This window comes from Bremerella volcania (genome assembly GCF_007748115.1).
In the GTDB taxonomy this organism is placed as follows: Bacteria; Planctomycetota; Planctomycetia; order Pirellulales; family Pirellulaceae; genus Bremerella; species Bremerella volcania.
This window is the reverse complement of sequence record NZ_CP036289.1, coordinates 1211101-1326443: the sequence shown is the minus strand read 5'-3', so window position 1 is coordinate 1326443 and position 115343 is coordinate 1211101. Positions and strand designations below refer to the sequence as shown.

Genomic DNA, 115343 nt, shown 5'->3' with positions numbered 1-115343 from the left:
TGCAAGCTTTACGGAATGTTGCAAAGTTACCACATGGGACTCCGATGAGTTGGGTATTCCCAACACATCCTCCCCAACCATCCAAGTCAACGGAGCTTACCATCGTGGCCAAAGCAAAAACGACGACCCGCAAGACGACCGCCTCCAAGACCTCGACGAAGACTTCGACCAAGGCCAAGTCCACCAAGGCGACAAAGAAACGCGTCGGAGAGCAGGAGGTCGTGATGGATCGTCGCCGAACCGATCGCCGCAGCAAGGCCGCTGCCGAAAAGACCAAGAAGCCGGAAGCTGCCGTCGAAGAGAACAAGGGCCCGGCCGAAGCCGAACCGAAGATGGAACGCCGAGCTAAAGTGAATCGTCGTCGTCAAATCGACCCGACCACCTGCGAACGCGACTACTCTGACGACGAAATCGAGTTCATGCAAGCTCTGGACGCCTACAAGCGTTCTAGCGGTCGGATGTTCCCAACTTGTAGCGAAATCCTGGAAGTGATTCGCGATCTGGGTTACAGCCGCAACGGCAACGTTCTTCCCGAATCAATTGAAGAAGCACAGGCCGAAGAACAAATGCCAGCGTTCTCGGACGAAGTTCCCGCGATCGAAGACTAAGCCGACAAACCAACGTTGCTAGCGACCTCGGGAGGCTTTTCGGCCTCCCGAGGTCTTTTCTTGAGCGAATTCGTCTTGATCAAGGAAGAAGTCGCCACTATTCTCCCCCGACGCATGAAAATAAGTCGCCTGACAACAGGATTATGGGGTTGATGACGTGCATCGACAAACGACTCTTCACCGAAAACTGATTCTCTTCGCACTCGTTGCATCGCTGGCCAGCGCAAGTATCGGCTGCCAGATGGCCGCTTCAGGCTACAACGTCGCTGGCGTGCGCGCCGTGGAAGAAGGTCAGCCCCAGGTCGCGGTGAATCAGTTTCAGAAAGCTTTGGGGCACGATCCCACCAACCCAGACGCCTATTACAACCTGGCCGCAACCTATCACCAGATGGGCAAGCAATCGGGCGACCAGAATACGTTGCACCAGGCCGAAGCCCTCTACAACCAATGTCTGGATCTCAATCCCAATCATACTGAGTGCCACCGCGGTTTGGCCGTCCTTCTGGTTGATACGCAGCGTAGTGATAAAGCCTTCACGTTGATGGAACGCTGGGAACAGAGGGCACCGCAATTGGCCGATCCGAAAATTGAGTTGGCTCGTCTCTATCAAGAGTTTGGCGACAAAGAAAACGCCATGAACCAGCTGAATCAGGCCTTGGCGGTCGATGCCAACAACTCTCGTGCTTGGGCAGCGATTGGCAGCCTACGTGAGCAGAATGGGGAACTCGGCCAGGCGTTGGCGAATTACCAGCGATCGTACCAACTGAACAATCTCGATGCCGGGGTTGGCTCTCGAATTGCTGCCTTACAACGTCAGGGAATCCAAAGCGAAGTCCCCATGGCTCCTACCACCGGCACGCAATTGGCCAATCAGCCAAACACTCGCAAACGTTACTAATGTGTTCTAACGCGCAGAGTGCCCGGCCGGATTGAGCATTTTCGATCCATTCCTATCGGAGCGTCAGGACGATTCTGAACCCTTTTGGGGCGTCTGTATCCTTCTGTTATGAACCGATTTGCGCCCAGTGGATTCAATTCTTTCCACGCGGCGCGGGGGCCGCTTCTATCGAAGAGGAATTCCCCTTAAAATCTGGGTTTACTTGCTATCTGCCGGTTCCGTCTGGGATGTCTTGCGAAAGACACAGACGGCCCCAATCGGTTGACCATCTTCCTTTGAGCCGACTGTCATGCCAGAACGCGTATTCAATTTCTCTGCCGGTCCTGCCGTTATGCCCCTTCCTGTGCTTGAAGAAGCCCAGCGCGACTTGGTCGCTTTGCCAGGCGTCGGTAGTTCCGTCATGGAACTGAGCCATCGTGGCAAGACCTACATGGATATCCACGCGGACGCGAAGGCACGGCTCGTATCGCTGCTGAACGTTCCCGACACGCACGAGGTCCTTTTCCTGCAAGGCGGGTCGCGGCTGCAGTTCTCGATGATCCCGATGAACCTGCTCAAAGGAACCGACAAGACGGCCGACTACGTCCTGACGGGTAGTTGGGGTAAGAAGGCGTTGGAAGAAGCCGTCAAAGAAGGCAAGACCAACGTCGCCTGGGACGGCAAACCGAGTAATTACAACAACCTTCCCAGCCAAAGCGATCTGAAGCTCACCTCGGACGCCGCTTACGTGCACATCACCTCGAATGAAACCATTCAAGGCGTTCAATTCCAGAGCGAACCTGAAGTGGGCAACGTGCCGCTGGTTTCGGACCTTTCGTCCGACTTCCTGAGCCGTCCGGTCGACGTCTCGAAGTATGGCATCATCTATGCTTGTGCCCAGAAGAATGCCGGACCGGCGGGCGTGACCGTCGTGATCATTCGCAAAGACCTGATGGCACACGCCAGCAGCGACCTGCCAGGCTACATGGTTTATCGTAACCACGCCGAGAACGATTCGATGTGGAACACGCCGCCAACGTTCGGCATCTACCTGCTGGGCCTGGTCTGCAAGTGGCTGCAGGAAGAATTCGGCAGCCTGGAAAAGATCCAGGCTCAAAACGAAGCCAAGGCCCAACTGTTGTACGATGCCATCGATCAGTCGGGCGGCTTCTACACCGGTCACGCCGTGCCGGAAGTTCGCTCGAAAATGAACGTGACCTTCAAACTGGGTGACGACCAGTCGGATAAGAAGTTCCTCGCCGCGGCCAACGAAATTGGGCTGACCCAACTGGGCGGTCATCGCAGTGTTGGTGGCGTGCGTGCTTCGATCTACAACGCGATGCCTGTCGAAGGCGTCGAAAAGCTTCGCGACTTCATGCTTGAGTTCAAGAAGTAAACACCCCTCACTTCCCTAACTTCGCTGGCAAACCCTCAGCCAAAGAAACGCATCATGCCTAAAGTCATTGTTTTGGATACGCTCGCTCAGGAAGGTCTCGACCTGTTGGATCAGGCCCCTGGGATTGAATACGAAGTTCGCACCGGCCTCAAAGGTGAAGAACTACGAAGTGCCCTCAACGAGTTCGATGGGGCTATCTGCCGCAGCGGCGTCAAGATCACCGCCGAGTCTCTCGAAGGCAACACCAACTTGAAGGTGATCGCTCGAGCCGGTGTCGGTACCGATAACATCGACTCCAAGGCGGCAGCTCGGCATGGCATCGTGGTGATGAATACCCCCACCGGGAACACCATCAGTACCGCCGAACATGCTTTCTGCTTGATGATGGCGCTCTCGCGAAACGTGCCGGCCGCCCACCAAAGCCTGGTCGAAGGCCGCTGGGATCGCAAGAAGTACATGGGTACGCAGTTGGCCGACAAAACCCTTGGCGTCGTCGGCCTGGGCCGCATCGGCATGGAAGTCGCCAAGCGTGCATTGGCCTTCGAGATGCGAGTGATCGCTTACGATCCGTTCGTCAGCCCGGAACGAGCCGCCGAATTGGGAATCGAGCTTTCCGAAACCGTTCCCGGCATGCTCCCTCACGTCGATTACCTGACGGTGCACACCCCGCTGACCCCAGAAACCAAGGACATGATCAACGCCGAGTCGATCAAAACCTTGAAGTCAGGTGCTCGCCTGATCAACTGTGCTCGCGGTGGTATCTACAACGAAGAAGCACTGGTCGAAGGTCTGAAATCGGGTCACCTGGGCGGTGTCGCTTTGGACGTTTACGCCGAAGAGCCTTGCACCGACAGCCCACTGTTTGGCATGGAAAACGTCGTCGCCACGCCGCACCTGGGTGCAAGTACCGAAGAAGCTCAAACACAAGTCGCCGTTGAAGCGGTTCAGTTGGTGGTCAATTACCTGACGACCGGCGAGATTCGCCATGCGGTGAACGTGGCTCCGCTGGACCCCAAAACGCTGGAAAGCATTCGAGGTTATCTGGACGTGGCTTATCGCCTGGGTCTGGTTGCCGCTCAAGTACATTCGGGTGGCGTGAAATCGGTGAAGCTGACCTATCGCGGTGAAGTCAGCAGCAAGAACACGAAGCTGTTGACCGCTTCGTTCTGTGCCGGCTTCCTGGCCAAGGCCCTGGAAGACGAACCGAACATCATCAATTCCGAAATGTTGCTGCTCGACCGTGGCGTCGACCTTTCGACCGAAACCAGCACCGAACTGGGCAGCTTCGCGAGCAGCATCACCGCAACGATCGAAGAAGGTGGCAAGTCGCACCAGGTTGGCGGCACGCTGTTTGGCAGCAACATGCCTCGCTTGATCTTGCTGGATGGTCAGCGTCTGGAAGCCTACCTCGACGGTACCCTATTCGTCTTCGCCCACAACGATGTCCCTGGCATCATCGGCAAGGTCGGAACGATCTTCGGTAACCACCAGGTCAACATCGCTCAAATGGCCGTCGGTCGATCGAGCACCACGCCAGGTAGTGCCGTGGGTGTATTGAACCTGGACGGTCTGCCTGGCGAAGAGGCCGTTAAGGAGGTCATGACCAGCGACAACATCACTTCCTGCAAGGTGATCGAGCTTCCCGCCGCCGGCGAGATGCCAAGCTGGATGCGATAAGATCGCTACAACCGAAACAACCAGCAAAACCGGCACAGCTTACTCGCTGGCCGGTTTTTCTTTGCGCTGGTGGGAATTGTATCCCCGGCCAGGCGAATTACCTTGAGACCTTGCAGTATGTCTCTCCTCCATTTGAAGAACTAAGTTGTTGGCTGATTTTTTCACTTCATCTCCGATTGCAAACGCCCCGTGGAACTGGGGATCGTTTCTGTGGTTCTCGCTGCTGATCCCAGTTGCGGCGGTCGTTGCGTACCCGCTGTTAGCCGAGGCGCTGTTTTCGCTTAGCAAGCTTTCGCGTCTGCAGAAGCGTAAACTCCAGCGCGCGCTTCCATGTATCGACGATCAATTGGCTGAAAAGCTGCGTGTCTGGGCAACGGGCGGTCGCGTTTGCAACGCAGCCGTCATGGGGTGTGTTCCCGGCTTTTCATTCGTGTTGGTAAGTGATGCGTTGCTCAGCCGTTTATCGCCTCGGTATGCGGCGGCCATCGTCGCGCACGAGATCGGGCATCTTCGTCTGTGGCATGTTCCCATCCGACTGAGCATTGTGTTTGCCGGCGGGATCCTGGGGATGACGCTCGTACATTTGGGCGAGCAGCTAAGCCAGTGGCAGATGCTGACGCAAAGCATCGTCATAGTGGGAACGATCGCCTACATGACGTTGATGCTTCATTTTGTCGCCCCTCTCTTGGAATTCCAGGCAGACGCGTTCGCGGTAAATCTACTCAGTAAAAGCGATCACAGCCGACGGCGCAGTGCCCGGGTGCTGATCCGGGCCTTGTCACAACTCACGCTTCTATCGGGAATGGAACCTAATCAAAGTACTTGGCTGTATCCCAGCTTCGAGCAGCGACGCCGTGTGATCCTCAGCCTGCATTCCACCACTCGCTTGCACGCTTACCTACGGTGGTTCCTCGCCGCCGTATTTCTTAGCCAGATTACTCTGATTATCTGCTGTCTATTGCTTCTTATCGGTTAAGCCGCCGGGGGTTCGATAATTTAAAGCCCAGATGTCGGTTTCGGTTTTGACGCTGCGCCCTGGTTTTTCGATAATCGAAGACACGTCGCCTCTTCGCTTGCTGTCTCGGAACTGAAGCCAATCCACCGTGAATCTACTTCGTAAATACTTCCTGCTCGGCGCAATCCCGGCGCTGATCGCGGTGGGGCTTTCGACCATCCTCGATTATCAGATCACGCAGCGGTTGCTGCGCGAACAGATCGATCAAACCCTGGAAGCCAAGCTGGACGCCAAGCGAAACGAAGTCCGCTTCTTTCTGGATAAACACTTTTCGCTGTTGGAAACCCTGGCAGCGACTCCGCTGGTGAAAGATGGAACGGTTTCCGAAATCATTGCTTTTCTAAGGATTCAGGAACTTGCCGCGCGCCAGCGTATTGAAGGGCTTTACTACGACGAGTTGGACGGAACGGTTCACGGCACCGATGGTGTCACGTTTAATGTCTTTGATCGCGAGTACTTTGGAGAAGTCCTCAAAGGGAACAAGGTCACCACGCGCATCCTGCAAAGCCGCGGTTCCGGGCAAGACATTCTTCTACTCGTCGCTCCGGTCCATACCGAAGACGGAACGCTTAAAGGAGCGATCGGGCTAACCATTCTCGATAGTCAATTGATCGCGTTTGTACGCAGCATGGAAGTCAATCGCGGCGGCTTCCTTGCACTCATAGACGACTCGGATCGCATGATCGCGGCATCCAGCAAGGCGGAATTCGTACGCAAAGAAAACATCTACGCCACCAATACAACCCTCACCGACGACACAGGCACCCGCTTTCTGGTTTCCGCAACGCGGGTACCTGATACTTCCTGGGACCTTATCGTTGCGATCCCCGAAATTGAAGTGCAAGGGGTCTACAATCGGATGGCGTGGTCGAAAGTCACCGCGGTGGCATGTGGAATTACGGCCGCCGTGATCTTGGCCCTTTTCTTCAGCGAACGAACCATTCGGCCGCTACAACAAATCATTCAAACGTTTCGCCAATACGCGCGGGGTGATCAATCGGCTCGATTTTCCTCGAAGGCTCGCGGCGAATTCGCCATTCTGGCGGAGTCGTTTAACAACATGGCCGACGAACTCGATGCGGCACGCGTCCAGCAGGAGGAACATGTTCGGCGAATCGAGTCGAGCGAAGATCGCTTCCGGCGTCTTTTTGATGGTGCCGCCGACGCGATCTTCCTACGTGATCTCAATGGCATCATCATCGATGCCAACCAGGAGGCGTGCCGCAGCCTGGGCTACGAGCGAGACGAATTGAAAGGGCTGTCCGTTTCTCGAATCGATACCGACTGGAACCTGGAAGATGGCCACCGATTGTGGAATCAACTGGCTCGTGACGGTGGTCGATATCATCCTCTGATCGAGCGAATACATCGCCGGAAAGACGGTAGCACGTTTCCGGTGGAAATACGATTGACCTTGATTGAACGTGAAGGCGAAACCGTGGTCATGTCCGCCGCACGCGATGCGACGCTAAGAAAAGCGGCGGAGAAGCAGACGAAGCAGGCCAAGGAATTTGCCGAAAAGGTGATCAATGCGTCTCCCGGCGTGATCTACATTTTTGATCTCGCGACTCAATCAATCGTCTTCATCAATCAAAACATTGAGAAAGAACTCGGACACACCAAGGAATACCTGGAAGACCTGGGGGCGCGTTTCTATACCGAAATCGTCCACCCCGACGACGTCTCTCGCGTCCGTCTTGCATCGACCCGATGGTACGAATCAGGCGAGCCTGAAATCCACGTTGACACCTTCCGCTTGAGGCATGCCAATGGTCAATGGGCGTGGTTCGAGTTTCATCGGGTAATATTTCAAAGAGATGCCAACGGGCACCCCACACAGATCCTGGGCGTTGCCACCAATACGACCGATCGAGTTTTGGCTCAACAGCAACTCGTTTGGGAAAAGGCCCTTCTGGACCAGGTGATGGAAACCAGTATTGCGGCAATCATGGTGGTCGACACCGTCGGCAACATTCAGTTTCTCAATCCCGCGTTGGAAAAGACGCTGCGCGTTGGTCGCGAATACGTTCAGGGCCAGAATATCTCCGCGTTCCCTTGGGAAATCTACGACATGGCAGGCAAGCCGCTCGCCGCCGAGAATCGTCCATTCGCGCTGGTCAAGAGCACGCTGAAACCTGTCAACGACATACGCTATCGAATTCAGTTTGGTCCAGACGACTACGTCATGGTATCGGCCAACGGCGCCCCACTGTTTGACGAAAATGGCGAGTTTGCCGGAGCCGTCTTCGCGCTGGCGGATATCACCGAACGCATCGAGTCGGAAAAAGTTCGTGAATCGTTGATCCGCAGTCTCGAAGCCACCAATACCGAGTTGAAGCAATTCACCTACACGGTTTCCCACGACCTGAAATCACCGTTGATTACCATCAAAGGTTTCCTCGGCATTCTGACGGAAGATATCGAAAGCCAGGACAAGTCAGCCATCGAAGAAGACCTTTCCATCATCGGCTCGGCAGCCGACGGCATGAAGCAACTTCTGGACGACCTCTTGGAACTGTCGCGCATCGGACGCAATGTCAAATCTCGCACGATGATCTCGCTTAACGAAGTGATCTCGGAAGCCATCACTTTGCTCGCGGGACAGATCGAAAGCCAGAATGCTGAAGTAAGAAGCGACATCGATGACGTGCACCTCTATGGCGATGCGGTTCAGATTCGGCAACTGATGCAGAACCTGATCGATAATGGAATTAAACACAATCGCAAACCCCACCCCAAGGTCACCATAACAGCCCACGAAGAAGACGACTTCGTTCTCATCGAAGTCATTGACAATGGGCCTGGAGTTGCCATTGAGTACCAGGAGCGTATCTTTCAGCTGTTTGACAAACTTGATCCTGATTCGGAAGGAACCGGGATCGGCCTGGCTATTGTCAAAAGAATCGTCGACTTCCACGGCGGCACAATCGAACTTCAGTCCGATGGAGAAGGCAACGGGTGCACGTTCCGATTAAAGCTGCCGGCGGTCATGCCGACTCACGAAGGCCCCTACGACCTGCCTGACCGAAGCGAGTCGACTTTGTCTTAGTCCTCAATGACTCACGGCGTGCCACCGAAAAGAGCTTTGCGAATCTCGGCCGGTTTGTCGGTCGTGATCGAATCGAAGCCGAGCTCGGCGTAGCGTTTTGCCTGGGAAGGTTCGTTAATCGTCCACACATGGCACTCGATGCCCGCCTTGCGAATCTCGCGAACGAACTCGGCAGTCACAACTTCGTCTCGTCCTTGAGTGCCCAGGCCAGTCGCTCCCGTCTTACCAAGAGACTCCAAGACTTTGCCAAGATCCGGCGACCACTTCCCGGTTGATTCATTCTGCTTGTAACTCGTTAACCAATTCGCTTTGAACTGCGGCATTTTTTCGCGAGCCTGCTTCACGACCCCTTCGTCAAAACAAATGATTACGATTTGTTCTGGACGCAACGTCGACTTCTCCAGCACCACTCGCAGCGGCTCGATAATCTCAGGACCGCATTTGATCTCGACCAGAATCTTTCCCGTTTGCGGGACGGTTGCCAATACTTCTTCCAAAAGAGGAATGCGTTCGCCGGCGTACTTTTCATGCTTCCACGAACCCACGTCGAGATCTCGTAACTGCTCCAGAGTCGACTCCGCTGGATTCAGCTTGGCCGTTCCGGCTGTGGTTCGCTCGGTGGTCTTGTCGTGCATGCACACAATATGGCCGTCCTTGGTGAGGTAGAAGTCCCCTTCGATCGCATCAGCTTTCTGCTTCCAGGCCTCCTGAAATGCGGCCAGCGTGTTCTCCGGTGCGTCGAACGAAGCCCCTCGATGCGCCACAATCATCTGCGCTTCCCCTGTTTCCACAGCACTTGCCCAACATGCCGCCACAAACGACAAATAAACGAACGTTCGCATCGTCAAAGTTCCCTTGGTCATCGAAGTGAGCCGCCTCAAAAGTTCCTGCCTGAATTATAGTCCACGAATCATCGTCCATTCATGCCCCCACGCTGGACGAGAGTGAGCGGTCGTATTTAAGTGTTTCCTCTGGAATGCCGAAGTAAAGCGTCTCCTTGGCAAGCCCCAATAATTTCAACAAAGCGACTAAAAAACTTGCTCCCTAAAAACGCCGGCGGTAGGTTAGCATCAATTTCCCAAGTGAGTCCGTCACGAGATCCGGCGTACGGATTGAAACTGCTAGAGACCACAACGTGCCGAAACGGGGCAACAAGGCGTGCGTGCTCGCAAGTTGTTTGACATTGGCTGGTACGATCTGGTCTACGGCTTGACGTTATGTGCCTGGCCGCAGGGCGATCTTGTGGCATGCGATCGCTGGCGCGAGCAGAATACGATTCCATCTCTTTCCGTTCGCAGCGGGTTTGACCTCCTTCTGCAGGCGCTGAATTTGCCCGAGGGAAGTGAGATCGTAACCACCGCCGTAACGATTCCCGATATGCTGACGATCATTCGCCAGCACCAACTCGTTCCCGTCGGAATCGATCTGAATCTGGCGACGCTGCAGCCATGTCTCGACCAACTCGCGTCGAGCATCACTCCGCGGACGAGGATGATCCTGGTCGCTCCCTTGTTTGGTGCCCAGATCGATCTTCGTCCTCTTCACGAAATTGCCCGGAAGCACCAACTGCTTGTGGTGGAAGACTGCGCCCAGGCCTTCGCGGGCTCCGGCTATCTGGGCAGCGAACTGGCCGATGTAAACCTTCTCAGCTTCGGTCCCATCAAGACAGCCACGGCCCTCGGCGGAGGCTTGATTCGCGTACGTGATGCGGGTCTTCTGGAAACAGTTCACCAGATTCAAAATGGATATCGGCTCCAATCGAGATGCTCCTATGCACTGCGACTTATGAAGTACAGTGTCATGAAACTTCTAACCCAGCGTCACTTGTTCGATCTCTTCCTGGGCCTGAACCGCCTGATGGGTCGTGACGCCGATCAGGCCATCCAATCCCTCACGCGAAACTTCCAAGGGAAAGATCTATTCAACAAGATTCGTTTGCAGCCATCGCGCTCATTGGTGGCAATGATTGCACGGCGTTGGAATGGTTATGGCGAACAGCGTCTCAAACGTCGAACCTCGCTAGGCGGATTACTCGCAAGCGAGGTCGACCCCCTGGCGAAAGTTGCTGGCATCGCCGCCGAGAACTCCACGTGGTGGGTCTTTCCGATGATCACGGAAGATCCCGCAACGATCGTTCGCTTACTACGTCAATCAGGCTTCGATGCGACGACCTGCCATAATCTTTGTGTGTTGAAATCCCCGACGGGCATCTCAGCCGAAATGCAGCGATTGATGCACGGCTGCGTCTTCTTGCCCATGTATCCAGAGCTATCCGATTCCGAAGTCAGGCGAATGGGCTTCGTGATTAAGGATGTACTGGAATCGTGAGAAGGTAAGACCTGGGTTTCATCCAGCGTATCGGTGAACTTTCCCGATCTGATGGTGACTGACGACCACCAAAAATGAAAAATGGGGGACTTGCCGTAACTTCTCTAAGGAGGGAGCCATTAGCCTATCGCAACGGAGTGCCACCTCGTCTTGCTCGATGGAGCTATGCCGTTTCATTTCAACTCTTCACATCCTCGACTGTACAGAGAAGTTGAGCTATGACTGTACGCGTTCCAATGACCGCAATCCTGGTTTCTGGCATGGCCGATTCGACGAGTTGGCGATCTTCAACAAAGCCCTAGGCGCAGAACAATTGATTCAAATCGTGGAGACTGTGCCTCGATAAGGCTTTGTAGGATTGAGAAGACGACGCTTTGTGGAGTTGTTAGAATTAGTCGAAACTCACCGGATAAAACGGCAAGGGAAACGACACCATGACCACAACTTCCACGAGCGGCCCTCTAACCCGAAGAGACCTGCTGAAACACGCGGCGGTCGGTAGCTTTGCCCTCGCAGCGAGCCACGTACAAAGCGTGCTCGCCGCCGATGAAAAGAGCCAGCCACTGCGAGTGATCGCCTACAACGTCTATAACTGCACCGGTTGGCCCAAGGACCGAGCCCTAGCGAACAAGGCGACGGCCCTGGGCCAAATGCCTGACCGCTTTGCTAACGAACTTGCCCTCTACGCGCCTGACATCATTAACTTCTCCGAGTCGCCCAGCGAAGAAGTGGCGAAGGAGATCGCTCAGGGGCTCGGCATGAACTACGTCCGCTTCCCGAGTGGGGGCAACTGGCCTGGCACGCTTCTAAGCCGATTCGAAATCGTCGATCCGCGGAACGTGCCTCTTGTTGAAGGCGAGCGTCCCCAAGACCTTTTCACTCGACACTGGGGGCAGGCCACCGTGAAGTTGCCAGGCGGTGAGTCGCTCGTCGTCCACTCCGCTCATCTGCATCCCAGCCCAGAGCCAGACACCCGGCTACGAGAGATTCCCCTCATGCTGCGGTCCATGCAGAAAGACCTCGACGCAGGCCGCTCCATGCTTCTGATCGGTGACCTCAATCACACTCCCGATACGAAGGAGTACAAGCTCTGGATCGAGGCGGGTTGGACCGACACGTTCACCAAGGCCGGCCAAGGCAATGGACTAACAATCAAAGCCGACACACCAGAACGGCGTATCGACTACGTGATGGCCGCTGGCCCGATTGCCAAGAACATCGTGGAGTCGAGACCATTGTTCGAGGGAGCATTTCGCACAAACCCCACCGACCCAGAGTCATTCGCCTTGAGCGACCACCTACCACAACTGGCCGTATTTAAGTAAGGGACATACCCAAACCTGGCAATTACCGAACTCTTCTGCAGACAAACGAATTGCAACCATCAGCGCAGAAAAAAAGCCGCAACAAGTGCGGCTTTAGGCACCCCCTAGGGGAGTCGAACAGTACGCCGTTTCTGCGGAAATAACGGCATCTACTCTCAGTCGAGGTGCAAAAGGCGATGCGGTCGCCCAAATAGCACCAGCATCTGATCCCGAGTTGGCCGGCGTTATCGAAGCCTGGCCCAAGCTGCATCCCACCATTCAGGCGGGGATTATTGCGATGGTTGAGGCGGGCAAGGAGACTCGTGCCTAAATCGAGTTCTCAGTCGCTTTCTCAATTATCCCATACGAATTGTCGTAGCGCGAAACGCGGTCAAGACCACGCTTACCCTCTGATCGATTGAGCCGAACAACCGTGAAAAAGAAGCAACCATACTCTGGCATCCTGAAGCCACCATTATCACCTCAAGGATTGGCGAGCAATTACTTTCACCACCTCCCCGATTTGCTTGACGAACTTCCGAGGAACGCCTCCGATTTCACGCTAGCTTTTTATTCGAGAGTGTCGGGGCGAACGCAGCATAAGAGAAGAACTTACGAAGGCCAAGAGATGCAGTTCCACACGGCAATGGAGAAGCAAACAATCTCGGAGTCTAGAGTTTTCCGAGAAGTCGGCTCAGGGTGGGATTTGACTGTCGAGGCACGAAGCCAACTTATCAAAGCGGCGATGTTCGTAGCTGAACACGAGGGAATCGTAGTAGCCGCAAATTCACAAAGGTTTCTCCGGAACGAGTTCTACACCCCCTCTGAGATCACGAGACTGCCAACAGTGGAGGAATACGAAAAGCTGCTCCAGATTATTGAAACATTCGCTCCAGGCGTTCGCTTGGCAACTTTGGAAGCCCCTGATCTTTGTCCGTACAAAGTGCGAAGTATTGAAATCAAATGGGGGCAAAAAAGAACTGGTAGAAAGGGGGGCCGGCCAAGAAAGAAACGTTCCAACCCCACGAAGCCACGTTACGAGGTGGTAGCTCCGATGATTAAGAAATATTTTCGATTGGGATATTCCTGTAGGAAAATTGCGGAACTGCTTGAACCTATCTGTGAGGAATACGACTTCAGGCCTCCGCACCCATCAACCATAAATCGTTGGAAAAGAAGGGATCCAACTTGATGAATTGACGTGTCGCGTTTTTCGCACGAACGTCCATACTGGGTTTACTGATCGGTCGTAAAACCTCGACTCATCAGAGCCGATCTAGATACTTTCGATCAAACGAAAACCATTAGTATGGCCACACATGGGATTTGTTCGGTAGGCATCCGTGGGAGATTAGCGAAAGCTCGGATGGACCGTGGCCTTGTCGGCGACCTTGTAAACGTTGTCGGTAAGGAAACCGTTCCAGTCGATTCGCTCGATTGTTGACCCCAAGTACATCACGTCAACAACAACCTTTTTCGTCGAGCTGCCATAAGCATCTGTCATGGGAAACTCCCCTTCGACGGTCAGTTCATTGATCGCCAAGCCAGAATCCGCTGCCGCTTTCAAAATAGTTTTAATGTCGGCCCGGGCTCCTAACTGGATCATACCCGTCGTTAGATTGTCACCGATATCGAAGGAGACGTGGACGTTCTTTTTCTCTTTGGCTTTGGTGTCGTCGGTGACCATTATCAAACGCACATTGTCGCCAAGCTTGTACTCAACCAGGTCACGGAATTTCTGCTCGGCAGGATCAATATCGGACGCTGTCGAAGAACTGCTGCGAGTGGGAGACGAGAACTCTCCCATTGAGAAGAGGACGATAAGCACGATGGCCAGCGTCGAGCCGCCAATGCCCAAAATCCAACCGAGCGAACTCTCATCAGGTTTCTCTGGTGTTGGGGTTGGTTCGTTCGTCATCTGGGACTCCTTCAAGCAAGTGGTTGTGATTTCCAAACAACGCTTGCTGGAAGGGCCAGGCGGGGAGGCCACCCACACCAGTCCCCAGATAGGTTCGGCAAAACCCGTGAAGCGACATAGCACAAGCAGCACTCCCCACAGTCCCTGCGGGGGTGGCGTGTGCTTGCAACGCTTCGAGAGAAATTTTGCCGATTTATCTGGAATCGCAAGCGATCAAATTGTGGTCGAGCCGGCCAACGAGAGTCGGTAGCTCGATGGGGTCTATTGTAGTTGATTCACCCTCCCCAGACGAGGGTCCTGGGGATTTAATCGTAAGGGCCACGCGGTCGCCCTAACGCTGTTCCTAGTCGATGACGAATTCTTTGGCGACTTCGATTTAGGAACGCGGCACAGCTAGCCACACGAGCGACAATCGGCAGATTTTGGGAAGAACAGTTCCTTTGAGTCGGCAGAATATTGGGTTACTTGAGGATTTCGGATCATCGCCTGACTGTAAGCATCCGCGAATCATGCCAAGTCGCCTGGAGGAGAGTTGAAACTTTATAGAGACTCGCGTATGGAATCAGGGAGCACGACTAGCACAACTCATTCCCGTAAAGTGCCTTCAACTCGACCACGACCCAACCTCAAGCGTTTGATTGCCATAGCCCTTTCTTGTGTGTATCTTGCGTCTACTCCTGCGTGGTCCCTCCCTACGTAACGCAAGGCGGCAAGAGGCTGCATGAATCTCGAAGTTCCCCAGCGACCGTTTTCTATCCGTATCTTTGTTCCAAATGGTGATCCCGATGGGCTGCGTCTCGTCGAGAAATCCAATTGGAGCGGAATTGGCGTCGTCTTCAACCGTACCAACTACAAGCAGGCCGTGACTCGTCCGGAGTTTGAGCGAACCGGGGTCTACGTCCTTGTGGGCAATTCCAGCAACGGAGCCCTGCCAACCATTTACATTGGCGAAGGTGATCCCGTCGGTGCCCGCTTGAACTCGCACTACAGCCGGAAGGACTTCTGGGACTGGGCCGTTTTCTTCGTCACCAAGGACAACAGCCTCAACAAGGCTCACGTTCAGCGGATGGAAGTTCGCCTCCTGGAACTCGCTAAGGCCGCGAAGCAATCGAAGCTCGACAACCTCAACATGCCTTCCCCGCCGACCCTTTCGGAGGCGGATGTGGCCGATGTCGATAGTTTTCTGCTCGACATGCTCAGTATCTTTCCTTTGGTTGGGCTTAGCGTATTCGAGAAAACCGAGACACGGTCGAATTCCCTGGAAACCCTATCTATCGAGGCCAAAGGTGTCACGGCAATGGGTTACGAAGATACTAAGGGCTTTGTCGTTCGGGAAGGCTCTGAGGCGGTGAAGGCCGAAACCGCCACGATACACCAGTACATGTCAAACCTTAGGGGCGATTTGCTCGAACAGGGGGTCTTGAACGATACTGGAGATCGGTACCGTTTCGCCCAGGACCACGTTTTCAGTTCGCCATCCACGGCGGCCGGCGTAATCCTGGGGCGATCGGCCAACGGAAGAACGGAGTGGAAGAGCAAGGACGGGAGAACGCTGAAGGAGTTGCAAACCCAAGAAAGTGCGTCAATCGACGACGAGGATTAACGCAGTGACTCCAGAAGCATTAGCCCGCACCAGGATCGACCAGAAGCTGCAAGCCAGTGGCTGGATCGTTCAAGATTACTCCGAGGTCAACATCTCGGCAGGTCTGGGCGTTGCTATTCGCGAGTTCCCACTTTCCACCGGCTTCGCCGATTACATGCTCTACGTCGATGGCAAAGCGATCGGCGTTGTCGAGGCCAAACCTGATGGGCATACGCTCGCAGGCGTGGAAACCCAGTCCGGCAAGTATCTGCAAGGGCTGCCGAACAATCTTCCCAATTACCGGCTTCCGCTTCCTTTCGCCTACGAATCCACTGGCGTAGAAACGCAGTTCAGCAATTACCTGGAGCCAGACGCTCGCAGCCGCGAAGTCTTCAGCTTTCATCAGCCAGGAGAGCTTTTGCATCTGGTGAAATTGGAGCAGCAGACACGCGGGCTCCTTCGCGAGATGCCAGAGCTTAACTCCGATCGCCTCTGGAAGGTCCAGGTTGAATCGATTCTCAACCTAGAAAGATCCCTTGCCGAGAATCGGCCTCGTTCGCTTATTCAAATGGCGACCGGAAGCGGTAAAACCTTTACGGCGGTCAACTTCTGCTACCGGCTGATCAAATTCGCCAAGGCGAAGCGAATTCTGTTCCTGGTCGATCGCAACAACTTGGGAAAGCAGACCCTCAACGAATTTCAGCAATTCGACAGCCCTTACAACGCTTACAAGTTCACCGAGGAGTTTACGATCCAGCACCTGAAGCGGAATACGATCGATCCCGCCTCCAAAGTCTGCATCACCACGATTCAGCGGCTCTATTCCATGCTCAAGGGGGAAGAGGAGTTCCAGGAAGAGAACGAAGAAGCCTCCCTTTTTGAAACCCCGTCCTCCGTCATTAGCGAGCCGCTTCCTGTCGTCTATAATGCCCAGATTCCGATCGGCACGTTCGACTTCATCGTAGTCGATGAATGCCACCGATCGATCTACAACATCTGGCGACAGGTGCTCGATTACTTCGACGCGTTCCTTATCGGCCTGACTGCGACCCCCACAGCTCAAACAATCGGGTTCTTCAAAAAGAACCTGGTCCAAGAGTACACCCATGAAAAGGCGGTCACGGATGGGGTCAACGTGGGGTACGACGTCTATCGGATTGAAACGCAAGTCACCAAGGACGGGGCAGAATTGATCAAGCAGCCAGGCATCTTCGTGCCGCATCGAGACCGACGCACGAAGAAAAAGCAGTACAAGGAACTCGACGACGATCTGACCTACACCGCGAATCAACTCGATCGTGACGTGGTTTGCGACGATCAGATTCGTCTGGTGATCAAGACGTTTCGCGACAAACTGCCCGAGATCTTTCCTGGCCGTAGCGAAGTTCCCAAGACGCTCATCTTCGCGAAGACCGATCAGCACGCGGAAGACATTGTGCGGATCGTTCGCGAAGAGTTCGGCAAAGGCAACGATTTTTGCCAGAAGATTACCTCCAAGAGCACCGGAAAGAAGCCCGATGATCTGCTGGCCGAGTTCCGCACCATGTATAACCCGCGAATCGCGGTAACGGTCGATATGATTGCCACCGGGACCGATGTGAAGCCGCTGGAATGCCTCCTGTTCATGCGGAACATTCGCTCCCTTTCCTACTTCGAGCAGATGAAGGGCCGCGGCTGTCGCGTGATTGATTCCGACACGCTTCTCAGCGTTACGCCCGATGCTAAACACAAGACACACTTCGTGATCGTGGATGCCGTGGGCGTTTGCGAAAGCGAGAAGACCGCTACCAAGCCGCTCGATCGCAAGCCTTCCGTCTCCACCGAAAAGCTGATGGGGCTGGTCGCTACTGGAGCTGCCGACCCTGATCTGGTTACTGCGTTGGCGGCTCGGCTTGCTCGCTTGGCCCAGCAATTGGAGCCAGAGCCGACAGAAGCCATTGAAGAAGCCTCAGGCGGAAAGTCGCTGGACGAACTGAGTAGTGATCTGCTTGGCAGCGTCGATCCCGACGAAGTAACGACGGAAGCGGTGACGAAATTCAACATTCCTGGCGACCAGGAGCCTACGGAAGAGCAGTACAAGGAAGTGGAACAAGAGCGGATGCGAACCGCGTTGAAGCCTTTTCACAACCCCAAGCTACGGGGCTCAGTCCTCAACTCTAAGCGATCGCTGGAACAGGTTATCGACGAACGAACGACCGATTCCCTCATCCGGGCCGGGTTTGATCAAGCAGCTCGCGAAAAGGCTCAGTCGTTGATCTCAAGCTTCTGCCAGTTCATTGAAGACAACAAAAGCGAGATCGAAGCCCTTCAGATTCTTTACTCAAAACCGCACCGGGCTAGACTCCGTTATAGCCAAGTCAAACAACTCGCCCAGGCGATTCAGCGGCCTCCCTATTCGCTCAATTCAGAACGCCTCTGGCACGCCTTCGAGACCGTGGCACCGGAGAAGGTAAAAGGGCACGGGGGAAAGCAACTTGTCGATGTCATCGCCCTGGTACGTCACGCCCTCGATCCCGATTCGCTCCTTTCCACCATCGGCGAAACCGTGCAGCAACGGTACCAAGACTGGCTCGCCAATCAGGAAGCCAAGGGAGCGAAGTTCACGCTCGATCAACGCAAATGGCTCGATGCAATCAAAGACCATATCGCTACTAGTCTGGCGATTGAGCAAGACGATTTGGACGACGTGCCATTCAATCAAATTGGCGGTCTCGGTAAGGCGTATGAACTGTTTGGTGATCAGCTTGCGGCCATCCTCGAAGAGTTGAATGCGAGGTTGGCCGCATGAGTGAAAAATATAATCTTCCTGAATCTTGGGAGACAGTACTTCTGATCGATGTGCTGGAATTAAATCCTGCCAAGCTGGTAATTTCTACAGATGATGAATCCCATTTCGTTTTCGTACCTATGTCTGCCGTCTCCGCTGAATTTGGAGGTATTGATGTCTCAGGCAAGCGTCCATATCGAGAAGTGAAAAAAGGTTATACTCAGTTCCAAGCCGCCGACGTGCTCTTTGCGAAAATAACGCCTTGCATGGAGAACGGGAAGATTGCGGTAGTCCCTGAATTGGATTCCCAGGTTGGCTATGGATCTACTGAGTTTCACGTATTGCGATCGTTAATGCATGTCGATCCAAAGTGGATTGCATATTACCTTTCGCAATCTTCGGTGCGACGTGATGCAAAGCGAAATATGACGGGAAGTGCAGGCCAGCTTCGCGTACCCAAAAGGTGGCTTGAGAAGCTAAGAATTCCTATCGCACCATTGAAGGAACAGAAACGTATCGTCGAAAAGATCGAAGAACTCTTCTCAGAACTTGATGCCGGGGTGGCGGCACTTGAGCGGGCCAAGACCAAACTGAAGCGATACCGAGCCAGCGTTCTCAAGGCCGCTGTGCATGGCTCTCTCACCGCGGACTGGCGATCCAAGCATCCCGAAGTGGAACCCGCCTCCCAACTCCTCGAACGCATCCTCGCCGAGCGTCGCCGCAAGTGGGAAGAAGAGCAACTCGCCAAGTTTGAAACAGCGGGAAAGAAGCCGCCGAAGGATTGGCGGGAAAGGTACAAGGAACCATTCACGCCCGATCCTTCTGAATTACCAGAACTTCCCAAATCCTGGTGTTGGGCTTCCGTAGACCAGATGGGAGAGGTTCAACTTGGGCGGCAAAGGTCGCCTCAGAAGCGTTCGAAAGATTACCCAACGAAATACATTCGAGCAGCCAACATTACCGAAGAAGGAATTGATACTTCTAATATTCTGGAGATGGAATTTACGCCTTCTGAGGTAGATCGATTTCGGATGAAAAAAGGGGATCTCGTTGTATCCGAGGCGTCGGGAAGTTCAAATCAAGTTGGTAAGCCAGCTATCTGGAATAATGAACTGCCCGTTTGTTGTTTTCAAAATACGGTCATACGCCTTAGACCAGAGGGAGTGCGAAGCGACTACCTGCTAGTCATCTTAAAACACTGCTATTCCAACAAAGTATTCGCAAAGATCGCTGGCGGTGTTGGCATCAATCATCTCGGGGCAACCAAGTTCTCCAGAATCCCGATTCCGCTCGCCCCGGCATCAGAACAAGTCGAAATTGCAAACGAAGTAGAGCGGCAACTATCTATTCTTAAGAAGTCCGAGGAAATGATTGAGGCAAACCTCGTTCGTGCATCCCGAAACCGCCAGAGCATTCTTCAACGGGCATTTGAAGGAAAGCTCGCCCCACAAGATCCAAATGATGAACCTGCTAACATTCTGCTGGAGCGTATTCGTTCTGAGCAAGCAAGAACACACGCTACGATTTCAAAGCCAAGAAGAAAAGGAACTCGGAAGATGAAAGAGCGACTGCCCATTAGTGGGGTTATTGAGAAGCATCCCAAAGGAGCAACTCCAGAAGTGGTTTTCGCTGAGGCTGGCTTAAATGGTGAAGAACTAAATGACGTAGATCAGTTCTATTCAGAATTGGATCAACTCGTATCTAAGAGGAGTGTCGAGGTGATACGCCCAGATTCAAAGTCAGTCATCATCAAGCCGAGGACAAAATGAGAATTCGCTCGGTTTACATCGGAAAATTCAAGAACCTCTGTGACTTTCATATAAGATTCTCCGATGAGAAGAGATCTTGGGTTACGGTGATACTTGGTTGGAATGGCGCAGGTAAATCAAATCTGATCGAAGCGATTGTCATTATTTTTAGAGAGCTTGATCTTAATCAGGCCCCCTCCTTTGCATATCGCATCGAATACGAGTGCAGCGATAGTATCGTTGAGATCGATGCTGTGGACAAAGTCGATGCAACTATGCCCGCAGCGACGAAAGACATTCATCCAGTTATTAGCGGAAACAAAGTATCATTCAAGAGATTTTGCTCCGATGAATATGTGGCACAAAGGCCAGGCCATGTCTTCGGATATTATTCAGGGCCAAGCAATAGGCTAGAGGAGCACTTCGAGGAGCATCAAAAGCGTTTTTACCGATCTCTGCTTGATGGAGATGAAAAACCGCTGCGACGTCTGTTTTACGCACGTCCAGTTCATGCAAATTTCGTGCTACTCTCTTTCTTTAGCAAACCATCGGGAGAAAGTAGCAAGTTCCTTGAAGACCTTTTGGGAATCGAAGCATTCGAGTCCGCATTGTTTGTCATGCGCCAACCACCATGGTACAGCAAATCACCAAAGCGAGAGGCCAAAGCTAAGGGGGACAGCCGGTTCTGGTTTGCACGTGGAGTCGTAAAAAACTTCCTGGCTACACTTTTCGAGACAGCATTGGCACCGATGTATTTGCCACGAAAGGTTGATGTTGAGTTCCAAAATCAAAAGAAGAACGTGGATCATCTCTATCTATTCATCCGCAATAAGAGTGATCTTCGCAAGCTGAGGAAGGGGTACGGGACGCAGGCGGAGTTTTTCAAGGTTTTAGAAAGTACTTACCTGTCAAAGTTGCTCGTCGAAGTCCGGGTACGAGTGCGGATACGTGGGCTCGATGGCTCCCTAGTTTTTCGTGAATTGAGCGAAGGCGAGCAACAGTTGCTCACTGTTCTTGGCCTTTTGGAATTCACGAAAGAGCAGCAATCACTCTTTCTGCTCGATGAGCCTGACACACATCTCAACCCCGCATGGAGCATTCGATACCTGGGACTGCTTGAAGAAATACTAACGGAAAAGGATCGTAGCCACGTAATGGTTGCCACTCACGATCCTCTCTTTATTTCCGGCTTGGATAAAGAACAAGTTCGTGTCCTTCGCAGAGAGGAAAGCCAACGACGAATCACTTCGTTTGAGCCAGATGAGTCACCTCGTGGCATGGGAGTCGTTGGATTGCTAACCAGTGAGATGTTCGGACTAAGATCTGATCTCGACGCCGCTACACTTAAGATGATTGATGACAAGGTAAAGCTTACGACCAAGAGAGAAAACTTGACACCGAAACAACAAAGGGATTTGGAGAAGATTGATTCGGAGTTAGATCGCCTGGGTCTGCTTAATACATTTTCCGACCCTTACTATATGGCGTTTCTTAAAGGATTGTCTCGGCGACGTAGTGGGATGAAGCTTTTCAGGCAGTCAAAGTACTCCAAGGATGAGATCAAAGAGCAAGAGGAACTCGTTGATGAAATACTTGCCGAGGCCGAGGATAGTAGCGGCCAATGAGATACATCGATCCAACTCAAATTGAACTGAATTTGCCGAGCGATTGGTTCGATGTCGTTAGCAAAGCAGTTGAGTATGTTGACGAGAAGGTAAGCGAAGCCAAGCAAGATTGCCTCGCGAAAAAGCTAACGCCTGTGGAGTCTGAGAAAGTCATTAGGACTGCACGGTCGAAGGCAATCAATGCGAAGTCGCAAGTTTGGTCTGATGTCGGTAAGCATCTGCGGAAAATAAGCAATGACAAATGCTGGTATTGCGAGGCAGATCAGAGTCGGTCAGATATGCCAGTGGATCATTTTCGGCCAAAAAACTCTGTTGTCGAGTGCGGTGGCAAACATCCAGGGTATTGGTGGCTTGCATTCGAATGGTCCAATTACCGGCTCGCGTGCACGTTCTGCAATAGCCGTCGCGTGTTCTCGGACTCTGAGGGGGGGAAACATGATCATTTTCCGCTCTTGGATGAGGGCAAGAGGGCCTATAAGAAGGGTGGCGAAATTGACGAATCTCCGACACTTCTCGACCCGTGTGATGTAGACGATGTGGACTGTCTTACTTACATTGACACAGGGCAAGCTTGGGAGAAAGAACTTGACGAATCGACCGACGAGTTCAAACGAGCAAATACATCCATAAAACTGTATCACCTGAATCACCCCAAGACGATTCGAGAACGTAAGCTAATCGCGATAGAAACGAGGGACCGAGTGCAGCGGATTGCAGAGATCCTTGAGACGAAGAAGGGTGATAGAACTCAACAACAAACTAAGGATTTAAAACGACTGACGGCTGAACTGATTTCCTTCATTCGTCACACGCAGGCATTTTGCTCTGCCGCAAGAGTATACTTGTCGAATTATCGAAAATTGCCCTTCGTCGATAGCATTTTGCAGAAGGCATAGACTTGTCTCTCGCATCGCAAAATGTCGTCAACAAAGCTTGGAACTTCGCCCACGTCCTCCGCGATGATGGCCTATCCTACATGGCCTATACAGAGCAGATCACGTTTCTGCTCTTTCTGAAAATGGCTCACGAGCAGACGAAGCGTCCGTACAACCGGAAGCCGATGGTTCCCGCCAAGTACAACTGGGAGCAGTTGCTCAAGAAAGAGGGGGACGAGCTTGAGGAGCAGTATCGGCACACCTTGGAGCATTTGGGCTCCGAAAAGGGAATGCTGGGGGATATCTTCAAGAAGGCCAGGGCGGATATCCATAACCCTGCTACGCTGAAACGGCTGATAGTGGATCTCATTGAGCCTGTCGCGTGGTCCAGCATGGAAGCCGATGTGAAAGGGGATGTCTATGAAGGAATGCTTGCCAGGAGTGCTGAGGAGTCTCCCAAGGGGGCTGGGCAGTACTTTACCCCTCGGCAACTGATCAAAGCGATCGTCGATTGCATGGAGCTAGTTCCCGAGGATACCGTTTGCGACCCTGCATCCGGCACAGGCGGTTTTCTGCTGGCCGCCCATGATTATGTGGCGAAGAAGTACGGGAAAGACCTCGACAAGGATCAGAAGAAGCATCTCCGCAAGGCATTCGTGAGCGGTTGGGAATTGGTTCCCAACACAGCTCGGCTGTGCATCATGAATCTCTACCTGCACGGCGTGGATGCCGATCCGCCTCCGATCCGATCTGGCGTCGATGCCCTGGCAAGTGCTCCGAGCGATCGATACAGCGTCGTCATCACCAATCCGCCATTCGGCAAGAAGAGCAGTATCTCAATCGTCAATGAAGCGGGCGATTTGGAGAAAGAAGACAACGTTTACGAGCGTCAGGATTTCTGGACCGCAACGAAGAATAAGCAATTGAACTTCGTCCAGCATGTCAAATCATCGCTGAAGATCCATGGCCGTTGTGCGATCGTTGTACCGGATAACGTGCTATTCGAGGGTGGAGCCGGTGAAACGATTCGACGCAACCTTTTGCGTCAGTGTGATGTTCATACGCTCCTGAGGCTTCCAACCGGGATCTTCTACGCCCAAGGCGTGAAAGCGAACGTTCTCTTTTTCGACGCGAAACCGGCTCAGGAAAAAGCCTGGACCCGGAAACTCTGGGTCTACGATCTTCGCACGAACATGCACTTCACGCTCAAAACGAATCCGCTCAAGCGTTCGGATCTGGACGAGTTTGTGAAATGCTACCGACCAGGCAAACGTCATCTACGCAAGCCAACCTGGGACGCTGAAAAGAATCCAGAAGGACGCTGGAGATCTTACGACTACGACGAACTGATCAAACGCGATAAGGTCAACCTCGATATCTTCTGGCTTCGCGACAAAACAATCGAAGATTCGGACGACCTTCCTGAACCGGATATCCTGGCTCAGGAAATCGCCGATGACCTCCAGATGGCTTTGGAGCAGTTTCAGGCGATAGCGGATCGAGTTCGGGAGTAGGTGTTTTGTCTGCTCGCGTCGGAATTAGAGTAGCTGAAAAAGGGGAATCGCGTGGCTGGAGCATCTGAGGACGCCATTCGCATTATCTACTTCGTCAATACAGACGGACGGCCTCATCAAGAGATCTACGGCAATAAGGCATTCTTCGATCTCAAAACAGAAGGCCCGTATGCGTCGAAGGCAGTCGGATTGCCAGTAGGGCAGGAATGCGTTGTCGCTAGTTATGCGAACAAAGCAAGAACATTGGTCAACCTCGACTGGTATTCGTTCAGCGTTGAGCGAATACGCGACGACGATCAAGGTCGTCCGCACCGAGTATTCTTTGGGAATTTGATTTTCACTGAGACCCTAGACAAGGCGGATGCGGCGAAATCGAATGCCTATGACCAGATGTTCAACGTAAATGGCGATTTTAAGCGACCCTCAGCTTTGGAAAACAAAGTCGCGATTTCGCAACTTCCAACAGAAATTGGAGGCCGCATCGATTTGTTTCCCGACGAAGTAGTGGCCGGGGATGGAAGCTATATCGAAGGAGCCCTTCGGCGTGTAGAAGTAAACGCATACGAGCGAAATCCGCAAGCGAGACGCGATTGCATCGCCCACTACAAACCAAAATGCGTCATCTGCAAGTTTGATTTTGGAAAAACATACGGTCCCGTGGCAGAAGGGTTTATGCACGTACACCACTTGAAGCCGCTTCATGAGCTGAAAGAGTCGTACAGGGTCGATCCAGTGAAAGACCTGCGTCCGGTGTGCCCAAATTGTCATGCCGTGATTCATCTGGGCGGATCTAATCGCTCAATCAGCGAGGTCAAAAAGATGCTTCAGAAAGCATAGGAACGGGCATCATGTGGAATGAATCAGCGAATCTGAGGCCGAAAAAGTGGACGCGATTAGAGAATCGTATGCCTACAGCTAACGCCAACGAGGCGGCGACCCGCGGATCCTTATATTCAAGTCCGATCAGAATTTGATCGCTTGCGACTCCAAGAAAAATAGGCAAAATTTTCGCGAACCATTGCAAGATGCCACACAAGGACTGTGGCCTAAATCGCCTGCCACTGCTTTATGCATACACTTTTATGCAGCTGGCTGAAGCGACCAAAGAGAAGTATTTCGCATTTCAAGCGTTTCGTGGGAGCGTTCCAAAATGGACACAGCGACTTGATGCTGGCCGCGACCCGGTCCCGACATATCGCATGATTAACGGGAGCAGGTAGCGTCACCTGATGATAGGCCGATTCGATGAACCAGCAAGCAGGGAGAGCGCTACCGCAAAATGCAAGATATCATGATTCATCGGATAGTACCAAGCCAAGTCGAAAATATTGTTACAATGAGATTATGGTCCCCTAAGCGAGAACTTCCCTAACAGCGACAATCCCAATCCTGAGAGAAACTTAACTATGAAAGAAAAGCCTGAAGATCAAGATCTACGATTTCTCAAAACGTTCCTAGCATCGCAGCAAGAAGCGTATGACATAGTGCCGGAACTTTGTGACCCTGATTTTTTTAACGAAGATACACGTCCGCAGACATCCGATGACGAGGAACGGTGCGCAAGAATCGCTGAATCTCTAGGCTTCGACGGAAGCTTATTCCGTAACCTATTCAAGTTAGATGAACTCTCATGGTTACGACAGACCAGCAAAAGGATAAAAACTATCCCTCAATTGATTTCTAAGATCGAAAGTCGGCGAATGCAACGGATGGCCCAGGATGAACAGTCACCGGCCCTGCCAAAGCCTTCCGCACTAGAAACTCCACCCAATGCTCTCGAAAACAAAGAACCTGCAAGACATGACAGTAAGCCTGTAGACGCAGATCACCTTGCTATCCTTCGCTTCCTTTCTAAAAGCAAAGACCCAATGTTGCAAAAGGAAATCCGCAGAGCGATTTGGAGAGGCGAACGAACAGCAAGAAGTAAAATCCAAGACTTGGTTAGGTACGAATTCGTCAAACTTCCGTTCGGCAAGAATTCTCGACGCGGCTATATCATTACTCCGGATGGCCGCCAACTTCTTGATCTACCAGCAAGCGCCGCCTAGCGCCTAAGCGTTGCCGGTTAGCGCCGGCTACTTGCCGCCAATCATCGATCTGCATCGCTTAAATTCGAGACAGAGTTGGATTTTCAGTCACCTGTCTGTTGAAGAAAAAGCGATGTCACATAAATATTGGGAACGTAACGTTCCTGGCCAACAGCATTCAAAATCAAAGAACGATGCCGCTACCATCTCGTTGGCCTTGCGACCTATCGAAGCGGCTAGATCTCTCGGGATTTCGCCCCGATATCTTTCTCAATTGAAGCAAGAGGGCAAAATCCCATTCGCGGTAATCGGAGATGGGAAACGGCCAATTATCGTCTATCCCGTTGAGGCACTACGGGAATGGTTATCGCAGCAGACCAAATCGGTACATAGCGATCCACAATAACTACCGCAATTTCATTCTTGCCGCAAAGCCAGATCCTACGCTTGAGATGATTCACCTAGGTGTGATTGCGGATTGTCCGATTTAGACAAATCTCAGTTCGTGCCAAATCAAGTGGGCATGGTTCTTCGACGCAAGAATCCCTCTTTCGAATCGAGCGATCCCAGTACGGTTGCGACCAAATCAGGGAGAGCCAGACGCAAGTCAATCATCGATAATAAGGTCTACCCAAACCATGCAGAACTTCGACAGTGTGGAACACCGACGCTTCCGCACATCCGTAGCCCGAAAGTCTTAATAGTCATTGCCAAACAAAAAACAAGAGTGCTTACCAATCCACGCAAAAGAGGAGAAAAAGGGAAACATGGCCTCGCTACAAAAGAGAAAGAGCTCGAACGGAAAATGGTTGTATCGAATTCAAATTAACTACCAAGACGACATTAGACCAACCAAGTCGCTTGGAAGAATTAGTGAACGAGACGCCAATGAAATTAAGGGGCACGTTGACCATTTGACGGATGCTGCGAAGTACAATACGACTCCGCCGGCCAAAACACTTGACTGGCTAGAGACCGAGGCCACGAACGACCTCGTAAATTTTCTCGCAAGATGGGGATTCTGTAGTCCTCGTGAGCGATCCACACTTGATGAGTTCATTAGCAACTACATCAAAAGCCGACAGGATGCGAGTGCAAACACAATCCGCAACTTCGAGAATAGCCGAAAGAAACTTGTCGACTACTTTCAAGCCGACCGTCAACTAGATCAGATCAATAACGGAGATGCTAATGAATGGAGACAGTCGCTAGTAAACCAAGGCCTCAGCGATGCGACGATCAGCAAAGCTGTCAAGCATGCCAAACAGTTCTTCCGCTTGGCCAAAGACAAGGGGCTCGTGCGTTGTAATCCGTTTCATCACTTGCGTGCTGGCGGGGAAGAAAACGCCTCGCGAAAGCGATTCGTAAAGCGAACTACTGTCGACTTGGCAATCGAGAACGCCCCTGACATCCAATGGAAATTGATTATTGCCCTGGCCCGATACGGTGGGCTGCGGTGCCCCAGCGAGATCCTGGAACTCAAATGGTCGGACATCGACTGGGAAAATCGCCGCATCATGGTCTCATCACCCAAAACCAAACGTCAGGGTAAGCCGTTCCGAGAAATACCACTATTTCCCGAACTACGTCCGCTGCTCGAGCATGCTACTCACCTCGCCCCTGAAAGCGCCACATTCGTAATTACCAAGTATCGTCAACGGAATTCAAATTTGCGAAGCCAGTTCAAGCGAATACTCAAACGAGCTGGAATCGGCCCTTGGGAACGACTCTTCCAAAACCTGCGAGCGTCACGTCAGACGGAATTGGCAAAATACCTGCCATCACATGTCGTGTGCGCCTGGATGGGCAACTCAGAAACAGTGGGTAGCAAGCACTATCTACAAGTAACCGACGATGACTACGAGCGTGCGTTAGGTGCTATTTCAGGTGCACATGTCAAAGAATCGGTGCAAAAAGCTACGTTGCAGCGTACTGCAGGAAAGTGCGACGAATCGCTTGAAAGCCAAACACCGGAAAGAGATACGACCGAAGTCGCTGGCCCGCTTGGGTTTAGCAAGACGGGCCTAGTACCCCCTAGGGGAGTCGAACCCCTGTTTTCGGGCTGAGAACCCGACGTCCTGGGCCACTAGACGAAGGGGGCATGGTGGGTGCTGTCTTGGGGAAGTATCGGTTTGGGATGATCGTATTCATCAGCCAAGGGTGATCTTCAAAGACTTAATCAAGTTATAACGGTTTTTCCTTCGTGTCTAGGCCCCGCCGCTCGGCAAAAATCGCGTGTCCGGAAAAGCCGGTTGAGAGTGGGACACGGCAACGCAGGCGAGGTTCAACGAGTGGATTAATCTCCTTCGATCAGCGGCTCTTCAGGATGGGCTTTCTCAAATGCGGCCGCCATGTAGCGGTCGGCGACTGCGGTGTCTAAGAAAAGCTGCCCGACGTGGAAGGCCACCATTGGCAGGATCGCCAGTGGGTTCGCCGTGTAGAACTCGGAGGCAATCGCCAGGCCGATCATGAGGGTCTTCTGGCTGCCGGCAAACGCGATGGCAATTTCTTCGCTGCGTGGAAAATGAAGCTGCTTCGCAGCGCCAATACCCAGTAGTAAGGCCGACAGATGGATCCCCAGCACCAGCACGATCATCACGGCAAACGAGATTAACGTCGGCATCTGGTCGGTCGGCAGGCTACGTAGTTTGAGGCCGCAACTGATGCAGCCCAGCAAAACCATGCAAAGCACGCCCATTTGGGCCACGATTCCTAGTTGAAACTTGTTGCGTGTCGCCCAGTTGCCGGCCTTCGGAATCAGACGAGCCAGTTGGCCGAAAGCCATGGGTAGCACGACCAAAAGAAAAAGCTTCGTCATCATCTCGGCCAGGGATAGCCCTTTGCCGTCAGGACTCGCCCAAATGGTGATGGTGATGTGACTTCCGGTCGTCCACAGCAGCCAGAACGGCGTAATCAGGAAGCACAGCGAGTTGGTCACGATCGTGACGATCAAGGCAATCGAGTCGTTCCCCCCTGCCCTGCGGGTCCATACGGCAGCCGAAGCCAACGTACAAGGAATGGCCGCCATCAGGTTGATTCCAATGGCGAAGTCCCCTGAAGAGAGCAACGATGCCGCCCAGGCAAACAGAGGCAAGATGCCAGCGTTGATCAGCGTCGCCAAGATCGCGGCGGCTGGACGCCGAATCGCGCCGTGCAGATCACCAAATGCCAGCGGAAAGGCCATCAGGAACAGAACGGTCACCACGATCCCATTTCGCAGCACTTGCATGTCGGGAAGCTGCCGCAGCGGCTCGGAGAAGGCAAACCCTACGATCACCACTGCTAGCAGGCCGGCGAGGAACCAATGTCGTCTCAAAAGTGATCGCACGAAAGCCTCGCTTTCCGGTTCCAAAGAGGGGGGGGTTAGCGGCCAGACTCTTTTACCTAACCGATCTATCTGCCGATCGGGGTTGCGGTTAGAATCGAAGATCGGTTTGCACTTAACCTCGGTACCTGGGGAAGTGAACCCGAACTGCGGCGCTGGAATCGAAGCGACCGCCGGGCACTGGCTCAGGACCAAAGTCTTTATTTTGCATAATGTTGCGTTATTGGACAGCGGGCGAATCCCACGGAAAAACCCTTCTTGCCATGATCGACGGCTTTCCGGCCGGGCTGGCAATTGACGAGGAACCCATCAACCGCGAGCTTGCTCGGCGTCAGGGAGGATATGGCCGTGGCGGACGACAGCGGATCGAGACCGATAAGGTCGAAGTGATGACCGGCATCTGGAAAGGTCTGACGTTGGGTAGTCCCATCGCCCTGCAAGTGATCAATCGCGACTACAAGCTGGAACGCCTGGAAGACCTGCCGCGTCCCCGACCTGGTCACGGCGACCTTACCGGCGCGATCAAGTTCCTCGGTCCGATCCGGGCCATCCTCGAGCGTGCCAGTGCTCGCGAGACCGCCGTTCGCGTTGCCGCAGGTGCGTTGGCGAAACAACTTCTGGCCGAATTCAGCATTCAGGTTTACGGTTTCGTCGACGAACTTGGTGGCGTTGCCATCGATCGCCCTGAAAACGTAGACGACGTCGATGCGATGATCGCCAAACGGGACGAGAGCATCATCTACTCGCTAAATCCAGAACAAGATCCTCAGTTCAAAGAACTGATCGACAAGACCGGCAAAGCAGGCGACACGTTGGGGGGGATTGTCGAAGTTCGCGTCGTTGGGGCTCCGTTTGGGCTAGGCACTCACGCACAGTGGGAACGCAAGCTCGACGGCAAGTTGGCCCAAGCGGTCATGGCCGTGCAAGCGATCAAAGGGGTTGAGATCGGCATGGGATTCGAGGCCGCACGTTTGCCGGGGTCTCAGGTTCACGATCCGATTCATTACGACCCGATGGAGCAGGAATCGACCAACCTCGGCTATACCCGGCCAACCAACAACGCCGGCGGGCTGGAAGCAGGCATGACCAACGGTCAGACGATCGTCGTACGAGCCGCGAAGAAGCCGATCAGCACGCTTCGCAAACCGCTGGAATCGGTCAACCTGGAAACCAAAGAAGCGGATGCGGCTTCCTACGAACGAAGCGACGTATGTGCCGTCTCGGCGGCAAGTGTGATCGTTGAAAGTGTCGTGGCGTTTGAGATCGCCACGGCCCTGGTCGACAAATTCGGTGGCGACAGCCTCGAAGAAATGAAGGCCCGTTACCAACTGTTCATGGACATGGCTCGGAAGCGTTAATCCGCGGCCATCACTTACCAGGCACGCCAAGCAAGGATGTTCGGCATGCATGAATCTACGAGACGCCTGCTCTGTCGGGTCGCGTTCCTGTTGGGATGCGTCGTACCGACGATCTGCACCCTCTCGTGGATTACGTACCGGCAGTCTTCCTGGTCAATCGCGGCGGTTGAAGACCAACTCTCGGAAACGATCGGCCTGAAGTGTCGCATCTCGAAGTACTACAACCCGAAGCCGACCAAGTGGGTCTTCGAGGACGTTCGTCTCGAACGGGCCGGCAGCGACGCGGTCGTCTTCCCGGCCCTCAAAGCGGAACTGGTCGATAGCACCTGGCAGCTCTCGGCCGATGAAGTGGAAGTCGACTGGGCCTCGCGACATCGCCTGTGGGAAACGCTGCAGGAAGGCGTGCTTTTGCAGCGTACTGACGGCAAGCGTCTGCAACTGAACGTGGCGCAGGTGCGTTTTCGCGACGGGGTGCTTCCATCACTGCAGAAGTTGGAAGTGAAACACGATCCCCAGCAGCAGCCCGCTCTTACCAGTTCCGTATTGGTCGGCGACTCACTGAGCCCACCTCCGTTGATGGCCAGCGTCGACACTTCCGATCCGGAGCATTGGCAGGTTCAACTGGCGACCACCGAGCAGCCGATCCCCACGCACCCCTTGCGTGCCGCGCTGCCTCGACTGGCAGGGCTGGGTGTCGATGCCACCTTCATGGGGCAGATTACGTTCGACCTGAATTACGCTTCATCCAACGTGGAAATGGCAGGCGTATTTCGGCAGATCGATTTGCAGTCTGCCTTGGCGACCAATTACCAGCATGGGGCCGGCGGAGCGGAACTGCACGTCAAACGGCTGGTCGTTCGCGACGATACCTTGCAGGAAGCATTCGGCGGAATCTTCTCTCGCAACGGGCAGCTATCGCGACGCCTTCTCGATCGGGCAGCCCAGCATTTGAACGTTCAAGTAATTCCGCCTAGCCGCAATCAAGACCTGATTGCCTATCACGAGATGGCCATCGGTTTTCGCCTGGATCATGGACGGATGACCCTGACCGGCTTGTGCGATAACATGCCGGCCGGAACGATGCTGGCCGGCCTGGAACACCCGCTAGTTTACGAGAGCCCGGTGAGCATTCTACCGGCCACCAATCTGGCCAGCGTCTTTTACGACAACTACTCGCCAACGGTGCCGGCCTCGCAGCCTTCGGTGGACCTGGCACGGTGGCTTACGGCCCCGATGATTGCGGAGCGGCCGAATGGTTCGATGCGGTAACCATGGCAAATATTGACACTATTTGCCATCACCCTATAGTGTAGGTATAGGAGAATTGAACCATGGCTAGTTCACTAAATCTTTCTTTGACCGATGAATTGCGCGCGTTCATCGATGAAAACTCGGGAGATGGAACTTTGTATTCCACTCCCAGCGAGTTCGTTCGCGACGTCCTCAGGCAGCGAAAACTGGAGATGGAAGCAGAGAGAATTCGCGGAGCCATCATCTCCGGCTACGAAGATGCCATTGCCGGTCGGACCTACGAGTACGAAGGGAACCTGAAGGCTCTTCTGAAGAAAGCCAAGAAGTGAGCCGACGGGCAAAAGCAAAGATCACTTTTACGCAGCAGGCGGCAGACGACCTGAACGAAATTTACGAATACTCCATTGAGAGATGGAGCAAACGAACGGCCGACAAATACATCTCCGATATTGACGCGGCCGTTCAACGCATCCAAGACAACCCGGACCTGCTTGTCGAACTACCTGATCTTCACGTAGCACTACGGTTCTACCACCTCAACAAGCACATCTTAATCTGTGACGTGGACGGTACATCAATCGTTGTGCTAACGGTCGCTTCGACTTATCGTGACATCCCTAGATTGTTGGCATATCTACAGCCGAGACTTGGTCAGGAAGTAGACATCTTGCATAAGCGTGCTCGGCATCCGAAACGTACGAAGTAAAGGGCCGTTGCTCCCCTACTTCGTATCGACCAAATCCTCTTCTTCCGAGGCTTCACTCTCGTTGGTCAGGTCATCCTTGATGACCACTTCCTCGACCTCGTTTTCATCGACGACGGAAAGCTTCGAGAGTTGGAACCTGAGGGCGACGAATCCCAGGGCGACCCAGTTGGCGGCGACGAAGCCCATCACCATGATTTCGCTTCCCTTGCCACCGCTGCCGTACGAGTGCAGACCAACAGCATCGCCCCCTTTGAACAGCGGCAACAGGAAGTTCACCCCGTACCAGCTGCCGACAATCGCCGAGAAGCCGATGATCGTTCCCACGACCAGGCCGAAATTGTTGAACCAACCGGCGAAGCGAGCGTGCAGGATGGCCACGTAAATCAGCAGCGTCACCAAGGCCCAGACTTCTTTCGGATCCCAGCCCCAGAACCGGCCCCAGGAAACGTCCGCCCAGATACCACCCAGGATCGTCCCGGTGGCCAGCAGCAGCACGGCGACTTGGATGGCACGATAACAATGCTGACCAAGCGTGAAGCACTCTTCCGGCGGACGGTAGCTCATCTGAGGGCTATGCGAATGAGCCGGGGCGAGTCCTGCGTTGAGCGGACTGGCGACCACCGGAGCACGATACCGTCCGAACATGTAATACCCCAGCGCCAGCCAACCCAGTCCCCATGCCAAGATGCCAGCCCCGTAGCTGGCCACGATCGTGAGCACGTGGATCGTCAGCCAAACGTTCGACCGCAGCACCGGCTGCAGCGGCGAAAACTCGGTATTCAGCACGCGGGATGACCCAGTGTCCACGATCGGAGCGATCGAAGCCACACAAAGCAAAAACGTTCCACAGGCCGATGCCGCCAGGCCGTAGTAATTACGGTGGTAGGTCTTCTCGAACTTATCATTCAGCTGCGTATCGATCGACCAATCGTATCCACAGAAGAATGGCAGTGCGACGGTGGCAATCAATAGCCGCGGGATATACCAGACGCTCAACCCAAGCACCAGCAATTTGACGAACAAAAAGATCGATGCGTAGATAACGCCGTGCGCTGCCATCTGCTCGCCGAAGTCGGTCAGATTGATGATCGGACGGTTCCCATCGTAAACCGGACGCATCGTCATGAACTGAATCATGGCGAGCATCAGCGGAACACGAATCAAGAGTGAAACCCAGTTCATCACGCTCCACACGCCGGTCGAGAACATTTGTTTCTGGCCTGGTTCCAGTTGCGACTGTTCCCAAGTAAATGGGGCGGCTGTCGCACGCCAGGCCGCTAAGCGACCGCGATCGATCAGGGGCAGCACCAGGAACATCAGTCCCAGGCTACACACAACCCACGGCACGAAAATCACCGTTTCGTACATGTTGGTCACGGGAGCCCAGCCGGTCACGACCACTCGCATATAGAAGCCGTAGGTCGACCAGATCAAACCAAAGATCAGGAACACCATTCCCATCCAGAACATCGGTTTCCGCATGACGGCAAAGGCCAATGCGAAGCCGATCGTCGCAATGAACGTGAAAACCCAGGCATACATGAACGGGTCCATCGTGTTGTAACGGACCTCGGTAGCAATCCGGTAACTATTGGCCGCCGGGTAAGCGGTGTAGGCCAGAATGCCGGAATCTTTCTCGTTGCTACCGATCGTCTCTTCGATCACGGCCACGCGCTGCTGCGTATCCTGATCCCCCAGACGCTGCAGGCTCTCGGCCAGCTTTTGCATCGCTGGGCGAACGTCCCCGCCACTCAGGTAGGCATCTTTGGCGGCATTCCAGTTGGAACGCACGGCATTGATCAACCCCATGTCGTAACCGGCCAGCACGGCGTCCGAACCGTAGAGAACGGTCGTCAAACCAAGCCACGGCTGCGAGAGATCGCTCGGATCACGCGACTTGCTGAGGGCGTACGGATTGAGCGAAGGAACGATCTGCAAGTGATTGCCGCCGCGATCCATCGACGTCGATGCCGTCAAAGCAGCCGCGTTGGCATTCTCGTACAGTGCCAGATGGATCTCGAGCGCGTTGTGCTCTAACTGACGAACGCGAACCAGCATCGACTGAAACATCGGCTTGATGTTGTTGTACTCTTCGTCGGTGAGCGTGATGCTGTCGTTGACGTTGTCCCGCTGTTCTTCCAGGATGTCCCCCAAGGACTTGGCCGCGGCCTGGAACTCTTGCACGACAGGTTCAGTCTCTTCCGGGGTCGGAGCGAATTCTGGTTTGAGTGGTTCATCAGCCGGCGAGTTCAGGACCGACATCGGTTCCATGTAGGCAGCCGACGACAACTCGTGCAGGTCGCGATACGAATCGATCAATCGCTTCGAGGCGACGCTTAGAGGATGCTCACCGCCAAACTGCTGCAGGGTTTGCAATTGGCTGTTGAGCGTGCGTTCCTCGCCTGAGTTCGGATCGCCAAACAGGATTTTACCAGCGGCATAGACCTGCCCGATGAAACGATCTCGCTCGCCTGGTGAGGGTAGTGGATTGGTCGAAACGACGTCCTGGCGTGGGTCGAGCGACACCTCGCGGAAGACGGCATACCGGAACAGCAGCTCGCGCCAGATATGGGCATCCATGGCGGTCTCTTCCAAGTCCCCCTTGGCGGCCTGTTCCTGACGGCGTTTTTCCATATCCTTCAGGTACTCGCGCAACTTTTGGGACGTCGCGATGTCATGCGGCGAGACGAAGTTCAGCTTCATGCTGTTGTGGCCGTTGATCGGAAAACCGAGTTCTTCCCGCACGTCTTCACGACCAAGATAGATAAAGGGAACGCGTTCCCACTTTTCAGGACGCACGGTCCACTCGTACACCAGTTCGCTTGGCGTGAACTTACGCAACTCGCCATCGGGGAAGATCTCGAGCGCGTCCTTGAACTCGGGCTTCTGAAGTTCTTCGGCGGTGTAATAGTCGGTCAGGTTGAACTTGGGCTTCGACTTGTTGTACTCGGTGATCTTTTGCACCACCTGCCGCGCGTAGCCATCCATCGGCTTGACGCGTCCGTGGTGATAAACGGGGATCTCGCGCCAGATATCGTCGGGGAAGGCCTCGTCCGCACGGCCGCTGCCTGCAGCGATGTGCATGCCACACAGTACCAGTGCGAAGGTCCAAGTCGTGCGAAAAATTCCGCTGTTCATGTTGTACCTAGTCATTATCACGAAACCACTTCTGTCTGAATCTTCGCCGGATGAGCCTTGGCTCGGGCCTGCGGGTCAGACGATCGTTTAGTTTTGAAGAAATAGGCCCGCATGTAGAACATGCAAGCGATGCCCCCGATTACGAACAAACAGCCCCAATAACGCAGTGCCGTTCCAGGATCGTAGTTCACGGAGAAGACCGATTTATAGACTTCCGAATCGTTGCTGCGCTGCGGGACGAACTCGCGATACTGGGGCGTTCCGGCCAGGTAAGGGCCTTCGAACGATTCCTGGAAAATACGCAGGTCGCGGCCACCAGCCGGTTCGGTGAAGTCGTCCGGCGCGTTCATCGTAATCCAAACGTCCCGCTTCAAGAGAGCCGTCTGCGTAAAGAGCAAGTCGCCGGAAGCGGGATCGATCGCCAGCCCGTCCGGCTTGGCCATCAGTTCATCGTGCAGCGTCTGGGGTTCTTTGCTCTTGCCTTCGAGATCGATCACACGGATGACCGTGTTGATCTCCTGCGGTTTGCTACGGTCGAGCGAAGGATCGCCCAGGTGCTTGCGAGCATTGGGATCGATACCATTGGGCGTATCGTCACTCCAATACAAAAGCCCCTTGTCGCTCACCACCAGGCTATTGGGGTGACCATCCTTCGAGTAGGTGTAAACATACGCCACACGCGGCTCTTCCAGTGACGACTGACCGATCGCATCGTTCAGTGCGTCGGTAAAGTACAGCTTCTTCTTCGCCGGATAGAGAGCCACGTCGGTAACCAGCCCTGCACCGGTGAGCCAGTTGGCTTCCATTTCGCTTCCATCGGTCTTCACGCGACCGACCGACTTGCCGGCCGGGTTGCCGAAATAGGCCCAGCCGCCCGCCGAATCGACCGCCAGACCGCGTGGTGCCCGGTCGAACATGGCAATCGGCTTGGGGCTTCCGCCGACCAAATCGGCCTGCATCAGAACATCAACGTCCGAACGCGCCAAACGACTCGACTGCTTGGCCAGCCACCAAAGCTTGTTGCCGGTGGTATCGACCACCAGGTTTCGCGGACTCTTACCGGCCCGGGTCACGATCTCCGAAGCTGGCTCTTCCGGCTTGCTCAGATCCTTAACCAGGATCTTCTGACCACTGTCGGTATCATCGATCCAATAGAGCATCGTGCCGCCCATCCCGAGTGAAGTCGGATTACGGGCCTCGGCGATTTCCAGATGCTCGACCTCGTCGCTGCCAACCAACGAGGCCATGATGTACCGGTCGTGCTGCCGATCGATGTATTGCACGTCGCTCGAGTAGTGCGACGGTTGCGAGGTGCCAGGGTCGAGACGACGCTCGAATTGATCGAGATGAATGCGGAAACCAATGGGATACGACTTGATCGGCATCGAAAGCTTCACTTCGCGATCGCCTACCTTCAGCGTATGCAGCGTTGAACCGTCGTCGAGCCCGACGTCGGGTTCGTTCATGTGGGCTCGCAGCCAGAAGACTTCCGATTTGTCGTCGAGCGTCAGACGCACTTTCACCGCGGGCGTATTGCCCATCGGCCCGGAAACACCAAACGCAACTGGAATGGGCTGAGCCTTGGGCTCGTTGGCCGCGACCAGGCTCTTCACATACATGCGAAGCGTGGCAAACGGCATCTTGAACGCATCGACCGCGTCGACTTCCGTCGCGTTGTCCTTCAGTTCTCCCGAAGCCACAACCGTCTTACGATTCCAATAGCGATAGAAGACGCGTTTCGATTCTGGTGCAGCCTCATCTTTGGCTCCTTCGGCCACCCCTTGAATGAGATCGATCCGCGAGCCCCCTTCGCCGCCGCGCATCAGTTCGGCCGTCGATTTCTCGCCGAAGTCATACCAGAAGTGACCATAAACATCGGACGCAAAGCCCTGCATGTTCATCTGCGGCATGTTGGCCAGCAGCGTGAGTTGGTCGACCTTCTGGTCGCCGTCCAGAATATCGATCACCACGGTTGGGTTGCGCGGTTCGGCTCCTTCTGCTTCGGGCACTTCCACCCAGGAGAACTCTTGACCGTTCGCCTGGTCGAGCTGAGCGGTTGGGTAGTAGGCTTTGACTTGATACTTCAGCTTCGATTCTTCGATGGGCTGCGGATCTTTCTCCAACTGCTCCTTCACGTCGATCACGGTCGTCTTGCCGTCGAGGTACAAAATGGCCTGGCCGTTCTCGCCGATTGTACCCTCTTCCGGCACGCACTTGAGGAACGCCTCGGTGGCGGCGCGACTGCCGGCCATATGAAACGTCATGTTGCCACCGCCGCTGCGCTGGCTATCACCGATGCCGAACTTATATTTCGGCTGCTGTGTGGCTTTAAAGACCGACAACCGAATGGGCACCCACTGCTCGCCGACGGCCTTCATCGTCCCGTCTTCGGCGCGCTCGGTCGTCTTGGGCATGCTCATCATTAACTGCACGGTGGGCGTATTGTCCCACCAATTGCAGTCGGCATAGTAATCGAGGACTTCCAGCTTCACGCCATTGTGGTTGTACATCACGTTGCCGGCGCGATTCCGCATCGTGATGTAGAACACCGGCTTGAACCACTTGGCCAGGTCAGGCTCGGCGACCTTCCACTTCGAGAAGCCGTCTTCATAGGCCGACCAATTGAACATGCCAGGCTGAAAGTCGATCATATGCCGTTGAACTTCGCCAGGTTCGGCAAGTGCCATGGGGACCACCTTGGCATCGTTGTCGACTCGCAGATCGAAGTAGTACGAGTTATCGAACGCAAGCTCGGATGAGTCGTGTTCCCAGACATGAACCTGGGCATCGATCCCCTTCGAACGGCTGATCGCTCCGCTCAAGAGCAACATCAACAAGCCGATGTGGGTGATGACGAAGCCGGTTTGGTAACGTTTCCAGGGGTAGCGAATCGCGGCGGCGCAGAAAATGTTGACCGCCAGCAGGGCATAGATCAACCCAAACCACCACGAGCGATACACGTAGAACTGAACCACATCTGTATTGAAGGTGGCTTCCACGAACGTCGCGAAAATCAGCGAAATCGCCATCAGGCTGATCAACACGACGGCCAGGCTCAGCGATGCGGCGAATTCGTAGATATGCAGCAGTAGCCGAACCGGTAGAGGCTGGTCAGGGGAGACAAGTTTCGGTCTTGCCACGAGTTATTCCATGAAGTCGGGAAGCCTAAATCGCCGGGCGGGTAAGGCGGGGTACAGTGGTAACCGAATAGGAAGGAGTTCGGTCCTGAGCCACGCCTTCGACACCACGATCGCGGCTTCGTAGTTCTTGCGGATTTAGGCAGTCGGGAAGCGGGGCCCAACTCCTGTCGCCAATTGGCCTAATTGTCCAACACAGCAACGACTTACGCTTACGCGGTCGCCCACTGTCATAACACTATCCCTATTATAGCGCCCAAGCCCCGATCGGATACATGGTCTTTGGGAACCCGCAACCAGAAGTCGCGATAATTGGTACCGATTTTAGGGCGTGTAATTTGACAGACCGTTAAAGGCAGACGACCAACAACAAAACAGCCGCGTCTCTTTAAGGGAGAAAACGCGGCTGTCGAATGATCGAGTTCGATAATGAATCACTACGAAGGTAGCAGATTCAAAATGCCGTCCATCAGCGTACTTGTGAGGGAATAGGGTTCACTGAAGCTCCACATGTTCCACATCAGGTCGGTCACCATCAGCCCGCATACCAACAGCAGTAGTGCGGTAAATCCGAGACTGAGGACATTCATGAACGAGTAGGGCACCTCGGAAGGTGCTGCTGCCACAGGAGCGGCCGTGGCCATTGTCCCTGTACCGGCCATTACCGAATCGTCGGCTTCCAGACCATCGCTCTCACCCAAGCCGCCGAAGTCGCCCCCTTCCAGGGTCGCGCTTCCGAACAGGCCTGATTCCGAAGACATCGAATCCGAGTCCAACGCAATCACCTGCGACCCGCTATCGTCGTCTTCCAAATCCCCCTCGACAGGCGTCAGCAGGAAGTCGTCTTCCGCGGCACCGCCGGCGACTGCTTCGCTGATCTCGTCATCGTCCGTGCTGTCGGCAACCACTTCCGCTTCGTCGGCGCTGATCAGTTCCAGACCGCTATCGCCCGTCGAAAGCGAGAAGTCGTCGTCATCGGCTTCGGCGGCCAGGCCAACACCGCTGTCGTCATCGACCAGGCTGATTTCGCTCCCGCCGCTTTCACCCTTTGCGGCTGGTTCGTCGGCCAGGCCAAGTTCGCTATCCGAGCCCAGCAGATCCATGCTGCTGTCCTCGTCATCTTCGATATCGAGCGTCAGTTCACCGCTACTGTCGTTATCTTCCAAGCCGATACCGCTGGTACCAAGATCCAGCGATTCGTCTTCCAGCCCCAGGCTCAAGCCGCTGCCTGTCCCTTCGGGATCGGCCGGTTCACCGCCCAGGTCGATGTTCACGTCGCTCCCCTCGTCGTTGAGCGTCAATTCTTCGTCATCATCTTGCAGGCTGAAGTTGTCTTCGTCGCGTGGCTTGTTAATCGACGACCCTTCGAGGATGTCGGAACCTTCGCCGAGGCTCAAACTGCTCAGATTCGATTCGCCGGCAGGGTCAACGCTGCTGCTCGATGCCTCGTCAAAGCCGATATCGCTATCCAGGCTCAACGAACTGTCCGAGTCTTGGCCGATGATGTGGGACGAACCGCTGTCGCCACCTTCGCCGGTATCGGAAATCAGAATGCTGTCCATCGAGCCGGACGAACCTTCGTCCGAATCAGTGACGCCGCTAAGCTCGAATTCCTGACTCTCGCTGTCTCCTCCGCCGAGATCTTCCTCGGCCAGGATGCCACGGGCTTTTTCGAGTTCGTCTTCCTTGAACTTCCAGCTCGATCCATCGCGGAAGGCACGCACCTTGCCGCGCTCGCGCAGATCTTGAATCGTGTCTTCAGATACGCCTAGCTTGGCGGCGAATTCAGAAAGCGGAAGATAGTCGGCCATGATGGCTCCCAAAAGGTCCAACCTAGCGGGAAGCCTTTGACCTTGGACTTCGTCGCTACGATTGGTTGATCAGTGTACGAATCTCACGCGGGCTTGGCGTGCCCCCGTTGAATTCCTCGATGAGTAAATCCCATTGTAAGTTGCGAACGCTTTTCAGGGAAACTTTCCCCGTGTTTCCGTCCACGTGATACACGGCCATGACCCGGGTTTCCGGGTCGACCATGATCATGAGCTGCCCGCCGTCCTCCGCTTTGACCGCATGGACGACCAAGCTACTCGAGACCGGTAGCCCATTATGCTTCTGGGCCAATGCAGACGGAGTACTGCGGAAAAGTTCAACGCTCAGCGTTACCGCGACCATAACAACGATCGCCGAAAGAAGCGACTTCCACATAAATCACCTAGATTACGCGATTTACGGAATCGTTCCTCCAAGACTTATTCTAGAAGCCCAATTCCGAGATGCAACTAATTATCTGATGGTTAGTTAGGGAGATTTAACAGGCAGCGACAACCCCTTTAGGGGGAAGGTCGGTGCAAATCAGCATTTTTCTCCCTAAGAAGCGGCAGTTTATCAGTGCCGAGGAAACCGACAAACATCGATTTCGCGGGGAGAAATGAAGCCTGGCGGCTACCCGAAATTTTTTTGGTCAAGAAAGAACATCGGCCGACGGACAAGTCCGTCGGCCGAACATTCATTTCCCCCCCGGGATTTGATTCGACACGCTTTCGCGCGATTGCATTTCAGCAAGTCCGCCTGTGGGCGGTAGTTATCGAAGCACTGATTGCCTCGACGGTTAAAGTTATCGGCACGCGGGCAATCCCTATTGAAGCTCTTTTGGGGCGAAACTCGAAAAATCTATCGCATTATCGCAACCCTCCATATCTCCCCAGACTAACAGCTACCGAAATCGACTTCCGATTTTGTCTGATTAGTTAGGGGTCGAAATGTCGATTCTAACGATTAACGCGAGTTTCCCTTTTGTTCCGCCCCCTACCCCGGGATGTGCGGTGCCATCGAGAAGGAGTTCGATTGTGCAACAGACGGACGCCCCCAAAATTTCCCAGTCCATCGCCGCAAAGCTGGGTTGGCCGATTCTGATCGGTTCAGCTCTGACGGTCTTGTTCTACGGTGCTATCCATTTTGGCATTATTCCCCATCATCCCCTGCTTCGCTACGTCACCGCTCACCCGGTCGAGTACGTGGAAGTCGCTATGTTTATGGTGGGTGTCGCTGCCTTGCTATTGAAGGCTGGCCAACTGATCGGCGAGTTCCGCTCGCTGAGCCAGGTCGATCTGCCGCCTCAAGAGAACGGCCGCGACAAGATCGAACAGGCCCCGCTTTTACTCGATGCGCTAAAGCAATTGCCGGAGTCATTTCACTCGACACTTTTGTTTCAGCGGCTCTCCAAGGGCTTGCAGCATGTCCATGCCAGCCAGACCGCCTCGAACCTGCAGGATGAACTGAAATACCTGGCCGACATCGATCAAGAAAAGTGCGAACACGACTATTCGATGGTTCGCATCGTGATCTGGGCCACGCCGATGCTGGGCTTTTTGGGTACCGTCATCGGTATCACGCTCGCTCTGGGCAATCTTTCACCGGAAGCCTTGGTCAACGAACCGAAAGTCGCCATGGAAAGCCTGTTGCAAGGGCTGAGCGTGGCGTTCGATACGACGGCGCTCGCTTTAACGCTTTCGATTGGACTGATGTTCGCCCAGTTTGTGCTCGGACGCGTCGAGTCCGAACTGCTTGGCAACGTCGATTCCATCGCGGCAGACGAACTGACCGCACGGTTTGAAACCGAAGGGAGCGCCACCGACCCGAGCGTTCTGGCCGTCAAAAAGATGGCCGAACGAACCATCCAAACGACGCAAGATCTGGTGGTCCGTCAAACCGAGCTTTGGCGAGATACGGTTTCCTCCGCGCATCAACATTGGCAGCGACTCATTTCCACCAGCAGCGAGCAGATGGAAACGGCACTGCACAATGCGTTGACCGAATCGCTCAAAACGCATGCCGATGCGTTCGCCGCTGCCCAGCAGCATACGATTCAACGTTCGGCAGAGCAGCTCAACGGAGTTGTCGATGCGTTGTACCAGGTCAGCTCTTCGATCCATGCCCAGCATGAACAACTGACCGAGCAAGGAACGATTCTGCTGAAGGTGGTCGAAGCGACCGGCGAGGTTGCCAACCTGGAACACTCCCTCAATCGCAACCTGGAAACGCTGGCTGGCAAGCAGCACTTTGAGGAAACGGTCCAAAGCCTGGCCGCGACCATTCACTTGCTCAACTCGCGGATGTCCGGCGGTGGACATACTTCGGTTCAGCTCGATCGCAAGGACAAAGGTCAAGCCGCGTGAGTCGACGTCGTTCAGCACGACATACGGTCGAGATCTCGCTGTTCCCCTTCCTGGCCGTGTTGATCTGCACCATGGGAGCCTTGATTGTGCTCTTCGTGGTGATGGTCCTTCAGGCTCGCACGGAAGCGGTGGCGGTCGAGTTGCCGACACTCTCGGTGCCTGCTCCCGCAGAGCCGGAGCTTCCTGCGCCTGCACCGGAACCGGAGCCGGTGGAAGACTACACCGAGCAGATGAAAGAACTCGAGCAGCTGCGCATCGCACGGCTCAAGCAGTTGGAAGATGCTCGCTTGCAGCTCTCTGGACTGGAAGACCATAGCCACCGGCTGACCGAGAAGATCCGCAAATTGCGGGGCGACATCGCCGTGCTGGAAGGGGAAACCGATAACGTCACCGGAAGTGCCGATGACTTTGAAACCCAGAAGCAGCGTTTGAATCAGCAGATCGCCGAAGCCCAGGCCGAATTGGAGAAGGTTCGCAAAGAGATCGAGGGACGCAAGCCAGCCTATGCCTTGGTTCCTTACGACGGACAGAGCGGAACCCGCCGCCAACCCATCTATATCGAATGCACGGCCGATCGCGTGATCATCCAACCGGAAGGGATCGGCTTGACCGGCAACGACTTCCAGGAACCACTCGGCCCTGGGAACCCATTGGCCGCATCACTGCGGACGATTCGCGAATACCGTCAATCGCAAGGCGTGCCTGGGCAAGGCAATCCTTATCCCCTGCTGATCGTGCGTCCCGGCGGTGCCGAATCGTATGCCGCCGCGCGCGAAGCGTTGAATGGCTGGGACGACGAGTTCGGTTATGAACTGGTCGACGACGATACCCAGCTCGCCTATCCGCCTGCCGATCGCTTTCTGGCCAAGCGTTTGATCGAAACGGTCGAATTGGCTCGACGTCGCAAAATCGCGTTGATCATGGCCGCACCCAAGAAGTACGGCCGGGTCGAAGATCAGTATCTGGCGGCGACACGCAACGGTGGATTCCAAGCCGTCGGTGGTGGCGGTGACGAAGAGGCTTTCCTCGAGAATCGCTTCGTCGAACGTGGCAACGGCACAAGCGAAATGCCAGCGGAAACGTATGGAGGTTCGGGACAAATGGGAACCGGCCGCGCGACCAGTCCGGTCGATGGCACGCAGCCGATGCCTGGCCAACAACAAACCGGCCCCGGCTTCTATCCTCAGCAAGCTCCACCGGAACAGCGCACCGGTGAAGGCAAGCATGGCGCTCAGTACGCTCAGCCCAACGGTCCCGATATGAAGGACGCTTCCGGCGGAACAGGCGGCAACCGCTCGTCTTCCAAGCCAATCGCGGCGACACGTGGTGGGAACTGGGCCTTACCTTCGGCAGGTCCGAAAAACACGGCCATTACACGACCGGTCACGCTGGTCGTGAGCGGAGCGCAAATGACGTTGGTCCAAGAACGGGGTGTGCTTGGCCCCGCGGAAACGGTCCCGGTCAACGGAGACATGGAAGCGGCTGTCGACAAGCTGGTTCGCTTGATTCACACACGCATCGACAGCTGGGGTATGGCCGGCCGCAACTTCTATTGGAAGCCCATCCTACAAGTCACCGTCGAGCCAGGCGGCGAGCCGGTGGTGCGACAGTTGGAAACGCTCTTGTACGGTTCCGGGATCGAGGTGAATCGCAAGTGAGACGTCCAGCCAAAACAACCAGCGCTGATAAAAATGCCCCGTCGCTCGATTCATTTCTCGACGTGGTGACCAACCTGGTCGGGATTCTGATCATCCTGATCATGGTGGTGGGTATCACCGCTCGCGATGCGATCGTGGATGCGGCGATCGGCAAGACGGACGAGCCTGTCAAACCGCCGACGCTATCGATCCCCGCGCCAGAGCCGGAACTCCCGGCACCTCCCAAGCCACAGGGACCGACGCTGGCCGAGCTGAACAGCATGGCCCAGGACGTAGCCTCCATCCAGCAAGAGATCCTGGACGTTCAGCAGCAAGCGAAACTCGCCTTCGAGGAACGCAATCAGTTGCAATTGTTCCTGACTTCCGCGGAAACGACGCTGAACCAAAAGCAGCAAGAGCTTTCCAGCAGCAAACAACAGGAAGTCGCCCAACAGCGCGACCTGCTCCATACGACCTCGCAGCTGGAACAGCTGTACGATCAAATCGAGAGCCTGCGTGACTACCGCCCCGAAGTGAAGGAACTGGCCCACTACCCTACCCCGCTGGCGAAGACGGTATTCGGCCAGGAAGAACACTTCCGCCTGCGGCATGGCCGCATCTCTTACGTTCCGATGGAGCGTCTGGTGGAAGCGATGAAGAACGATGCCCGCAGCCACCTCGATCGGGCTCGCCGAGACGGCAAGGCAGTGGCTCGCATCGGACCAATGAACGGCTACGTCATGCAGTACACGCTCGTCAGTCGGTCGTACGAGATGGAGACGTCGCTTGGCACGGCCACCCGTGGTGGTGTGGAACTGCAGAACTTTACGCTGGAACCAGAAACCGAAGAACTCGGCTTTCCCGTTAATGAAGCGTTGCAACCAGGATCGCGATTCCGAGAAATCATTGCCTCGCTCGATCCGGCCCGGACCACGATCACGATCTGGACCTACCCAGACAGTTACGGCGACTTCCGCAAGGTTCGGGATGATCTGTACGAGATCGGATTCACCACGGCGGCACGACCGCTTCCGGAAGACTACCCAATTGGCGGAAGCCCGCAAGGTTCTCGCTCGTCGTCGCAGTAGCGCGCGGCCAGGCCCCAGCCTGACCTAGATCGCTTCATGCTCTACAATGAGGTCTTTGCCTTGAGACCTCCTTTCTTTTTCGCTTATGACTCCGACCTCGCAGCAGCTACACGACTGGGACAAGCACTACGTCTGGCATGCCTTCACGCAGATGGCATGTTACGAGCCGCTGATCATCGAATCGGCAGAAGGGTGCGAGTTGATCGATACCGAAGGGCGCCGCCTGATCGATGGGGTCAGCAGCATGTGGTGCAATGTCCATGGGCATCGGCATCCGACGATTGACGCTGCAATTCAAACGCAATTGGGTAAGGTGGCGCACGTCACGAACCTTGGATGCTCCAACAGCACCACCATCCAGTTGGCCAAGCGTCTGGCAGAACTAACCCCGGCCGATCTGGATCACGTCTTCTTCTGCAGCGACGGAGCTTCGGCCCTGGAAGTCGCCATCAAGCTGGCCTTTCAATACTGGCATCAGTGTAAGAATCCGAAGCCTCAAAAGACGTCCTACATCGGATTCGAGGACGCCTATCACGGCGACACGATTGGCACGATCAGCGTCGGTGGCGTCGATCGATTCAACGCGGTGTTCCAACCGCTCATGTTTCCCGTTCATCGGCTCCCGATTCCCGATCGCCGCGTGCCGAACAAGGAGACAAGTTGTCAGCATCACTTGCAGATGCTGGAAGAAACGTTGGCCAAGCATCACGAATCGATCGCGGCGGTGGTGATCGAACCGCTGGTCCTCGGAGCGGCAGGCATGATCATGCAGCCGGCAGGTTACCTCAGGGGCGTGCGCGACCTGACGCAAAAGTACGACGTACTGATGATTGCCGATGAAGTGGCGGTCGGCATGGGACGTACCGGAACGATGTTCGGCTGCCAGCAAGAGGACGTCGTGCCCGATATCCTGTGCCTCGGAAAAGGCCTCTCCGGCGGCTACCTTCCCATGAGCGCCGCGATCGCCACGACCGAGATTTGGAATGCGTACCTGGGTGACTTTGCCGCGGCCAAACAGTTGTGCCATGGCCATACCTTCGGTGGTAATCCGTTAAGTGCCGCGGCGGCGATGGCGACCCTGGATGTCTTTGAGCAGGAAGATACGCTGGCACAACTTCCTGCTAAAATCCAGCGCATCGCGCAGCACTTGAGTCGACTCGCCGAGCATCCTCATGTCGGCGATGCGCGGCAGTACGGAATGATCGCGGCGGTCGAACTGGTCAAGAACCACGAGACCGGCGAGCATTTTCCCTGGACCGAGCGACACGGCCACCAAGTTTGCCAATATGCCCTGCAACATGGGCTGTGGATTCGTCCGCTGGGCGACGTGATCGTGATCATGCCACCCCTCGCCGTTTCCATGGAGCAAATCGATACCATGTGCGAAGTCATCGCCCGCGCAGTCGATCACGTCACTTTGAGTAAAGCGTCTCGGCCATGAACGACTATCGTTACCTTTTGATCCAGATTCGCGATTTCGAGGATCCGATTCGTCAGCAAGAGATCGGCTGTTTTGCCGACGCGCTGCGATGCCCCCCAGAGTCGATCACGGTCTTCGATCTGCTATCGACGAGCCTGGATGCCTCGCATCTGGCGGAGGTCGACATGGTTATGATCGGTGGTTCCGGACGTTACAGCGTCACCAGCAGCGCACCATGGATGCAGAAGGCGCTGGTCAGCTTGCAGTATTTGCTCGACAGTGGAAAACCAACGTTTGCGTCGTGCTGGGGATTTCAATCGTTGGCCAGGGCCGCCGGAGGCAAGGTCATTCATGACTTAGAGCACGCCGAACTGGGAACCAGCCTGGTTACGTTGACCGAGGCTGGCAAGCTCGATCCGATATTCTCGCATCTCCCAGAGAGCTTCGAGGCCTACATGGGGCACGAAGACCGCGTGATCGAGTTACCGCCAGGGACGACGCTGTTGGCCTCGACCGAGAGGGTTGCTCAGCAGGCCTTTCGGTTTGACGGACGCCCCGTTTACTGCACGCAGTTCCATCCAGAACTCACGCTGCCAACTCTGATTAGCCGCGTAGAAGCTTACCCGGAATATTGCGAACGTATCGCCAAAGTTCCGTACGACGTTTTTCGTCGGCAGTGCCAAGCGGCCCCGCAATGCGAAACCTTACTCCGGCTCTTCCGTGATCATTTTCTTGACTAAGGCATTCGCCCCCTACTTTAGAGGCTCGCTCTCCAGAGGTTCGCCTGGGATCGCACCAAGCTAGAGTAAGAGGCGCAATCGTTAAAACCGTTAGAACTTATCGACGGTTAGCCTCATCATCAATTCGGAATCGCCCGCCGCGTTTCCCTCTGACCTAAGCTTTGGCTCAGACCGGAAAACGTTGGAATCCGTCCGGGGAACCGTGTTGATCGGAATTTTTTCTCATGTATGGCAACTTGCATCAAGCAACGAAGGAAGACATCGAACCTGGCGTAGTATCGCGTCCTGGCCGATCTATTCTTTCCGCAGTTGTCAGCATTTGGGTGATTCTGATTGCAGGGGCTTTCACGACGCTGTTGGCTTATCACAACCTGCCCGGCGAAAGAAGCGACCATGCGCTGGTGTGGCCTGCCAATGACTCCATCAAGCTCGATACGCAGCGGCCTAACCTCCTGGTCTTCATTCATCCTCAGTGCCCTTGCTCGGTCGCGACACTCAACGAATTGACCCGCATCCAATCGGCTTGCGGTACTCTCCTGAATACTCACATAGTCTTCTACTCCCCGATTGGCCTGCAATGGGAAGATACCAGCAAGGTTCGTCAGGCGCTGGAAATACCTCACGTAAAAATCACCAACGACATCGATGGGCAACTCGCTAACATGTTTGGTGCGCTGACCTCCGGCCATTCTCTTCTTTATTCCAGGGACGGGCGAAGAGTCTTCAGTGGCGGAATTACGCCAGCTCGCGGACACGAAGGGGAAAACCTCGGCCGCAACTCGATTGTCCAATATGTTCTCAATGGGGAAGTAAGCTGCGAAAAAACCAATGTTTTCGGCTGCCCGATAATCGATTCGCCAAACGAACTAGCGATCAATAGTCGAGGTTCCGAACATGTCGCTGAGTGAAGATCGCCCCATCAATGACCGAGCCTGCGAACTGTTAGACGAACATCGCGATTCGATCTATCGTCGCACGGACCACATGTTCGCGTGGCTCATGTTTTTCCAGTGGCTTGCCGGAATTGGGATCGCCCTTTGGGTCTCGCCATACTCCTGGGCGGGTCGGACGCAACACGTTCATCCTCACATCTGGTCCGCGTTGGTCATTGGTGGACTGATTTGCAGCTTGCCAATCCTATTGGCGAATTACTATCCCGGTCGGGCCATTACGCGGCAAACCATTGCCGTCGGCCAGGCATTGGCTTCAGCGCTTTTGATTCATCTGATGGGCGGTCGCGTCGAAGCCCACTTCCATGTCTTCGGCTCGTTGGCTTTCCTGGCGTTCTATCGCGACTGGAAAGTCCTGGTGACCGCTTCCCTCGTTGTGGCCGTGGATCACGTGGCACGCGGTTTACTGTGGCCTGAGTCGCTCTACGGCATCTCGATATCTGGATGGCAGCGGTCACTGGAACATGTTGGCTGGGTGGTCTTCGAGGATGTCTTCCTGATTTACTCGACCTGGATCAGCTGCCGCGAGATGACGGTCATCGCCAACCGCCGCGCCGAAATGGAGAAAATGCAGGCCGAAGTCGAGCGAGAGGTGACCGAGCGAACGCGCGAGATTGAACTGCAACGCCTGGTCCTGCAAGAGTCGCACGAACGTCTCGAACAGCAGACAAATGAGCTGCGCAAGGCCATCGAAGCCAGCGAGGGCGCAAACCGTGCCAAGAGTGCGTTTCTGGCCAACATGAGCCATGAAATCCGTACTCCGCTGACGGCGATCCTTGGGTTTGCCGACGTCCTGTTAGAAACCGGTGACATCTACAAGGCACCCGTCGAACGAATCGAGGCCATCCAGACGATTCGCCGCAATGGCTCGCACTTGATTTCGCTCATCAACGATTTGCTGGACTTTTCCAAAATCGAGGCCGGCAAGTTCCAAGTTGAAAATCTACCATGCTCGCTGCACCGTCTGATCGCTGACATTCGCCAGCTGATGCAAGTGCGTGCGGAAGAGAAGAAGCTGAACATCCAAGTCGAGTATAGCGGTCCCATTCCCGAAATGATCCTGACCGACCCGACACGATTGCGGCAGATCCTGATGAATCTGCTGAGCAATGCGATCAAATTCACCCACGAAGGTAGCGTGAGCCTGAAAGTCTCGCTGGTCGGTAAGGCACCCAACCGCAGAATCCAGATCGATGTGACCGATACCGGGATCGGTATCTCGGAAGAAATGCGGGACAAGTTGTTCCAACCGTTCACGCAAGCGGACGGATCCATGTCGCGTCGATTCGGCGGAACGGGACTGGGGCTCACCATCAGCAAGCGATTCGCTGGTCTCCTGGGCGGTGACCTGACGATCCTCGATACATCGCATGCCGGTACGACCTTCCGGCTTGTGATTGATCCAGGCCCACTGCATAACGTGACTTTCCAAGAGCCGGATGCAGCAATGTCGGCTCCAGACGAGGAAAAAAGCAAGCCTACCGATACGAAAAACGCTTTGCGTGACCTGAAGATTCTGCTGGTCGAAGATGGCCCCGATAACCAGCGTTTAATCTCGTTCCTGCTGAAAAAAGCTGGAGCCGAAGTCGATATGGCCGAGAATGGCGAACTTGGCTACCTGAAAGCTAACGCTGCTACCGCGTCAGGCAGGCCGTTCGACGTCATCCTCATGGACATGCAGATGCCGATCATGGACGGCTACGCAGCCTCGACGAAGCTGCGATCCGACGGTTACAACGGTCCGATCATCGCCTTGACGGCTCATGCGATGGCCGAAGATCGCAATCGCTGCATTGAAGCAGGCTGTACCGACTACACGACCAAGCCGGTCGATCGCGCGAAGCTGATCGAGCTGATCCGCTTCCACGCCGAGGCGGCAGCCGTCTAGAGCGGCGTGCTACGTCGAGCTAAAAAGTAAGCCACCGGCAATCCCAGCAGGATCGTAAGCAAGCTGAATGTTGTGGTCGGAAGCCTCGGCTCGTCAAGCTGAAGTCCTTGCACGTCTTGCATCAATCCGGACGCTACGACCCATCCCATCAATGCCAGGTACAAAATGGGTGGCAGTGGATAAAGGGGCAGGCGATAGGGGTGCGGCAAATCCTCGCGATTTCGTAGCGGAAAGATGCTCGCGACTACCAGTCCCGAAATCACCGCCAGGCCGATCGCCGTATAGTTGAGGATATCTAAGAAGGGACCGGACCAAACCATTCCGATTGCGATTCCCCCCTGCACGATGATCGCGGCGATGGGGGTCTGGCGACGGTCGTGCAGCTTGGCGGCGAATCGAGGAAACGCACCATCACTTGCCATTGCATACGCGATGCGCGGTCCGGAAAGCATGTAAGCACTCACCGAAGCCAGCATCCCCAGACCCAGTAAAATCGAAACCACGCCGGCGACCTGGCTACCAAAGAGCTGCTTGGCCGCCAGTTGAGCGACAGGAATGACCTCGGGAATACTCAACTGCGTCATTTCCTGAGGATCCAGGGCAAACACATACGTCAGGTTCACCAGTAGATACAGCCCCATCACCGACGCACACCCGGCGATCAAGCTCCGCGGTAATAGGCGTTCCGGATCACGGACTTCGCCGGCAACATAGGCCGCCGCGTTCCAGCCCGTGTAAGCGTAGCTGACGTAAATCAAACCGATCCCAAGCGTGAAGAACTCGTGGGAATCAGGCACATGGCTTGCGGCAAAGTGGCTCCAATCCCCCTGGCCGAAACTCAAGCCGATGACGACCAAGCCAATCAGCAGCGTTATCTTCACGAGCGTCGACAGAACCTGCAGGCCACTGCTCTCTCGGTGGCCGAGGCAGTGGATCGTCATCAAGATGAGGACAAATAGCGTAGCCAGGGCTGGTTCCAGGTAAGGTCCCGCCAGTCCGACGTCAAAATTCTCGGTTATGGGAATCGAAAGGTAATTCGCCGACAACCGTGCCACGACAGCCGTTGGCGCAGCGAAACCTAAAACGAACGTGGCCCACCCCACGACGATCCCTGCCTCGCGGCCAAATGCTTCGCGCACGAAAAGGTAGTCACTGCCTGCTCGGGGCAGCATGGTCGCCAACTCGGCGATCGTAACCGTTCCGCACAAGGCGAGAATCCCACCCAGGATCCAGATCACCATCAGCCCGGCAGGGTTGGCCGTGTCGTGAAGTGTGAACCCAGACGAGGTGAGAATGCCTGCCCCAACCATGCTGGCGACGACCAAAAAGTAAGCCGCCCAGAAACCAAACTTTCGCGGCTGATCGTCAGACCCGACAAGCTCGCTTGGTGTGACTGAGCCCGACGTACCGTGTGACTCAGGCGGCTCGTAAGGGTTGTGCGTCATACGAAGAACTCTTTGCCGCTTGAGAAAGGACGCACCGGACGATTTGACCTGACTACCACTTGATGGTGACTTCGTCGTTCACTTTGAGTCCCAGGAACTTCGCGGCACTGTCACCAATGAGCGACAGTTCCAAGCGACCACTCTTGCCCAGGATCGCCACGTACGTCAACTCAGGCTGGTCATGATCCAGTGGATAAATGCCCAGGGTCGTATGCCCTCCGCACTCGATGGAAGTCCGATCATCTTGCGGGATATCCGCCAATTGCTCGTGAGCCAAGTCGGTGATGGCGTCTCCCGTTTCCGAGATGGATACGACTTTTCCGGAGATACGACTCGGCACGTTGACATATTCCTGGTGTTGGGAAGAGAAGGAATCTTGCGAGCGATTCTAGCTATCTTAGCCCTTTTCGCCAAGCATCTTGCGATTTCTAAGGGCAGATAACCATCCAATCAGGCGTTTTCACGCACGATCTTAACCGCAATGCCCGCCTCAAACCCATACTTTTGGGCGGCACTTCCCTGAACAACGGCCCACTCAAGTTGCCCGGAAGAGCCGACCAAGGCCGCGGAAGCTCCCACCTCACGTTCACCATAGGTCGAGACGATTCCGTCCACCGCATGCGAACCTGACTCAACTCTCAAGCGCCTGCGATCCCAATCATCGGGGATATCATCTTCAAAGATATTCGTCACGCAGTTACCGAACGAATCGGCGTAGATGAACTGCCCGTGAATCTCGTTCTCTTGCCTCTTGGCAAAAATCTTGGCTTTCGTTTCCTGTGTAACCAACGGCCGGTGAAGGGAGTCACCGAGACTTTCCAGAGGTATTCCCCGTACCAGGTGAGCGGCCATCGGGGCCATGATGTCGCGGCCGTGGAACGTGTGGGATCGACGCGGGCCGAAATAGACTTCATTGTTCAGTTCGATGATCGCCGCGACGTGGTACCGGGACGCGATGACGTCAAACAACCCATTGTCAGGACCAATGACTGCCTGGCCATGAATGATCGCGGCAAGAATCTTGCGATCGGTACCCACTCCGGGATCGACCACGCAAACATGCACCGTTCCCTCCGGAAACGCCTCTAAGGCGCGAAGCAATATCCAACTGGCCTGCTTCACGTCTTGCGGCGCGATGGCATGCGTGACGTCCACAATCAACGCCTCGCGAGCAATTTGATGCGCCGCGACTTTCATTTCAGCGACATAGAACGAGTCCGTTTGAAAGTCGGTGGTAAGAGCGATGATTCCGCCAGGAATGAACATGATGCAGCCTGAAACGAATCGGAACGTCTGGGGCCAAGTACTACATATGCTTCACCAACTCCAGGCACTTCGCACGGAAGGTGCCGGGGTCGATGTTGGGGTTCTTCTTTTTGGCCTGACCGATGAGCGCGCCGACCGCCTTCTGCACGCCGTTCTTCAGGTCTTCGACCGCCTTGGGATTGGCTTCCAGGATTTCCTTGACGAGGTTGTCGAGTTCCGAATCGTCGACCTTCTCGATGCCCATTTCCTTCATGATTGCTTGAGCGTCTTTGTCGCTGTCGAGCATCTGGGTAAAGACGTCCTTGGCCCGGGTCGTGTCGATCTCTTTGTTCATGATCGCCTTCAGCAAGCCTGAGAGCCGCTCGACCGTGATCGGGAATTGATCGAACTCGAGATCACGTTCCTTCAGCACTCGCAGCACGTCCTGCTGGACCCAGTTGCTGGACATCTTGGCGTCGCCGGTCTTGAGGGCCAGGTCCTCGAAGTACTTCACGGCCACGATCCCCTGATTGACGATCACGTCGGCATCGTAGGCCGGAATGCCGTAGCCGTCGTGAAGCCGCTCGCGAATGGCCATCGGCAACTCGCACAGCGCCTGCTGGATGGCTTCGACTTCTTCCTCGGTGGTAACCACCGGGGCGAGGTCAGGATCAGGGAAGTAGCGATAGTCACTCGAATCTTCCTTCTCGCGCTGCGGCCGCGTGACCTGGGCCTGATCGTCCCAACCACGGGTGGTCTTGGGGGCATCCTTGATCGTCTTGCCCGTTTCCTGCCATTCGTCGTATTGCCGGGTTGCCTCGTAAGCGAGGGCCCGCTCGACGGCGCGGAAGCTGTTCATATTCTTGATCTCGACGATTGGCGTCGCGATCTTGTGCGGATCGTCCGACTTGATGTGCAAGTTGACGTTCGCATCGACGCGAAGGCTTCCTTCCTGCATGTTGCAGTCAGAAACGCCGAGGTAGGTCAGAATCAGCTTCAGCTCGTTCAGGTAGGCCTTCGCCTCCAGCGGCGAACGCATGTCCGGCTGGCTTACGATCTCCAACAGCGGCGTGCCGGTTCGGTTCAGGTCGATTCGCGTATCGGCCTTACCGGCGGCTTCGTCGTGCATCGACTTGCCAGCATCTTCCTCCAGGTGAGCGCGGATGATGCCGACCTTCTTGGCCTCGAACTGTTCTTTCGGATCGCTGATCCACAGGTAACCATCTTCCGACATCGGCAGATCAAACTGGCTGATCTGGTATCCCTTGGGAAGGTCGGGGTAGTAATAGTTCTTACGGTCCCACTTGGTGAAGCGAGGGACGTTCAGATTCAGCGCACAGGCCGTCTTCAACCCCAGCTGAAACGCCTCGCGGTTCATCACCGGAAGCGAACCTGGCATCCCCAGACAAACGGGACAAGTCTGCGTATTGGGCGAAGCCCCAAACTTCGTACTACAGCGGCAAAACAACTTCGTCTTGGTCGCCAACTGCACGTGAACTTCCAGCCCGATAATGATCTCGTAATCGTCGCTCATGACTTTTCCTGGTCGGTCAATTCATGGGTTCGTCAAGCAAACCCAGTCCTTCCTATGTCCCTGTCGGATTTCAAAGTTCCAACCGAGGGCACATGGCCCAATCAAAAATGTAAATTCTTAGTCCCGAAGGGACGACAGATAATAGCCAGGGGCGTAAGCCCCTGGTATGTAGCATGTCGATTCGCAAGCCCCAACGGGGCGGCAGAATCATTCCTAATCGAACACGTACCTAGGATCAAATTCAACGTTGTGCTTGGTAAGGAACGCGACGAATTCCTCTTGGAATGATCGTGTCCAATCTCGGTCCAATCTCGGTGACCACTGGTCGTCAATCCACGATTCGCGATTCTTCGTGCTAAAAATCAAATGAACGTAGAGACTTGCGAATGATTGTGGCACTGCGCTACCTCTCCACGTTTCTGTCGCCCCGTTGGGGCTTTCGTTTGTTTTGTCACCTTTCCAGGGGCTTACGCCCCTGGCTATTATCTGACGCCCCTTCGGGGCTTCGGAATACGGAACTGCCTATGCTTGGAGACTAGGATTCGCTTATCTGCGTCTTACAAACTCGGTGTCTTCGCGTGCCAGGCGGTTTCTTTTTGGAACATGTAGGCGGCTCGCAATAGGCGGTCTTCTTCCAAGGCCGGGGCCTGCATGTGCAGACCGACCGGGAGGCCGCCGCTGGTCATTCCGCACGGGATCGAAATGGCCGGGATGCCAGCCAGGTTCGCGGTCACCGTGTACAAGTCTTCCAGGTACATGGCCAGCGGATCATTGGTCTTCGAGCCGGCGGCGAACGCTGGGTTCGGGGCGGTCGGACCAACGATCACGTCGACGGCCTTGAATGCCTTGTCGTAGTCTTCGCGAATTAAACGACGAACCTTCAATGCCTTGAGGTAGAACGCATCGTAGTACCCGGCACTGAGCGTGTAGGTACCGAGCATGATTCGCCGCTTCACTTCGGGACCGAACCCTTCGGCCCGGCTCTGACGATACATGCGAATCAGCGGCGTATCCATCCGCTTCAACCCCAGTTCATCGCCGGCGGCTTCGAAGGCTTCTTTTTCCTTCTGTAGCTCCTCAAGCATCGTGGCTTCATCACAGCGATGGCCGTAGTGGGCACCATCGAAGCGGGCCAGGTTACTGGATGCCTCACTCGGGGCAATGATGTAGTAGGTCGCGATGCCGTACTTGTTATGCGGCAACGAAATGTCGACGACCTTTGCGCCGAGTTTCTCGTAAACGGCTACGGCCTCTCGCACGGACTTCTCGACTTCACTGTCGAGACCTTCGCCGAAGTGTTCTTTCACCAGGCCAATCCGCAAACCTTCCAGCGGCTGGTCGACCGTCTTGCTGAACAGCGGACAGGCAACGTTGGCCGAAGTCGAATCTTGCGGATCGTGACCGGCCATCGCTTCCAGGAAGAGCGCCGTGTCTTCCGCCGTGCGCGCCATCGGGCCAATCTGATCCAGGCTGCTGGCAAACGCGATGAGACCAAAACGACTAACACGGCCGTAGGTTGGTTTCAGCCCGACGACCCCGCAGAACGAAGCAGGCTGGCGAATCGAACCACCCGTGTCGGTACCGATCGAAAGGGGCACCATCTGGGCTGCCAGGCAAGCAGCCGCACCGCCCGAGGAGCCGCCTGGGACCAGGTCGGTGTTCCAAGGATTGCGTGTCTTGCCGAGGGCCGAGTTCTCGGTCGAACCACCCATGGCGAACTCGTCCATGTTGGTCTTGCCCACGATGACGGCGTCGGCCGCTTCCAGCTTCTTGATCACCGTGCTGCTGTACGGCGGGACGAAGTTCTCGAGCATCTTGGAAGCACACGTAGTGACTTCCCCTTCGGTACACAGCAGGTCCTTCACAGCGACCGGCACTCCCGCCAAGAGGCCCAGATCTTCGCCCGCTTTCCGCTTGCGATCGACCTCGGCAGCTTTGGCCAGCGCCTTCTCGTCCATCACCTTCAGAAACGCCCCCACGGCGCCATCATGCTCGCGGATTCGATCGAGACAGGCCTGGGTGACCTCGACCGAGGTGACTTCGCCTGATTCAAGCTGAGACAACAACTGGGTGGCGGACGCTTCGTACAAAGCCATCGTGCGTTTTGCCTTTTCTTTCCGTCAGTGGTGCGGACAAGCCGAATTAGATCGTCATTGAATTATGTACAAGTTGACTAAATTCAATGCCTATGATGGCGGAATTCGCCGTAGTTGACTAGCCGTCGTAAGGGGCAATCCAGCAGAGAAGTTGGAGCGATTACCAAACGAGAAGGTGACCGATTCGATCAGACGCAGCACCGAGGTGCACACCGATATCGAGGGTCATGATTCAGGCACCGTGATTCAGGCACCGTGATTTCGGCACCGTTGTCTAGTCGCCCAAAACGGCTGGAACGCGGAAGCACTCGTCGTCCCGCTTCGGGGCATTGGCCAACGCAGCGTCGCGTGGCAGCGACTCGTGCTCGGCATCTTCGGCAAAGATATTGTGCTGTTCGACCGCGTGAGCCATCGGCTCGACGTCGTCGGTGTTGACTTCTTCAAGAAGCTCGACGTAGCTGACGATCTGGCTCATTTGCTCGGTCATCGTCGAGAGTTCTTCTTCCGACAGACGCAAACGTGCCAGCAGCGAAACCTTTTCGACTTCTTCTCGGGTCAACGAGGACATCGAACTTCTCCAGCGTTAGCTACAAGAGAAACCCCTCACCCTAACCCTCTCCCCTCAGGGGCGAGGGGACCGGAAAAGAGTAAGGACAAAGCTGGCCTTAGCGGCCGCGCTCTTCCGAAGGGAGCTTGAAGGGGCGATGACGCACGACCTTCTTCACGTAGCCGCTACGGATGCACTGGGTGCAAACCTTCAGCTTCTTGTGTTCGCCATTGGGCATAACGGCTTTGGCGGTTTGCAAGTTCGGCTTGAACTTACGACGCGTGATGCCCGTGATCTTGGTACCGACACCGCCCAGGTACTTCGCCTTACCACGGAGGGTAACCTTATTGCCCATGCTGTGGCCCTTGCCACAAATTTCACACACGTTGGCCATTGCCAGCGACTCCTAGACGGTCGTCGAATGCTTGATACGAAACGGACCAGTTTACCGAGATGTGACCCGGCCCGCAAGGTGCTGAGAAAAATGAACCGCTGCTACTGCGGCATCGGATATTTACGGCAAACTTCCAGGATTTCCTCGAGTACCAGGCCGTTGGTCCCAATCCCGTCACCGCTGTAGATGGTTGATTCGCCGGTCCAGCTGGTGAACGTCCCGCCAGCTTCCTCCATGATTGGCTGCAAAGCGGCTGCGTCCCAGATGCTCATCATCGGGTCGATCATGCAGACCGCACGCCCGGTGGCGACGAGCATGTAGCCGTAGCAATCGCCCCAAGTCCTGGTCACAAAAGACCTTTCCTCAAGCTCTAGGAAGCCCTGGGTCGCATTTCGTTTGTTGAAAGTGCTTACCTGGCTGGTCACCATCACCCCGTCGGCCAGCTTGGGAGTCTTGTTGACCTGAGCACGAATGGGGTCGTGGTGCGGGCGTTCGTACCACGCTCCCTGACCTTCCGAGGCCGAGATCATTTCGTCGAGCCCGGGAATGTAAACGACCCCCAGGCGAGACTTTCCGTCCTTTTCGACCCCGATCATGGTTCCGAAAAGGGGCACGCCGGCGATAAAAGCCTTGGTACCGTCGATCGGATCGACGATCCAGTTGTATCCGGTCGAGCCTTCTTCGCTACCGAACTCCTCGCCAATGATTCCATCGTCGGGGAATTCGTCCTTAAGGCCTTTACGGATAATCTTTTCCGCATTCTGGTCGGCAACGGTAACCGGGGAAGCATCTTCCTTCTTTTCGAAAGAAAGATCAGCACGTTGGAAGTGCTCCAACGTGCTTTTCCCGGCCACACGAGCCAGACGGCGTGCTGTTTCCAAACGCTTTTCAAGATCGCTGTGTGAGTTGTTCATGGACATGAGAATAGATCGGCTAGGCGCAGGGAACAAGCCCCCGAAACGGCTTCACCGAACGTTCATGCCCGTCAACCACTAACACGCTATATCAAGCCGAATGGGCGCGTGTTGTTGCTTCTGGCATGGCTCCGCTCAATGCTCGCGTGTGCGATGGCGTGAGCGACACGTCAGCATCCGACGACACTTCGTCATCCGCTTCCGCAGCCGGTGCCTGGATTAGCTGTGAAATCTTGATCGAATCCAGCTGCTTGCGTGCCGTCGCGGTGACCTCTTGCAAAGCCTTTTGCAGGTTCTGCTGGGTGAAGTCCTCTGGGGCTGCCGGAAGCGGCAGCTTTGAATCCAAAGGACCTTCGATCGCCTCGATGACGTCAAGGAGTGAAATCTCGTCAGGGGATCGAATCAACATGTATCCCCCATCAACGCCGCGCGTGCTGCGCAGCACCCCGTGATTGACCAAACTGCGTAGGACTTGAAGCAAAAACCGCTCTGGCATGTCCCCTTTGGATGCAATCTGGCTGCATGGAACTGGCGTGTCTGAATCGGACACGGCTAACTGCATGGTCGCTTGCAATGCATAGGCGACGGTTCGCGAAAGTTTCATTCCACTGCCCTCTTGTAAGATGGAACGACTTTAGTTCGGACGCGCGGTAACATTTCGTTTCGATTACATCGATGCGTATCTCACCAGCGACGTCGTAATTTCCCCGATAACCAACGAACTAACGCGACGCGACGTGCTCTGAGTTCGCCTTCCCCACAAGCAACTCAGATGACGAGAAGGTCACAACCAAGGATGTGCAACTGGCAGAGGCAAACAAGCCCCGAAATGCAAATTTCATCACTTCGCTGATCTTATTACTTACACCCCACATGCGGTAAAAATGAAAGTTACACCCAAATCATAGGGGTTTCAATAGAAAAGATAGATTAACGGAGGATTTTCATTCGAATTCTTAGCGCTTCCCCCTGTTCAAATGTCAGGCAAGCCCCCCTGTGGCCGCATTAATGGCCATCGATCTGACATTATGGCAACTATTTCAACAGCACTTCTCAGACGCACCGATTCCGGGCGAGCCGACGAAAGGTTATCTCGCCCAGAAGTTCCGATAACGGGAAGATGCCCACCTTGCGACTAGGTAGGATCGCTAGGGGCAGCGTCGTTTTTAGATGCAGTACTAACGAATACGGAGTGCCACAGCATCAAGATCGCGCCGCACACCAACAGAGCATCCGCGATATTGAAGTTTGGCCAAACGTAATGGTCGTTGTAGCGGAAGAGAATGAAGTCACGCACTGCTGGCTGTCCCCAGATCCCCAGGCGATCGTACAGGTTGCCAAAGATGCCGCCGGTGATCAGCCCCAGCGCGGTCGTCAGGATCGCGTCATGGGCGGCTTTGGCCACGAATAGCCAGAACAAAATGCCCAACGCAGCGACGACGGAGAACACGGCAAATACCGGAGTGTACCCTTGCCCTAGTCCAAATAGCGCTCCCTCATTAAGGGATGTTTGAAATCCGACGTAGGGTTCGATGAACCAGTAATAGCGATTCTGGCCGGGCATGCCGAGCCAGGCGAACACAGCCCACTTGCTCCACAGGTCGATACCACATCCCACGATGGCCAACGTAAAGAAAAGTACGTAACGGCTGAAGGGAACAGCACCCAGGCTATCCGCGGCTTTCTTGGTCTCGCGCGCTGGCACAGTCGATACAGTAGTGGGTGAAGGGGATGGCATTGAGTCGCGACTTTTTGATGCGTTGTCCACACTCGACGCAAGCACCATACTCGCCTGATTCAATTCTGGCCAGGGCAGAATCGATCTCCGCCAAGGTTACCTGCTCGGCCGCCAAGAGATTTAAAGAGAACTCTTGCTCGTAATTGTCCGACCCGATATCCGCCATGTGAATGGGCATTTTCGAGAGATCGCCGGCCGCGTCGCTTCGCGTGCGTTTCAGAGCAGAATCCGCGAGATAGTTCGTATCGCCGACCATCCGCGCTCGCAATAGCTTTAGCTTTTCCAGATAGGGCTCGGCCTCGCTCTTCGAGTAAGCTCCTTTGCTACTGCGTGTATTTCCCATGACTTGCCTCGTGATTTTGGGCCCCACATTGCCAAAATTGCCTGGGCAATGTGCAGAATTTTTAGTTTAGGGCTTATGTTAGGAAACGGTCAAACTTAATCCCATCAATTTCCGGGTTAAGCAATTTTTTTGGATTGCACTCTAACTCGCAAAAAGCGCAAAATGGACACTCGCCAAAAGTGGGGGTTAATGGAATGACGCCAGGATCGCGAGATATTCGGTCTGGAGTGCGCTGGCCATGCTTCACCTGATATTGATTACGGTAGCCTTAGCCATTCTTTTGGCGATTGTAGGCAACGCAGTTCGTGAGCTCTTTGTTCCTCCGCGCTCCCCGAATGGAGAGCCTTTCTCCAAGACCACCACGCGAATCGCTCTGGCCGCCGTCGGCGGCATCATCACGCTGCTTTGCGCCACGTTGCCGTGGATCATCGCGTCCCTTTAATTGGCGCCCTCTGATCTTGCATCAAACGTTTCTCACTCAATGTGATACCACGATCGCAATTTGCGACGGCCTTGATCGTGTTCAAACCACCTCGATGTCGTTGGCGCCATGAAACCTGTTCGATTGTTGCACAGACTCTGCGTGCAGTTGGTCACCAATTCTGCCTGCCTCCTCCAGTTTTCGCTTTGAAAAAAAGAAATCTGCAGTGGGCGCGCTGATTGCATTGAGACGGGCAAGCAAATGCTCTCTCGATTCGAGTCCGCTTACGTGGGAACTCTCTGAAATGTTGCAATTCGCGATCGTTTTTGTCGGTACGACCTTGCTTCTGGCAATCCTTTCGGATCGCTTGCAGGAAACCCTCCATGAAGAGTCTTCCGCCAAGGCTCGTGTATCGACGTGGAAATCCAGCAAACTCTTAATCGTTGCATTTAGCGTGGGTTTAACCCTCATTTTCATCATGATACCGCAGTTGGTCGCCTCAATATGACCTGCGTTTGTGCCGGGAGCGCCTCTTAGACTGCGCCCAATACGGTTATTTCCCCCCGAACCGTTCTTTTCTAATGACACTCCCCTCCGGTAGAATCGCTACCGTGTTCTAAACTCAAGGGAGCACAAACAATTCGGGCAAACTGCGGCGCGGCGACGCGTCTCCCGTGACCACCTGAAACCCTTTGACAATAAGCAATTCAAAGCGTGACCACGACTCCTGCTGCCTTTCAGCGCTGCATCTCGCCCGAGTGCGGCCAGACGTACGATTTATCCCAAGTTCTCGTTGCCTGTCCTAAGTGCGGTGATTTGCTCGATATCGCCTACGATTGGGATCGCTGCGCACCCCCGAAAACGTGGAAGAACATCGAAGCCAACTGGGCCAAGCGAACCAATCCGCTCAATTTCAGCGGCGTCTGGCGATTCCGTTCGCTGTTCCCATACGCCACCGATGAGCAGATCGTCACGCTGGGCGAAGGACAGACGCTTCTGCAGCAGACCGACCACGTCGGCAAGTTCGTCGGGCTCGATCCCGGCAAGCTCCATCTGCAATACGAAGGAATGAACCCCAGTGGCAGCTTCAAAGACAACGGCATGACCGCCGCGTTCACGCATGCCCGCATGGTGGGTGCCAAGCGAGCCGCGTGTGCTTCGACCGGCAACACCAGTGCCTCGCTGGCCATGTACTGTAGCGTGACCCGCCTGATGAAGGCCGTCATCTTCATCGGCAGTGGGAAGATCTCGTACGGCAAGCTATCCCAGGCCCTCGACTACGGCGCGCTGACCCTGCAGATCGCTGGAGACTTCGACGACGCGATGGCCCGCGTCAAGGAAGTCAGCAAAGACATGGGCATCTACCTGGTCAACAGCGTGAACCCCTTCCGCCTGGAAGGTCAGAAGTCGGTCATGTTCCGCGTGCTGGAAGCGCTTCAGTGGGAGCCGCCCGATTGGATCGTTGTCCCCGGCGGTAACCTCGGCAACAGCAGCGCCTTTGGTAAGGCCTTCGCCGAACTGAAAGAACTGGGCCTGATCAGTCGCATCCCACGCCTGGCCGTCATCAACGCCAGCGGTGCCGATACGCTCGACCAGCTGTACAACAACCACGACGTTCGCTGGAACGACGGCCATTACCCGCGCGAGACCATCGGCGACTACTACAAGAAGATGGACGAAGAACAGCGGAAAGCTTCGACGCTGGCCAGCGCCATCGAGATCAACCGCCCGGTCAACTTGCACAAGTGCCTTCGGGCACTAAACGACTGCGACGGGGTCGTGCGTCAGGTTTCCGATCAAGAGATCATGGACGCCAAGAGCCAGGTCGGTGCCGGTGGTATCGGCTGCGAACCAGCCAGTGCCGCGAGCGTCGCCGGCGCGAAGATTCTTCGCGAGCAAGGAATCATCGCCCCCAGCGACCGCGTCGTGTGCGTCCTGACCGGTCACCAGTTGAAAGACCCTAACGCCACGGTCGCCTACCACACGACCGACCAGGAAACGTTCAACAAGGTGCTCGGCAGCCGCGGCGTCAAACGCGCCACGTTCGCCAACCGAGCCGTCGCCGTGAAGAACGACATGGACGACATCGTTCAGGCAATTCAGCTGTACGGGTAAACGCAAAAACAATCTCGGGTGCCATGCCCACGTCTGCGTGGGCATGTTCTCGGTCTTGTCCCCTCTCCCTTTCAAAGGGAGAGGGATAGGGTGAGGGTTGGGAAGCGGGTACAAAGTTCACCCCCTCGCCCTAACCCTCGCCCCCGCAGGGGAGAGGGGACAAGATGCGAGAGCATGTCCCACCCACGTGGACATGGCACCCATATCCACGAAAGTAACAAGTCATGGTCACACGAATCGCCATCAATGGAGCCGCCGGCCGCATGGGGCAACGCCTGGTTGCCCTGGGAAATGAAGATAAGGACCTCGATATCGTGGCCTGCTTCGAATACAGCGGCCATCCGAAGTTCGGCCAAGACGCCGGCATCGTCGCCGGTATTGGCGAGCTCGACGTCGTCCTGGTCGAGGAAACGACGGCCCAGTACGACGCGATCATCGACTTCTCCGTTCCGGCCGGCGCGCATGCGGCCGTCGAGCGGGCCGTCGACGCGAAAGCCGCCCTGGTAATGGCAACCACCGGCCTGGAAGAAGAACACAAAGCCAAGATTCGCGAAGCCGCCAATGTCATCCCGGTCGTCTGGGCACCCAGCATGAGCACGACGGTCAACCTGACCATGAAGCTGTGCGAGATCGCCGCAGAAGCGCTCAAGGACATCCCAGGCGGCGCCGACGTCGAGGTCCTCGAGCGTCACCACCGCTTCAAGGAAGACAGCCCCAGCGGTACGGCCCTGCGGTTCGGTGAACTGATCGCCAATAAGATGGGCATCACCAATTTCGTGCATGGCCGCGAAGGTCGCCCCGGTGCACGCCCTCACAACGAAATCGCCTACCACGCGATCCGCACCGGCGACAACCCCGGCGAACACACCATCATCTTCGGCCTGCTCGGCGAAACGATCGAAATGACCGTCCGAGCCAGCAACCGCGACTGCTACGCCACCGGAGCCCTGCAAGCGGCCAAGTTCGCCGCCGGCAAAAAACCGGGGCTGTACAACATGAACGACGTGCTGGGACTGTAAGCCCAAAAACGCCGAATGCCGTTGAAATGCTCCAGCTGCCCCCATAAGAAAGGGGCACCACTCCCCTTTTCTTTCGGCTATACTTGTGCTTCACCCTCGTCCACGAGCCCTCACCAAATCTCCCTACCGTTGTTCTGGAGCACACCATGAAACGTCTGTTCGATCGCGCATCCTTGTTGGTCCTGGCACTCGCCGGAACCATGATTGTCGCTTCGGCCCATGCCGCGGAAGTTGATCCGCCCGAAGGCTTCCAAGCCTTGTTCAATGGCAAAGATCTTACCGGTTGGTACGGTCTGAACCCTCACCAATCGGCCAAGCTGACTGGCGAGAAGAAAGAAGAAAACCACAAGCAGCAGCGTGCGGAATTCGCCGACCACTGGACGGTTGAAAATGGGGAACTGGTCAACGACGGCCACGGCCCGTATGCCACCACCGAAAAAGACTTCGGCGACATCGAATTGTTGATCGATTACAAAACGGTCCCCAAGGCCGATAGCGGGATCTACCTGCGTGGCACCCCTCAGGTTCAGATCTGGGACATCACCACCCCTTTCAATCCTGAGCAGCCCCATATCAAACGCCATCTGGGCTCCGGCAGCTTGTGGAACAACGCCGTGGATGCCCCAGGCCGCGATCCGCTGGTCGTGGCCGATCGCCCGTTCGGTGAGTGGAACGAAGTCCGCATTCGCCAGGTCGGCGACGTAACCTGGGTTTGGCTCAACGACAAACTGGTCGTCGACGGCGCCGTGATGGAAAACTACTGGGACCGCAGCAAGCCACTGCCTGCCACCGGCCCAATCATGCTGCAAACGCACGGCGGCGAGATTCGCTGGCGCAATATCTTCATCCGTGAGATCAGCCCCGAAGAAGGAAAAAAGATCCTCGCCGAAGCGAAGAAGTAACGCTCGCTTCGATCGATCGAACACGCACATTGCCCCGCATTTGACGGGGCAATGTTGCTTCGAAGGGGCTGCTTGGGCGTAAGCGTTACTTCGCCCAGCCAGCTTCCCGCACGCCAGTTCCTTCGACGCCGGTAAGCGAGTCCCCCAGATCCTGGCGGATCGGATCGGCCAGCTTCGAGAGTCGTTCGACCACCTCGGGGTATTGGCTGGCCAGGTTCTTGGTTTCGCCTGGGTCACTCTCGAGATCGAACAGGCTCAGTTCGATATGCTCAACACGGCCTCCGTGGCGGCTGGCGATCCCTTCGATGCCGCTTTGGGTGATCGACTGGGCTGGGTTCTTGCCCCAGTTCGACGGTTTACCACCTTTGCCAGGCTCGCCGGCCACGGTGATGTAAGGATGCGGAAAGTGGAGTTTCCACTTCCCACTGCGGACGGCCTGAAGCCCCGTGCCGCCGAAGAAGAAGTAAGCCTCGTGCGGTGTCTTGCCGTCCTTTGTGGTCAGCACTTCGGAAATATCGAGTCCGTCGATCTTCTTGGTCGGCATCTGTCCGCCGACGATCTTGGTCAGCGTGGGCAAGAGGTCGATCGACATGATCGGTTCGTCACACACGCGATTGGCGGGGATATGCCCCGGCCAGCGCATGATGCATGGTACACGCACGCCCCCTTCGAAGGTCGTCAGCTTTCCTTCGCGGAATGGGCCTGCGTCGCCGGCGTGTTCGCCATAGCTCGGCCACGGTCCGTTATCGCTGAAGAAGATCACGATCGTATTGTCAGTCAGCTTCAACCGATCGAGCGTTCGCATCAGTTCGCCGACCGACCAATCGAGTTCTTCGATCACGTCCCCGTACAAACCGTGCTCGGTCTTCCCCTTGAACTGCTCCGACGCAAAGATCGGCACATGCGGCATGATCTGGGGGAGATACAAAAAGAAGGGTCGGTCCTTATTGCGCTCGATGAAGGAAATGGCCTTCTCGGTGATTCGCTTGGTGAACTGGCTTTGATCGGGATCCAGTTCGACGACCGTCTCTCCTTCGTACAGTGGGAACGGGGGCATCTCGTCGGCCAGCACCGGGTGGTACTTCGTGTTGTCGTTGGAGTACGGCGTGCCGAACCACTCGTCGAAGCCGTTACGAGTCGGCCAAAACTCCATCACCGTTCCCAAGTGCCACTTGCCCATGCCCGCGGTCGCATAGCCCAGGTCTTTGAACATCTCCGGTAGCAGGTACTCGTCCGGATGAATCCCGTTCTTGCTGGTGTGATTCAGGGCTCCCTGCAGGCTCACGCGGTTGGGATAGCAGCCACTCAGGAAAGCCGCGCGGCTGGCCGTGCACACCGGCTGAGCGACATAGAAGCTTGTGAACCGAGTCCCCTGCCCTGCCAATTTATCCAGGTTCGGCGTGCTGAAGCCTTGGGCTCCCTGGCTGCTCATATCGCCGTATCCCATGTCGTCGGTCACGATCAACAGGACGTTGGGCAATGGATCCAAGTTACCTTGGGCGAAAGCATTCGCAGTCAGCAGCAACAGAAACAAAGGGGCAAACCAGGTAGATTTCATGGTGGGCTCTCTTCAGGGGGAAACGGGGCGATAAGAGGTCTCCCATTTTGAAATCAGCAGGTCGGTGAGTCAACGAAAAAAGCGGGCCGAGAGTTTCTCTCGTGCCCGCTTTGAAGTCGTAACTTGAAGGTTATCGAGCAGTGAACGCTTACGGACGCCCACCCCCTTGCAAGTTCATTCGTTTGCGATCCTCAGCAGACAGCCCGCTCTTGGGCTGAAGCTCGTCCCCTTCCAGGCTCACATCCAAATTCGGATTTGAAGCCGAGATTTCCATCTCCAGCGTCGATTCTGAATTGAACCTAGGCGGTACAAACTGGAACATGATTGGCTGCGATTCGGGAATGCGATCGGTTGGTGCCGTTTCGCCAATTTTCTTCTCGGCGGTCACTTTCACCAACCGTTTGCCAGGCGTCGTCTGCAGCGTGAACTTTCCATCGACGATTTCGGCACTGGCAAAGTGACCCTCGCCCACCGGCTGTAGTTCGATGTAGCCTTTCTGGATCGGTTGTCCGTTCCAGGTGGCAGTGCCATCGACCGACATTTTTCCATCATTGTTGCACCCAACCAGTGCCACGAGGACCAATAAAGCTGAACACATCAGGCTGCGAGATGAGGTGATCGCCATGATGCTGAATCTCCCGTTCGTTAAAAAACATTGCTGGAAATGAAGTCCCAAAGCCCATTAGTATTCGGCCAGTACTTCACCGCCACTGCGAGTACCCAATCCACGCCACACCGTCAGATTGACCGTTTCGGCGACGAAGCGGACCGAACCATCGGTCAGGGCCACATTCACGCCGCCAGGATGCCAGCTACGCGGAGCAACCACGTTGGCTCCCCAGTCCCAGTCGGCATGCGCCGTACATTTCGCTCCCAAAGCACCACCCAGGTTCAAGTGACAGCGGTTGGTACGATCATTCGCATCGGCGTTGGGGGTCAAGTAAGTCGTGAAACCGGCACCCATGGCGACCTGAGTACGACCGATGCTGCTCCAGTAATCTTCTTCCGATGGAGTAATGATTTCCGAGAACAACAGCGTGTTGGAAAGACCATCGGTACAGTCACGCAGACCGGCGGCCTTTTCAGGAACGAACATCCCAGCCTTGCCGGCATAGCCGTCGACCACGTTCCAAGGAGTACCGGAGTTGAAGTTCGAGTCGCCATAACAAACGACATAGTTGTGCAGTGCACTTTGCCAGTCATCGGATCCTTGTTCTTGGATCTTGGAATCGTCCGAAGGACAAAGCATTGCATCCAACAACTGCATCCGAGCGTAGCTGCGAACCGAAGAACCACCGTTAATCTTTTGGGTCAGGTTCAGTTCTTCGTACATCGCGTTTTCTTCGATGAACGGCAGGATATAGCAGTACCACGAGTAGGAGTCGCGTCCCCAAGCGGCATTGTTGTAGCTACCAGCAGGCAACTTTCCGTAGGTATCGTGATGATTGTGCATCGCCAAGGCGAGTTGCTTTTGCTGGTTGGTGCATTGCATGCGGCGAGCTGCCTCGCGGGCTTGCTGAACGGCCGGCAAAAGCAAAGCGATCAGAACGCCGATGATGGCGATCACTACCAATAGTTCGACCAGAGTAAAACCACGTCGATCAAGACGTCCCATTAAGCTGCTAGAGGCTTTGCACATGATTTGAAACCTTTGGGAAAAGAGGAGGCACATCCACGGCTAAGTTATGAGGCGCTTAGCACGTGTTTCATTAGGACTGGTAATAAGTCCCAAGTGGAAAAAGTTAAAAAGGAAAACAAGCCGAATGGACGGCTTTTCGATCAGCGGCGAGAAAGTGAAGATAAGAGATAGACAAGGAGGCTGACCTGTCCTTTAATCTCGCTTACCGCGCCAAGCGATTTCTTCAGAATAGCAACGAGAACGAAATGCCCCAATGAAACTTTATTCATACATGCCTTACTAATTTACATGTACAATTCACGGGTGCGTTGTTATAAAAACTCTGATCGACACTAAACAATTCGCCACAATTCTTTCCAGAAAAGTTGCAAACTTACACCTGACATGGAAAGAACGAGAGACAAGTCATCACTCGCGGCAACTCTTGACCTCTTAACGGAATCCCCCTCCCATGCATCGCGTGCTTTTTCCCCTTCTGCTGTCACTCTTCTGCATTACGTCACTTCAAGCAGCCAACCGCCCGAACGTGCTGTTCATCGCGGTCGATGACCTTCGTCCCGAGTTGGGCTGTTACGGCAAGCCGCACATTCATTCGCCGAACATCGATCGCCTGGCGTCCCAGGGAACGGTCTTCGAGCGTGCTTACTGCATGGTTCCTACCTGCGGAGCTTCGCGGGCAGCGTTGATGACCAGCATTCGACCGGCCCCCAAACGATTTGTGACCCATCTCGCCTCGGCCGAAGAGGAGGTACCCAACATCACCACGTTGAATACCCACTTCAAAAAAGCCGGGTACACGACGATCTCCAACGGCAAGGTATTTCATCACCCGAGCGACAACGCGAAGGGATGGAGCGAATCGCCATGGCGACCCAAGGCTCCGACTTACAAGTTGCCTGAGAGCATCGCCGCGTCGAAGACCACGCCGAAAGGCCGTGGACCTGCCTACGAGTCAGCCGACGTGAAGGATGACTTTTACGCCGACGGCAAGTTGGCCAACAAGACGATCGAAGACCTTCGCCGGCTGAAGGAGAAGGACGAACCGTTCTTCCTGGCGGTCGGCTTCTTCAAACCGCATCTTCCTTTCGTCGCGCCGCAGAAGTACTGGGACCTGTACGATCCCAACACGATTGCCTTGCCGGAAACGTATCACCGTCCGCAGAACGCTCCTGACGTTGCCATTCATAACTCGGGCGAACTCCGCGCTTACGCTGGCATTCCCCCAAAGGGCCCCGTGAGCGACGAAACCGCGCTGAACATGATCCGCGGCTACTACGCGTGCGTGAGCTTCACCGATGCCAATATCGGCAAGCTGCTGGATGAACTCGACCGCCTGGAACTGGCCGACAACACGATCGTTGTCCTCTGGGGCGATCATGGCTGGAACCTGGGCGAGCATACCCTCTGGTGCAAGCATTCCTGCTTCGAGACGTCGATGCACGCTCCCCTGATTGTGAAGGTCCCCGGAAAGTATGCCGGCCAGAAGACCGCCGCCTTGACCGAGTTCATCGACATCTACCCTTCGCTGTGCCAGCTATGCGGGCTCGAAACGCCGGAGCACTGCCAAGGGCAAAGCTTCGTGCCGCTGCTGGAAGACCCCACCGCCGCCGGCAAACCCTTTGCCATCGGCCGCTTCGGACCTGGCGATACGATCCGCACCGACAAGTACCGCTACACCGAGTACTCGGCGAAGCAGAAAGACCTAAACGCCAAGATGCTGTACGACCACGAAAAGGACCCGCAAGAGGATACCAACATCGTGGGACGTCCCAAGCTTCAGGCCGCGGTGGAAGAACTTTCGCAGAAGCTGAACACCAATAAGGGAAAGTAGTCGCTACGACCGTTTCCGACGTGCCGGTCGAAATTATGGATGACGGAAAACCGGCGCACCGTTACGATCACCCAGGTACACCACTCTCGCCGATGGTGTACCTCTTTTTGTATTCAGCTTCCCGGTTGAACCCAATCCGACTGCTGGTTAGGCTACCCTTCTCGCTTCGTTTTCGACTTCCCAAGGTTCCTGGATGAAATACTTCTACTTCGACAGTGCCAGCCATGATGGCGTTGAATCCAACGCGCCCATCGATGGCCAGGAAGCCGACATCCTGAACAGGTGGCAGACCCTCTCGCCGGAGCATGGATCGTTCCTGGGCGTTTTCTGCGAGAATGGCCAGATCCTGCAATTCATGTGGGAAGAGAACTACCTGCAAGTCGACGTCCCCGATGCCGAGCGTGGTGGTTCGCTGCAGAAGCCGGTAACCCGCGACGAAGCGAGCGACCTGCTGGTTCAGGCAATCCATGGTATCTGCCCGAGCGAGATCCCCGGCCTTGAATTCTTCAAGTGGTAAGCTGAGCGATGGCCAAGTGCGACGAAGGTTATCTGTGTGACGTGTGCGGTCAGCCGGTCGAACGCCTCTTTGAAAGCGACCTCTACCTCCGCTACGTAATCGGCATGCTCGATCCCGAAGTCCTGCACACCACGCCCGAACGCCATACCCGCTGCAACCCGGCCCTGGCCCAGTTCATCGTGCATGAGAAGTTCACCCCGGTCGAGTGCCCCGGCGACTTCGACAAGCGCAACCTCGATCCCGAATTCGTTCGCCAGCGCGAACAACTGGTCAGCCGCGGCTACGACCGCTTAAGAGAACTGGCCCGGCTGGACCTGCCAATCGTGGACTACCCGCTACCCGAGTTTCGCGGGAAGTATTCGAAGTGAATCACACTTCTAGAGTTGTTCCTTAGTCTTTGATATTTCATCCAGACGATCGAAAAGTTTTTCTCCATCAATCAACGTTAGATGATGTGGCATGTATCCGGCGATCGATGGATCTTTCTCAATTCTTGGGGCAAAGGAAGAAGAAGTTGTAACCACTCCCATACTTGCACCTTTATTTAGACCAGCAGGATGAATCGTGTGCAGAAGTGCCCTCACCTCTTCTGCCGTGACAACTCTTCCCGGTTTATAGAGTTTTGCTTGGTCATGAATACGAAATTTGAACACCCCAGGCTTCTCCGCGATTACATCAATTCCGTTGTCTCCACTACGGGGAGTAAGCTTTACAATCCATCCTTCAGATTGATATGCCCCAGCAACTAACTCCTCGAACTTTCTCGGGGGAAGTTCAAAAACGCGATCTGGGTTCTCTTTCAGGTAGTCAAGCAATTTCCACCACGCCGGGGCAACAGCTCTTATCACTTGTCCTTCGTTGTCAGCGTTCCCCAGTTCCAGGAAGTCGAAAAGTACAGTCAGTGACCCTGTCGGGGGCCGAATATTGAGCGTTGCAGGCACAACCTCTAGCGCAATTTCGATGGGACTAAGTGAGATTATTCGTTTTCTCCGAGTGTTACCGCAATTTGGACAAGGTGTATGTGGGGGATGGGTACGGAGATCAAATTCATGATCGCACTCAACACAGAATTCTTGCCCCATAAATGTCCCCTCAACAAGCCAAGAGTTACGCTAATGACTGCTTCGCCAAGAGTAGTGCCCCTTGCACGACCACCGCTTCCCCGAGATCCGCCCGGACGATCTCGTAGCTTTTGGCCAGCGGCGGGAAGACATAGGTTGCGACGTTTTCTTTCAGCGGCGTCAGAAACAGCTTCTCCGGCATCAGCGAAACACCGCCGCCAATCACGACGACCTCCGGCGCCATCAGCGTGATCATCTGAGCGATCGCCCAGCCGAGCGTTTCAACCGCATCGTGCAGGACCGCGCACGCAATACCGTTTCCATTGGTGGCGGCGTCAGCGATGTTCTTGGTGGTCAGGACATCGATGTTGCCGTCGCAGCAGTTGACCAGTTCCCAGTAGTCATCTGCCTGCTCCTCAGAAGCGATGCCTTGCAGGATGTGGCGAACTTCGGCCATGATGCCAAAACCGGACGACTCGGCTTCAACCGTATTTGTCGCTTCCGAATGCAGCACGCCGGGACGCAGATGACCGATCTCGGCGAACGCTGGCCGGCCGGTCCCCATCAGCTTTCCATCGACGACGTACCCGCCCCCGATACCGCTTCCGACGGTCACGTAGAACGAGCTTTGTCGCCCCTTGCCGGCACCCAGGGTCGCTTCGGCGAGCGCGGCCGTATCGCAGTCGTTGCGGATGACAGTCGGAAGACCAAACCGCTCGCGACACCAATCAGCCAGCGGGAATTGATCCCAACCTTCGACCTGGTGGCTCGTGGTGATGATCCCGGTCTTCGCGTCGAGTGGACCACCGAACCCGATTCCCATCGCATCGACGTCATACTGTGACTGAAGCGAGCGAATCATCGCTTCCAACTGGTGACGAATCCCCTCGGCACCCTTGGCCGGCACGATCGTTTCGCGAAGCGAGCCAATCACTTCGAGCGAGTCCGCATCGGCCAGGGTCGCTTGCAGCTTTGTGCCACCAATTTCGACGCCGATGACTTTCATTTCGCGTAGCGGCCTTCATCGTTGATGCGGGCAAAGACGTCGTTCAATACCCAGTGAAAAATGGCTAGGTGAATGCTTTCGACCATCCCCATGTCATCCAGCGGAACGTGAAAGCTGTGGTGGGCCAGGTCGCGCAGCTTGCCTCCGCCGTAGCCGGTGAGGCCAAGCGTTTTGAGCCCGTGCCGATTAGCCCAGTCGACTGCCTTCAGTACGTTGTCGCTGTTGCCGCTGCCGCTGATCGCCAGCACGACGTCCCCTTCCTGACCGTAGTTCATCACCTGCTGCAGGAAGATCTGGTCGTAGCCGATGTCGTTCCCCACGGCCATGATCCAGCCGGCGTTGTCGGTCAAACTGAGGACCTTCAACCGGCGAAGCGATTCGTCTCCCAGGTCTTTCTCGCGGAGGGAACTTTTGCCGAAGTCTTCGGCCATGTGGCTAGCGTTGCAGCCGCTGCCGCCGTTGCCGAAGATGTAGACGAACTTGCCGTTCTCGTAGGCCTCGTAAACCAGGTCGGCCCACTTCTTGATCTGAGCCTGATCCAGCTTGTCGAGTTCGGCCTTGAAGCGATCGATGTAGGCCGCGATGTCGAGAGATGCTCCGAGCATTACTGAGTATCCTTATCCGATTCCAATGCTTCCGACTGCGGATGATAAAACAGGGCCACCGGAAGCATGATGATGAGGGTGAATCCAAACAAATAACAGCGTGACAGGTCTCCCCAGATCAGAACCTGATCGAAGACCGAATACAAGAACCCTGACAGGAAGATGGCCAGCCAATTGGCGCGAGACATCTCGGCAATGACCTGGCCCTTCTGGTCTTCGGGGGCCTTGGCCTGCAAGTAAACCTGAATCGGAACCGAAAACATCCCGGTGAATATCCCCAGTAAGACCAATACCGGCAAGCTTCCCCACAAACCGAGCAGGTGCCCATGCTGGCCGCCGGGGGTCGCCATCAACGCCAGGCACAATAGAATCCCCCAGGCGCCGATCTGCACCAGGCGAAACTCGATCTTGCCGCTCGATAGCAAACCGGCCAGCATGCAGCCCACTCCGATCCCCAACCCAATCGCCCCGCCAAGCCAACTGGTTTCAGTGTCGCTCAGTTCAAGCTGCACTTTGCCGAGCGAGTTGACCGCCTGCTGCACGATTCCGGCACAGAGCCAGAACATGCACGACGCGAGCAGCGCCTTCAAGATCGAGTGATCCTGCATGAACAGCTCGCGCGTCTTCTTCGGAATGCCGATCGCCTGCATGGTGAACTTTGCCTCTGGCGTCGCTTGGCTCGTGCGGCGAATGGGAATCGTCGTCAATGTCCCCACCACCGCCACCGCCACGCACACCAGCGAAGCAATCCACAAGTTGCCTGGCAGCGAGTCCCGCAGGATGCCGGCGAGCACCGTTCCAAAGATGATCGCCAGGAAGGTGGTCATCAGGAATACGCCGTTCACCTTCGGCAGATCACGCCCATGAAACAACTCCGGCAGAATCCCATACTTGGCCGGCGCGAACAGCGTGCTTTGAAAGCCCATGAACGCCAGCACCAGCATCAGCCCGGCCATCCCCAGTTGGTCGTACCAGAAGAAGGCCGCGACCCCCAAGGCCATGGCCACGATCTCAAGCACCTTCGAGATACGAATGATCGACGTCTTGCTGTACTTGTCGGCCAAAAAGCCGGTCGGCCCGGCAAACAGCACAAACGGGGCCGCGAAGACCACCATGGCCAGTCCCTGGTAGTCGGCCTCGCCACTCCCCTGCAGGGCCTGGTTCACGGCAACCAGAAGCAGGAGTTGTTTGAAGATGTTGTCGTTGAACGCGCCAAAGAACTGCGTCGAGGTCGTCGCCCAGAAAGACGGATCGCTAGCGAGACGATCGGGGATCGTTTCGGCAGCGGCTCCGCCGGCAGGCGACTGGTACGGATTGGAAGGGGCATCCATGAACGGCATTATCAACCCTATCGCGAAATCGTCCTAGGCGAGTGCGTATAGAAAACGCGGGGAAATCGGGTCACCTGGGTTAATTTTCGAGAAGTTTTCCCCCGAAACCAGGCCGCCAGTTCACTTGATCAGCAAGGTAATTCCGCCAGCTTCGATCGAATTGTCGATCAATCGCCCGATACGTCGTTTCATGCGCATCCGCCGCCAGGCATCCCCCACGCCGCGCTGAACCTTCCCCAGCCATCCTCGGCCGGTCGCTAAGGGGCGTGTTTTCTGACGCCCCATGCTTTGCACGACCTCGTTTGCAAACGGAAAGTGCTGCACCGACGAAAAACCAATTTCACTCGCCAGACGGATGATGTACCACGCTGGCATGTCTTTCTCGGTCACGCCATATCTTTCGACCGCTTGAATCGAGATCTCAGCCGCCGCGTGCCCCTTGCCAGGCTCATGCGTCACCAGAACGCCTCCAGGTTTCAAAGCACGAAAGACGGCCGCCAGCGCCAGGCGTTCATCTTCGGCATGGTGCAGTGAATCGTAGAAACAGGCCGCATCGAACTCGTCGCGAAAGTCGAGCGACTCGTAATCGCTGACGATGAAGCTGGCCGAGTCCGCATGAAACCGCTGCTTGTTCGCCGTCGCGGCCTTGATCATGTCCGGAGCGATATCCTGGCCAACCACTTCGTATCCCATCATCGCGAAAAAACAGGAGGTCCATCCAGTACCGCAGCCCAGGTCGAGCAAACGCGCCGGCGGATCAGGCAGCAGGTTCCGCATCATGCCGATGTCGCACAGATGCCGTCCCTGGTAGTCGACCGAAAACGGCTTGTTCGCCAGACGAACCTTCCCCTTCTCGTCCAAGTCGCGTAAGTAGGTCAGCTCCCCAGATTTTCCCATCGAAACACTCAAAATGTAAACGCGTGTTCACAGCTCCATCCGTTTGGCCTGCAGCAAAAGTATGGGGACTGACTCGGCCGAAGCAAGGGCAGTTTCCTCTACCCAACGAAGTGCCAAAAAATTTTTTCCGCGCGCACTATCTCACTGAAGCGCTAGTCCTCTAAATTGCACGTACACCCGACGAAGCATCACGCTTCCGGGTGTCATACCCGCGTTCGCGTGGGCATGCGTTCCAAGCCCCAACGGGGCGACAGATAATAGCCAGGGGCGTCAGCCCCTGGTAGGTGACCAAAAAAAAACAAGCCCTGAAAGGGCGACAGAACCTATGTGTCATTCATGATTCTGCCGCCCCGTTGGGGCTCGGAAGAACTCGAATCCAAGGGTGATACCAAACGTTCACCATTCGTTTTTCTCGTCCCTAACACACTCAACACTCGAAAACGTCATGTCCCATTCACACGCCACGCAACCTGAAAAACACGGAGCGAACGCATCAGCGCACGCTCCGCAGGTTGCCGTGCGCGAGGGGAATCGGCTTCTCTGCCCCTGCTGCGGGGAGGTGTTGATGATCTTGCAGGAAGAGCCGGCCAACGAGTCGCAGCCTAAGAAGTTCTGGCCGCCGAAGATGGCCCCTCCGAAGCGAACGCCGCGGCCCCAATCGGCCACGCTCAACGAAATCATTCGTCGGCAAGAGGCCCAGGAGGAAGCCGCGTTTCAGGCCGCCATGACGAAGGACGTTCCTAGCAAGGACCCGCCTGTCGAAGCGTTCGACCCCGACCGGCCTCACTACCGGGCCGACAGCATCGTGGTTGAAATCGATCCGGAAATCAACGCGTACGAGTTCCCCGAAATCGATCCTCCCCTGGTCCCCAGCGGCCTAACGCCCAAGCGTTCGCGAAGTGATTCAGGCGAATACCGCGAGCCCCGCGAACGCGACGCGGTGACGCGTTACGAGGAACGAAAACGGTACCGACTGCGGCAGCCGCTGCGCGAGCCGCTCACGTACGAAGCCGCCCGATTGTACGCGTGGATGTTCTACCGCATGAAAAAACTCAACCTGCAGCTGATCGAGGAGATCACCGCGAAACAGGCCGAGATCGACGCGCTGGAAGAGGAACTCAACGCACCGGTGAAAGAGGCTTCCAGCGAAGAACAACCGCCAAGCGAAACGCAGCCTCAAGTAGTCTCCCGAGTCGAAACCAAAAAGATCATCACGCCCACACGACGCAAACGCGTGCTTCGTGCGATTGAAAAGCGTGTCCACGGGGATGTGAGGATGGCGTCCAACAACGAAACACGACAAGTCGAAACGGCCCACGAACGCGGGCCGCCTTGAGTGTATAAGCCCCAAGGGGCTGACAAGAAAATCCTATCCCCTCTCCCTCGCAGGGAGAGGGCCAGGGTGAGGGTTTGTTGAACGGCCTTTACCTCACACCGCCAGTCAAGAGTTCCGAGCCTATCGCGAACGTCGGTCGCGCATGCGCTTCTATCAAGCGAGAAAAACCCCTCACCCTGGCCCTCTCCCCTCGGGGGAGAGGGGACTGGAATGCGCGCGCGGTTTCGATCTGGATGTGGCCTTACGAACCCTTGTCGGTTTGCAGGGCGATTAGTTCGTCTTGCGAGGCCATCGCGCGGATCTCTTCGGTGATTTTCATGCTGCAGTACTTCGGACCGCACATGCTGCAGAAGTGCGCGCTTTTGAAGGTGTCTTGCGGCAAGGTTTGATCGTGATAAGCCTGGGCCGTTTCGGGATCGAGCGACAGGCGGAACTGTTCGTTCCAGTCGAACGCGAAACGAGCCTTGCTCAATGCGTCGTCCCGATCGCGAGCCCCCGGGCGATGCCGAGCCACGTCGGCCGCGTGGGCGGCGATCTTGTAGGCGATGACCCCTTGCTTGACGTCGTCGGCCTCAGGAAGTCCCAGGTGTTCCTTCGGGGTTACGTAGCACAGCATGGCCGCGCCATGCCAACCGGCCAGTGCCGCGCCAATCGCGCTGGTGATGTGGTCGTAGCCGGGAGCGATGTCGGTAACCAGCGGGCCTAACACGTAGAACGGAGCACCGTCGCAGACTTCCTGCTGGCGCTTCATGTTCATTTCGATCTGGTCCATCGGCACGTGTCCGGGACCTTCGACCATGACCTGCGTGCCGTTGGCGCGACCACGCTTGGTGAGTTCGCCCAGAACGTCAAGTTCCGAGAACTGCGCGTCGTCTGAAGCATCGGCCAGCGAACCAGGACGCAGGCTATCACCCAGGCTCCAAGTCACGTCGTACTGACGCATGATGTCGCACAGATCATCGAAGCTGGTGTACAGCGGGTTTTGCTTGCGGTGAGCCATCATCCACTTGGCGATCAGCGAACCGCCGCGGCTGACGATGCCGGTCACGCGGTTGGTCGTTAGGTGCAGGTGCTCAAGCAGGATGCCGCAGTGGATGGTCATGTAGTCGACCCCCTGCTTGGCCTGATGCTCGACCATGTCCAGGAAGTGCTGCGGCGTCATGTCCTCGATATTGCCCCCCAGGTTTTCCAGCATCTGGTACATGGGAACCGTACCGATTGGAACAGGGCTCTTTTCGATGATCTTGGCGCGGATTTCGTCGATGTTCTTTCCGGTGGAAAGATCCATCACGGTGTCGGCCCCATGATGAACGGCGACGTGCAGCTTGTCGAGTTCGCCAGCCAGATCGCTCGTCACGGCACTGTTGCCGATGTTGGCGTTGATCTTGCACTTGGCGGCCAGGCCGATCCCCATCGGCTCAAGAACCCCTTGAAGGTGAACCTTGTTTGCTGGGATCACCATGCGACCGGCGGCGACTTCGTCCCGCACCAATTCAGCAGAGATGTTCTCCCGCTTGGCCACATACTCCATTTCCGGGGTGATCGTCCCCTCTTTCGCTGCAAGCAGTTGCGTCGACATGAAATTCAAAATCCTCGTTCAGGCCGCCGGCCTGTTTCGCGTGACGCGGTTTTGGTCGTAACCGCTGATTTTTAAAAGGCTTTCGCTCACAAATTTATGGTATCGAGTCCCCCTACCGTGTCAATCTGGCAGAGGGGCCAACCAGGGGGCAAGAAGGTGGTTTTAACCCGAAAATTAAAGGGTTTTCAGATACTCGAGAAGGTCTTCTTTTTCCGCATCACTTAGCACATTGGGGAAGTCGTGCCCTGTCGCACTTTTACCGAACCGAGACGTATCGAAGACTTCACGCCGGTCGATCGAAGACAATCCTTGCGGAACTTCGTTTAGCACTTCGACCGAAATCCCCATCTGCTGATGATCGTAAGCAAGCCCCTTCCAGCGCCAAACCTGGGGACGCTCGCCCGGGTGCAGCAAATGCCACAAGGTCGGGACCGAACCGTTATGCAGATAGGGTGCCGTCGCCCAGACGCCATCCAGTGGCGGGGCGACATAGCCTTCTGGATCGGCAATCAATCCCTTCTGCTGGCCATGCGTGTTGAACCAGCTTTGTCCGTACGCCTGGCGGTGGGCCGGCGTGAGCGAATCAAAACGTGCGCGATCGGTCTTCACCACATCAATCGGCACCATGCGTTCCGGGTAGTCGGCCTTGTCGCCGTACGTGCCGTGACACTCGCTGCAGTGATTGTTGAAGATGATGCGGCCTCGATCCGCTTTCGCCGGATCGATCGGCCCTGGGTACTTCGGAGCTTCGAGCGAACTCAAATAGGCGTAGACGTCGCGGAAGTCGTCTTCGCGATCACGAAAGGCCTGGGCCTTGTTTTCCTTGACGAGCGTAAATTGAAGCAGGCCCCGATGCCCTTTGGGGGCGAAGCCGTCAAGGTAGATATTCTCCTTCTTGGCAAAGTGCCACCAAGGCGGAGGTTCCATATCGTGATGCAACATTTTGGGAAAGCTGGCCCCCGGCACAAGGTTCAGGTCGGCATCCCGCAGCGAAAGCAGCGCCACGCCGAAGTTCACCGCGTTGGTCGTCCCTTTGTTGTCCCCCATCGGAAAAACCAACGAGCTATAGTCGGTCGGAACCAGCCTTTTTCCCAGCAGAGCTTTGGTCAGACGAATTTCGTCCGTGATGCCTGCGAAGTCGAAACGATTGTTGGGCAGGCCTGGAACCGTCTTACCGTCGACTTGGCCACCGTGACACGAGAAGCAGTTGAGCGTCCAGTTTCCCTTTTGGTCGACGACATACTGCAGCGGCTTGGTCGGGTCCTCGGAGCGCCCGGTGAGCCCGTACCGCTCGAAAGCCATCTGCCGCCGCGTGTCGGCATCGGCCCCTTCGGCCTGATCTCGAAGCGGCTTCGGCCAGACCTTCCAGACGTTGTCGAAGGTCTCCTGGTCGAAGTATGGAGGCAGATACGGTGTATTGATCAGGTGCTCGTACCCGGCCTGGGGATTGGGCGCGCGGTCCTCGGCGATCAGGCCGCACGGCAAGAGCAGCAAAATCAGAATAGCGACAATTCGCTCCATCATGAAATCTCGACAGCAATCCAACTAATGAACCAGGCCCCGTTTGTGCACACGGCAATTGGGGAACCGCAGACCACGCGACCGGGCAACGGTGTCCCTGATTATAGAAAGCCGAGCGCTGAATCGGCCAGTTTACCTTGGGGCCCCTTGCCAGCAACCTTCGCGACAAGCACATTACAACCCTCTAGGGGAACGTCAACTTGAATGAAAAGAACACGACAAACCGAGCCGATGTAGCCATCGTGGGTGGTGGTGCGGCCGGGCTGTTTGCTGCGATATGGGCAGCCAGAACCGATGCCAATCGCCGGATCGTCATTCTGGACGGGGCCAGGCGGATTGGTGCCAAGATCCTCATTGCTGGGGGAGGCCGCTGCAATGTGACCAACGAAAAGGTCACGCCTGACGACTTCTGCGGCAGCTCGCCGAACGCGATCAAGAAGGTCCTGGGCCGATTCACCCAACCCCAAACGGTCGACTTCTTCGCGGAGCTAGGCGTCAAGCTGAAGCGCGAACCGACCGGCAAGCTGTTTCCCACGACCGACAAAGCACGTACGGTGCTTGATGCGATGCTGGCCGAGGTCGACCGCCTGGGGATTAAGATTTTCTTGAATCACCGCGTCGAAAACATTCGCCCCCCATCCGACGGTGACGAGCGATCCAAATTCGAGATCGCCGGGCCGTGGGGACACTTGGTCGCCCCGAAGGTGATTCTGGCGACCGGCGGCAAAAGCGTTCCACAGACGGGCAGCGACGGGCACGGCCTGGAGATCGTTCGCCGCCTGGGGCATGAACTGACGCCGAAGATTTTTCCTGCCCTGGTTCCCCTGCAGCTGGCTGATGGGGATCCACTGAAGCAGCTTTCAGGTATCTCGCTACCGGTCTTGCTTCAACTGACCGAGAGCAGCGGCAAGCGAATCGAAACGGTCGAAGGGGACCTACTGTTAACCCACAAAGGTCTTTCGGGACCGGCGGTGTTGGACATGAGCCGCCACTGGATCGCGGCCTCGTCCGAGCGAGCGGTTCGCTTGAATGTGAGCTGGCTACCGGAGATCACCGAGGAAGTCCTGCAGGCCGAACTGCAATCGCTCGGCCGCCGTTCGATCCGCGGTCACTTGCGCGAGCGTCTGCCGGATCGGCTTGTCGACCACCTGCTGACCTTTGCCGAAATTCCGCCCGAGCAAACCGGCGTCGACCTGGCCAGGCCGCAGCGAAAGAGCCTGGTCACGGCGGTCTGCAATTTTCCCTTGGAAGTCACCGGCACGCTGGGCTTTAAGGTCGCGGAAGTCACGGCCGGGGGCGTTCCCCTTTCGCAAATCGAACTGAAGACAATGCAATCGCGCGTCATGCCGGGACTGCACCTGTGCGGCGAGATCTGCGACGTCGACGGACGCATTGGCGGGTTCAACTTCCAGTGGGCCTGGTCGAGCGGCTACGTGGCAGGCGTTTCTGTTTGAAATGCCGGTGCTTCGGGAACGCTAAAACGATAGAATGATGACTGCCCCGCGCGATTTGCTTCTGCTGAGGATCCTCGATCATGCGTCTGTTGCCCCTACTCTTTCTATGCACTTTGTTTGTCGGCTGTACCTCCGGCGAACCATCATCGTCGTCGCAGCCCACTGCCCAAGTTCCCACGCAAGATGAACTCGCCGCCGAGGCGATGCTGGTCAACGCTGGAGGGCGTATCGAGAAAGATGGCAACGGTGCGGTCGTGCTGGTCGACTTTTCCGGGAAGCCGATCGACGAGAACCTCATGAAACGCATCGGAACGCTTCCCAAACTGCAGAAGCTGCTGCTGCGGGGCTGCCCAGTCGACAACGCCATGCTGAAAGCGGTGGGGTCTCCCGCGGACCTGCAAGTGCTCGATCTGCGAGGAACGCAGGTCACCGGTGCCGCGATGGATCAGATTGGCAAGTGCATCAAGCTGAAGAATTTGCAGTTCCGTGGCAATCCAATCACCGATACCGACCTCAAACACGTCGGGCGGCTGGCACAGCTCAAGGTGTTGGGGCTCGATGAAACGGCCGTGGAAGGGGCTTCCCTGGAGAGCCTGGCGGGACTGAAACAATTGGAGGAACTGTACCTGTTTGGGACTCCCTTCAAGGAAGCCAATCTCGCCAAATTGGCCCCGTTCACCAAGCTGAAACGGATACGTCTACGTGGCACGAAGATCGACGGCAGCGGCTTCGAATCACTCGCTGAGTTGACGGCTTTGGAAGACCTCGATGTGAGCGAAACTAATTTCAGCGATGCGGCGGTCGGGCATTTATTGAACTACAACGGCCTGAAGAAACTCAATCTGTGGGCCACCAAAATCACCGACGCCTCGCTACCCAACGTGGCGAAGTTGACTTCGCTGGAGTGGCTCAACCTCGACCGCAACTCGATCGGGGATGCTCAGATCGAAGAGTTGACCAAGCTTCCCAACGTCACTTGGCTGCACCTGGGTTCGACGGCATTGACCAACGATGGCTTGCAGAAGCTTGCGCCGATGACGCAACTGAAAACGCTGATCGTGACCCGTACCGGCGTCACCAGCGAAGGTGCCGCGGCCCTCGCCAACAAGCTTCCCGAAACCGAGATCCAGCACGTCTATATGACGGAAAATTAAGCGGCGCGGCTCGAATGCCCGCCACACGTCATAAGAGGATTCCCCCCAGACTTTCCGTACGATCGGCGCAATCGCCACCACCGGTACGCTTTCTCATGAACTCATGGCCGGTAGCCGTACCGCGGGAGTGTGACGTGCCCGTCACACTCCCATTTCAATGCTATAGTTTCACCGACCGACAAGAGGTGAAGCGTGTTGCTAGTAGCACGCCGGGCAGTCCGTCGGTTCTAGTCGCTACGGTTCATGATGATTGAGTCGCCTGGGGGAAGATCACTCGGTCTTTCTCTCGACGGGAAACTAGAAAAAACGCCAGGGAAGTATGACCGCTATCGAAACGATCTCGAAGCAATTGCAAGGTAACGTCAAGGACGTGATGTCGATCAAGGTCCATACCGCGACCGTAGGCACTCACGTCAATATTGTCGCTGACCTGATGGCTCGATATTCGTTACGCCGGGTAGTGGTGGTCGACAATGCCAAGCAAGTGATCGGCGTTGTCTCTCAGCGCGATATCGTTCGTGCGCTGATGAGCAGCATGAAGCCTGAAGGTCAGGAAGTCGTGCACAAACGTGTGGAACAACTGATCACCGTCGAAAAGCCCATCACCGTTGGTCCCGATATCCCGCTGGCCCGTGCCGCCTACGTTCTGGCCACCAACAAAATCGGCTGCTTGCCGGTGGTCGATGAACATCACACGCTGGTTGGCGTGCTTTCGATTTCCGATATCATTCAGTTCCTGGCCGACGATAACGTCGAAGGCATGGAAACGGCCTTCCAGATGTACTCGCCGCGGAACGATGCCAAGACCCGCAGCCCCGCTTACGTTCGGAAGATGAATGGCGACCTGGTCATTCCACTGAAGAACATCGAGAACAAGCGTGCCCGGATGGATTACGCCGTGCTCGGCTACGATCCACCGACCGGGCGGATCCTGATCAAGTTCGTCCGCGCGACGGCCGACGAAGCGATCGCGACGAAAGTTCAAGACGACAACTTGATCATTCCCGCCAAGGGATTCGTGCGGCACTTCAGCTTGATTGGCAAGGTCGCCGCGTTCGATGTGACCGACCACAACCAGAGCAAGTTCCTGGTGCTTTCCCCCAAGAACGCCAGCTCCGGCAGCGTCAACGCGGTTGGCACGACGTAGCCGGCTACGGGTCGTATGAAAGGTTCGGCGAGAGCCACTTTTCGACGTCCTTCAGCGGCATTCCCTTCCGCTTGGCGTAGTCTTCGACCTGATCGCGGCCCAACTGATGGATCGCGAAATAGCGCGCCGCCGGGTGGGCGAAGTACAGACCGCACACGCTGGCCGCCGGCATCATCGCCAGGCTTTCGGTCAACTGAATGCCGGTCTCTTGCTTGGCATTGAGAAGCCGGAAAAGGGTCCACTTCTCGGTGTGGTCAGGCTGAGCCGGGTAACCCGGTGCTGGACGGATGCCGCGATAGCCTTCCTTGATCAACTCTTCGTTGGAGAGGGCTTCCCCTTCGCCATACTTCCAGGCCTTGCGTGCCTCTTGGTGCAGACACTCGGCAAACGCTTCGGCCAGGCGATCGGCCAGGGCCTTGGCCATGATCGAATTGTAGTCGTCATGATCGGCATCGAACTTGGCCGCCAGTTCCTGACAGCCGATCCCGGTCGTCACGGCGAACGCCCCGAGGTAATCATGCCGGCCGCTTCCCACGGGAGCGATGTAGTCGGACAAGGCGCGGAAGTCGCTTTGCCCCTTGCGTTCCCATTGCTGGCGCAGCGTATGGAAGCGTTCGATTTCCTTCTCGGAATCGTTGGGGGCATAGACGATGATGTCGTCCCCGTCAGCCGCCGCGGGCCAGAAGCCAAACACGCCGTTGGCCGTGAACAGCTTCTCGGCGATGATCCGGTCGAGCAGCAAGTTGGCGTCGTAAAACAGCTTCTTCGCCTCTTCGCCGACGTACTCGTCTTCGAAGATCTTGGGGTACTTCCCCTTCAGTTCCCACGAGTTGAAAAATGGCGACCAGTCGATGAAGTCGCGGAGCGTTTCCAGCGGAAACTCCTTCAATGTCTTCGTGCCGGTGAACGATGGGGTCGGGATATCGACGCTCGACCAATCGGTTTCAAAGTGCTTTTCGCGGGCCTGTTTCAGCGAGACGAGCGTGATCGCCTGACGCTTGCGATACGATTCTGCCAGTTCCTGCTGCAGTTTGCGGTTCTTCTCCAGGAAGGCTGGTGAGTTCTCTTTGCTGAGCAGCTGATCGACCACCCCCACGCTACGTGAGGCGTCCAGCACATGCACCACGGCATGATCGTAAACGGGGGCGATCTTCACGGCCGTATGCTTGGCGCTGGTCGTCGCACCACCGATCAAAAGCGGGATGTTCATACCCGCGGCTTGCATCTCTTGAGCCACGTGGACCATCTCGTCAAGGCTCGGCGTAATGAGCCCTGACAAACCGATCACGTCAACGCCGTGCTCTTTGGCCGCGGCCAGGATCTTGTCGCAGTGAACCATCACGCCCAGGTCGATGATCTCGTAGTTGTTACAGCCGAGGACCACGCCGACGATGTTCTTGCCGATGTCGTGCACGTCTCCCTTGACGGTCGCCATCAGAATCTTGCCGCGGGCATCTTCGTCGGTCGTGCCGAGTTCTTCCTTTTCCTTCTCCATGAAGGGAAGCAGATAAGCGACGGCCTTCTTCATTACGCGAGCACTTTTAACCACCTGCGGCAGGAACATCTTACCGGCCCCGAACAGGTCGCCGACGATATTCATCCCGTCCATCAGCGGACCTTCGATGATGTGCAGGCAGCGCTCGGCCTTCTGGCGGCACTCTTCGGTATCTTCGACGATGAAACGATCGATCCCCTTGACCAGCGAATGAGCCAATCGTTTCTCGACCGGTTCTTCCCGCCACGAGAGGTCTTCCTGCTTTGGCCCGGCTCCCTTTTGATGCTTGACCGTTTCGGCGAAATCGACGAGACGCTCGGTTGCGTCTGGCCGCTTGTTGAACAGCACGTCTTCGATCAGGTCTTTCAGTTCCCGCGGCACTTCGTCGTACACGGCCAACTGCCCCGCGTTGACGATCCCCATGTCGAGGCCAGCGTTGATGGCATGGTAAAGGAACACCGCGTGGATCGCTTCGCGAATGACGTCGTTACCGCGGAACGAGAACGACACGTTGCTCACGCCGCCAGAGACCTTGGCACCCGGGCAAACCTCTTTGATCTTTCGTGTTGCTTCGATGAAGTTGATCGCGTAGTCGTTATGCTCTTCGATGCCGGTGGCCACCGTCAAAATGTTCGGGTCGAAGATGATATCGGTCGGGTCGAAGTCGAGCTTCTCGACCAGCAGGTCGTAAGCGCGCTTGCAGATCTCGACCTTGCGATCGAGTTCGACCGCCTGGCCCACTTCGTCGAAGGCCATCACGACGACGGCTGCTCCATAGTCGCGGCACAGCCGAGCCTTGTTGAGGAACTCCTCTTCTCCTTCCTTCAAACTGATCGAATTGACGATCGATTTGCCTTGCACGCAGCGTAGACCTGCTTCGATGACCGACCACTTCGAACTGTCGATCATGATCGGTACTTTGCAGATGTCAGGCTCGGCTGCGATCAGATTCAGGTAACGCGTCATGGCCGCCTCGCCGTCGAGCAAGGCGTCGTCCATGTTCACGTCGATGACGTTGGCGCCACTTTCGACCTGCTGCAGCGCGACGGCAATCGCCTCTTCGTATTGCTCTTCGCGAATCAGCCGGGCAAAGCGACGCGAGCCGGTCACGTTGGTTCGTTCGCCGATCATCACGAAGTTGGTTTTGGGCGTGATCGTGAATGGTTCCTGGCCGCTCAACCGTGTCAGCTGCGGCTGCTCGTGCAGCTGGCGCGGCTCGTAGTCGCGCATCGCATCGGCGATCGCTTTGATATGGGCAGGCGTACTGCCGCAGCAGCCACCAACGATATTCAGCCAGCCGTTCTCGGCGAACTGGCGAATCGTCGATGCCATTTGCTCTGGCGTCTGATCGTACTCCCCCATTTCATTCGGCAAGCCGGCGTTGGGATGGCAGCTGATATAGCAGGACGAAATCGACGAGAGCTCTTGAACATAAGGACGCATCAGTTCGGCACCCAGCGCGCAGTTGATCCCGACGCTGAGCATCGGGAAGTGCGAGACCGAGTTCCAGAACGCCTCAACCGTTTGACCGGACAGCGTTCGACCCGATGCGTCGGTGATGGTGACCGAGGTCATCACCGGCAGTTCGATCCCCTTCTCGCGATAGTACTTCTCGATGGCGAACAGACATGCTTTCAAATTCAGCGTATCGAAGGTCGTTTCCGGGAAGAGGATATCGACCCCAGCTTCGACCATCGCATGAATCTGCACCAGGTACGAGTCGACCAGTTGGTTGAAGGTCACGTCGCGGAAGCCGGGATCTTCGATCCGCCGCGAGATCGAAGCCGTCTTGCTGGTGGGACCGATCGAGCCAGCCACGTACCGCAGGTTGTCCGGATTGCGGTCGTTGAACTCGTCGGCAACTTTCTTGGCCAGCTTCACCGCGGCGACGTTAATATCGGTCGCCAGCGACTCGCTGAGCGCGAACTCTTCCATCGCGATGGGGGTCGCACCAAACGTGTTGGTTTCAATGATGTTGGCACCCGCCTCGAGAAACTCGCGGTGGATCCCTTCAATGATCTCCGGCTTGGTCAAGCAGAGCAGGTCGCTAAAGTTGCGAAGATCCTTTTCTTCGTTGGCGAACTGCTTACCACGGACGTCCGCTTCGGTCAGCTTGTATTTCTGAATCATGGTCCCCATGGCACCATCGAGAATCAGAATACGCTTTTGAATGTCGTTGAAGATCGGGTGCTGGCGGCCGGCGAATCGAGGACCTGGCATGGACTGCTTCCGGAGAACTGAAATGCCCGCCATCAATCGACTTAGATGCTGACAGCAGCGTTGCCACCAGCTAGCGTGTCGTCGTATGGCGAGGGGGAATTCTATGTTTCAAATCTACTAAATATCCCAGATTTCCGTTTCCCTCACAACCGGCATGCTAGCGCAGCTAATCGCTAAAGTTTACCTAGCCCGAAACCACGATTTTTCTTATCTAGAGCTAAAGACCGTTACAAACCATACCGATGGATAGGACAACGGGCCACAATCAGCGCGTGGCCGTTATGCGTCGATCTTACGTCAGGCAAGGAAGCCGAAACGATGACGAAACCATTGGGAACTCCCCAGAATCGTGAACCTCAAGACACCCAAGGCACCTTCTACGGTCATCCGATCGTCATTCGTGTGAAGGACCTGACGTGGCAGCCGCCGGTTGAGCCGGCCCCGGCGCCCCAGCAAGATTGGGTGTCGAACCTGCTAGGCGAGGACACGCACGAAGGGGACCACCACGAAAGCTTGCTGGTCGCAGCGCCGGTTGCCTCGCAGCCAGCCCCCCAGCCCCAGGCCGCCCCTCTGCCGCAGCCGAAGGTTGAGGCCACACCGCAGCCACAAGCCGAACCGGTCGCACCCACCAAGCCAAGCTACATTCACAACTCGAATGAGACACGACAACATCGCCGTGCTTCGATCCTTAGCAGCCAGATGAAGAATCGCCTGGCCCTGAGTGGGATCGCCGTTTCTCTCTTGGCGGTCAGCTTCTACGCGTTAAGCGGCAGTGGCGGATCGGACCAATCCCCCGTCGAGAACGTGCCGCAAGACTTGTTCGTCTCGACCGGCGAACTGGGCGACGCCCCGGCCTGGAATGCCAACCCAGCCGCTTCCGATCCCAGCGAAACGATCACGGTCGAACCATTCGAGGGAGAGATTCCGCAAATTGCTTCGTTGCCAACGCGTAATCCATCTTCCAATCCGACCATGTCCAATCCATCGCGCGATGTGCAGATGACCAACATCGCGACCCCGGATGTAATGCAAACCGGCAACATGTCCCATTCTTACGGCAATCCAGCGCAAGGCAGTGAGCCAGCCGGTTCCCCTGCCGATCAAGTCTGGCAGTTTGGTCCCTCGAACATGAACCCAGACTACGAAGAACCTTTGGGCGGCCCGGCGTTTACCGACCAGGTTCCCGAATACCGAAACGATGTTCCCCAATTCGATGGCTCGCAGCCAACCATGGGGCAGCCGCAGCCATCACAAACGCGTCCTTTGCCAGGCGGTTCGATGAACATGAGCGATCCACGGACATCGCAGTACCAGGCACCCGCTGGCGATAGCGGTCGCCACTGGATGCAGCAAGAACAGAGCGAATGGGACTACCAGGATGGCAAGCTCGTGCGAAACAGCTCGCGCGGAAACCCTGCGTCGCCTGGCACTCAAATGCCTGAGATCCACGAAGGCTACCAGCACCAGGCCGGTTACCCAGTCGTGAACAACCAGATGCCAGAAAACGCTCCGGCACCTGGCATGCAACAAGACAACAGCCAATGGGGCTTTGGTCCTTACTCAGGCTCGTCGATGCCGCAGGAAGCTGCTCAGCCTCGTGCTCGCTTGGGTGGAATTCAACCCCTCGATTTGGAATCTCGCTAATGAGCCAACTCGATCGCGCTTTTATCCGTGCTTACACCTCGGAGCAAACCGGCTCCACGGCAGACGCCTCGGCCCAAACGTCGGAATCCGTCATGAACCCATCCCAACCATCGCAGCAGAAGACTTCCTCCTCGGTTCGCACGATGTCGCGTAAGCCGACCCTCAGCGAACTCCAGCACTGGAAGAACCAAGGCATCCGCATCGATATGCCCGGTTCGCCGCTGGTCGGTTCGTATGAAGAGTCGAACACCGACGAATCAGCCGCGCCAGACGAATTCCTGCTGGCCGCTCAAAACACGGCAGCCGTGGCCGAAGCCCTCGATCGTTTGATGATCCGAGCTGGTCGCAAGCATACGCCTGTGAACCCTGTGTCTGCCCAATCGCCGAAGCCGGTCAAAGCAGAACTGCCATCGCCGACCATCGAGATCGATACGTGGGAACCTCAGCCAGAGCCGGCACCCGCCGCTGCCGAGGAAGATCCGCAAGACGAATCCATGGATTCGGATGAACCAAGCTTCACGTTCGTCGCTGGCTCGCCGAAGATCGAATTGCCGACGACGCCCCAACCTACTGCTGCCCAAGAGACGACGTCACCTGCCTACCGTCAGCGCCGTCTGGCTCACCCCAAGTGGGAAACCGAAACGCTTGCCTGGCCGGAAGAGACCGACATGGTACTGGATCTCTGCCACGACCAATGGGTCGATTTGGCCAGCAGCATCTCCGGTACGATCAAGTCGCTGGCCCTCGTTTCGCTGGGGGATGGTACCGGCTGCTCGACGTTGACCATGTGCCTGGCCAAGCTGTTGGCCGCCGCGGGTCGGCGTGTTCTGATCATCGACCAAGGGAGCGGAAGCGAAAGTCTTTCGGTTCGCCTGGGTCTTACGGAAGTTGTCGCGAGCGAAGAGAAGGTCGAAACGCTGTACGAAGCGATGATTCAAGCGGCCGATCAACCGATTGCCATTCTGCCGGCCGGTTATCGCCACCTGGCCGACCTCTCGGCTCACCAACTGCAGCAGTTCACCGGTGACTTCGACGTGGTGCTGTGGGACGGTGGCGATCGTCCGGAAGTCTGGCAGAGACTGGCCCTGGTGCAAGGGGTGCTGGTCGTTCGCGATGCCCGCGGAACGCACGACCAGGAACTCAGCCAGATCCTGCCCAAACTTCAAGAACGCAAGATCAACGTGATTGGGATCGCCGAAAACTTCTGGCGATAAGTCATCACTAGCCCGGTGCAATCGAAAGCGGAAGCTCGATGTACGAAGCGTATTGGAATCTGAAATCTCGCCCGTTCGAGAACACCTACTCGGAAGCGTCATACTACCCTTCCGAGTCGGCTCAGGCCGCGCTTCTCAAGCTTCGTTACGCCGTCGAAAACCGCCGCGGTGCCGCCATCTTGGCAGGGGCGTGCGGGCTGGGTAAAAGTCTGCTGGCACGCACGCTGTTGATGCAGCTACCCGACACGTTCTCGCCGAAAGCTCACCTCGTTTTCCCGAAGCTGCCCAGCGACTGCCTGATTCCGTATCTGCTGTTGAATCTAGGTCGAGGCGAAAAAAGCAGTGATACCGGTAGCAACCCCAGCGAGAACATCTGGCACCTGCAGCAGTTTCTGTCGGAAAACACCCGAGCCGGCCACCACGCCGTGATCGTGGTGGACGATGCTCATCTGCTGAGCGATCACGCTTCGCTCGAAACGCTGCGTCTTTTGACCAACTTCGAGACTGACGGCAAGCTCGACTTGACCTTGGTTCTCGTCGGTCAAACAGCCATCATTCCAGCGGTCGAGCGGTTCCCTTCCTTGGAAAGCCGCATCGGCGTGAAGTCGCTGATGCGCTGCTTCACGCCGGATGAAACGGCTGCCTACGTCACGCACCGCCTGCGAGTTGCCGGCAGCGAAGAAGAGATCTTCGTCCCGGAAGGTTTGCAGCGGCTGTTCGAGATCACCCGCGGCAATCCCCGCGAGATCAATCGCCTGTGCGACCTGGCTCTGTTGATCGGTTATGCGGAAGAGATTCGCGTGATCGATGCCGCCCAGGTCGAGTCGATCCACGACGAGCTGGTAACGGTCGTTCCAGAGTAAACGTCAACCAATCTTGTCCCCTCTTCCTCGCAGGGAGAGGGCTAGGGTAAGGGTTTAATGAGCGACCTTTGCCTAACATCGCCCAACGAATCTGGGCCACCCCTGGTTTGAAGTTTGGGAGTGACATCGAACCCCTGTCAGCTATTTACTTCACACCAAGAACATGCCCCCTCACCCTACCCTCTCTGTGCGCAGACGGTGGAGAGGGGACCGGATTGTGAACTTCGCCATGGCAGGCTCTAGTTTGAAAACGCCAGCCGATTAGAATCAGTCGGCGTGAATACCAACGAGCCCAACCCGTCCCCTGCCCCGCTTTCCTGGAAGACCAGTGCGCTGCTGGGACTTGGCATCGCGCTGGTGGCCCTGGTTCTGCGACTGCCGTCGATCGACGAGAGCTTGTGGGTCGATGAACTGCACACGGCATGGGTCGTCTCGGATGGCGTTCAAGACGTCCCCTGGCGGGCCGCGATGGGGAACCAGGCATCGCTCTACTTTCTGATCGTTTGGGGGTGGACCCAGCTGACCGGGCTGCACGAGTGGTCGCTCCGGTTGCCTTCGCTGGTTGGCGGCATGCTTAGCGTCGGGCTGATCACGATGATCGCCCACCGCTGGACGCGCGACGTTTGGGTTGCCATCGCGTGTGGCATGATCGCGGCCGTCGATATCGATTGGATCTTCTTCGCGACCGAAGCCCGCGTCTATGGGTTTGTACAAGTTGTCGCCGTACTACAGGTACTGCTCGCATGGCAGATCCTGCAGTATGATCGCCGGAGTGACTGGATCTGGTTAGTCGTGCTGACTATTGGCAGCTTTTATTTGCATTACAGTACGCTACTGTTTTCCGTTTGCCTGGCCGGACTGATGCTCGCGCTGGCCGATAGTGAGCTGAAGCGGCAACATCTGCTCAAGGCAGCCGGCTGCGTGGCGATTGGCGTTTTGATTGCCATGCCGCACCTGGCCGGCATCTTTCAGCGCCGCGAGAACTGGGCCCAGTTCATCACAGCGACCTCGCGGAATGAATGGACGCGATGGGGAACCGCATTGGCCGCACTCGTGCCGGTGATCATTACGGCAACGATGTTCGCTCGCGGCTGGTCGGCGGAAGCGAAACGAGCGGTGCTGACCGGGGGGATCGTTTTCCTGCCGATCGCCATTGCCTGGCTGACAACCGCGACGGGACTGGCGGCACTCTTCTTTGGCCGCTATTTGATCTCGTCGGAAACGATCATCCCGCTCCTTTTGGCGAGCCTCGCTTCGCTGGTCCCGGCGGCTGCGTGGCGGATTGGCGGAGTGGTGGTTTCGGTGGTGATTGCCCTGGGACTGCGAACCCCTCAATCTTTAGGCCCCATGCGGGGAGAAGATTGGCGGACAGTCACCCAGGCCGTATCCCAACAGTTGGAAAGCAATCTCGAGCCAACTGACGTGCTGATTGCCTCGGGACTAATCGAGACAGATATCCTGGGGCGGCCCAACAAGCGTCTGCCGCCGTTCATGCAGCGCTGGGAAGCGTACGCGCAGCTTCCCATTGAATCGATTTATTCGCTTCCCGAACACGAAGGGGAACACTTCGGCCTGACGTATACCCGCGCAGGCGAAGCAACGCCCCGGTATCGTTACCATTCGGAATCAGACCGTCCCATCGTGTTGATCGTTCGGGGTACGAAGGAGACGGCCGACCAGGTCGTGCAGAACTTTCTGGCCTCGCTACCTGATCGGACGTACGAGGTGACCATGCCGGAAACGCAAACAGCACGCGTACAGTGGCGCGTGCTGCTTCCTCAAGACAGGGTTGCCGACGAAGAGAATTGACTACGACGCATCGGTCGTTGTTTCGATTCGCTTCAGGGCTTCGTCGAGTCGTTTCAAGTCGAGATGATCGATCGCGTCGGCGTCGGAGTTTTCCAGACGCTTGAGCATGTCGGACAGTCGCTGGCGGACTTCTTCCAACTGCTTTTCGTTGCCCCTGGTACGCGGGTTTTCCGCTTGGGGCGGCAGACGTCGACCTTGAATGTTTTCGTTCATTTCCTTGACGAACTGCTCGTGCCGGGCTCGGAGCGCTTCCATCCGTTGGTCCATCTCCGCGAACGGATCCAGTCCTTCAACACCGCGGGGCACGCGGATATGGACGCGGGGTAGATCCCGCATGCCTGGCAGGTTTCGGGGGCCGGCATCGGCGATCTTGTTCAGCTCTTGAAACTTGGCGAACGCTTGTTGGTCTTGCTCTTGCAACTTGTCGATGCTTTCGGCCTCAACCGTCCGCTGCTCGCCGCCGGGCAGATGCCAGGTCACGCTCACGCGTCCGCCGGGCATCGTTCGAGCGACGACACGCTCGCCGTTCTCGGTGACGTCGATCATCTTCGCGCCATTGAAATCGTTCGAGATTCGTACCGAGCGATTGAAGTTGCCGGGAGGAAGCACTGGTGGCAGTTCCGGCTGGCCATCCGCGATTCGATTGGGGCCCAGCTTTCGCTTAAGTTGTTGGATCGCTTCCTCGGCGATGTAGCCGGCGGTCTGGTTGCCGCTGGCTGCCAGACGCTTGAGAGAGGAGTAAGCGAGCGACGATGTTTCCTCATCAGGAGAACTCGCAAACCCTTTCAGCAGATCGACCGAACGGCTGGCAACTTCGCCGGTACCAGTCAGGGCGGCTTTCTCGATCGCGGGAATGGCTTCCTTACCGAGTTTGGCCAATTCGTCGGCGGCCTGTTGTCGCTCGGCGTAACGATCTGCATCGAGCTGCCGAATCCACCGACGAATGGCCTGTTGTGCGTCGCCATCAACCGGCTCGGCAGGCAGGTTTCCTACCAAAACCAGCGTCAGCAGCAGCATTCCAAAAATCGATTTCGCTACGGCAGGCAAACTCATCTTCAGGCCTTCGTTGATTCGATGTGGGGCACTCTCTCAAGAAACATCAGGCATGACAATCTCCGTAATATACGAGATCAATCGGCCCAATGCACGCCAAGCTGTACGCAGTTATGAAAGAAATGGTTGGCGCTAAACTTGCGAGTTTTCCCTGATTTTCCCGAGGGAAACTGGCTCTTTCCATGTGTCTTGGAAGAAGCTTGCAACAAGATTGACCAAACTTTGACCACAAAAAGCGTGATAGCAGGGCTATAGTCCACTCAGCAGGTAGACGTTGCGAAATGGATATCGCGTGTAGCTTACGCCTGATTCGAGCTGCTGGGAGGTTCGGCGTAGAGATCGAGGCTCTCTCGGCCGCCGATGATCGCGAAGACGCGGCGAATTTGATCGAGCCCGTTGCCGTGGAGATAGCTTGAGTCTCTTCCGTAGCTCTTCGAGCCCAGGATGTAGAAGTTCGGTTCCGGTTGAATCAGGCTCTTGGTGCCTTCGGTGTTGGGGCACAGGTCGAGTTGCAATTCGTGCAGCATCTCGAGATTGGGCCGGTAGCCCACGTTGGCCACCACTCGATCAAACGTATGGACGCCGGAGTGCTTCCCGTCCAGCGTCACATGAAAGTGATTGTTCTGAGGTTCGTAGTGAATCGATTTCACCGTCGTTTCTGGCCAGTGGTCGAGATGCCCATTCTCGTCGACCAGAAGCCGATTCGCTTCGACCGCCATACGCTTCCGCTGCGGAAGCACATCATCCTCGATCACGGCCACTGGTCCGCATTGCCCGTCGGCTTTCCCCTCGCGGGTTACCCAGGTTACATGCGTTTCGAGTGTTTCTCGGGCCAATAAACTCAGCTGGCAAATGTTGGTTGCCGCGGAGTGTCCTGCCCCAATCACCAGGATTTGCTGATTGGCGTAATGCTTGGCGTCTTTCCCTTTGGCATCGATCAGCCCGGTTTCCAAGTAAGGACGAGCCGCCAGTTCCCCAACCGCGGGACTACCGCCGCCGCCGATGAAGTTGGGCTGAGCCCCCACGCCGCTGCAGTCCAGGACGATATCGCTTTCAAAGACGTACTCGTGCCCTTGCTCGTCTTTGGCCAGGGTCACCAGGGGAGTCTCGCTTCGCGCGGGTTGGCCATAGTTTTCGGTCTTGGTCTGCGAGCTTCTCGCGATGGAAAGCACCGTGTGGTGCCGTTTCACGCAATCGGCGACCAGATCGCTCTCGGCCAGCGGTTGAAGGTATTGCTCCAGATACTGGCCCGCCGTGACGTATTGATCCCCCAACGGCAGCGAAAGATCTTGATGCTGGGCGGCCAGGGCCGACTTGCCCAACTTGGTGCAATTGTCGCGAAACGGCGTGAACATGCGGACGTGTCCCCACTTTCGTAGATGAGCACCCACGTCGCCGGAATCAAGGACGGTTACCTTGTACCCGAGAAATCGGGCGTACAAGGCGGCTTCGATGCCAATCGATCCGGCTCCAACAATCACGATCCGGGCAGGCGATTCCACTGCCATCCGCTGGCCTCTGCTATGAAGGGAAGGTTGCGAGAATATCGGGCTTCGTTCGCTCTGCGCGACGGCCACTGGTAACGATTATAAGGAAGAATTGGCTTTTCGCTCTGACAAGACCTGGCAATGGAGAAAAATCGATGTGGTTTCCAGCAAGCCACCGCTCCCCTCGGACTGGCATGACCTAAGGTTTCCCGAGGAAATATGAGCGCGGTATATCAAGTGTGGCTCTTCCTTATGTTTTTGAAACGGAAATGGCACCATAGACTTGGGGCGAGATAATGGTCCAACGCACACTGCGCGTACTTGTAGTTGACGACTCGAAACTGATCCAGACATTGATCTCTGATCTGCTGGAAGAAACGTCCGATATCGAAGTGATCGCGACGGCTTCCGACGGAAAAGAGGCAGTCCGACTTGCGCGCAGCTTAAAGCCGGACTTGATCACGTTGGATGTTCAGATGCCCAAAATGGATGGGCTGGAAACGCTCGATGCGATTCTCTCCGAGCAAGCGATCCCCGTCATTATGGTCAGCGCCACGACCCAACTTGGCGGACAGATCACGCTTGAAGCACTCGACCGCGGTGCGATCGACTATATCGCGAAGCCGGAAGGGCTGAAAGAAGCGGAGACCATCCTGCGAACCGAACTCATCCGTCGAATTCGCATGGTTGGCAACACCGACGTTAATAAGGTTCTGACGATGCGTCGTGAGCGCGCGCAGAAGCGAAAAGAACGTCGCGATAAGCTCGGTCTTTCCAATGAAACGAAACCGGTTCCCCAGCCCATTTCCACTGAGAAACTTCCGGTATCCGATAAGTGCATTGCATTGGGAATCTCGACCGGCGGCCCTCCTGCGTTGGCCTCGATGCTCGAGGTGTTGCCCGACAGCCTTCCACCGCTCGTTATCGTTCAGCACATGCCGGCCAACTTTACCAAGGCGTTTGCCAACCGTTTGAATTCCCTCTCGCGGGTCAACGTGAAAGAAGCCGAAACGGGCGACGTCCTTCTGCCAGGGCATGCCTACCTGGCACCCGGCGGCAAGCATCTGGAAATCGTCCGCAACGGTGCCAAGGGAGGCAAGCTGCTTGTGCGTGATGGCGACTTCGTCAGCGGTCACCGCCCTTCGGTCGACGTGATGATGTCGTCAGCCGTGAAGGTTTATCAGGATCGACTGCTGGGGGTCATCATGACCGGCATGGGGCGCGATGGCTCGGACGGCTGCGGCGAAATCAAAGCAGCCGGCGGTTATGTTCTGGGACAAGACGAAGCGACCTCGGATGTGTACGGCATGAATAAGGTCGCCTACCTGGCCGGCAATGTCGATCGTCAGTTCTCACTCGACGAAGCCGCGGCGACGATCACTGCCCAAGTGCGTCGCATGTGGGGTGCCGCGACGGTTTCGTAACCGCAGGCTACGCGCGATTCACGCGGAAGGGATGCAGATCGATTTGCGGTTTCTCACCGCACATCAATTGGCTCATGACCGTGGCGGTCGCCGGAGAAAGATGCAAACCGCTGCGATAATGGCCTGCGGCCAAATAGACGTTCGCCATGCCTGGCAATTGCCCTAAATAAGGAATGCGATCGACGCTGGCCGGACGCAGGCCGGACCACGCTTTCACGCGCTTGGCGTCCTCCAGCCGAGGTACCCACTGCCTGGCAAACTGGGTGAGGTCTTCGATCGCTTCCGGAGTGTTCGATTTATCGAAGCCGACTTCTTCGACGGTTGCCCCCACCAGCACCAGCCCATCCCGCCGGGGCACAATGTAACGGACCCCTTCGTTGATCGGCGACGAGAAGAACCGCTCTCCCGCATCCAGCAGGACAAGCTGACCTCGGATCGGCTCGATCTCGGGTCGCTGCATTCGGCCGGAGAAGTTCCCTCGGTCGAGAACCTGATCGGTCAACAACTGCGACCAGGCCCCGGTCGCCAGGCAACACGCTCCAGGCGAAATCTCTTCGCCATGCGCCTCGACCGAGGTAAGCCGTTCTCCTTGAAACTGCCAGCGGGTGATCTCGGTGTTTTCGAGAAAGCGAACGCCTCGGCTGCGGCATCCTTGCACGAGTGCCTGGAGATGCCGCGGATTACGCACGACCGCTTCGCCCGGTAGAAATACGGCGTCCCGAATCGACTGGCTCGACTGCAAGTGGGGAAAACGCACGGCGAGTTGAGCGGGATCGAGCCGCTGGACTTCCACCCCTTCCTCTTCATAATGCACACAAGCCATGCGCAGCGAAGCGGCCTCGCCGGGGTCGCGGGCCAGGTACAGTCCGCCGCTGATCTCAAACTCGTTATCGATCCGCGTCTCCGCTTTCAGCCGGGCCGACCACTCAGGAAACAGCCGATGGCTGAGACCGCGGAGTTGTTCCTGCGGATCCCAGGCCTCTTTTTCGTTGGCGGGTGGTAACAGACCAGCCCCGGCCCACGAGGCCTCGCGTCCCAATTGCCCCTTTTCGACCAGCAACACCTGGCGTCCCTTTCCCGCCAATTCGTAGGCAATGGAAAGACCGATCACCCCCCCACCAACAATCAAGAAATCGGGGCGAGAGCGAGCGAGAGAGGGCAATTCAGATCACCTAAACCCAGGAAATATGCGCGAGAAAGAATGGCTCAGGATGCCGGCCCGGCGACTTGCCTGGCTTCGGCCTTGAGGGTCCGCTCCAGCAGCATCGGTGAAACTTTGCCGCGAAAGCGAACTTTGCCATTTATTTCGACCACGGGGACCGAGGTATTAAATTTCTGCGTTAGTTCCGAATCGCTGTCGATATCGACTAACGTAATGTCCGACACGAATTTGCGGACGATTGCCTCGGCGCTTTCACAACAGTGGCACCCTTGTCGCGTGTAGATGACAATCCGAGCATCGTAATGTGGAGGGGAATCGGAACTCACCGAACTATCACCTTATTAAGATTCGTTGAAGGCCGCTTGCATCCCACTCGCCATGGACCACTACGAACGCGTGTAGGGATTCGATTTTACCCTTTCGCAGAGGGGAAGATTTCCGCGGGGGGCAAACCTGTGAAAATTGCCAGAGATTGTTGTTTCGAGCAATATGTCTCTGTTAGTCTATACTCTGAATCAGTCTAATGACTTTCCCTTCAGTAGGGAATTTTCGTCTCAACAGCTCGCGAAGTAAAGCACTTCTACGGTAGTTGGGACGCTCCGTGACCGCATCATTTCGGATTGGTATGCCAACAGTTGTTGATTCCAATCGATTTATCGAGCTGATCAGTAAGAGCAAGCTCGTCGAATCGTCTGCTTTGGAGCAGGTCGTGGAGGAACTCCGCGCTTCCAACGACGGAAAACTGCCGGAAGATTTGGATGCCCTGCAAAAGCACTTCGTCGAGAAGCACCTGCTTACCACTTGGCACTGCGAGAAGCTTCGCAATGGCAAATACAAGGGGTTCTTCCTCTCGAAGTATCGACTACTGAAGCACTTAGGCACCGGCGGGATGAGTAGCGTCTACCTGGCGGAACATATCTTGATGAATCGCAAAGTGGCGATCAAGGTCCTTCCCCGCCGACGCGTGAATGATGCCTCGTACCTGGCTCGCTTCCATTTAGAAGCCCAGGCAGCCGCTCATCTCGATCACCCGAACATTGTTCGGGCATTCGACGTCGACAACGAAGACAACACCCATTACATCGTGATGGAGTACGTCCCTGGCGCCGACCTGCAGCAAATCGTGCGAGAAAGTGGTCCGGTTCCTTTTGAAGCGGCAGCAGACTATATCGCCCAGGCCGCCGACGGACTTCAGCACGCCCACGACAAAGGGGTGGTTCACCGAGACGTGAAACCGGCCAACCTACTGCTGGACGACCGGGGCGTCGTCAAGATTCTGGATATGGGCTTGGCCCGCATCAAGCAGGACGATAGCGCTTCGCTAACCATTGCTCACGAAGAAAACGTCCTGGGAACGGCCGATTACCTTGCTCCGGAACAGGCGGTCAATAGCCACAAGGTCGACCATCGTGCCGACATTTACAGCCTGGGCTGTTCCTTATATTACCTCCTGACCGGACATCCTCCATTTCCCGAAGGAAGTCTGGCCCAGCGAATCGCCAAGCATCAGAGCGTGATGCCCGATCCGATCAAGAAATCGCGTCCCAACTGCCCTCCGTCTCTGCAGCGGATCTGCGAGAAGATGATCGCCAAGCAGCCGGAGGATCGCTACACAAACGCCTCGGAAGTTGCTTTCGAGCTTCGTGCGTGGATGGAATCTCGCGGTAAAGAGCCGACCCATGTCGACGAAAAGCCGGGTTCGGCCATCCTTACCACCGCCGCCCAAGAGGCCGCCAATCGGTCTAGGGCCGCGCATCAGTCGAGTCATCAGCGTGGTGGCGGTAGTGGCGGAGGCTCGTCGTACGAGGTAGACGATCTACTTCCTCCCGACATGCGGGAATCCCCTTCGTCCAGCAATTTCGATCCGGCGATCGGCGATACCGTGGCCGATCGGTCCAACGATACCTCGCAGCGTCCCAATCCCGCGCGGCGCCCGTCCCGCGGCAGCGAATCGCTGCCGGTGGCCAAGGCACTCGACGATGAAGACGACGCCAGCATCCCGTTGAGCGATCCCCTGTCTTCTTCCGGTTCCTCGTTGTTTGATTCTCAGGAATTTGAGGACGACCCATTCGCGATGGATGTCCCAACAAGCGATGTTGGTGGTTCGCTTTTGATCTCTTCCGCGGAACTCAAGCAACAGGCCGAGGAACGCCAGGCGGCCGAGGCCAAGAAGCGACGAGTGGCTTCTCAGCCAGGTTTGGGAGATTCGATCGATCTCAATTCTGCTGTCCAAGGGGTGCCTGTCATCATCTGGATCGTGGTTGCCGTGTTGTTCATGTTGATTGGCATTCTCATTGCCATCAGCTATCAAACCGCGGAAGAAAACTCGGAACCGATCGATCCGCAAAAGGGCAACCTGGAAAGTCGTTGGGAACACTCGACGAAACGCCCCCGCGTCTTCGCCTAGAAAACCACCCTATAGAGGTGTATTGACAGAGCTGATTCGGCCTGTCTCTTGAGTCTCCCGGTGCTGTCCGGGCAGCGCCAGCAAGAACCTAAGTCTTTTCTACAAAGCGACTTAACAAAATCGCTTGAAAACTGCTCGGACCGCGACGTAGGATAAGGTAGAAGAACAAAGAGCCCGAACAGCGGCTGACTGGTTCCTAAACCTGAAATGGAATTCGCGGTTCCGCATGTCGCAGGAAGACCGACCACGATCGACACCATGAGCGCCCCGAGAAGGATCGCTCGACAGGCCTAACGCAGAGAATTCCATGGCACGCATGTCGCACCGAGGCATCACGCATACGAAAGTAGCGAAGACGAAAGTCGCGTCGCGCGATTTTCGTTTGTCGACGCAAGCGTCTCGTCGCCGTGTCGGAGAATCGGGTCGGACGGCCGAATGTGGTGGGTATTTCGTGCCGCCGGAAGATTGGCACGAACCAACCGGCAATACCGGCTCGAACTACAAGTTCATCTACCAGTCGCCCGGCGAAGGCTTTGTCCATATTTTGACCGAAGACGAGATTCGTTCGCGTCTAAGTGAACTTCCCGAGTGGATGATCGGAGGTCTGGAAGTCGTCCAACTGAGCCGGCTGACCAAAAAGAAGCTGAGCTTCCCATGTTACGGCATGCAGTGGGGTGCGGCGATTTACCTCTACCCAATGGATGAATCGCTCATCGAGTATTTCCCTCATCCTCCGCGTCCCGAGCAAGTGGTCGAAGCCAAGATGTTCGGCGCCGTCTGGGAGGAAGACGAGGATGGTTTCTGGCGTTTGGAGTGGACCGAGGACACGATCCGCGATTTCTACCTGAACAATGTCCTGATTCACGAACTCGGGCATCTGCTCGACACGCGGAATAACAATTACCTCGCCCGAGAGCGCTACGCCGAATGGTTCGCGATCGAGTACGGCTACCGTCCGACGCGACGAAAGCAAATGGCCGATCGCGCCGCGAAAAAGGTGGTTCGCCGCCATCATCATACCTAAGCGAAAACATGCTATGCTTTTAGGGCCATTAGCCGTAAGTAGCGTTCTGGCTGTAGCTTAGGGTTCTGAACGTTTCGTTTAGGGGCGATCGTGGGTACATTTTCGCGCTTGCGGCGTTCATTCCTAATGCATCGGTTCGCGGTTCTCGCTACCATGGCATGTAATATCGATGCTTCCTTATTCAACTCGCTCACCGTTGTCTCACAGGGTCGAACCTTGACTAAATTCCCCTCCATCACGACCACGGCCATCGTCGTTCTGCTCAGTGGATTGTTCGTCTCGAACATTCATGCTGCCCCGGATGAAGAGCAGCGACTGCAGCTTCAGGCGTTGAAGCTCGACATCCGCAAGACTTCCAACTTCCTCAAACGAGGCATGATTGCCGAATCGGTGGAATTGGTTCGCGATATTCAATCGCGGATGGAGAAGCTCGGTACTGCTGGCGACGCGGAAGTGACCCAGGAACTGCAAGACCTGGCCGAGAGCCTGGCGATTTCCCACGGCTTGCTGGAGCTGGAAGGATACACGCTCAAACCGCTGACGGCCTCCGCGATGGCTCCATCCCCAATGATGATGGCCAACGATCCCGCTGTTCCTGGTACGCCGGCTCCGGCACCCGCTCCTCTGCCGACGACCTTTCCAACCGCAAACATCAGCTTCACCAAGCATGTTGCTCCGATCCTGATTGCTCGCTGCGGTAACTGCCACGTGACCGGCAGCCGAGGTGGTTTCAGCGCGAATACCTTCGAAGCATTGATGCAAGGACCAGCCGCTGGCAAGGTGATTTTCCCCGGCGACGATATTGGTAGCCGCTTGATCGAGACGATCGAAACCGGCGACATGCCGCGTGGTGGCGGCAGCGTTCGCCCACCGGAACTTACCGCCCTGAAGACTTGGGTGAAGGAAGGGGCCAAATACGACGGCCTCGACCCTAAGGCCCCGATCAACCAGGCAGGTGCCGCCAACCCAGCCGCGATGATGGAACTGGAAGTCGCTGCCGCGACAGGGAACGAACAGGTCAGCTTCGGGCTGGATGTCGCTGGCGTACTGGCCAACCGCTGCGTTAATTGCCACAGCGGAAACAACCCGCCTGGCGGCCTGGGCATGGACAACTTTGCCCGCTTCATCCGCGGGGGTGACAGCGGTGCCCCATTTGTGCCTGGCAAGCCGGAAGACAGCATGATCGTCCGCTTGATCAAAGCGACCGGCAATGGGCGGATGCCCCGCAACGGCCCACCCCTGACGGGCGAGCAGATCGCCAAGATCGAAACTTGGATTCGCGAAGGGGGTAAGTTCGACGGCGAATCGCCCAACGACGATTCGATGATGCGAATCAATCAGATCGCTCTGGCCAAGAAGGCAACCCACGAACAACTCGCCGCGATGCGGGCCGAAAGCAGTCAGCAGATGTGGGACCTGGGCATGCCGAACGTACAGTCAGCCAAGGTCGATTCGACGAACTTCCTGGCCTACGGAACGATGGGTCAAGCTACCTTGCAAGAGCTTGTCGCCGACGCCGACAAAGCCGCCGACAAGGTGCGAACCATCTTGAAGATCCCGACGACGACGCCGCTGGTTAAAGGAAAGATGACGCTGTATTTCTTCCAGAAGCGATACGACTACGCCGAGTTCGGCAACATGATCGAACGTCGTGACCTGCCAGCCGACTGGAAGGGACACTATCGCTACAACGTGACCGACGCCTACGGCTCGATTCAAGTCCCTTCCGATGGCGAGTACGACCTGGAGGTTCTTCTCGGCCAGCTGATCGCGTCGAGTCACATTGCTTCGCTGGGCAATGGAACGGTGCCCGATTGGTTTGCCGAAGGAGCCGGACGAGTCGTGGCTTCACGCATGAGTAAGAAGGACCCACGAGTCGTTGAATGGGATAACCAGATCGAGTCGGCCTTGGGTTCGATGAGCAAGCCGGACGACTTCGTGATGAACCGGCTGTCGCCCGATCAGGCCTCGATTGCCAGCTACGCGTTCATGAAAGCAATCATGGGACGCGGCAATTCTTACGATGCCATGATGAATTCGCTGCGAAAGGGAACCAACTTCGACGAAGCGTTCCAGTCGGCGTTCAACATGACTCCCTCGCAACTGGCCGCGGCCTGGGCAGCTTCGGGACGATAGCCAACCCATGCAAATCACCACGAAAAAACGCGATGCCTGCAGGCATCGCGTTTTTCATTTCTTGACCTAGACGAATCGCAACGATTAGTGAGCGTGGTGCTCGATTTCGCCTTCGAAGGGGGTCCCTTCGATTTCCAGGGTCACCGTGGCCTTGGCTTCATCGGCCGTCACCAGGGCGAACAAGTCGGCGTCTTTCGTTTCGAACTTGGCCGTCTTGTCTTCACCTTCAGCGCGAACGGCAGGGACTTCGAATTCCTTCTTGTCTTCACCGACGGCAATGGTGATCTTGATGTTCTCGTCGGCAATAGGCACGTCCTTTTTGGCGTCGCCATCCAGCACGTAGAAAGTCAGGACCTTCGCTTCGTCGTCATGTTCCCATTCCAGGTGGTACTTTTCGCCACCCAGTTCGATCAGGTGGCCGCCATGCGGGCCCAGTTCGTGACTGTGCCCTTCTTCGCCATGGCTGTGGCCATCTTCACCGTGGTCGTGTCCGTGATCATCGACATGTTCGCCGTTGCCAGCGGTGTCGGTCTTCGCCGTGTTGCAGCCGCTCAACGTAAACGGCACCGCCAGGGCACACAGAACCAATAAAAGCTTTCCAATCTTCATAGAGCCAATCTCCTCAGTGGCATCGATCGATATTCAAACAGGCATGCCGCCCAAGTTAGCGGCACCTTCCGCCTCCCGTACTATTCGCGGGAAACCATCGATTATTCGGCAGAAAATCGCGTGCGCCAATCACAGACGATGCGAATTGCGATGGGGAAACACCAATCTAAATGTCCAAACCCGTGGGGTTTGTGACCGTTGGATGAAGATACTTTTCGAAAGCATCGATGTCGTCCGCATCTCCTCCCGCTTGCCGGGCTGCCTGAAAACACTGCAGGGCACGGTCTTTGTCCCCATCGAAAAAGAGCAGCACTCCCACGCAGAAGAGATATTCTGGATTCTGCGGGTCGGTCACTGCGCGGCGAGCATTGGCTTCAATGATGGAGGTCTTCGCCAGGCCGTTATTTCCCAGCAAAGCATCCAACGTCAGGCTGGTCCCCGCGATCTCTGGATTCTGTTGAATCGCCAGCTCAATCGCATCGACCGCCTCATCGGGTCGGTTGGTCGCCAGGTAGGCGAGCCCCTTGCGAAGGTGCCCTTCGGCATAGCCAGGCGCGGCGGCCACGGCATCTTTGTAGCGACCGAGTGCTTCCTGGTAACGTTGCTGCTGAAAGAGGTTGTCGCCTGCTTGAATGAAATGCTCGGCGCGCTCGATCGCTTGCTCGGTCGGCTGCTCGATGGCCACCGGCTTGGCCGCTTCAATTCGCAAAGGACTGGGAACCGGGGTAACCAGCGACTCGAACTGCCCCGTTCGCTGAGGTTCGATCGCGAAATCACGCGGCAGCCCCATGAACTGCTTCATGGCCTGGGGGCCATAGTTCAGTTCAGCTGGTTCGGTGGGGGGCAGGTAGTACTCCAGGTACTGATCGCTGGGGCGGTAGTACGTTCCGTATGGGTACAAGCTCGAGTAACCGTACCCATAGGGATAACCTGGGTTGTAGAAACTGTACGTGCCATACGCCGGAGGCAAGCCGAAACCAATCGACAGGCTGGTTCCCCCCCAGTAACTACCGTAATAGGGATAACCATAGCCATATCCGTATCCGTGGTTGCCGTGGTGATGGTGGTTATGATCGCCGCCGTGATGATATCCGCCTGAGTACCGCCCCGAGTTCCACCCAGGGCTGGTCACGTCGGCATAGCCACCCCGACCCACGGAGATGTTGCTGCGGCTCTTATATTGATACTGCCCAAGCCCTTGAGCTTCGACGCTACTCGCGGCGACCAATAGCGCCAGACCAACCATGATCGAAAGGGTACGCACGGCGACATCTCCCAGGAAAAAGAATACTACCCGTTCATTATCCTCACGTTCTGCACAAAGGGCAAAGAAAATTCACCGGTCGCGGCCTTCCGAGGTGAACACTTTGCGGCCTTGCTCTTCCATTTAGGTAGGAGAAGTAACTACACTAAGCGCGGAGATTCTCCCTTTGATCATTTCGACTTGCCTGATGAATTCATGCCGTGACCAAGTCTGACCTCGATGATTTCCTGGATATCCTGAAACAGCTTGTACGTCATCCGTCGGTGGTTGGCTCCGAGCACGCTTTCTTCCGCTATCTGCAGCGTGAACTGGAAGAAACCCACGCCAAGGTCACCTTGTACGAAGGGCTGCTGGTCGCCAGCGGCTCGCGGCCTGATTACATGCACATCTCGGCCCACGTCGATCGGCACGGATTGATATGTACCGGGCCGAATGAGTTTCAGTACGCGGCATTCGTAGCCCGCAACCGGGGGGACCTGTTAGGGGACTCCGTTTCCGAGCAAACGTTTCAGACCATTGCCGAACGCTTTCACGAACGTTTCGTCCAGGCCTACGTCCCGTGGAGCGGAACCTATCTGGGCAAGGGAACCATCAAGCGGTCGTACCTGTGCGAACGACGTGGGAACCTGGTCTTCGAGGTGGAAGGGCTCGACCATGTGCTGCCTGGCACGCCGGTCGCTTATCAAGACCGTCTGACGGTCAACTACAGCCGGGTATCCGCTCAACTCGACAACGTCCTCACCACGGCGATGCTGGTCTACTTGTTCCGCCACGGTTTCCAAGGCACCGTCCTGTTTACCGCCCAGGAAGAAGCAGGCCGAAGTTGGCGATTTCTGCTGGAATGGTTCCGCCGCTGTGGCATCGAAACGCAGGACCTGTTGGTACTCGATACCAGCCCCTTTCCCGACATCGCCACGGCCGACGCGCAGCAGGTCGTCCTGCGAAGACGCGACGCCAATGCGGTCTTCAATCCGACGGTCGTCAACAAGCTGGAATTGGCGTGCCAGAAGTACGGCATCCGCTATCTCTTCAAGGACGAGTACATCGCTCGGCAGAATGAAACCCGCGTCGCGGAAGGAAAGTCCCCCTCTTCACTGGGCAGCACGGAACTAGGACGCGTCGTACTCGCTTCGGAAGGAGCCATTCAAGGAGCCACGCTGCAGGTACCCACCACCGGATATCACACGCCGGATGAGTCGGCGGCGCTGGCATCGATCGAAGCGATGCTCGACGTCCTTTGTGAGGTCGCGCTGGAAGATTAGGCTTCGTTTGATAAATCGATCGTCGGTCCGAAGCCGCTCGAATCGATGTGGATGGCAAGGAGGACGAAGCAGGCGAATCCTCTAGATTCGGCGATGCAGCCCGACGCAGTCCAGCGGCATTAAGTTCGACGGCCGAAACCAGAACGATTGGTCCAACGGAGCCTAGGTCTGCCCGGTCAACTGGCCGCGAATCGTTTCAAACATCGCGGCGAACTCGGGGTCAGCTTCTCGTAGCACGTTTAAGTACTCGGTACGAGACGCATCCGCCGTGGCCTGTTCGGCCTCGGGGATTCGGTTCAACTGCTTCAGACAGATCGCCTTGCCGGCGAAGCCAAACGCCTTGGCTTCGACATAGATATCTTGCTGCTGAGCCATGCGATCAAAGACGCGCAGCGCATCCTGTTCGCGGCCATGGTTCATCAGCAGCACGGCTTCCTGCTTCATTGCTTTGAGCCCCCAGACGCGGTTCTCTTCGCTTTGATCCATCGGGAAATTGCGATAAACGCTGGCGAAGAACTCGGGACGTTGGTCCTGGCCAAGATTCTTATTCTTGAACATCGCGAAGTCGAATTGCTCTTGTGCCGTTCGCCCCAGCTTGGGTAGCAGCTCGGCCTGCTGTTCGGGAGGAATATCCAGAAGGTTGGCCTGCTTCGACGCCAGCGCGAGCGCCACGCCAAAGATCAGGCAAACCAGCACCAGGCCACCAATCATCACCGTCCGCTTGCCCCAAGAAGGGCGGCGATAGACGGTAACGGCGGAAGTCTTCATCACGTCGGACAGTTCCTGAATTCCGCTGCTGCGAATTTCCGACAGGGAGGCCAGTTCGGCGATCGACCAATCGGAAGGATCGCTGCCGAACGCATCGCTTCCGAGCGACTTCTGCACCTCGCGCAGCTCACGCAACAGTTCCGAGGAACTTTGGTAGCGATCCTCCGGCTTCTTAGCCAGCATCTTGTGGATCACCCGGGCCAAAGCTGGGGGAACACCACCGCGTACCTTTTCCAGTCGTTCAGGCTCGGTGTTCAAGTGCTTCACGGCGACGGTCAGCGGGTTGTCCCCTTCGAACGGAGGTCGTCCGGCGAGCAGTTGATAACACGTTACTCCCAGCGAATAGATGTCGCTTCGCTGGTCGAGCGATTTCCCCTCGGCCTGCTCCGGGCTCATGTAGAGGGGCGTGCCCATCGTGATGCCGACCTGGGTCAGGTTCATTCCGTCGGCTCCGGGGGCAATGACGCGGGCCAGGCCGAAGTCGGCGACTTTCACTTCGCCGGTTGCCGTGATCAGAATATTCTCGGGCTTGATGTCACGGTGGACGATCCCCTGCTCTGCCGCTTTGTACAGGGCCGCACCCACCTGGCGGAGAATGGCCCCAACCAGCTTCACTTCGAGGGTGCCCTGCTTGTTGAGTAGCTGCTTGAGATTCTGACCCGGCACGTATTCCTGGGCGATGAAATGAATTCCGTCCGAATTACCCACTTCGTAGATCTGCACGATGTTGGCGTGGGTTAGGGCCGCGGCGGCCTGAGCTTCGCGATGAAAGCGGCGGACGTAGGCCTGATCTTTGGCCAATTCCGGCATCAGGATCTTCACCGCGACGTTCCGCTTCAGGCTCTGCTGTTCGGCCAGAAAGACCTCAGCCATCGCCCCCCGACCCAGTCGACGCAGAATGCGGTAGTCCCCCACCGATCGCCCTGCCAGGTCGAGCTCCGGGGCGGAATCTCCGCCGTTTTTCGTCTGCTGGGTCATCGATGTCTCAACGTGGGGGCGTCAGTGAGGTCTTCGCCGAGGCCGCAACCCTCGGTACTCTTCATAACTACTTACCGAGAACGAAGATCGATTCACGATATTTGCACATTCCAAGTATCGATTCGAATGGGCATCTTGGCAACCGAAGTGCGCCGCAGAATGGGGGAGAAAATCAGTTGGCCCCATTTTTGGGTGACTTGCCGCGGTCATGATGCCATCTTCACTTCCTAAGCTATACCAAGAGGACATCTTGACTGGTGTTCGTTCCACCGCATAACTACGGACGAAATCGTCTCGCATTAGGGTGCCTCTCGGACGAAAATAGCTAAGATGGGAGCTGAAATTCTACAAGCCTTAGGGGGCCTCGGACTTTTCTTGCTCGGCATGTCGATCATGACCGAGGGGCTCAAATCGCTGGCCGATGATCGCCTGCGGAAGATCCTGGCCCGTTCGACCAGCAGCCCGGTCTCTGGCGTCTTCACCGGGGCCATGACGACGGCGCTCATTCAATCCTCGAGTGCGACGACCGTTGCCGCCGTCGGACTGGTGCATGTGGGATTGTTGACGTTTGCCCAGTCCCTGGGGGTCATCTTCGGTGCTAACATCGGCACGACGATTACCGGCTGGATGGTGGCGTTGATCGGTTTCAAATGGAAGATCGGCGATATCATTCTGCCGCTGGTGTTCGTGGGGGCACTGATCCGGCTGTTCACCAAGGGGAAACTGCGCTGGCTGGGGACTTCCCTGGCCGGGTTCGCGTTGATCTTCGTCGGCATATCGGCGCTACAAGACGGAATGAGTGGTTTTCAGGGGATCGTCACGCCCGACAGCTTTCCCGCCGACACGCTCGGGGGACGGCTGCTGTTGGTGCTGCTGGGGATCGTCATCACGCTGATCACGCAGTCATCGAGCGCCGGTGTCGCCACCGCGCTGGCAGCCGTTCATGCCGATGCGATGACCCTGCACCAGGCCGCGGCCATGGTAATCGGGATGGATATCGGTACGACGGCGACCGCGGCCGTGGCAACCATTGGGGGAAACGTCCAGGCACGTAGAACCGGATTCGCCCATGTCATTTACAACATGATGACCGGCATGATGGCATTTTTCATCTTGACTCCCTACTTCTGGATCTTAGGGAAGCTTCTGCCTGGCTTTGAAACATCCGACCCTGAAATGGCACTGGTGAGCTTTCATACCTGCTTCAACATGCTGGGGGTCATTCTGATCCTGCCATTCACCGGAAAGTTCGCCGCTTTGATCGAGTGGCTGTTCCCCGAACAGGGCAACCCGCTGGTCAAACGTCTCGATCCTGGCCTGCTGGCGACCCCGGAGCTTGCCGTGCAAGCCATCCAGGCAACCGTGAACGACGTGCTGCAAACGCTGCTGGGGGAAATGCATCATTTAGTAGCAAGGCCTGAGTCAGCTCCCAACCCCGGCAAGCTCGCGGACGTCGACGACGCCTTGTCCAAAACGCGAGAGTTCATGGACCAGCTGCGAGTCCAGCCAGGGCAAGCCGTTTCCCTTAGCCACCTGGCTCGAATCATTCACGTGTTGGATCATCTCTACCGCATTCGTAATCGCCTGGAAGAGCCACAACGGATCTCACGAATTCACGCGGACTCGTCTCTAACTTCCATGGCCAATCTGCTTACCACCATGATCGACCAAATCGCACAGGCCGAACTTCCCTTTGCAAGTGAGGTCGAGGCCGCCGCCCAGCAGATCAACCAGGAATTGAAAACAGGCATGCGAGGGTATCGTATTGAGATCCTCAAGCATACGGCCGCCGGAGAACTCACCTCCCAAACGGCGCTCCAACGCACCGACTCGGCGCGGTGGATCCGGCGTCAAGGATATCACCTCTGGCGGATCGTCGATCACCTGTCCGATAGCCCGCACGATCGAGGAGAACAACCGGAGCTGTCGTAACTTCCGCCGCTTAGACTCACTTCACCCGCAGTCGCTTCAGTTGGATCGCATTGAACATCGAGAGCGAGCTGCCATCCCGTTTACTGGTAATCACCACCGGCGAATCGGGCTTCACCTCGATGGTGTACTTCACGTACTGATTGCCTGCCTCGTAATCTCGGCTGCGATAGCGATGCGATCCATCATTCAGCGTTTTCTGGCCGGTATAGGTTATCCCGCCAGATTCGATTTCAATCATCGCGTTCTGATCCGGAGCGTCCCCGTGGGCGAAGACGTAAGCTTCGTAGATCCCTTCCGGCAGATACGTCAGCGTGACCGACAAATCGACGCAGCGGCAGTTGTGGTAAAGATAGGCGTGGTAGACGTCAAACGAGCCTGGGATGCCCCATTCGCCATCGTTTTCGGAAAGCTGTAGCACCACATCCGTCGGCGTACCGCTGGCCATCGGAAGTCCTGACTTCGTGGTTTCCCTGACGTCGATCAAGGTCCACACGTCGCCGGGTCCACCGATCACGCCGCGTGGCTGGGAGTCGACCGGAGCCATTGCGAAGTTGATGTTCAGGATGCGATCGGCATGTTTCGACGGCTTCGCTTTGGGCTTCTTCGAAACCTCGACGGCTGAGGTTTCTACTTGAGGTGCAACGCCGGCTGCCTGCTGGGAGATTGTCTCGGGAGCCAGGAGGGGCAGCAAGCAGAATGCAATCGTTAGGCTGTTCATGGATCTTTCTCCGGGTCGACGATAAATAAGAGAACTTTCCAGAGAGACGAATCACGCCCCGGATTGGTTTTGGGGAGAGGACTCAGGCTTCCATATCCTCGAGCCCTTTCTTCTGGTTGTTTGCTCGAGGAAGTCTTGCGTCGAGCCACGCCTCGTCGACGAAATCACCTAGCAGCTTTCTTAGGCACGTAATTAGCGCCTCGCGGACGCCATCGCGGAAGTCGGCATGCGAGCCGACGATTTCGACCTGGTGAAAACCATTCCAGCTCAGCCACAAACCCCATTCGTACCGCGCGGCCGAGTCGTTCACGCGCAGCATGACCCGGGCAGCCCAGAACGCGCCGAAGCTGTCGCGAAAGTCGATCCATGCGCGGTCCTCGGCGCGTAGGTTTTCAGGGCAACCTAAACCACCTTGGATCGCCGATCCAATCCCGATTAGCCCCAGGGCCATCGCCAACAGCGATCCCGTTACGGTGACTTCCGAGGTGGTCATGGGGAGGTAGGTGTAGGTCATGTTGAACTGCGCGATCGCGAGACACAGGGCCGTGGGACTGAATCGCGTCGGAAAGTTGTTTAAGAATCCAGCGAGAACGAGCGCCGCGAGAAACGTTCCCCAGATCCAACCTGGGGCGACATGCCCAATGCTGTTGAACGCCCATACCTGAATGACGGGGGCCCATAACACCAGCAGCAAGATCGCCACGACCCCTTGCCAGGCGATCCACTGCGGACGCTTTGCACCTACCTGCGAAAGCTGCGGACAAAAGAGGGTCATCGCGGCCAGGTAGCGAATTTGGTCGTCGGCGACGGACGCTTGCCACCAATGCATCAACCCGATCGCGATCTCGCTGCCGCACAGCGCGGACCAAGCGAAAAGCGACCACGCCCACGGCAACACGAGTGTCGTCCCTTGAAGTGCCGTACGCCCCCGCCACAGCAGCACTACCCCTGCGAGTCCCATCAAGAGGGACGCCAGGGCCGAGAGCCAGCCAGGATCCAGTTTTAGCTGTGCCAAGAGAAACAAAGCGTGCAATCCAAAGGTGTGGTCCAACGGAAGCTTGAACGTCGTTTCATTCTAACGGATCGATCGCGAAGTTTGACCTTCGTCGGGAAAGAGTTCCGCCTGTGACGGTTATTCCCGCTACGTCCGGTAATTGGGCCAGGCAGACCCAAACAGTGAGGCAAAATTTTTCGATGTTGCGTTTGCACAACGTGAAATGCGTGGCATGTTTCGGCAGTGCAACAATTACTCCCTCACTAAACTTCCCAAACCGTAAGGAACCAAGAAATGATCCGTATTGCTACCCTTTCGTGCTTTGTCGTTCTTTCGGCAGCTCAAGTCGCCTCGGCAGGCCTCTGGGATGCCATGACGGTCAGCTACCCGACCACTCACGCCCATGCGAGCAGCGAATACGTAGCTGCTTGTGGTGCTGCCGGCTGCAACAGCTGTGGCCATGGCGGTTACGTTTGCCACCACCCTTCGATGGGCTGCTGTGCCGACCTGTGGGCCGGTTACTGTGCCGATCGTTGCGGACATGGTTGCCGCACGAAGCTGCACAGCCGCTACCACTGGTTCGCCAAGCCATCGTGCGGTTGCGAAGTGGAAACGACGATGCCTTGCTGCGGCGACTACCCGATGTGCGGCTGCAACCACGGCATGCCGGTCAAAGGGTGCGGAAGTGCCTGCACCAGCTGCCTGGGAATGCACGTGCGTGGCTTCTGGAATAAGTGCCGTAGCTACGGCCAATGCGGCTGTGGGTCGCCTGGCTGCGAATCGTGCGGCGGTGCCACCGAGATCATCAACCTCGAACAAGAGATGCAGCACAGCGTGCCGGAAGTGGCTCCTGCCATCGAACCAACCCCGGCCCAACCCGAAGCAAAAGAAGCACGGCTGATGCCTTCGCTGCAGGCCCTGCTGCCGCTGAACTAAGCGACACGAACCAACGCGACCGGCTCGACCAAGCTACCTGGGGAGTGTGGTTTGCAGCTGAGCCAAAGCGTCTTGCGGGCAGATCCTGGATGGGATTCTGCCCGCATTTTTTTGCTAGCCGACATAAGCCGACGAAAAAGGAGTGACTGCTAGCACGAAAATACCAGATTTTCCATCCAGAATTCTGTAGTACCAGGACGATAACTAATACTGATCGAACACCGGGAGGACGGGACGCAGGACGCGGCCCCGTGAGATCAAAAGGCCAAAGTAGACGACGGAACGACTACTTTTGGCCTTTTTTATGCGCTCGCCTGAGACCGCGAAGAAAAAAACTTGATACCCCTCTGATGGCATATTAGAATCAGCTCTCCTTGGTGATGGAGCACCCCCACATTTGCCAGGAAGGCTTTCTATAGCAATTCCAACAGGGGGTTCCTCAGTGAATCTAAAATCGACTCTGCTGACATCGTTTGGCCTGCTTGCTCTTCTGGTTGCCATCCCTACCATCTCCACGCTGTCCGCTCAGGAAGCGGAGCCGAAGCAAGAGGTACGTGGGCGACTACCAGCTCACTGGAACGACATTGTCACCGAAGACCAAAAGAAAGAAATCTACAAAATCCAACACGGTTACCAGGCTCAGATCAAGAAGTTGGAACTCGAGATCGCCAAGTTGGAAGCGGCCATGGAAGATGAAGTCAAAAGCGTGCTCACCGACGTTCAACTGACGCGTCTGAAAGAGCTCATCGAAGAAGAGGAACTACGCCGCAAAAAGAACGAAGCGGCCAAAGAGGCGGCAAAGAAGGCCTTGTCGGGAAGCTAACCGCGACACGCGTGAAACCCAAGAGATTCTTTCGCCACGGATGGCGAGGCTCCTTTGCGGTTCAATTGGGTAAGCGATGCCGCTGGAAGAATTCCCAGATCGCCTGATTCGCATCGAGATTGCGCGTCGTCGGCCCGAGCAATTCCAATCGGCTCTCCTTGCCCGGCCACGTATGACCTCCGCCGTGAACCTTAAGCAGAACCACCTCTGCCGAGTCACTCCCATCGGCGGCGTAGATGAAACGCTCGATCGAAGTTCCGTCATTCACTTCGACTGGAAGCGACTCAATGGAAGGCGTCGTTTGGGCACGGTTGGCGGCGATCCAGTTTTCCATGGCGTGGTCGACCGAGTGAAAGTGGAGTTTCGACTTGCTTCGCGACCCGACCCCACCTTCCCAGCGGACGAACTGGTCGTCGGTACCGTGGATATGCATCAGCGGGACCGGCCGGCTCGGGCTGCATGTGGGATTCCCCATCGTTCCACCGACCGGTGCGATGGCCGCAAACCGATCGGCCAGCTTGTCGCCCAGCAGGTAAGACATCATTCCGCCGTTGGACATTCCGGTGGAATAGATCCGTGTCGGATCGATTGCCATTCGCCGTGGCAGGTCAGCCAAGAGCAACTCGACGAAGTGAACGTCGTTGACGTC

93 protein-coding genes and 1 tRNA gene (1 of these 94 running past the window's edge) are annotated in these 115343 nt (G+C 56.2%); 53 read left to right on the top strand and 41 right to left on the bottom strand.

What is annotated here, in order from left to right; translation table 11 throughout:
- The first annotated feature begins 104 nt into the window (after positions 1-104).
- From Pan97_RS05245 to Pan97_RS05220, 6 genes are all read left to right on the top strand, one after another.
- Positions 105-608: a hypothetical protein gene (locus Pan97_RS05245; protein ID WP_241676362.1), complete on the top strand. Its 504-nt coding sequence runs from the start codon at positions 105-107 to the stop codon at positions 606-608.
- A gap of 157 nt (positions 609-765) precedes the next feature.
- Positions 766-1506: a tetratricopeptide repeat protein gene (locus Pan97_RS05240; protein WP_196782288.1), complete on the top strand. Its 741-nt coding sequence runs from the start codon at positions 766-768 to the stop codon at positions 1504-1506.
- A 289-nt stretch (positions 1507-1795) separates the two neighbouring features.
- Positions 1796-2881 (top strand): 3-phosphoserine/phosphohydroxythreonine transaminase, encoded by a 1086-nt coding sequence (gene serC, locus Pan97_RS05235; RefSeq protein ID WP_144971079.1) that lies wholly within the window; start codon positions 1796-1798, stop codon positions 2879-2881.
- 54 nt (positions 2882-2935) lie between these two features.
- Positions 2936-4558 (top strand): phosphoglycerate dehydrogenase, encoded by a 1623-nt coding sequence (gene serA, locus Pan97_RS05230; RefSeq protein ID WP_144971078.1) that lies wholly within the window; start codon positions 2936-2938, stop codon positions 4556-4558.
- 148 nt (positions 4559-4706) lie between these two features.
- Complete coding sequence (locus Pan97_RS05225; RefSeq protein ID WP_144971077.1) at positions 4707-5534, top strand: M48 family metalloprotease; 828 nt, start codon at positions 4707-4709, stop codon at positions 5532-5534.
- 127 nt (positions 5535-5661) lie between these two features.
- Complete coding sequence (locus Pan97_RS05220; RefSeq protein ID WP_144971076.1) at positions 5662-8622, top strand: PAS domain S-box protein; 2961 nt, start codon at positions 5662-5664, stop codon at positions 8620-8622.
- Positions 8623-8633: 11 nt separating this feature from the next.
- On the opposite strand, the gene Pan97_RS05215 is transcribed toward Pan97_RS05220, so the two are convergent.
- The gene (locus Pan97_RS05215; RefSeq protein WP_165698621.1) at positions 8634-9464 is read right to left on the bottom strand and encodes a glycerophosphodiester phosphodiesterase; all 831 of its coding nucleotides are present in this window, start codon (positions 9462-9464) and stop codon (positions 8634-8636) included.
- 316 nt (positions 9465-9780) lie between these two features.
- Here Pan97_RS05215 and Pan97_RS05210 point away from each other — a divergent pair, with 316 nt between their 5' ends.
- The 3 genes from Pan97_RS05210 to Pan97_RS05200 all read left to right on the top strand — a co-directional run bounded on the left by Pan97_RS05210 (position 9781) and on the right by Pan97_RS05200 (position 13446).
- Entirely contained in the window at positions 9781-10950 is a 1170-nt protein-coding gene (locus tag Pan97_RS05210) for a DegT/DnrJ/EryC1/StrS family aminotransferase (RefSeq protein WP_144971074.1), read from the top strand.
- Positions 10951-11384: 434 nt separating this feature from the next.
- The gene (locus Pan97_RS05205) at positions 11385-12275 is read left to right on the top strand and encodes an endonuclease/exonuclease/phosphatase family protein (RefSeq protein WP_144971073.1); all 891 of its coding nucleotides are present in this window, start codon (positions 11385-11387) and stop codon (positions 12273-12275) included.
- 412 nt (positions 12276-12687) lie between these two features.
- Positions 12688-13446, top strand: coding sequence for a serine integrase family protein (locus Pan97_RS05200; protein WP_144971072.1), 759 nt, complete (start codon positions 12688-12690; stop codon positions 13444-13446).
- Between the two features lie 159 nt (positions 13447-13605).
- Here the strand turns inward: Pan97_RS05200 and Pan97_RS05195 are convergent, their stop codons facing one another.
- Positions 13606-14172: a hypothetical protein gene (locus tag Pan97_RS05195; protein ID WP_144971071.1), complete on the bottom strand. Its 567-nt coding sequence runs from the start codon at positions 14170-14172 to the stop codon at positions 13606-13608.
- Positions 14173-14893: 721 nt separating this feature from the next.
- Between Pan97_RS05195 and Pan97_RS05190 the strand changes: the two genes are divergently transcribed.
- The 10 genes from Pan97_RS05190 to Pan97_RS27125 all read left to right on the top strand — a co-directional run bounded on the left by Pan97_RS05190 (position 14894) and on the right by Pan97_RS27125 (position 28376).
- On the top strand, positions 14894-15775 hold the full coding sequence (locus Pan97_RS05190; RefSeq protein ID WP_144971070.1) for a GIY-YIG nuclease family protein: 882 nt from the start codon (positions 14894-14896) through the stop codon (positions 15773-15775).
- A gap of 4 nt (positions 15776-15779) precedes the next feature.
- A complete protein-coding gene (locus tag Pan97_RS05185) occupies positions 15780-18542 on the top strand; it encodes a type I restriction endonuclease subunit R (protein WP_144971069.1) in 2763 nt (920 codons plus the stop codon).
- Positions 18539-20290 (top strand): restriction endonuclease subunit S, encoded by a 1752-nt coding sequence (locus tag Pan97_RS05180; RefSeq protein ID WP_144971068.1) that lies wholly within the window; start codon positions 18539-18541, stop codon positions 20288-20290. Before Pan97_RS05185 ends, Pan97_RS05180 begins: the two co-directional genes overlap by 4 nt.
- Positions 20287-21894 carry an AAA family ATPase gene (locus Pan97_RS05175; protein ID WP_144971067.1) on the top strand — a complete coding sequence of 536 codons (1608 nt, stop codon included), beginning with the start codon at positions 20287-20289 and terminating at the stop codon, positions 21892-21894. The genes Pan97_RS05180 and Pan97_RS05175 overlap by 4 nt, the downstream gene beginning before the upstream one ends.
- Positions 21891-22790 carry an HNH endonuclease family protein gene (locus tag Pan97_RS05170; protein ID WP_144971066.1) on the top strand — a complete coding sequence of 300 codons (900 nt, stop codon included), beginning with the start codon at positions 21891-21893 and terminating at the stop codon, positions 22788-22790. Before Pan97_RS05175 ends, Pan97_RS05170 begins: the two co-directional genes overlap by 4 nt.
- 2 nt (positions 22791-22792) lie before the next feature.
- On the top strand, positions 22793-24283 hold the full coding sequence (locus Pan97_RS05165; protein ID WP_144971065.1) for a class I SAM-dependent DNA methyltransferase: 1491 nt from the start codon (positions 22793-22795) through the stop codon (positions 24281-24283).
- 51 nt (positions 24284-24334) lie between these two features.
- The gene (locus Pan97_RS26475) at positions 24335-25120 is read left to right on the top strand and encodes an HNH endonuclease (protein ID WP_196782287.1); all 786 of its coding nucleotides are present in this window, start codon (positions 24335-24337) and stop codon (positions 25118-25120) included.
- A 569-nt stretch (positions 25121-25689) separates the two neighbouring features.
- Complete coding sequence (locus tag Pan97_RS05155) at positions 25690-26331, top strand: hypothetical protein (RefSeq protein WP_144971064.1); 642 nt, start codon at positions 25690-25692, stop codon at positions 26329-26331.
- Between the two features lie 112 nt (positions 26332-26443).
- A complete protein-coding gene (locus Pan97_RS27130; RefSeq protein WP_391529986.1) occupies positions 26444-26716 on the top strand; it encodes a helix-turn-helix domain-containing protein in 273 nt (90 codons plus the stop codon).
- Positions 26717-27077: 361 nt separating this feature from the next.
- Positions 27078-28376 (top strand): tyrosine-type recombinase/integrase, encoded by a 1299-nt coding sequence (locus tag Pan97_RS27125; RefSeq protein WP_391529985.1) that lies wholly within the window; start codon positions 27078-27080, stop codon positions 28374-28376.
- On the opposite strand, the gene Pan97_RS05145 is transcribed toward Pan97_RS27125, so the two are convergent.
- Positions 28339-28411, bottom strand: a tRNA-Glu gene (locus Pan97_RS05145). The genes Pan97_RS27125 and Pan97_RS05145 overlap by 38 nt on opposite strands.
- A gap of 195 nt (positions 28412-28606) precedes the next feature.
- Positions 28607-29638, bottom strand: coding sequence for a bile acid:sodium symporter family protein (locus tag Pan97_RS05140; protein ID WP_165698620.1), 1032 nt, complete (start codon positions 29636-29638; stop codon positions 28607-28609).
- A gap of 209 nt (positions 29639-29847) precedes the next feature.
- Here Pan97_RS05140 and aroC point away from each other — a divergent pair, with 209 nt between their 5' ends.
- The 4 genes from aroC to Pan97_RS05120 all read left to right on the top strand — a co-directional run bounded on the left by aroC (position 29848) and on the right by Pan97_RS05120 (position 32950).
- Complete coding sequence (gene aroC / locus Pan97_RS05135) at positions 29848-30993, top strand: chorismate synthase (protein ID WP_144971062.1); 1146 nt, start codon at positions 29848-29850, stop codon at positions 30991-30993.
- A gap of 45 nt (positions 30994-31038) precedes the next feature.
- A complete protein-coding gene (locus Pan97_RS05130; RefSeq protein WP_144971061.1) occupies positions 31039-32262 on the top strand; it encodes a hypothetical protein in 1224 nt (407 codons plus the stop codon).
- A 62-nt stretch (positions 32263-32324) separates the two neighbouring features.
- Positions 32325-32573 (top strand): ribbon-helix-helix domain-containing protein, encoded by a 249-nt coding sequence (locus tag Pan97_RS05125; protein ID WP_144971060.1) that lies wholly within the window; start codon positions 32325-32327, stop codon positions 32571-32573.
- Positions 32570-32950, top strand: coding sequence for a type II toxin-antitoxin system RelE/ParE family toxin (locus tag Pan97_RS05120; RefSeq protein ID WP_144971059.1), 381 nt, complete (start codon positions 32570-32572; stop codon positions 32948-32950). The genes Pan97_RS05125 and Pan97_RS05120 overlap by 4 nt, the downstream gene beginning before the upstream one ends.
- A gap of 15 nt (positions 32951-32965) precedes the next feature.
- Here Pan97_RS05120 and Pan97_RS05115 read toward each other — a convergent pair whose 3' ends face one another.
- From Pan97_RS05115 to Pan97_RS05100, 4 genes are all read right to left on the bottom strand, one after another.
- Positions 32966-36088 (bottom strand): cytochrome c biogenesis protein, encoded by a 3123-nt coding sequence (locus Pan97_RS05115; RefSeq protein WP_165698619.1) that lies wholly within the window; start codon positions 36086-36088, stop codon positions 32966-32968.
- Positions 36089-36105: 17 nt separating this feature from the next.
- Complete coding sequence (locus Pan97_RS05110; protein ID WP_144971057.1) at positions 36106-39228, bottom strand: hypothetical protein; 3123 nt, start codon at positions 39226-39228, stop codon at positions 36106-36108.
- Positions 39229-39662: 434 nt separating this feature from the next.
- Positions 39663-41036, bottom strand: a complete 1374-nt coding sequence (locus tag Pan97_RS05105; protein WP_144971056.1) for a helix-turn-helix domain-containing protein — start codon at positions 41034-41036, stop codon at positions 39663-39665.
- 55 nt (positions 41037-41091) lie between these two features.
- Positions 41092-41430, bottom strand: coding sequence for a hypothetical protein (locus tag Pan97_RS05100; protein WP_144971055.1), 339 nt, complete (start codon positions 41428-41430; stop codon positions 41092-41094).
- Positions 41431-42071: 641 nt separating this feature from the next.
- Here Pan97_RS05100 and Pan97_RS05095 point away from each other — a divergent pair.
- The 7 genes from Pan97_RS05095 (at position 42072) to Pan97_RS05065 (ending at position 51123) form a co-directional block, all read left to right on the top strand.
- Complete coding sequence (locus Pan97_RS05095; protein WP_165698618.1) at positions 42072-43400, top strand: MotA/TolQ/ExbB proton channel family protein; 1329 nt, start codon at positions 42072-42074, stop codon at positions 43398-43400.
- Positions 43397-45058: a coiled-coil domain-containing protein gene (locus Pan97_RS05090; protein WP_144971053.1), complete on the top strand. Its 1662-nt coding sequence runs from the start codon at positions 43397-43399 to the stop codon at positions 45056-45058. Before Pan97_RS05095 ends, Pan97_RS05090 begins: the two co-directional genes overlap by 4 nt.
- Positions 45055-46125 carry a hypothetical protein gene (locus Pan97_RS05085; RefSeq protein WP_144971052.1) on the top strand — a complete coding sequence of 357 codons (1071 nt, stop codon included), beginning with the start codon at positions 45055-45057 and terminating at the stop codon, positions 46123-46125. Before Pan97_RS05090 ends, Pan97_RS05085 begins: the two co-directional genes overlap by 4 nt.
- 85 nt (positions 46126-46210) lie before the next feature.
- Positions 46211-47566 carry an adenosylmethionine--8-amino-7-oxononanoate transaminase gene (gene bioA, locus Pan97_RS05080; RefSeq protein ID WP_144971051.1) on the top strand — a complete coding sequence of 452 codons (1356 nt, stop codon included), beginning with the start codon at positions 46211-46213 and terminating at the stop codon, positions 47564-47566.
- Positions 47563-48285, top strand: a complete 723-nt coding sequence (locus Pan97_RS05075) for a type 1 glutamine amidotransferase (RefSeq protein WP_144971050.1) — start codon at positions 47563-47565, stop codon at positions 48283-48285. The genes bioA and Pan97_RS05075 overlap by 4 nt, the downstream gene beginning before the upstream one ends.
- A gap of 224 nt (positions 48286-48509) precedes the next feature.
- Positions 48510-49193 carry a hypothetical protein gene (locus Pan97_RS05070; protein WP_144971049.1) on the top strand — a complete coding sequence of 228 codons (684 nt, stop codon included), beginning with the start codon at positions 48510-48512 and terminating at the stop codon, positions 49191-49193.
- The gene (locus Pan97_RS05065; RefSeq protein ID WP_144971048.1) at positions 49180-51123 is read left to right on the top strand and encodes an ATP-binding protein; all 1944 of its coding nucleotides are present in this window, start codon (positions 49180-49182) and stop codon (positions 51121-51123) included. Before Pan97_RS05070 ends, Pan97_RS05065 begins: the two co-directional genes overlap by 14 nt.
- On the opposite strand, the gene Pan97_RS05060 is transcribed toward Pan97_RS05065, so the two are convergent.
- The 11 genes from Pan97_RS05060 to Pan97_RS05005 form a co-directional block, all read right to left on the bottom strand.
- The gene (locus Pan97_RS05060; protein WP_144971047.1) at positions 51120-52568 is read right to left on the bottom strand and encodes an APC family permease; all 1449 of its coding nucleotides are present in this window, start codon (positions 52566-52568) and stop codon (positions 51120-51122) included. The genes Pan97_RS05065 and Pan97_RS05060 overlap by 4 nt on opposite strands.
- A gap of 52 nt (positions 52569-52620) precedes the next feature.
- Positions 52621-52908 (bottom strand): SAM-dependent chlorinase/fluorinase, encoded by a 288-nt coding sequence (locus Pan97_RS05055; RefSeq protein ID WP_144971046.1) that lies wholly within the window; start codon positions 52906-52908, stop codon positions 52621-52623.
- 110 nt (positions 52909-53018) lie between these two features.
- Positions 53019-53834 carry an SAM hydrolase/SAM-dependent halogenase family protein gene (locus Pan97_RS05050; RefSeq protein ID WP_144971045.1) on the bottom strand — a complete coding sequence of 272 codons (816 nt, stop codon included), beginning with the start codon at positions 53832-53834 and terminating at the stop codon, positions 53019-53021.
- A 40-nt stretch (positions 53835-53874) separates the two neighbouring features.
- A complete protein-coding gene (gene gatB / locus Pan97_RS05045; protein ID WP_144971044.1) occupies positions 53875-55347 on the bottom strand; it encodes an Asp-tRNA(Asn)/Glu-tRNA(Gln) amidotransferase subunit GatB in 1473 nt (490 codons plus the stop codon).
- 557 nt (positions 55348-55904) lie between these two features.
- Positions 55905-57443: an Asp-tRNA(Asn)/Glu-tRNA(Gln) amidotransferase subunit GatA gene (gene gatA / locus Pan97_RS05035; protein ID WP_144971042.1), complete on the bottom strand. Its 1539-nt coding sequence runs from the start codon at positions 57441-57443 to the stop codon at positions 55905-55907.
- A 274-nt stretch (positions 57444-57717) separates the two neighbouring features.
- Positions 57718-58011 (bottom strand): Asp-tRNA(Asn)/Glu-tRNA(Gln) amidotransferase subunit GatC, encoded by a 294-nt coding sequence (gene gatC / locus Pan97_RS05030; protein ID WP_144971041.1) that lies wholly within the window; start codon positions 58009-58011, stop codon positions 57718-57720.
- 97 nt (positions 58012-58108) lie between these two features.
- Positions 58109-58384: a 50S ribosomal protein L28 gene (gene rpmB, locus Pan97_RS05025; RefSeq protein ID WP_105333706.1), complete on the bottom strand. Its 276-nt coding sequence runs from the start codon at positions 58382-58384 to the stop codon at positions 58109-58111.
- Positions 58385-58485: 101 nt separating this feature from the next.
- Positions 58486-59304 (bottom strand): histidinol-phosphatase, encoded by an 819-nt coding sequence (gene hisN, locus Pan97_RS05020; RefSeq protein WP_196782286.1) that lies wholly within the window; start codon positions 59302-59304, stop codon positions 58486-58488.
- An 85-nt stretch (positions 59305-59389) separates the two neighbouring features.
- A complete protein-coding gene (locus tag Pan97_RS05015) occupies positions 59390-59902 on the bottom strand; it encodes an RrF2 family transcriptional regulator (RefSeq protein ID WP_144971040.1) in 513 nt (170 codons plus the stop codon).
- A gap of 531 nt (positions 59903-60433) precedes the next feature.
- Positions 60434-61003 carry a signal peptidase II gene (gene lspA, locus Pan97_RS05010; protein ID WP_165698617.1) on the bottom strand — a complete coding sequence of 190 codons (570 nt, stop codon included), beginning with the start codon at positions 61001-61003 and terminating at the stop codon, positions 60434-60436.
- Positions 60969-61379, bottom strand: coding sequence for a TraR/DksA family transcriptional regulator (locus Pan97_RS05005; RefSeq protein ID WP_144971038.1), 411 nt, complete (start codon positions 61377-61379; stop codon positions 60969-60971). The genes lspA and Pan97_RS05005 overlap by 35 nt, the downstream gene beginning before the upstream one ends.
- A 238-nt stretch (positions 61380-61617) precedes the next feature.
- Between Pan97_RS05005 and Pan97_RS05000 the strand changes: the two genes are divergently transcribed.
- Positions 61618-61821, top strand: a complete 204-nt coding sequence (locus Pan97_RS05000; protein ID WP_144971037.1) for a hypothetical protein — start codon at positions 61618-61620, stop codon at positions 61819-61821.
- Positions 61822-61902: 81 nt separating this feature from the next.
- On the opposite strand, the gene Pan97_RS04995 is transcribed toward Pan97_RS05000, so the two are convergent.
- On the bottom strand, positions 61903-62388 hold the full coding sequence (locus Pan97_RS04995) for a hypothetical protein (protein ID WP_144971036.1): 486 nt from the start codon (positions 62386-62388) through the stop codon (positions 61903-61905).
- A gap of 126 nt (positions 62389-62514) precedes the next feature.
- Here Pan97_RS04995 and thrC point away from each other — a divergent pair, with 126 nt between their 5' ends.
- From thrC to Pan97_RS04980, 3 genes are all read left to right on the top strand, one after another.
- Positions 62515-63915 (top strand): threonine synthase, encoded by a 1401-nt coding sequence (gene thrC / locus Pan97_RS04990; RefSeq protein WP_174819539.1) that lies wholly within the window; start codon positions 62515-62517, stop codon positions 63913-63915.
- Positions 63916-64139: 224 nt separating this feature from the next.
- Positions 64140-64934: a 4-hydroxy-tetrahydrodipicolinate reductase gene (gene dapB, locus Pan97_RS04985; RefSeq protein WP_144971034.1), complete on the top strand. Its 795-nt coding sequence runs from the start codon at positions 64140-64142 to the stop codon at positions 64932-64934.
- 146 nt (positions 64935-65080) lie between these two features.
- Positions 65081-65836: a 3-keto-disaccharide hydrolase gene (locus tag Pan97_RS04980; protein ID WP_144971033.1), complete on the top strand. Its 756-nt coding sequence runs from the start codon at positions 65081-65083 to the stop codon at positions 65834-65836.
- Positions 65837-65921: 85 nt separating this feature from the next.
- On the opposite strand, the gene Pan97_RS04975 is transcribed toward Pan97_RS04980, so the two are convergent.
- The 3 genes from Pan97_RS04975 to Pan97_RS04965 form a co-directional block, all read right to left on the bottom strand.
- Positions 65922-67394: a sulfatase family protein gene (locus Pan97_RS04975; protein ID WP_144971032.1), complete on the bottom strand. Its 1473-nt coding sequence runs from the start codon at positions 67392-67394 to the stop codon at positions 65922-65924.
- Between the two features lie 148 nt (positions 67395-67542).
- Positions 67543-67935, bottom strand: a complete 393-nt coding sequence (locus Pan97_RS04970) for a hypothetical protein (RefSeq protein WP_144971031.1) — start codon at positions 67933-67935, stop codon at positions 67543-67545.
- A gap of 141 nt (positions 67936-68076) precedes the next feature.
- Positions 68077-69033, bottom strand: a complete 957-nt coding sequence (locus tag Pan97_RS04965) for a DUF1559 domain-containing protein (protein ID WP_165698616.1) — start codon at positions 69031-69033, stop codon at positions 68077-68079.
- A gap of 451 nt (positions 69034-69484) precedes the next feature.
- On the opposite strand from Pan97_RS04965, the gene Pan97_RS04960 reads away from it, so the two are divergent.
- The 3 genes from Pan97_RS04960 to Pan97_RS04950 all read left to right on the top strand — a co-directional run bounded on the left by Pan97_RS04960 (position 69485) and on the right by Pan97_RS04950 (position 71749).
- Entirely contained in the window at positions 69485-70864 is a 1380-nt protein-coding gene (locus Pan97_RS04960) for a sulfatase (RefSeq protein WP_144971029.1), read from the top strand.
- A gap of 193 nt (positions 70865-71057) precedes the next feature.
- The gene (locus Pan97_RS04955) at positions 71058-71381 is read left to right on the top strand and encodes a hypothetical protein (RefSeq protein ID WP_144971028.1); all 324 of its coding nucleotides are present in this window, start codon (positions 71058-71060) and stop codon (positions 71379-71381) included.
- 8 nt (positions 71382-71389) lie between these two features.
- Positions 71390-71749, top strand: a complete 360-nt coding sequence (locus Pan97_RS04950; protein WP_144971027.1) for a hypothetical protein — start codon at positions 71390-71392, stop codon at positions 71747-71749.
- A 9-nt stretch (positions 71750-71758) separates the two neighbouring features.
- Here Pan97_RS04950 and Pan97_RS04945 read toward each other — a convergent pair whose 3' ends face one another.
- The 5 genes from Pan97_RS04945 to Pan97_RS04925 all read right to left on the bottom strand — a co-directional run bounded on the left by Pan97_RS04945 (position 71759) and on the right by Pan97_RS04925 (position 76281).
- Positions 71759-72229: a restriction endonuclease gene (locus Pan97_RS04945; RefSeq protein WP_165698615.1), complete on the bottom strand. Its 471-nt coding sequence runs from the start codon at positions 72227-72229 to the stop codon at positions 71759-71761.
- 259 nt (positions 72230-72488) lie between these two features.
- Entirely contained in the window at positions 72489-73448 is a 960-nt protein-coding gene (locus Pan97_RS04940; RefSeq protein ID WP_144971025.1) for an ROK family protein, read from the bottom strand.
- On the bottom strand, positions 73445-74053 hold the full coding sequence (locus Pan97_RS04935) for an SIS domain-containing protein (RefSeq protein ID WP_144971024.1): 609 nt from the start codon (positions 74051-74053) through the stop codon (positions 73445-73447). Before Pan97_RS04935 ends, Pan97_RS04940 begins: the two co-directional genes overlap by 4 nt.
- Positions 74053-75393, bottom strand: a complete 1341-nt coding sequence (locus Pan97_RS04930) for an MFS transporter (protein ID WP_144971023.1) — start codon at positions 75391-75393, stop codon at positions 74053-74055. The genes Pan97_RS04935 and Pan97_RS04930 overlap by 1 nt, the downstream gene beginning before the upstream one ends.
- A 111-nt stretch (positions 75394-75504) precedes the next feature.
- Positions 75505-76281 (bottom strand): class I SAM-dependent methyltransferase, encoded by a 777-nt coding sequence (locus tag Pan97_RS04925; protein WP_144971022.1) that lies wholly within the window; start codon positions 76279-76281, stop codon positions 75505-75507.
- A 445-nt stretch (positions 76282-76726) separates the two neighbouring features.
- On the opposite strand from Pan97_RS04925, the gene Pan97_RS04920 reads away from it, so the two are divergent.
- Positions 76727-77617 (top strand): hypothetical protein, encoded by an 891-nt coding sequence (locus Pan97_RS04920; protein ID WP_144971021.1) that lies wholly within the window; start codon positions 76727-76729, stop codon positions 77615-77617.
- 241 nt (positions 77618-77858) lie between these two features.
- Here the strand turns inward: Pan97_RS04920 and thiC are convergent, their stop codons facing one another.
- Positions 77859-79196, bottom strand: coding sequence for a phosphomethylpyrimidine synthase ThiC (gene thiC / locus Pan97_RS04915; protein ID WP_144971020.1), 1338 nt, complete (start codon positions 79194-79196; stop codon positions 77859-77861).
- 174 nt (positions 79197-79370) lie between these two features.
- Positions 79371-80720: a c-type cytochrome gene (locus Pan97_RS04910; protein WP_144971019.1), complete on the bottom strand. Its 1350-nt coding sequence runs from the start codon at positions 80718-80720 to the stop codon at positions 79371-79373.
- 197 nt (positions 80721-80917) lie between these two features.
- Here Pan97_RS04910 and Pan97_RS04905 point away from each other — a divergent pair, with 197 nt between their 5' ends.
- From Pan97_RS04905 to Pan97_RS04895, 3 genes are all read left to right on the top strand, one after another.
- On the top strand, positions 80918-82171 hold the full coding sequence (locus Pan97_RS04905) for a BaiN/RdsA family NAD(P)/FAD-dependent oxidoreductase (RefSeq protein WP_144971018.1): 1254 nt from the start codon (positions 80918-80920) through the stop codon (positions 82169-82171).
- An 80-nt stretch (positions 82172-82251) separates the two neighbouring features.
- On the top strand, positions 82252-83325 hold the full coding sequence (locus Pan97_RS04900; protein WP_144978149.1) for a leucine-rich repeat domain-containing protein: 1074 nt from the start codon (positions 82252-82254) through the stop codon (positions 83323-83325).
- A 319-nt stretch (positions 83326-83644) separates the two neighbouring features.
- A complete protein-coding gene (locus tag Pan97_RS04895) occupies positions 83645-84472 on the top strand; it encodes a CBS domain-containing protein (RefSeq protein WP_144971017.1) in 828 nt (275 codons plus the stop codon).
- Positions 84473-84476: 4 nt separating this feature from the next.
- Here Pan97_RS04895 and metH read toward each other — a convergent pair whose 3' ends face one another.
- The gene (gene metH, locus Pan97_RS04890) at positions 84477-88187 is read right to left on the bottom strand and encodes a methionine synthase (protein ID WP_144971016.1); all 3711 of its coding nucleotides are present in this window, start codon (positions 88185-88187) and stop codon (positions 84477-84479) included.
- 318 nt (positions 88188-88505) lie between these two features.
- Here metH and Pan97_RS04885 point away from each other — a divergent pair, with 318 nt between their 5' ends.
- The 4 genes from Pan97_RS04885 to Pan97_RS04870 all read left to right on the top strand — a co-directional run bounded on the left by Pan97_RS04885 (position 88506) and on the right by Pan97_RS04870 (position 93717).
- Entirely contained in the window at positions 88506-89831 is a 1326-nt protein-coding gene (locus Pan97_RS04885; RefSeq protein ID WP_144971015.1) for a hypothetical protein, read from the top strand.
- A complete protein-coding gene (locus tag Pan97_RS04880) occupies positions 89831-91045 on the top strand; it encodes a tyrosine-protein kinase family protein (protein ID WP_144971014.1) in 1215 nt (404 codons plus the stop codon). The genes Pan97_RS04885 and Pan97_RS04880 overlap by 1 nt, the downstream gene beginning before the upstream one ends.
- A gap of 38 nt (positions 91046-91083) precedes the next feature.
- A complete protein-coding gene (locus Pan97_RS04875) occupies positions 91084-91908 on the top strand; it encodes an ExeA family protein (protein ID WP_144971013.1) in 825 nt (274 codons plus the stop codon).
- Positions 91909-92184: 276 nt separating this feature from the next.
- Positions 92185-93717, top strand: coding sequence for a glycosyltransferase family protein (locus tag Pan97_RS04870; RefSeq protein ID WP_144971012.1), 1533 nt, complete (start codon positions 92185-92187; stop codon positions 93715-93717).
- On the opposite strand, the gene Pan97_RS04865 is transcribed toward Pan97_RS04870, so the two are convergent.
- Positions 93718-94770, bottom strand: coding sequence for a hypothetical protein (locus tag Pan97_RS04865; RefSeq protein ID WP_144971011.1), 1053 nt, complete (start codon positions 94768-94770; stop codon positions 93718-93720).
- Positions 94771-95069: 299 nt separating this feature from the next.
- On the bottom strand, positions 95070-96347 hold the full coding sequence (locus Pan97_RS04860; protein WP_391529979.1) for an NAD(P)-binding domain-containing protein: 1278 nt from the start codon (positions 96345-96347) through the stop codon (positions 95070-95072).
- Between the two features lie 206 nt (positions 96348-96553).
- On the opposite strand from Pan97_RS04860, the gene Pan97_RS04855 reads away from it, so the two are divergent.
- The gene (locus Pan97_RS04855; protein WP_144971009.1) at positions 96554-97681 is read left to right on the top strand and encodes a protein-glutamate methylesterase/protein-glutamine glutaminase; all 1128 of its coding nucleotides are present in this window, start codon (positions 96554-96556) and stop codon (positions 97679-97681) included.
- Positions 97682-97688: 7 nt separating this feature from the next.
- Here the strand turns inward: Pan97_RS04855 and thiO are convergent, their stop codons facing one another.
- Positions 97689-98843 carry a glycine oxidase ThiO gene (gene thiO, locus Pan97_RS04850; RefSeq protein WP_144971008.1) on the bottom strand — a complete coding sequence of 385 codons (1155 nt, stop codon included), beginning with the start codon at positions 98841-98843 and terminating at the stop codon, positions 97689-97691.
- Between the two features lie 44 nt (positions 98844-98887).
- Positions 98888-99169 carry a glutaredoxin family protein gene (locus Pan97_RS04845; protein ID WP_144971007.1) on the bottom strand — a complete coding sequence of 94 codons (282 nt, stop codon included), beginning with the start codon at positions 99167-99169 and terminating at the stop codon, positions 98888-98890.
- Between the two features lie 299 nt (positions 99170-99468).
- On the opposite strand from Pan97_RS04845, the gene Pan97_RS04840 reads away from it, so the two are divergent.
- The 3 genes from Pan97_RS04840 to Pan97_RS04830 all read left to right on the top strand — a co-directional run bounded on the left by Pan97_RS04840 (position 99469) and on the right by Pan97_RS04830 (position 104410).
- A complete protein-coding gene (locus Pan97_RS04840; protein WP_144971006.1) occupies positions 99469-101250 on the top strand; it encodes a serine/threonine protein kinase in 1782 nt (593 codons plus the stop codon).
- Between the two features lie 307 nt (positions 101251-101557).
- Positions 101558-102274: a hypothetical protein gene (locus tag Pan97_RS04835; RefSeq protein ID WP_144971005.1), complete on the top strand. Its 717-nt coding sequence runs from the start codon at positions 101558-101560 to the stop codon at positions 102272-102274.
- 216 nt (positions 102275-102490) lie between these two features.
- The gene (locus Pan97_RS04830) at positions 102491-104410 is read left to right on the top strand and encodes a c-type cytochrome domain-containing protein (RefSeq protein ID WP_165698614.1); all 1920 of its coding nucleotides are present in this window, start codon (positions 102491-102493) and stop codon (positions 104408-104410) included.
- A gap of 84 nt (positions 104411-104494) precedes the next feature.
- Here Pan97_RS04830 and Pan97_RS04825 read toward each other — a convergent pair whose 3' ends face one another.
- Positions 104495-105019, bottom strand: a complete 525-nt coding sequence (locus tag Pan97_RS04825; protein WP_144971003.1) for a hypothetical protein — start codon at positions 105017-105019, stop codon at positions 104495-104497.
- A 166-nt stretch (positions 105020-105185) separates the two neighbouring features.
- Positions 105186-106283, bottom strand: a complete 1098-nt coding sequence (locus Pan97_RS04820; protein WP_144971002.1) for a tetratricopeptide repeat protein — start codon at positions 106281-106283, stop codon at positions 105186-105188.
- A 200-nt stretch (positions 106284-106483) separates the two neighbouring features.
- Between Pan97_RS04820 and Pan97_RS04815 the strand changes: the two genes are divergently transcribed.
- Entirely contained in the window at positions 106484-107545 is a 1062-nt protein-coding gene (locus Pan97_RS04815) for a peptidase M42 (RefSeq protein ID WP_174819538.1), read from the top strand.
- Between the two features lie 162 nt (positions 107546-107707).
- Here Pan97_RS04815 and Pan97_RS04810 read toward each other — a convergent pair whose 3' ends face one another.
- The gene (locus tag Pan97_RS04810) at positions 107708-109291 is read right to left on the bottom strand and encodes a serine/threonine protein kinase (RefSeq protein ID WP_144971000.1); all 1584 of its coding nucleotides are present in this window, start codon (positions 109289-109291) and stop codon (positions 107708-107710) included.
- Between the two features lie 330 nt (positions 109292-109621).
- On the opposite strand from Pan97_RS04810, the gene Pan97_RS04805 reads away from it, so the two are divergent.
- Entirely contained in the window at positions 109622-111223 is a 1602-nt protein-coding gene (locus tag Pan97_RS04805) for a Na/Pi cotransporter family protein (RefSeq protein ID WP_144970999.1), read from the top strand.
- A gap of 16 nt (positions 111224-111239) precedes the next feature.
- Here the strand turns inward: Pan97_RS04805 and Pan97_RS04800 are convergent, their stop codons facing one another.
- Together Pan97_RS04800 and Pan97_RS04795 are read right to left on the bottom strand one after the other, a co-directional pair.
- Positions 111240-111941 carry a hypothetical protein gene (locus tag Pan97_RS04800; RefSeq protein WP_144970998.1) on the bottom strand — a complete coding sequence of 234 codons (702 nt, stop codon included), beginning with the start codon at positions 111939-111941 and terminating at the stop codon, positions 111240-111242.
- An 82-nt stretch (positions 111942-112023) separates the two neighbouring features.
- Positions 112024-112956: a hypothetical protein gene (locus tag Pan97_RS04795; protein ID WP_144970997.1), complete on the bottom strand. Its 933-nt coding sequence runs from the start codon at positions 112954-112956 to the stop codon at positions 112024-112026.
- 273 nt (positions 112957-113229) lie between these two features.
- Here Pan97_RS04795 and Pan97_RS04790 point away from each other — a divergent pair, with 273 nt between their 5' ends.
- Together Pan97_RS04790 and Pan97_RS04785 are read left to right on the top strand one after the other, a co-directional pair.
- On the top strand, positions 113230-113871 hold the full coding sequence (locus Pan97_RS04790) for a hypothetical protein (RefSeq protein WP_144970996.1): 642 nt from the start codon (positions 113230-113232) through the stop codon (positions 113869-113871).
- A gap of 442 nt (positions 113872-114313) precedes the next feature.
- Entirely contained in the window at positions 114314-114694 is a 381-nt protein-coding gene (locus Pan97_RS04785) for a hypothetical protein (RefSeq protein WP_144970995.1), read from the top strand.
- A 61-nt stretch (positions 114695-114755) separates the two neighbouring features.
- On the opposite strand, the gene Pan97_RS04780 is transcribed toward Pan97_RS04785, so the two are convergent.
- Positions 114756-115343, bottom strand: partial view of an extracellular catalytic domain type 1 short-chain-length polyhydroxyalkanoate depolymerase gene (locus Pan97_RS04780; RefSeq protein WP_165698613.1) — the 3' portion only. The gene runs 306 nt beyond the window's last position; only the last 588 of its 894 coding nucleotides appear in the window; its start codon lies beyond the right edge, outside the window; its stop codon occupies positions 114756-114758.

Excerpts from the sequence above, each read along its gene's own strand:
- serC (WP_144971079.1), top strand. The coding sequence starts at position 1,796 with ATGCCAGAACGCGTATTCAATTTCTCTGCCGGTCCTGCCGTTATGCCC.
- serA (WP_144971078.1), top strand. The coding sequence starts at position 2,936 with ATGCCTAAAGTCATTGTTTTGGATACGCTCGCTCAGGAAGGTCTCGAC.
- Pan97_RS05215 (WP_165698621.1), bottom strand. The coding sequence starts at position 9,464 with ATGCGAACGTTCGTTTATTTGTCGTTTGTGGCGGCATGTTGGGCAAGT.
- Pan97_RS05205 (WP_144971073.1), top strand. The coding sequence starts at position 11,385 with ATGACCACAACTTCCACGAGCGGCCCTCTAACCCGAAGAGACCTGCTG.
- Pan97_RS05195 (WP_144971071.1), bottom strand. The coding sequence starts at position 14,172 with ATGACGAACGAACCAACCCCAACACCAGAGAAACCTGATGAGAGTTCG.
- Pan97_RS05190 (WP_144971070.1), top strand. The coding sequence starts at position 14,894 with ATGAATCTCGAAGTTCCCCAGCGACCGTTTTCTATCCGTATCTTTGTT.
- Pan97_RS05180 (WP_144971068.1), top strand. The coding sequence starts at position 18,539 with ATGAGTGAAAAATATAATCTTCCTGAATCTTGGGAGACAGTACTTCTG.
- Pan97_RS05175 (WP_144971067.1), top strand. The coding sequence starts at position 20,287 with ATGAGAATTCGCTCGGTTTACATCGGAAAATTCAAGAACCTCTGTGAC.
- Pan97_RS05170 (WP_144971066.1), top strand. The coding sequence starts at position 21,891 with ATGAGATACATCGATCCAACTCAAATTGAACTGAATTTGCCGAGCGAT.
- Pan97_RS05155 (WP_144971064.1), top strand. The coding sequence starts at position 25,690 with ATGAAAGAAAAGCCTGAAGATCAAGATCTACGATTTCTCAAAACGTTC.
- Pan97_RS27130 (WP_391529986.1), top strand. The coding sequence starts at position 26,444 with ATGTCACATAAATATTGGGAACGTAACGTTCCTGGCCAACAGCATTCA.
- Pan97_RS27125 (WP_391529985.1), top strand. The coding sequence starts at position 27,078 with ATGGCCTCGCTACAAAAGAGAAAGAGCTCGAACGGAAAATGGTTGTAT.
- aroC (WP_144971062.1), top strand. The coding sequence starts at position 29,848 with ATGTTGCGTTATTGGACAGCGGGCGAATCCCACGGAAAAACCCTTCTT.
- Pan97_RS05130 (WP_144971061.1), top strand. The coding sequence starts at position 31,039 with ATGCATGAATCTACGAGACGCCTGCTCTGTCGGGTCGCGTTCCTGTTG.
- Pan97_RS05125 (WP_144971060.1), top strand. The coding sequence starts at position 32,325 with ATGGCTAGTTCACTAAATCTTTCTTTGACCGATGAATTGCGCGCGTTC.
- Pan97_RS05115 (WP_165698619.1), bottom strand. The coding sequence starts at position 36,088 with ATGAACAGCGGAATTTTTCGCACGACTTGGACCTTCGCACTGGTACTG.
- Pan97_RS05105 (WP_144971056.1), bottom strand. The coding sequence starts at position 41,036 with ATGGCCGACTATCTTCCGCTTTCTGAATTCGCCGCCAAGCTAGGCGTA.
- Pan97_RS05100 (WP_144971055.1), bottom strand. The coding sequence starts at position 41,430 with ATGTGGAAGTCGCTTCTTTCGGCGATCGTTGTTATGGTCGCGGTAACG.
- bioA (WP_144971051.1), top strand. The coding sequence starts at position 46,211 with ATGACTCCGACCTCGCAGCAGCTACACGACTGGGACAAGCACTACGTC.
- Pan97_RS05075 (WP_144971050.1), top strand. The coding sequence starts at position 47,563 with ATGAACGACTATCGTTACCTTTTGATCCAGATTCGCGATTTCGAGGAT.
- Pan97_RS05070 (WP_144971049.1), top strand. The coding sequence starts at position 48,510 with ATGTATGGCAACTTGCATCAAGCAACGAAGGAAGACATCGAACCTGGC.
- Pan97_RS05065 (WP_144971048.1), top strand. The coding sequence starts at position 49,180 with ATGTCGCTGAGTGAAGATCGCCCCATCAATGACCGAGCCTGCGAACTG.
- Pan97_RS05060 (WP_144971047.1), bottom strand. The coding sequence starts at position 52,568 with ATGACGCACAACCCTTACGAGCCGCCTGAGTCACACGGTACGTCGGGC.
- Pan97_RS05050 (WP_144971045.1), bottom strand. The coding sequence starts at position 53,834 with ATGTTCATTCCTGGCGGAATCATCGCTCTTACCACCGACTTTCAAACG.
- gatB (WP_144971044.1), bottom strand. The coding sequence starts at position 55,347 with ATGAGCGACGATTACGAGATCATTATCGGGCTGGAAGTTCACGTGCAG.
- gatA (WP_144971042.1), bottom strand. The coding sequence starts at position 57,443 with ATGGCTTTGTACGAAGCGTCCGCCACCCAGTTGTTGTCTCAGCTTGAA.
- gatC (WP_144971041.1), bottom strand. The coding sequence starts at position 58,011 with ATGTCCTCGTTGACCCGAGAAGAAGTCGAAAAGGTTTCGCTGCTGGCA.
- rpmB (WP_105333706.1), bottom strand. The coding sequence starts at position 58,384 with ATGGCCAACGTGTGTGAAATTTGTGGCAAGGGCCACAGCATGGGCAAT.
- hisN (WP_196782286.1), bottom strand. The coding sequence starts at position 59,304 with ATGTCCATGAACAACTCACACAGCGATCTTGAAAAGCGTTTGGAAACA.
- Pan97_RS05015 (WP_144971040.1), bottom strand. The coding sequence starts at position 59,902 with ATGAAACTTTCGCGAACCGTCGCCTATGCATTGCAAGCGACCATGCAG.
- Pan97_RS05005 (WP_144971038.1), bottom strand. The coding sequence starts at position 61,379 with ATGGGAAATACACGCAGTAGCAAAGGAGCTTACTCGAAGAGCGAGGCC.
- Pan97_RS05000 (WP_144971037.1), top strand. The coding sequence starts at position 61,618 with ATGCTTCACCTGATATTGATTACGGTAGCCTTAGCCATTCTTTTGGCG.
- dapB (WP_144971034.1), top strand. The coding sequence starts at position 64,140 with ATGGTCACACGAATCGCCATCAATGGAGCCGCCGGCCGCATGGGGCAA.
- Pan97_RS04980 (WP_144971033.1), top strand. The coding sequence starts at position 65,081 with ATGAAACGTCTGTTCGATCGCGCATCCTTGTTGGTCCTGGCACTCGCC.
- Pan97_RS04975 (WP_144971032.1), bottom strand. The coding sequence starts at position 67,394 with ATGAAATCTACCTGGTTTGCCCCTTTGTTTCTGTTGCTGCTGACTGCG.
- Pan97_RS04970 (WP_144971031.1), bottom strand. The coding sequence starts at position 67,935 with ATGTCGGTCGATGGCACTGCCACCTGGAACGGACAACCGATCCAGAAA.
- Pan97_RS04965 (WP_165698616.1), bottom strand. The coding sequence starts at position 69,033 with ATGTGCAAAGCCTCTAGCAGCTTAATGGGACGTCTTGATCGACGTGGT.
- Pan97_RS04960 (WP_144971029.1), top strand. The coding sequence starts at position 69,485 with ATGCATCGCGTGCTTTTTCCCCTTCTGCTGTCACTCTTCTGCATTACG.
- Pan97_RS04955 (WP_144971028.1), top strand. The coding sequence starts at position 71,058 with ATGAAATACTTCTACTTCGACAGTGCCAGCCATGATGGCGTTGAATCC.
- Pan97_RS04950 (WP_144971027.1), top strand. The coding sequence starts at position 71,390 with ATGGCCAAGTGCGACGAAGGTTATCTGTGTGACGTGTGCGGTCAGCCG.
- Pan97_RS04940 (WP_144971025.1), bottom strand. The coding sequence starts at position 73,448 with ATGAAAGTCATCGGCGTCGAAATTGGTGGCACAAAGCTGCAAGCGACC.
- Pan97_RS04935 (WP_144971024.1), bottom strand. The coding sequence starts at position 74,053 with ATGCTCGGAGCATCTCTCGACATCGCGGCCTACATCGATCGCTTCAAG.
- Pan97_RS04930 (WP_144971023.1), bottom strand. The coding sequence starts at position 75,393 with ATGCCGTTCATGGATGCCCCTTCCAATCCGTACCAGTCGCCTGCCGGC.
- Pan97_RS04925 (WP_144971022.1), bottom strand. The coding sequence starts at position 76,281 with ATGGGAAAATCTGGGGAGCTGACCTACTTACGCGACTTGGACGAGAAG.
- Pan97_RS04920 (WP_144971021.1), top strand. The coding sequence starts at position 76,727 with ATGTCCCATTCACACGCCACGCAACCTGAAAAACACGGAGCGAACGCA.
- thiC (WP_144971020.1), bottom strand. The coding sequence starts at position 79,196 with ATGTCGACGCAACTGCTTGCAGCGAAAGAGGGGACGATCACCCCGGAA.
- Pan97_RS04910 (WP_144971019.1), bottom strand. The coding sequence starts at position 80,720 with ATGATGGAGCGAATTGTCGCTATTCTGATTTTGCTGCTCTTGCCGTGC.
- Pan97_RS04900 (WP_144978149.1), top strand. The coding sequence starts at position 82,252 with ATGCGTCTGTTGCCCCTACTCTTTCTATGCACTTTGTTTGTCGGCTGT.
- Pan97_RS04895 (WP_144971017.1), top strand. The coding sequence starts at position 83,645 with ATGACCGCTATCGAAACGATCTCGAAGCAATTGCAAGGTAACGTCAAG.
- metH (WP_144971016.1), bottom strand. The coding sequence starts at position 88,187 with ATGCCAGGTCCTCGATTCGCCGGCCGCCAGCACCCGATCTTCAACGAC.
- Pan97_RS04885 (WP_144971015.1), top strand. The coding sequence starts at position 88,506 with ATGACGAAACCATTGGGAACTCCCCAGAATCGTGAACCTCAAGACACC.
- Pan97_RS04880 (WP_144971014.1), top strand. The coding sequence starts at position 89,831 with ATGAGCCAACTCGATCGCGCTTTTATCCGTGCTTACACCTCGGAGCAA.
- Pan97_RS04875 (WP_144971013.1), top strand. The coding sequence starts at position 91,084 with ATGTACGAAGCGTATTGGAATCTGAAATCTCGCCCGTTCGAGAACACC.
- Pan97_RS04865 (WP_144971011.1), bottom strand. The coding sequence starts at position 94,770 with ATGAGTTTGCCTGCCGTAGCGAAATCGATTTTTGGAATGCTGCTGCTG.
- Pan97_RS04855 (WP_144971009.1), top strand. The coding sequence starts at position 96,554 with ATGGTCCAACGCACACTGCGCGTACTTGTAGTTGACGACTCGAAACTG.
- Pan97_RS04840 (WP_144971006.1), top strand. The coding sequence starts at position 99,469 with ATGCCAACAGTTGTTGATTCCAATCGATTTATCGAGCTGATCAGTAAG.
- Pan97_RS04835 (WP_144971005.1), top strand. The coding sequence starts at position 101,558 with ATGGCACGCATGTCGCACCGAGGCATCACGCATACGAAAGTAGCGAAG.
- Pan97_RS04825 (WP_144971003.1), bottom strand. The coding sequence starts at position 105,019 with ATGAAGATTGGAAAGCTTTTATTGGTTCTGTGTGCCCTGGCGGTGCCG.
- Pan97_RS04810 (WP_144971000.1), bottom strand. The coding sequence starts at position 109,291 with ATGACCCAGCAGACGAAAAACGGCGGAGATTCCGCCCCGGAGCTCGAC.
- Pan97_RS04805 (WP_144970999.1), top strand. The coding sequence starts at position 109,622 with ATGGGAGCTGAAATTCTACAAGCCTTAGGGGGCCTCGGACTTTTCTTG.
- Pan97_RS04800 (WP_144970998.1), bottom strand. The coding sequence starts at position 111,941 with ATGAACAGCCTAACGATTGCATTCTGCTTGCTGCCCCTCCTGGCTCCC.
- Pan97_RS04790 (WP_144970996.1), top strand. The coding sequence starts at position 113,230 with ATGATCCGTATTGCTACCCTTTCGTGCTTTGTCGTTCTTTCGGCAGCT.